Origin of the sequence: Dactylosporangium sp. NPDC049742, assembly GCF_040674675.1 — a bacterium.
Taxonomy (GTDB): domain Bacteria; phylum Actinomycetota; class Actinomycetes; order Mycobacteriales; family Micromonosporaceae; genus Dactylosporangium; species Dactylosporangium maewongense.
In genome coordinates this window covers 1-84,258 of sequence record NZ_JBFANF010000056.1, presented here as the reverse complement: position 1 = coordinate 84,258, position 84,258 = coordinate 1, and the positions used below count along the sequence as shown (strand labels likewise).

Sequence of the window (84,258 nt, the reverse complement as noted above, 5' to 3'; positions counted from 1 at the left end):
TGGTACTGCACCCGAGAGAGTGTGGGAGAGTAGGACGCCGCCGGACAAAATTTTGCAGTAGCCCCAGCCATCAGGCTGGGGCTACTCGCATTTCCAGACCCGAAAGCGAAGAGGCTTGGAGGTCTGGATGTCGGACCCCGGCCCGGTTCGTACTTCACGCTGAACCTCCCCTCGAACGGCCAGCCGTCGCTGTGGTCGCTGGGTGTTGTGCTGTCCGGCTCGTCCGCCGGCCACCTGACACTCCATCCCGGTGCGACGCTGCGGCAGGTGTCGGCCGTCGGCAACCAGGTGCGTCTCAGCCTGACGCTCACGTCCGACCTGCAGCGGCTGTGGGGGCTGCCCGGACCGGACGTCTCCCTCGCGGTCGCCGATCCGCTCAGGACCGCCCGCACCCGCGTCGACCCGACCGAGGCCGACCTGCGCGATGACCTGGCTCGGTTGCTCACGGTCGGCAGAGTGTCCACGGCCGCGCTCGACGAACCCGCCGAGCGGCGGGCGGTCGAGGATGGCGAGCTCCGCTCGATTCTGATGCAACTCGATCTGGCCGGCCTGCCACCGGTGCCCCGCTTGGCGTTGCTGGACACCGGCCTGGACGTGGCGGCGGAGATCGCCGGCATTCGTCACCGCGATGAGGTCAGCTTCATCGGCGGACCCCCGGACGAGCGGCACTGGACCTGGTGGCACGACAGCCGGGATGGCGTCGCCCGGCGGACCCAGGAGTGGCTCACCCTCCCGGTGCTCGACTTCCACGACGATGGCGGGCATGTGTTGGTGGGACGTCGGCACGCTGGACTACCTCATCCGCGAAGACGACCTCGGCGTGCGACGGTTCGAGCGGACCCGGGTCGTCCTCACCGCGAGCTGAGCCTGCAGCGTTCGCGTTGTGCGGCAGGACTTGCACAGCGACTTCTGGTGGAGAAACGCCGATGGCCGGCGCCCCCGCCAGGGTGCCGGCCATCGGAAACGCTCCGGGGAGCGGTGCTGGGATGCTTAGTTGGAGGCCACGCCGTAGGCGCCGCCGCCGGTGTGCAGCTCGGTGCCCGAGGCGAACGTGCTGTCGAGGCGCGCCTGCAGGGCGTCGAGCTGGTCGTACTCCGACGCCGACGAGTGCTCCGAACCCTCCGCGGCGAACACGTGGTCCGCGTTGGCCTCGTTGTGGTCGTACGAGGTGAAGTCCGACTCCTCGTACTGCGCACCCGACGGGTCCGTGAACGACACGTGGTGACCCTGGTCGAACGACGTCGACTCGGCCGACGCGGAGTCCTGCTCGTACACGCCGAAGTTCGAGTCGTAGTTGTTGTCAGCCGCGTGCACCTGGTGCAGCTGGTCCAGCGACTCGTGGTCCGCACCGGCCTCCACGTGACCGTAGTCGGTGCCGCCGTCGTAGCCGTGGTCGCCGTTGTCGCCGCTGTCCCACTCGCTCATTGCATTTCTCCCCGGTGTCCGGTGTGTTTTCCGTTGCTGTCGAAGACAACGTTAGTCAATCTTGCGGACCGTCGAATCCCCGAAACGTGCCACGGGGATCACACCCGCAGGACGCGGCCGGTGACGCCGGAGGCGGGCACGGGACCGTAGTGGCGGGAGTCGCGGGCGACCTCGCGGTTGTCGCCGAGGACGTAGAGCATGCCGTCGGGGACCGTCACCGGCGCGCAGTCGGTGGGCGCGCCGTGGATGTAGGGCTCGTCCAGCGGCGTACCGTCGCGGCGCACCCTGCCGCCGGCGCAGTCGATGGTGTCGCCGGCCAGGCCGATGACCCTGTCGACGGTGGTGAACGAGCCGTCGGCCCCCGACGGGGCGCGCAACACGACGATGTCGCCGCGGTCGATGCCCGTCAGCCGGAACGAGAGCCGGTCGACGACCGCGTGGTCGCCGATGGACAGGGTCGGCGCCATCGCGCCCGACGGGATCGAGCGGAGCTGGAACGCGGCCAGCGCGGCGGCCGCGACCAGGGCCGCGACGACGGCACGGCGGACCCGGCGCCGCTCCCGCACCGCGACCCACAGGCCGCCGGCCGTCCAGCGCAGCACCGGCCAGGTGCCCTTGACCTCGTCGAGCTCGGCGATGACGGCGGCGCCCCACGGGCTGCGGCTGCCGGCCAGCGCCACGGTCAGGACGCCGCGGGCCAGCCGGTGGACGGCGCTCACGACGCGGTCCGCGGGTGCAGGCGCGGCGCCGGAGAAGCTGCCTGCGCCGCGCGCCGGGCCAGGCGCGAGCGGGCCAGCGCCGCGCCGTCCTGGGTCAGCCGGTACAGGTGGCGCGGGGGACGCCCGGGCTGCTCCGCCGGCTCCCAGCGGGTCTCCAGCAGCGCCCCCTCCGCGAGGCGCATCAGGATCGGGTACAGCGAACCGGACGCCAGCCCGGTCTCGCGGCTCAGGTCATACCCGTACCGCCACGCGTCGGGCGCGGCGAGCAGGGCCTCGAAGACGTGCAGCGTCTGTGGCGACGAGTGCGGCAACCTCGGCATACCTGAAACTCTACATATGAAGACTATCGCTGGGAAGGTGTGGCGCGGCCCCGGGCGAGGGCGTCGACCCGGCGCAGCGCGTCCGGCAGGCGGAACGCTCCGGCCATCGCCGCGACCATCGCGGCCGCGTCGGGCAGTGGCATCCCCGCCGCGGTGACGAACAGGGGCCGGTCGGCGCCGCCGCGGCGCACGGCGACGGCGTGGGTGGCGCTGCGGAACGCGGTCTTCGCCACGCCGACCACGGGGATGCCGAGCGCGTCGCGGACGTGCGCCCCGAGGCCCGGGCGGCCGTCCGGGTCCAGGTCGACGTATCCGTCGACGATGAGCAGGTCGAGCGGTGGCAGCGGATCCAGCAGCGCGTGGACCGCCGGCAGCTCGCGCTTGTAGAAGGCGCCCGGCTCGTACGGGGCGACGTCGTCGAGCCAGGCGACGCGCTCGTCGAGCAGCGTGCCGAACGTCGGCTCGCCGGCGACCACCAGCGCACCCCGGGCGCCCCCGGTGTCCGGATAGTCGACGTCGATGGCTCCGTACCGCCGCGGGTTCACACCGGCAAGTGAACCAGCCCGGCGCCGCGGGTCAGCGCAGGGCCTCGTCCAGGCGGATCGCGGCGTTGATGAGGCCGAGGTGGGAGAACGCCTGCGGGAAGTTGCCGAGCTGCTCGCCGGTCGGGCCGATCTCCTCCGCGTACAGGCCGAGATGGTTGCTGTAGGTCAGCATCTTCTCGAACGTGAGCCGGGCGTCGTCGAGCCGCCCGGAGCGGGCCAGGGCGTCGACGTACCAGAACGTCTCCATCACCTGCCGGAAGACCGCGTCGCGCTGCGCCGTCCAGCGCGGCACGTCACCGGGCAGGCCGAGGTCGTGCGACAGGCGGATCGCGCGGTCGAAGGCGACCCAGCTCATCACCCGGCCGTACGTGTTGTGCCTGCGGCCGCTGCGCGACCGAGAACTCGGGCAGGCCGGCGGTCGGCGCGGCCACCAGCGCACCGGTCGGCGCGTAGGTCATCAGCTTGAGCGTGATCGCGGAGCGCTCGACGTGTTCCCGCCAGCGGCCGCGGTACGTGGAGCGCCCCACCCAGGTCCGCCAGAAGTCCCGGGTCTCGTCGTACAGGCGCCAGAGCTCGTCGACGGAGGCGGTCCGCGCGGTGTGCTCCGGCCCCATCGACAGGATCATGCCGGGTGACGAGGATCGCCGTGCCGGGCAGGTACAGCTGCCGCGCCACGAAGTCGTCGCGCTCGGGCCGCAGCCGGCAGAACCCGCCCGCGCTCCCCGCCACGAGCGAGGCGAAGAGGCTCGGCGAGTCGAACCGCGGCGCGCAGAGCCAGTCGATGGTGCCGTCCTGCGCGACGAGCGCCGACGTCTGCAGGTCACCGATCAGACCGTGGCCTTCGATAGGTGGGAATTCCATGCCTCGACGGTCGCCCGGCCCGGGTGACCCGCCAGCACCCGCAAAGGGTGAGCGGCGGGGTGTCAGGGGCGGGCGGCGGAGCGCTCCAGCAGGGAGACGAGGCCGGCGCGGGTCGCCACGACGATCATCGTGTGGCTGCGGTCGAGGGTCCGGCCGCGGTTGCGTTCGGGCCACCAGAAGGTCTGGACGCCCTGGCCGAGGCCGGGGCGGCCGGTCTGGACGGCGACGAGACGGAGCTCGTCGGCGACGCCGACCTCGTGGAACGGGCGGCCCTCCAGCAGGGAGCGGGCGCCGACGCGGACCTCGGCGACGAGCAGGACCCGGCGGCCGACGGGGATCGTGTCGACGACCTCGCTGCCGACCATCGAGGCGGCGAAGGCGGGGGCGGCCAGGTAGGAGACGCTGCGGGAGTGGTTGATGCCGAAGGCGACCTTGATCCGCCGGGCGAAGTCCTCCTCGAACAGTCGCAGCACGACCCGCAGGTCGGCGCGCAGCGAACGGGCGAGCAGGGCCGCCTCCAGGTTGGTGACGTCGTCGGTGGTCACCATGACGAGGCAGCGGGCCGTGGCCACCGACGCGGCCTCGAGGGTCTCGGTGTCCTTGGCGTCGCCGAGGATCACCGGGATGCCGAGCGCCCGGGCGACCGCCACGCCGCGGGCGGTCGGGGCGCGGTCCACGGCCACCACGTCGATGCCCTGGTCGTGCAGGCCCTGCACGACGCGCGCGCCGACGTTGCCGAGGCCGACGACGATCACGTGGTCGCCGACGGGCACGGCCAGGCCGCCGGCGGCGATCTTCAGGCGGGCCTTGACGAGGGTGTTGACGACGGCAGCGGTGACCGCCGGGATGACCGCGACGCCCGCGAAGACCAGCGCGAGGTCGACGGCCTGGCTGATCCGGCCGGCCTCCAGGTCGGCGTTGGCGCCACCGAGGGTCGTGAGCACGGTGACGTACAGTGCCCGCCACGGGCTCAGGTCCCGGACGGTGGCGACCACGACGCTGCCGGTCGCGATCAGGGCGAACACGCCCACGAGGACCCGCCGCAGGCCGCCCTTGAGCACGAGCCGGGTCATCCGCAGCGGATGCCGGCCGTCGCGCCGCGGCGCCGGCTGGACCTGGCCGTAGACGCTGACGAGGACCAGGTCGGCGGCGTCGTCCGGGGGCAGGGTGACGCCGGCGGCGGTGTCCGCCAGGCCGCACCGGATGTCGGCCGGGTTCGCGAGCGCGCGGTCGACGGCGGCGAGCCGCTGGCCGTCGGTGAGCTGGATCGACGTCGGGGTGTTGTCGCCGAGGGCCGCCGCGACGAACGCGGGCGCGGCGATCTCCGACGCGGACAGGACCGCGCAGTTGCGCACCCGCGACGCCACGCCCGCGCCGAGGACGGTGTTGAACATCCGCAGCACGACCCGGACGTCGGGCAGCGCCTCCCGGGCGATCAGCGCCGCGTCGACGTTGGCGACGTCGTCGGCGTCGACGAACGCGATCGCCTCGGCGTCGGCGAGCTCGGGCCGCAGGAACGTGGCTGCCGTCAGCCGCCGCTCCTGCACCACCATCGACCACGGGTCTGGCGCGCACAGCTCGGCGATCTCGGGCGCCAGGTTCTGCGTGAGGGACGGGACCACGGCCGTCACCTGCGCGCCGTAGCTGTTGATCAGCTCGCCGACCAGCCGCCGTGCGAGAGCGTTGTCACCCCAGACGACGAACCGGCGCACATCGACGATTGTATAAACGTCCGGTGAGCCTGGGGCGTCAGCAGGGTGGCGGGAACCCTGCCAGGAGATTGACGTCGTACACCAGCACCGCGTAGCGGCCGCTGTCGAAGCGCTGCTTCGGCGACCCCCACATGCGCATCGCCTGCGCCGGCGTGCCGTAGAACGGGCGGTCCTTCTCGAAGACGATGAACCTGGCGTCGTGCGCCGCGTCGTACATGTCGGTCTTCGACTGCCAGCACATCGGGATCACCCGGTCGTGGTCGCCGATCACCGGCGCGACGGTCACCTTCCGGTGCGTGGTGACGGTGATGTTGTTGGACACCCAGTAGGCGCCGAGGCCGTAGGTGAGCCCGCGGGCCTGCAGCCAGTCGGCGACCTCCTGCCCCTCGGACGCCTCGGCGCGCGGCGGCGAGTACGCCACCAGGTTCAGCGTGAGCAGCGCCAGCACGCCGGCCAGCACGCCCTGCCGCCAGCGGGCCGTGAACCGCCGGCCGGCGGGCCCGTCAGCGGCCATGAGCCGCGGCCCGACGACGCGACCGGCGATGACCGCGGCCATCGGCAGCACGGGCGAGATCTCCCGCGCCGCCATCAGGTCGACCGGCAGCGTCGACACGATCTCCGCGCCGATGTCGCAGCAGATCGCGATCGCCATGATGGACTCGACCCGGTCGGCGGTGCCGCGCAGCGTCCGCAGCAGCACGATCGCGACGGCGACCAGCGCGACGACGAACCCGATCAGGTGCAGGTAGGACACCCCCTGCTGGATCCACTTGCCCTGCCAGCCGGGCCGGTGGGTGCCGAACAGCACGCCGAGCATCCGCGCCGTCATGTGCGCCCGGCCGAACCACTCGTCCCACGGCGACAGCTCGATCGGCGGCTTCGGCGTGTGGTAGCCGCCGATCGCGTGCAGTGCCCAGGTCGCCAGGTGCGACAGGGCCACCGACGCGCCGGCGGCGAGCGCCAGCTGGAAGTCCATGCTGGTCAGGCGGCTCCGGAGCGGTCCGGGCAGCCGCCACGCACGGACCAGGCACACCAGGGCGAGCGGGACGGCGCCGACGAACGTGACGAGGGGGTCCCCCCACGCACCCCAGCCCAGCAGCAGCGCCACGACGACCGGCTTCGCCTTCGTGTCGCGCATCCGGTCGATCGCCCCCCACGCCAGCAGCAGCGGCACGGCGGAGCCGGTGTGGTTCGGCGAGGACAGCAGCGTCTGGTAGCCGGTGCCGGGCACCGGGCACAGCAGGATCGCGACGGTCACCCCGACCCGCAGCCACGCCTGGAGCCCGGTCGCGCGGCCCTTCGCGAGGGCGGCGGCGAGCAGCACGATCATCGTGTACGTGATGGCGGCCGCAATGTGGATCTGGTCGACGGTCGGCCCGGTGAAGACCTGGACGATCGCGTACTGGATCAGCTCCGTCGGGTAGAACGCGACGTCGGACAGCGTCCAGCCCGATAGCAGCGGGTTGCCGTGGAACATGTCCCAGGCCTGTAGCGCGTTGCTCGCGCCGTCGCTGTTGATCGGGAACGCGTACGCCATCCGCAGGTATGCGAAGAACAGCCCCACGGCTGCGACGGCGGTCCCCGAACCAATCAACAGCCTGGTTTTCAACACCACGGCAGGGTAGCTACTCGAATTCGTCGGCCAGTTCGCGGTATGCGGCTAGTACCGTTTCCGTCCGTTCTGTCAGTGTTTCCGCGGGCTCCGCGTCGCGGGGCGGCCGGCCGCTGATCGCGCCGAGCAGCGCGTCGGCGGCGTCGATCCGCACCCGGGCCCGCGACTGCGCCGCCCGCTGGTCCAGGAACCCCTGGCACAGCGCGGCGAGGTGCCGCAGCTGCCCGACCCGCCGGCTCACCTCGGCGTCGACCTCGGTCAGCCGCTGCGTGAGCTCCGCCTGCCGGTCGGTGACGGCCGCGAACAGCAGCCCCGCGCCGATCGGCTCGCCCACCGACGCGCGCAGCGCCCGGGCGGCGGTCCGCAGCTCGCCGCGCTCGGCGAGGGCGTGCGCGAGGTCCCACAGCGTGCGCTCCAGGGTGTCGCGGGGATCGGTCGGGTCGCCGAGCCGCTCCAGCGCGGGCCAGGTCAGCACGATCCGGTCGGCGTACGCGGCGGCCTCCTCGAACATGGACCGGTCGCGGGGGTCGGTGAGGTACTGCCGCAGCGACCGCTCCCGGCTCGCCGGCGTCCTCACCAGGTGCAGCCCGGCGAGCAGGAACCCCGCGGCGCCGACCGCGGCCAGGACCGTGCGGCCCAGCGGCGGCGCGCCGAGCCAGTGGATGCCCAGCGCGGCGATCGCGGCGCAGGCGAGGGCCGCCGCGTACGCGACGAACACCCAGTTGTCGGCCGGCCAGAACGGGCCGACGCGCGGCTGCCCGGAGGCGCCGGCGAGGGCCCGCTGCGCCGCGCCCGCCTGCCGGCGAACGATCGCGGTACGCCGCCCGCGGAGGTACTCAAGCACGCCGGATCAGCGCCGAGGTGGCGCTCGCCAGCAGCAGTCCGGCAAGGACCCCGGGCAGTCCGGCGACGAGCCCGGCGAAGAGGGCCGTCGCCCCGAGCGTCGGCAGCGACAGCGGCCCCATCCACCTCGGCAGGTGCTGCGCCGGCACGCCCACCAGCGCGATCAGCGACGCGGCGGCCAGGGCGAACAGCGGTGCGAAGGGCTGGCCGGTCATCAGGACCAGCCCGGCGGCGAACGCGACGCCCAGCGCCGGCCCCGGCAGCGGCAGCACCGTGAGCAGGCCGACCCCGACGGCGGCGGCCTGCGGGTGGGTGACGCCGCCGACGTTGAGCGCCGGCCAGGCGACGGTGGCCGCGAGCGCCGCCCAGACACAGCGGTGCGTGGCGGCCGTCGCCGGTCCGGTTCCCTCGTCGACGGCCCGGACGAGCATCACAGCAGCCGCAGTTCCCGCGCCCGTTCGACGGCCTCGCGCCGACGGCCGGCGTGCAGCTTGCGGTAGATGTTCTTGACGTGCGTCTTGACGGTGTTGACCGACACGTACAGCGTCGAGGCGATCTCCAGGTTGGACATCGTGCCCTGCAGGTACCGCAGCACCGTCAGCTCCCGCTCGGTGAGCGGCTCGACGAGGCTGCCGTCGGCGCCCCGCCCGCCGCCCGCCAGCGGCGACGAACCGGCGGCCAGCTCGGCCGCGAGGGGGTGGTACACGGGCAGCAGCGGCGCGAAGTTGGCCAGGAGGTCCCGGACGGGGTGCCCGCCGACGAGGAACGGCCGGCGGAAGCTCTCCTCCTCCGCGATGTCCAGGGCGACCTCCAGGCCGCGCAGCACGCGGTTGCGGTCGCCGAGCGCCCGGCCGGCGAGGGACGTCAGGATCGCGGCGTGCACGGTCCAGGTCAGCGCCGTGTCCACCGACGGGGTCGCGTACTGCTGGGCGGTCGACGCGGCGGCGGCAGCCTTGCCCTCGACCAGCGCCGCCGACGCGTCGACACAGGCGGCCCATCCCGGGTACACGTCCGGGTCGCCGCCGGTCGCGACGAGTCGCCGGGCCGCGCCCAGGTCCCCGCCGCTGATTCGCAGCTCTGCCTCCGTCAGGGCCAGGGCCCGCTCCACGCTGGGCGTGAGCGGCGCGCCGCCGAGCTCGCGGCGGGCGGCGTGCAGCACCTCCAGGGCGGCGGCGAGCCGGCCCGAGCCGTGGCGGAGCTTCGCCCGCACCGTCGCGATCGCGACGAGCAGGTCGGGGTCGCCGGCGGCCAGGTCGAGGCCCTCGTCGAGGAGCCGGTCGGCCTCCGCGATGCGGTCCCATTCGCCGTACACGCTGGCCAGGGCCATCCGGACCCAGCCGAGGTCGGTCGCGTCGGTGATGCCGAAGCGGTCCGCGGTCACCAGTGCCTGCCGGCCGAGCCGAGCCGCCGCCCGCAGCCTGCCGCGGGCCGCCTCCAGCACCGACAGCTGCGCCGCGGCGCACACCTGGGTCTGCGCCATGCCCGTGCGCTGGGCGAGCACCAGGGCCCCGTGCAGGGGCGTTCCGGCGGCGGCGAGCTCACCCAGCCGGAGCCGGGCCGCGCCTTCGTCCAACATGGACAGTGCCCGGACCTCGTCGGTCTGGTCCTCGGGCCGGTTGAGCTCACCGAGGGCGGCGAGCGTCCTGCGCGGGTCGCCGGACAGCCACGCCTCGGCGGCCATGAACCCGGCCATCATCCGCGCGCTGACCCGGCCCGGCGCCTTCGCCGCGGCCTGATCCTTCGGTGTGCCGCCGGCTGTCGCGACCGGGCTCGCGGCGGGTGTACCGGCGGACGTCCCGCTCGGCGCGGGCGCGGTCATCACGGCCGTCGCACCACCGCCGTTCGAGGTCGGGACGTGCAGCGCGGCCGGCACACCGGACCCGGCCGGCCCGGAGCGGCCGACGGTCGCGCCGACGTTGCCGGTCGGTCCGTTCGCGCCCATCCCGTACGCCGCGCGGTTCATGCCGACCGGACCGCCCGCGCCGGTCCCTCCCGCGGAGCCGCCGGTGGCGGGCGCGTTCGTGGGTCCGGTGCCGGTGCTCTTGCCACCTTCTCCGGCGGACGCGTTCGTGCCGATCCCGTTCGTGCCGTTCGTGTTCGTGACGAAGGTGGTCGCGGTGCCGGTGCTCGTGGCGGTCGCGCTCGCCGGCCCGGTCTCGCCGTTGCCGTTGCCGCCGTTCGTGCCGTTGGTGCTGGTGGCTCCGGCGGGGCTGTTGCCGCCGTCTCGGCCGGGCGCGTTCGTGACGTCCGCGTCCGTGGCTCCGGCGGTGGCGGTGGTGGTCGGCCCGGTCGCGGGCGTCCCCGTTGCGGGCGTCCCAGTCGAGGTCGGGCCGGTCGGGCTCGTGGCGGTCGCGGGCGTCCCAGTCGCGGGCGTCCCGGTCGCGGGCGTCCCGGTCGCGGTCGGGCCGGTCGCGGTCGGGCCGGTCGGGTTCGTGGTGGTCGCAGTCGGGCCCGTCGTGGGCGTCCCGGTCGGGTTCGTGGGGCCGGTGCTGGCGGCGGGCGGGGTGTCGGCGGCGCGGTTGCTGCGGCGCAGGTAGTCGCGGGTGCCCTCCAGGTCGCCGACCCGCAGGCGCTCCGCGGCGAAGGCCAGGGCCAGCCGCGGGTCCGCGTGCTCGTCGCCGGCCGGCGGGTGCGGCGCGGCCTCGTGGGGGCGGTCGTAGCGGACCCCGCCGACGATGTCCGGCCAGTGCCGGTCCAGCGTCTCGACGGCGCCGGTCCAGTCCTCGGCGAGCAGCGCGTGCCGCATCGCCTCGGCCGGGATCCCGTAGGTCGAGTGCCATGCGGCCGCCCGGCGGTGCAGTTCGGCGACGCGTTCGGGGTTGCGGCGCTGCAGCTCGGAGTGCAGGGTGCGGGCGAAGAGCGGGTGGAACCGGTACCAGCCGCCGGGGCCGGCGTTGCGGGTCAGGAAGGCGTTGGAGCCCTTGAGCTCCGCGAGGACCCGCGCGCCGTCGTCGCGGCCGGTGATCGCCTCGACCAGGCCGGCGTTGAGGCGCGTCGCGACCGCCGTGTCGAGCAGCAGCCGGCGGGTGTCGGCGGGCAGGGGCTCGATGACCTCGCCGGTGAGGAAGTCGCCGACGGCGGTGCTGTAGGCGCCGCCGTCGTCGAGGACCCGCTCCGGCTCCGGGTGCCCGCGCATCGCCATCGCGGCCAGCCGTACCCCGGCCGGCCAGCCCTCGGTCATCGAGTGCAGCGCGTACAGGGTGCTGCCGGGCAGCACGACGTCGTGCGCGGCCAGCAGCTGCGCGGTCTCGGCGATGGTGAGCGACAGGTCGGTCGTGCGCACCTCCGTCAGCGAGCCGTTGACCCGCCAGCGGTACAACGGCAACGCCGGATCCCGCCGGCAGGACAGCACCAGGTGCAGGCGGCCCATGCCGTGCCGGACCAGCGCCTCCAGCTCCGCGAGCGCGGCCTGGTCGCTGATCTCGCGCACGTCGTCGACGACCACGACGTGGGGGTGGTCGAGCGCGTCGACGGCGCGCGGCAGGTCGTCGGCGTAGATGTCGGGCTTCAGGTCCCCGGCGGGCACCGCGTGATCACCCGCGGAGAGGGCGCCGCGGAGCCGGCCGGGCACGTCGGCGCCGTCCGGCGAGTGCGCGGTCACCCAGCGCACGACGGGCACCTCGTCACCGATCCGCACGGTGCGGGCCCACGCGACCAGGGCGGCGGTCTTGCCCCAGCCGGCGGGCGCGGTCACCAGCGTCAGCGGCGCGCGCACAGCGACGTCAAGCTGCGCGACGACTCGGTCGCGCAGCACGTATCCGGGTGGGAGGTCCGGCACCGCCAACGTCGACGGGGCCGTTCCACGGCGATCCTGCTGTACCAACGCTTGCGACACTCGGTGCCCCCCGATTTCATACCTCGCCAAACGTGACGAGCAAAGCACCGCTCCAAGCTGCGGGGCCTCACCCTGCCTGGGTGGTCTTCCCTCGGCCGATGTGGCTGTTTGCCTTGCGTAGCAACGGTTCCATCGACATCGCTGCACCGGCGCGCCGCGTGCAGGAGGCTCACCCGGAACGGATGACGCGCGGTCACCACACTGGTCGGCAGCGTTCCCGCTATCGCCCGTCGCGTCGACGGGCTGGGAGGGATGAGCCCAGGATGAGCGCGCTTGTCGGTGAGATCGAGCTCCGCGGCGAGAACGGGTTCGAGCTTGCCCTGAGGGGTTACCACCGCGGCCAGGTGGATCGCTACATTGCCACCCTGCAGATGCGGCTGACCACGGTGGAGACGGAGCTTGCCTCGGCGCGCTACCGGGAGCAGCAGCTCGCGGGCAAGGTCGAACGGCTCAACACGCAGGTCCGCCAGTGCACGTGCGGCGACGAGACCTCGAAGGCCGTCGGTGGCCGGATCCAGCAGATGATCGAGCTGGCCGAGCAGGAGGCCGACGACCTGCGCAAGCGGGCCGCCGAGGAGCTCGACGGCGCCCGTACCGCGGGGGAGGCGCTGCTCGCCGACGCCCGCAAGCACGCCGAGGACGCGATCCGCGACTTCCAGACCGCGCTCGCGCAACGTCGCTCGGAGGAAGCCCGCGCCGAGCAGTCCCGCCGCGTGCAGTGGGACACCCGCCGCCAGCGGCAACGCGAGGCGGCCGAGAACCTCCTGGCGTCGACCCGATCCATCGGCGCCGAGAGCCTGCAGACCACCAAGAAGCTGCTGGACGCCCTGTCCGAGCAGCACGCCAAGTTGACCGCGGAGGTCGAGTCCGCGGAGAAGGAGATGGCCGACCTGCCGAATGCCTGAAGACGTTCTGCCCCGAGACGCCCGGTGGTCCACTGTGGACCACCGGGCGTCACCGTCTCCGGGGGAGAGGGGAAGCGGGGGGATTCAGGCGAAGACCTCGTGCAGGTGCTCTTCCTGCTCCTTGGACAGGTTGGTGTGCAGCAGCTTCGGCCGGTCGCCGGCGAACGCGTCGCGGACCTTGTCGACCACGACGTCGGTGGTCAGCACGAACAGCGCGGACGTGCCCGGCTGGATCTCGTCGCGGGTGCGCTTGATGAAGTCGTCGTCGATGCCGACGTCCCGCAGCGAGCCCGCGATGGCGCCGGCGGCCGCGCCGACGGCCATGCCGAACAGCGGGATGAGGAAGATCAGGCCGAAGAGCATGCCCCAGAACATGCCGCCGAGCGCGCCCCGGCCGGTCAGGTTGTGCATCTGCCGGGTCTTGGGCTTGCTGGCGCCCTCCTCCCAGGACACCGTGGCGGCGTCCTCGATGGTCACCAGGCCCTCCTTCGCGAGGTCCTGGAGCTTCGAGGCGGCGCGGGACGCCCCCTCGGGGGTGTCGAACTTCCAGACGGTCAACGTGGCCATGGTGGTGCTCCGTTCCGTGAGTCGGGCATTCCTTGACGAGCGTCGCTGCGCCGGACGTGCCCGGCCCCACCTGTGCGGAGTGACGATGTGCCCGCTGGCCGATCACCCCACCGGGGTGAGGACGCATCACTCTGACAGCCAGCAGGATTCCTGCCATGAACGAACTGCGGGCGGCCCTGATGGTGACTGCTGCACCGTCGATGACGGTCCGCCCGTTCCCGCCAGCCGCGGGCGTCACGTCGTCGGTGGTCCCCGGCGTGACGACCCAGCTGGGGCGTCAGGTGAACACCGTTGAGCAGGGGGTACTCAACGGGGCAGGAGGAGCGGTGAACACGGCCCGCATCCTGCGCACCGGGCGCTCTTCAGCGAGGGCGGCGGGAGCCGATGGGTGGGCGGCTGATCCGGAGGAGGCCGCCCACCCATCGCAAGTCACATAGCAGCCCCGATAAGACGTCTGAACACTGAAGGACGGCGCAAGAGGCGTCGACGCGCTCCCAGGCCCGCGTCGGCGCCTCAAGCGTTTCCAGACACAGAAACCGGGTGGCTGCCATGGGGGCAGCCACCCGGTTCTTTCTGTGTGCCTCTTGTCAGATCACGGGTTTCAGATCACGCCGTGGTCCGAGGTCGGCGCGGCGTGCCGGGGCGGGTCGGACGACCACCGGGCCGTCTCGTCGTGCCGGGAGTGCGCGCCCGCCCCGCCGATGTCGCCGTACCGTGGCGGCTGCGGTGCCTCGCCGGGCGTGGGCATGTCGCCGTGCCGGCCCGTCTGGCTCGCCTCCGCCGCGCTGTGCGCGCCCTCGTTCGGCCGGGCCGCCGGACCCGGCCGGCCCGCCTGATACGGCCCGCTCGGCGGGTAGGGCCCCACATTCGGCCCGTACGCGGCCGATCCGGACGTCTGCGCGGCTGGGTGGTGCGGTGAGGTCGGCGCGTTCATCGGGATGCCGCTGCCGTACCCCTGGTAGTCCACCGCCTGGTAGTCCCGGTCAGCCGCCCGGTGGCTGGCCGGGGCCGGCGTGACGGAGGGAGGCATGGACTCCGACCAGTGGACGGTGAGCGCGAAGAGGACCACCACGCTGAGTGTGATCATCAACAGCGACCACACCGGGTATGCGCCGAGCCAGCCGACCTGGATCACCATGTGCACCGCCACGATGGCGATCGCCGCCACCCGGGCGACGCTGTTACGGGACAGCAGCCCGATCCCGGCGGCCAGCATCAGCCCGCCGAAGACCAGCATGAGGATGCCCCAGCCGGTCAGGTTCACCACGACGAGACTGTTGTTGTCGATGAACGCCACCTGGTTCTGCAGCAGCGTGACGAGTCCTTCGAGCACGTTGAGGAGCCCGATCACGACGAGCATGACGGCCGCGAAGGTGACCCAGCCGAACCACACGGCTCTGCTCTTGGTCATGGCCACTGTGTTCCTTCCTCTGCACGAGCGGGGCACCGGCAGGAGGCAGGTCTGGCAGGTCTGACCAAATTGAGCAGGTTCGTCGTCCGGCCGCGGCGGACAAGAGAGGAGGCGCCGCGGCCGGATCCGGCGAAGCTCGTGTGGCGACCTCCCTCCCTTGCGGAAATTGCGAACCGGTGCTTTTGAGCCGATCGTTCGGGGCGACCGGATGACCGGACATCACCCGGCCCGTGTGAGTTGGATCGCCCGTCCATCGATGGACCGCCCGTCACCCGCACCGGGTGAGGACTTCTCACCCGGCGGCGCCAGCACAATGCGGTCGTGGAGATGGCCTGGATACCTGGTGGCACGTTCGCCATGGGTGCGGACGGCTTTTATCCGGAAGAGGCGCCGGTGCGCAAGGTCACCGTCGACGGCTTCTGGATCGACTCGCATCCCGTGACGAACGCCGAGTTTGCCCTGTTCACGACCGAGACCGGCTACGAGACGGTGGCGGAGCGGCAGCCGGAAGACGAAGGTCAGCCCGGCTCGATGGTGTTCGTGCAGCCGCCCGGACCGGTGCCGCTCCGCGACTGGCGGGTGTGGTGGGAGTTCCGCCCCGGCGCGTCCTGGCGACATCCGTGGGGGCCGGACTCCGACATCCGGGGCCAGTCGGCGCACCCGGTGGTCCACGTCGCCTACGAGGACGCCGCGGCGTACGCCAGGTGGGCCGGCAAGGACCTGCCGACCGAGGCGGAGTGGGAGTTCGCCGCCCGCGGCGGGCTCGACCAGGCGATCTACCCGTGGGGTGACGATCCCGAGCCGGGCCGGGCCAACATCTGGCACGGCATCTTCCCGTGGCTGGACCGCAGCGACGGCGGCCACGGCACCAGCCCCGTCGGGGCGTTCGCCGCCAACGCGTACGGCCTCTTCGACGTGGTCGGTAACGTGTGGGAGTGGACGTCGGACTACTACCGGTCCGGAAATGCCAGATTCGACGTGGGTGATGATCCTCTCCAGCCCCAGGGTGAGGTCGCCGACAACCCGCGGGTGGACACCCCGGCAGGGGCGGCCGTCTATGCGAGCCGGGTCGTCAAAGGCGGCTCCTACCTGTGCTCCACCGGCTATGACCACCGGTTCCGCCCCGCGGCGCGACAGCCGGAGGCGGTCGACAACGGCAGCTGTCACGTCGGTTTTCGTTGCGTTCGCCGACTCGGGTGAACACGCACTGTTATTTGTTCACCCCCTACGGGTGAGGCGACCTCACCTTTAATCGCCTCACAATCCCGTGGTCATCCGCCGTGCTGCGGTGGGTGGGAGGGGGCGAAAAACGTTGGGGCAGAAAACGCTCGTTGACACCATCACCCGTCCCGCACTGCACTTCGCAGTGCCTGAGCCGCCCCGCTATCACGTGCCACGACCGCGTCTTCTGGACGCATTGGATCGTGCGGTGGCGGGGCATTTGACATTGATCTCCGCTCCGGCGGGGTGGGGCAAGACCACCCTGCTGGCAGAATGGGTGGCGGCCGGGCGATCTCCCTGGCCGCTGGCGTGGTTGACGGTCGAGGCGCACCACGGCCCGCGCTTTTGGGAACACGTGCTGGGTGCGGTCGCGGCGGCCACCGCGGAGCACCAGGTCACCGCGGCGGCGACCGACGGTGGCGAGGCACTCGACGAGCTGGTCGTGCTGCTGCGGCGGCCCGGCCCGCCGGTCGTCGTCATCCTCGACGACCTGCAGGAGCTGTCCGTCCAGCGGGTGTGGGGCGAGTTGGAGACGCTGCTTTCCCAGGCGGGAGACCGCCTGCGTCTCGTCATCGCCTGCCGGACCGATCCGGCGCTCACCCTGTACCGCTTCCGCATCCGCGGCGCGCTCGCCGAGCTGCGGAACGGGACGCTCGGCTTCACCCTCGACGAGACCGCGCAGATGCTCAACGCGCACGGCGTCCGGCTCGCCGAGTCGGCCCTCGTGGAGCTGCACGCGGTGATGCGAGGTTGGGCGGCGGGGCTGCGACTCGCCGCGCTCGCCGTGCAGGGGCACCCGGAGCCTGACAGCCTGGTGCCCCGTTTCGCGCTGCAGGACCGGGCGCTCGGCGAGTACCTCGTCGGCGAGGTCTTCGACACCCTGCCGGAGGACATCCGCGAGGTCGTCCTCTGCACCTCGGTGCTCGACCAGGTCAGCGCCGAGCTCGTGGAGGCGCTGACGGGCCGCGTCGACGGAGCCCGCATCCTGGCGCAGCTCGAACACTCCAACCTGTTCGTCGTGCAGGGCAGCGGCAACGCCGGCATGTACCGGTGCCACCCGCTCTTCGGTCTCATGCTGTACGACGAGCTGCGGCACCGCCGGCCCGAGCAGGTCCGGCAGCTGCACCGCCGGGCCGCGGACTGGTTCGCCGCGCACGACTCGCCGGCCGACGCGCTGCGGCACGCGCTCGCCGCCCGCAACTGGGGCCAGGCCTCCGACCTGCTCGCCGCGAGCTGGCAGGAGCTGGTGCCGGGGGCGCGGCTGCGGACCATCAAGGAGCTGGTCCCGCCGCCGCCGCAGGAGGTCCGCAACGACCCGCGGCTGGCCCTGGCCTTCGCCGCGGAGCGCCTGGACGCCAGCGACCCGCAGGGCACGGAGACGTTCCTGCACCTGGTCGACCGCTCGCAGCACACGCTGGTCGAGTCGGCCCGCACGGCGTTGCAGCCCATCGTCGACAGCTTCCGGATGGCCGAGGCGCACCAGTCGGGCAAGCCCGACCTGATCCTCGCCACGGCGCCGCAGCTGCTGCGCGACGACATGGGCCTGGACGACCAGGACACCGCGCGGATGCGGGCGCTCGCGCTCGTCGCCGTCGGCGGCGCCCGGCTGCTGCAGGGCGACCTGGGGGCGGCGGAGCTGGCGCTCACGGAGGCGCTCAACCTGGCCCGCCGCTGCGGCGGGATCCAGTCGCAGCTGGCCGCGCTGCGGCAGCTCGCGCAGCTCAACGCGACCCGCGGGCGGCTGACGGCGGCGATGCGCTACGGCAAGGAGGCCCTGGCCCTCGCCGACCGTGAGGGGCAGACGCAGGGCAGCGACGTGGTCTGGGCGCAGCTCACCGTCGCCGAGGTCTGCTACCTGCAGGCCCGGGTGCGGGCGGCCGAGCACTACCTGGACCGGGCCCTGGACGGCGGCGGTCTGGCCGACCCGGGCCTGGTCGCGGTCGCCACGATGTCGCGGGCGCACATCCGGGCCGCCGCCGGCGACGCCCGGGCCGCGTGCACCGAGCTGGCCGCGATCCGGCGGCAGCTCGCGGACTGGCGGTACACGCCCCGGCTCCAGCACTGCGTCACGCTCGCCGAGGCGGAGCTGCGGCTCGCCGCCGGCGACGTGGAGGCGGCGAAGCGGCTGCTCAACCTGGAGCCGGTGGATCTGCTGACGCCGTGGCTGGGTGTCGTCCGAGCGAAGGCTGCGCTCGCCGAGCGCCGCCCCGCGGCGGCCCTCGGTGCGGTGCAGCCGTTCCTGGAGTACACCACCGGCTCGCTGGTGTGGACGGTCGACGCCAACCTCACCTGCGCCCGCGCGCTCCGCGCGCTCGGCGACCGGAGCAAGGCCGGCCGCGCCCTCGAGCAGGCGCTGCGCTGCGCCGAGGACGAGGGCATCCGCTGGCCGTTCGTGGCCGGCGGCCAGCCGGTCCGGGAGCTGCTGGTGACCTACCTGCCGGCGGGCAGCGGCTACCGCGGCGTCGCCGAGGACATCGCCACCGAGCTCAACGGCTTCGGCCGCCCGGCCGCCGCGGCGGGCGAGCTGGCGGAGCCGCTCACCGAACGCGAACTGGCCGTCCTGCGCTACCTGCAGGGCACCCTGTCCGCGGGCGAGATCGCCTCGATGCTCTACGTGTCCGTCAACACGGTGAAGACGCACATGAAGAACATCTACCGCAAGCTGGGGGTCGGCAGGCGGCGAGAGGTGATCGAACGGGCCCGCGAGCTGAACCTGCTCTGACAGCTCGCCGGCCACGGCAAGCGGCCCCCGGGGATTTCCCCGGGGGCCGCTGCTTTGTGCGCCGTCCGGTCTCCTGGGCTGCCGCCGCCGTGGCGCCGTCCGGTTTCCGGGAGGGCCGTCGCTCCGCGTCGCGTCGTCCCGGTCTCCCCAGGACGCGCTGCCTTCGTGTCGCGTCTCCCCGGTCTCCCCCGAACGGCGCCGCTTCGCGCCGTTCGGCCTCCCGGGCGGGACCATCGGCGGACACCGTCCGGGGACACCCGAACGGACACAAAAACGGCGGCGGCGCCCACTCCGTTGGGGGCGCCGCCGCCGTCGGCGGTGGGGTGTTCGAGTTACTGGGTGACGTACGGGCGGGCGCCGATGGCGGCCAGCTCCTCCGAGATCTCCTCGTCGTCCTCGACCATCACACCCTCGATGATCGCCGTGTCCGCCTGCGCGGCCATGAGCACCGGCAGCGGGTCCATGAGCGGGTCGAGGGAGGCGCACTGCACGGCGACGAAGTCGTCCATGTCGTGCACCGGCTCGGCGACGATCATCGGGACGGTGGCGTGCCCGACCGCCCGGACCCACACCTGCGGCGAGTCGAGGTCGATGACGTCGATGTCGGTGCCCACCGGGGCCCTGCCGACCGCGGGCTCGAGCTCCTCGACGATGTCCACCAGGATCACGTCCTCGTGGCGCACGATCGGCCGACCGGCCTTGTGGCGGCCCCGGTACCGGTCGCTGCGGCTGTTGCGCCGCAGCGCCAGCTTCGTGACCGACGCGATCGGCGCCTCCTCCGGCTCGACGCCGGCGGCGGCCGCCCTGCCCTTCGGCACGGTCAGGACGAACAGGATGATCACGTCGAGCGTGATCATCAGCAGCGACCACGCCGGATACGCCCGGAGCATGGCCAGCTGCGAGATCGCGTGCAGCGCCACGATGCTGACCGCGACGGCCCGGGCGCTGGTCTTGCGGGCGCGCAGCGCGAACCCGGTGACGCCGAGGAGCACGCCGAGGGTCACCGTCGCGGTGGCCCAGGTGGTGGCGCTGGTGAACGCCACGTCATTCCTGTTGAACCCGATACCGCCGCTGGCGAACCCCACCAGCAGCCCTTGCGAGACGTTCAACGTGCCAACGAGCGCGAGCATCGTCGTGCCGAACGTGGTCCATTCCTTCACCACACCGCCGCCGCTGTCCATCCGCCGTACTCTCCCTACTGCCTCTGCCGTCTGCAGGATCGGTTTCAAGTGGGAAACAGTCCGGGAATACGTGTGGGCCGTGCCGGCCCCGGTCGAAACCAGGACCGGCACGGCCTATCTCCCCCGTTGTTTCTCTGTTCCCCCCGGAACAGGCCCGGATGGTCGTTCCGGACGCGCCGCCCGCGCGCCCGGAACGTCCACGTCGTGCCTGGGGAAGATGATTCGAGGGAGGCGGGTGATCAGGGATCACCCTCGATGGGTGAGGCGCCGGAGGAACCGGGGAGCCGCCCCGGGTGGGGGCGCCGCGGACGGGGGAGCCGCCGCGGGTGGGGCTACCCGGCCACGGGCTCGGCGGCCAGCAGGCAGGCGTCGTCGTCGAGGTTGCCGCGCCAGGCCATGTCCAGCACCCCGTCCAGCGCGCGGTCCAGGTGCTCGGCGGGCGCGGACGCGCGCATCGCGGCCCGGACGTCGTCGGCGAGGCCCTGAACACCCTCGTCGATGGCCTGGTCGCGGCGCTCGACGACGCCGTCGGTGTACATGAAGAGCAGCTCGCCGGGCTCGATCCGCACGGTCGCCTGCGGGTACACGGCGCAGGGCTCGACGCCGAGCGCCATCCCGGGCGGCTGGCGCAGCGGCCCGACCCCGTCCGTGTTGGCCCGCAGGATCGGCAGGTGGCCCGCGCGGGCCCAGACGAGCATCCGGTCGGCGGGGCGGAACCGGCCGCAGACCGCGGTGGCGAGGACCGTCGCGCGGCGCCGGCACAGCATCCGGTTGAGCGCGGCGAGGATCACGCCGGGCTCGTCGCCGGCCAGGGCCAGCGCCGTCATCGACGCCCGGAGCTGCCGCATGGTGCCGGCCGCGTCGGGGCCGTGGCCCATCACGTCGCCGACGGCCAGCAGCACGTCGCCGCCAGGCAGGGCGGTGCCGAGGAACCAGTCACCGCCGACACCGGCGATCCTGTCCGCCACCGCGTACCGCACGCCGACCCGCACACCGTTGACCGCAACATCCGTCGTCACCACGTCACACCCCTGAGGCCTACGTCGGTCGGCGGCGGAAGCACCGGCGACCGCCCATATCGTGGCCCTCACGGCCGGGTGGGTGGCTCGCCCACAGAGGGTGGTTGGCGGGGGTGCCGGTCCCACACCGGCGGGTGAGGCGTCAGATCAGGCTGAGCTCCCGTGCCCGGCGCACCGCGTCGCGCCGCCGGCTGACGCCGAGCTTCCTGTACACGTGCCGCACGTGCGTCTTGACGGTGTTGGTCGACACGCTGAGCACCGCGGCGATCTCCGCGACCGACAGCATGCTGCGCAGGTAGAGCAGGACCTGCGCCTCCTTCTCGGTGAGCGGGTCGGGCATCGGCTCGCCCGCGGGCGCGGACCAGGCCGCGAGACCGTCGTGCGCGCCGGGCGACGCGGCAGGGGACCCGGTATGGGACCCAGGGGACCCAGCGGGGGACACGGGGGCCGCCGCGAGAGGCTCGGGGTCGGCGGGCTCGGGGTCGCGCTGCCGGGGTGGGGTGAGCACCGGCGGCGACGCGAGGACCTCCGCGATCCAGCCGGCGTGCCCGTCGAACGGCCGGCGGATCCCCTCCGGGCCGGCGATCCGCAGCGCCTGGTCGATCTGCTCCGACGCGCCGGCCAGGTCGCCGAGCTGCCGCAGCGCCTGGGCCAGCTGCACCGTCGCGGAGACGACGGTGACCAGCGACCCGGGCCCTTCGTCGAGGATCCGCTCGGCCACCTGCGCGGTGGCCGCCGGCCGCCCCTCCGCCAGGTGCAGGCGGCCGAGCGCCAGCAGCGGCTCGTCGGAGCCGGGCCAGTGCCGCAGCGCCTCGGCGATGACCGTGTGCGCCTGGTCCATCCGGCCGTCGAGCAGGCACAGGTCCGCGTGCAGCGCCCGCACCGCCACGTCGGCGTAGCGCGGCATCACGCCCGCCCTGGTGTCCATCAGCGGCTCGAGCGCCTCCAGCGCGCCGGCGTGGTCGCCGCGGTCGAAGAGCAGCAGCGCCAGGGCGATCGACCCGCTGACCCAGCCGTTGGGGTCGGGGACCGCGTTGGCGTTGACGCTCTCCTCGATGTGGAAGCGGGCCTCGTCGAGCTGGCCGCGCTCCCGGCACACGGTGGCGAGCACCAGCCGGGCGTAGCTGATGTTGCGCGACTCGGCGATCCCCGCGTCGCGGCAGCCGTCGAGGACCCGCCGCGCGCAGGCCGCCGCCGCCGACAACCGGCCGCGGCTGAGGTGCGCGACCGCCCGCAGGCGGTTCGCCTGCACGGTGAGCAGGTTGAAGCCGGACTTGCGGGCCAGGTCGGCGCCGCGTTCCAGCTCGGCGTCGGCCTCGTCGAGCCGGCCGCCCGCCACGGCCGCGCCGGCGAAGGTCAGGTGCGCCACGGCCCGCGCCGCGTCCGCGGAGTCCGCGAAGACGTGCTCGGCCGCGGCGTCCTCGGTGCGCTCCAGCAGGCGCATCGCGGTCTCGTGGGCACGGTCGGGGTGCTCGGTGGCGGCGGCCTCCGCGAGCCGCATCGCCGCGAGGAGCTCGGCCTGCAGCGCCCCCGGCGCCTCGCCGAGGCCGCGCTCGCCGAGCCGGATGAACGCCGACATGCCGACCATGTCGCCGGTGTCGCGGCACGACAGGGCGAGCGCGAAGGCGAGCATCGGCCGATCGGCGATGTCGTGCGGCGGCTGCGGCCCGTCCCGGGTGGTCAGCGCCCGCGGTCCCGAGCCGGCCAGCTCCGGCCAGTACTGGAGGAACAACCGCTCGGTCGAGACCCAGTCGCCGCCCGCGATGGCGTGCGTCAGGGCGTCGCTGGGCAGCCCGTTCGCCGCGTACCAGCCGGCCGCCGCCCGGTGCAGGGCCCGCTCCTCGGCGAAGGACAGGGTGGTGCGCAGCTCGGCGCGCAGCATCGCCCGCAGCAGCCTGCGGTAGCGGTACCAGGAGTGCGAGCCGCCGTAGAAGCTGGCGAGCGAGTTCGCGCGGCTCATCTGGGCGAGCAGCCGGGCGCCGCCGCGGCCGCCCGTGAGCGCCTCGACCAGGCCCGGGCAGACGGTCTCCAGGATCGAGGTCCGCAGCATGACCTCGCGGATCTCCGGGTCGAGGTGCTGCAGGATCTCCCGCCGGACGTACTCGCTGAGCCCGACCTCCTCGTTGAGCCCGGCCTGGCCCAGGACGATGTCGGTGACCAGCCGCTCCGGCTCGTGCCGGCCGACCATCGCCGACAGGATCACCGCGACCGCCGCCGGCCAGCCCTCGGTCACGTGCCAGAGCGCGTAGCGGAAGTGCTGGGCGAGGCGCACCCCGTAGCCGTCGGCGAGGCCGGCGACCTCGTCCTGGGTGAGGGCGAGGTGATCGGTGCGCAGCTCGTTGAGCTGGCCGCGGACCCGCCACCGGTACAGCGACAGGGGCGGCTCGGTCCTGGCGAGGATGAGGAAGCTGATCCGTTCGCCGAGGCGGGTGATGAGCCGCTCGAGCCGCCTCAGCACGGTGTGGTTGGCGACGTGGTGCAGGTCGTCGAGGACGACGACGGCGCGCTCGTAGTGGTGGGCGTTGCTCCACGCGTAGGTGGCCGGGTCGACGGCGATGCCGGCGGCGGTGAGGGCGTTCGTCAGCTGCCGCCACGCGCCGGCCCCGCAGTTGGCCTCGAACCGCACGTACGCGGCGCGCCCGGGTGCCCGGCCGGCGGCGATCCACGACGCCACCAGGACGGTCTTGCCCCAGCCGGTCGGCGCGCACAGCAGGGTCACGGGGTGTGACACCGCGGCGTCGAGCTGCTCCATGAGCCGGTCTCGCGCGAGGTGTACCGCCGGCAGCTCGGGCGCGTCGTCGCGCCGCTCGGCGGCGGGTGTCTCGATCGGCCGGCTCGGCCCTGTCCAGCTACGGAACCGCTCGGCGGCGTCGTTGTGCGCCAACTTGTCCAGAGTGCTCTCGCGTGGAACGCCGTGCTGGCTGCTCTGCACCGTCACTCCCGTGGACGCGATTCAGACGTGCTGGGCGACCCTTCACCGAGGGATGGAATTCGTCGGACAACCGACGCCGACCACCATAGATCTCCACGCGTCCGGAGGGGAGACCCCATATTTAGCTGCTTCGATTGTAGGAGTACAAACATTGACGAACATCTCATGATTGAGCGTTCTATTCATAGATACCCCCCAATTAATAGCGGCGCCCTGGAGTACAGCGGGTGTGCGGGTGCTGGGGTAATACGTGTTATTTGTCCAGTTTTGCTGTCCGTGTCAGTTCTGACGGACAGCACTCGGGGCTACACAGCGTGAACCCTGCTTCGGAGGGGTCGCGCGGCGCTGGGCGGGGGTGTGTGGAATGGTCCGGTTCGACCGGAACCGGGCCCTTCACGCATGCCTGCTTCGATCGTCCCTGGTGCCGCAGCGGCATGTCGACACGGTTTTTACTCATGTGGGTGCGTCTGGCTACTCATCAGGATGCCGAACATCGATGTTATTTACGTAGAATTACAACGATGTCATCAACGACACTCCTCATCGATGCCGGGCTTTTCGCTCAAACCCGTGCCATTCTGCAAGTTGCACATCGCAGGAAGCCGCATTGAGGGCATACCGGGCGCGCTGCGTGGCCGTTCGGCGGTTGGGATCATTGCGCCCGGGGCAGGTTGTTGGTTTGGATGGTTCGTCCGTGAATGTGCCAAGACCGGAGGCCCGGTGTACGACCTCAACAGCCTCTCCCTGAGCGAGATCGTGCGCTGCGGGACCGAGGTGCGTGCGGTCGCGGCGAAGGGCGACGACCTTTCCGGCGCCCTGTATGACGTCGCGGAGCTGCTTCACGAACGCATTCGCGACGGTGCCGCCGGCCCGCCCGCCTTCTCCTGGCTCCGCCTCGCCGCGGGGGAGACGATCGTCACGACCGTGCCCGCCGGCGTCCTTCCGGCCGGAGGGTGGGGTGCGACGGGCGACTGGCGGGCGCCCGGTGCGATGCCCGCGGGGGTGCAGCTGCGCGAGGTCGACGACGATCCGGTGCGGACCGTGCTGGCCGTCGGCTGCGCCGGCCACCACCTGCTCGCCGGCGTCACCGTCCGGCTCGACCAGCAGACCGCCGACCTGTTCGAGCTGATCGTCCTCAACCTCCGCATCGGCCTGCACCGCCACGCCGACCCGGGGGACGCCGCCGCCCGCGAGGAGGCGTTCGGCGACCTGCTCGGCGCCGTGGAGCGGGCCGCCGAGCGGCAGGCGGCCCAGCTGGAGCGGACCGTCGCCGAGCTCGCCGACGCCGCCGGACGGCTGCGCCGCAGCCAGCAGGAGCTGCGCGAGCGGGAAGGCCGGCTGCGGGAGGAGACCAGCCTCGTCGAGGCGCTGCACTCCGTCGGCACCGAACTGTCGTCGGAGCTGGACGTCGACCGGGTCGTGCGGCGCGCCACCGACGTCGCGACCAGCCTCACCGGCGCGGCCTTCGGCTCCTTCTTCTACAAGGTCACCGACGAGCTCGGCGAGTCGCACCAGCTGTACTCGCTGTCCGGGGTGTCCAGGGAGGCGTTCGCGAAGTTCCCGATGCCGCGCAACACCAGCGTCTTCGACCCGACGTTCCGGGGCGTCGGGTACATGCGCAGCGACGACATCAGGAAGGACCCGCGCTACGGGCACAACCCGCCGTACACCGGCATCCCGGCGGGGCACCTGCAGGTCGTGAGCTACCTGGCCGTGCCCGTCGTCTCCTCCACCGGCGAGGTCCTCGGCGGCTTCTTCTTCGGCCACCCGCAGGTCGCCCGGTTCACCGAGCGGCACGAGCGCCTCGCCGTCGGCGTCGCCGCGCACGCCGCGGTCGCACTCGACAACGCCCGCATGTACCTGCGCCAGCGCGACGCCGCTGTCGAGCTGCAGCGCAGCCTCCTGCCCAGAATCCCGCGGGTGGACGGGCTGGAGGTCGTGTCGCGGTACCTGCCGGCGGCGAAGGGCGTCGAGGTCGGCGGCGACTGGGTCGACCTGGTGCAGCTGTCCGCCGGCCGGGTCGCCCTCGTCGTCGGCGACGTGATGGGCAAGGGCATCCGCGCCGCGGCGGTGATGGGCCAGCTGCGCACGGCGATCCGCTCGTACGCGTCGCTGGACCTCGCCCCCGGCCAGCTCATGCGCCAGCTCAACACGCTGCTCGCGGCCGACGACGACACGCAGATGGCGTCGTGCGTCTACGCGGTCTACGACCTGGTGCACGGCACGCTCAGCTACGCCAACGCCGGCCACCCGCCCGCCGTCGGCGTCCTGGCCGGTCAGCCGACCCGGCTGCTGACCGGGCCCGTCGGGCCGCCGCTCGGGACGGCCGACTTCCCGTACACCGAACAGGTCGTCGCGGTCCCTCCGGGAGAGGCGCTCCTGCTGTACACCGACGGCCTCATCGAACGGCGTGACCGCAACATCGAGGACCGGCTCGCCGACCTCCAGGCGCGGATCGCCCTGCACCCGCAGCCGACCCTGGCCGCGATCGACGACCTCATCGCCGGGATGGTCGACCCGGCCCATCACGAGGACGACATCGCGGTCCTCTACGTCCGGCAGCCGCCGGCCGAGGTGCCGCTGACCGCGGTCGCGGCCTACCCGGCGGTGGCGTCCGAGAGTCGCGCCGCCCGCCGCTTCGTCCAGGAGACCCTGCACGGGTGGGGCGTGCCCGGCGAACGCACCGACACCGCGGTCGCGGTCGTCGCGGAGCTTTTCGCCAACGCGGCGACCCACGCCCGCACCCGCCACGTCGAGCTGCGCCTGCACCTGCTGCCGGCCCACGTCGCGGTCGAGGTGTTCGACCAGGACAACCGGCTGCCGTTCCTGATCGAGCCGACCTTCGACGACGAGCACCACCGCGGCCTGCAGATCGTCCGCGGCAGCTCCGACCGCTGGGGGACCCGCGCCGTCGCCGACGGCAAGATCGTCTGGGCGGAGATCCCCTAACGCGGTCAGCTCTGCAGCCGGGCCAGCTCCTCCTCGACGATCGACTCGTCCAGCTTCTTGAACACCGGCGTCGGCGCCGACAGCGGCGTGCCCGCGACGATCGCCTCCGGCGTCCACGTCGCGCCGTCCTTGTAGTCGCCCGTGAGGACGGGGTACGTGAGGCCGTTGTCCAGGTCCTCCACGTCGACGATCCGCGGCATGGGCGCGTGCACGCCGGTGCCGCCGAGCAGCTCGTGGATCTGCTGGGCGGCGTGCGGCAGGAACGGCGTGAGCAGCGTGTTGCAGTCGCGCACCGCCTGCAGGGCGACGTGCAGGACGGTGCCCATCCGGGCCTTGTCCTCCTTGAGCTTCCACGGCGACTGGTCGGAGAAGTACTTGTTGACCTCGCCGACGATCCGCATCGCCTCGGTGATCCCGGCCTTCTGCCGGTGCTTGGCCAGCAGGTCGCCGACGCTGCCGAACCCGGCGCGGACCGCCTCCAGCAGCGCGGTGTCCTCGGCCGTCAGCTCACCGGCGGCCGGGATCTCCCCGAAGTTCTTCGCGGCCATCGAGATCGAGCGGTTGACCAGGTTGCCCCAGCCGGCGACCAGCTCGTCGTTGTTGCGCCGGCGGAACTCCGACCAGGTGAAGTCCGTGTCCGTCGCCTCCGGGCCGGCGACCGCGATGAAGTAGCGCAGGGCGTCGGCGTCGTACCGCTGCAGGAAGTCGCGGACGTAGATGACGACCCGGCGGGAGGAGGAGAACTTCTTGCCCTCCATCGTCAGGTACTCCGACGACACGACCTCGGTCGGCAGGTTGAGCGCGCCGAGCGAGCCCGGCTTCGGCGCCGAGTAGCCCAGCAGGATCGACGGCCAGATCACCGAGTGGAAGACGATGTTGTCCTTGCCCATGAAGTAGAACGCCTCGGCGTCCGGGTCCTGCCACCACTTCCGCCACGCCTCGGGGTCGCCGCTGCGGCGGGCCCACTCGATCGAGGCCGACAGGTAGCCGATGACCGCGTCGAACCAGACGTAGATGCGCTTGTCGTCGCGGTCGCGCCAGCCGTCGAGCGGGATCGGCACGCCCCACTCCAGGTCCCGGGTGATCGCGCGCGGCTGGAGGTCGGCGATGAGGTTGCGGGAGAACTTCAGCACGTTGGGCCGCCAGCCCTCGCGCGTGTCGAGCCAGGCGTTGAGCTGGTCCGCGAACGCGGGCAGGTCCAGGAAGAAGTGCTCGGTCTCCACGAACTCCGGCGTCTCGCCGTTGATCTTCGACCGCGGGTTGATGAGCTGGTCGGGGTCGAGCTGGTTGCCGCAGTTGTCGCACTGGTCGCCGCGGGCGCTGTCGTAGCCGCAGATCGGGCACGTGCCTTCGATGTACCGGTCGGGCAGCGTCCGGCCCGTCGACGGCGACCGCGCGCCGAGCGTCGTCTTGGCGATGATGTACCCGTTGTCGTGCAGACCCTGGAAGAGCTCCTGCACCACCTGGTAGTGGTTGCCGGTGGTGGTGCGGGTGAACAGGTCGTAGGTCAGGCCGAGCCCGTGCAGGTCCTCGACGATGACGCGGTTGTACCGGTCGACGAGCTCGCGCGGGGTCACCCCCTCCGCGTCGGCCTGGACCTGGATCGGGGTGCCGTGCTCGTCGGTCCCGGAGACCATCAGCACGTCGTGGCCGGCCATCCGCATGTAGCGGCTGAACACGTCGGAAGGCACTCCGAAGCCGGACACGTGACCGATGTGGCGCGGCCCGTTGGCATAAGGCCAGGCGACCGCGGCGAGAACACGACTCATGAGCTGAAAGCGTAGTGACCCGTCCTGACCTTCGGCGAACGGATGGTTTCTCCCGACACGCTAGGGGACGTCCGAAATCTCCGGTATGACCCGTTGTCCAATGAAAACGTGAGCGAAGAAGCGTGGTGGCGGGGCCAGGCCGCCGGAATCCCACCGAAACCAGCCGACGGCTTCCCGCTGTGGCCGACCACGTCGACCACCACGGTGCGGGCGCCGGCCCACGACGAGCCGGGCACGGACCTGGTGCCGGCGGCCGAGCCCGCGGGCCTCGCTCCCGATCTCGTCGACCCCGCGGCGCACGACGCGGGGGCGACCGCCGTCATCGAGCACCTCCAGCAGGCCACCGTCCAGCTGGAGGAGACGGCGGCGCAGCTGTCCTCACTGTCCGGCGGGCAGCCGTCAGGCGGGCAGCTGTCCGGCACGGGCGAGGCGTGGCCGCCGGCCGCGATGCGGGTCATGCGCCAGCCGCGCGACGCCGCCCGCACGTCCCCGCCGCCGGTCCGCCTGCCGCGCAAGCCCAAGCGCCTGCGCAGCCCCGCGGCCGGCCTGTCCGCGATGCTGCTGATCGCGCTGCTGGCCGGCTTCTTCGCCTGGACCAGCGCCGAGCCGTTCTTCCTCGACATGGGCCAGGGCGAGGCCGGCCACGCCCAGGTCACCCGCTGCCGTGGCGACGGCGTCCTGCGCCGCTGCTACGTGACGTTCCAGCCCGACAAGGGTGCCGCGGTCGCCGGTGTACCCCTGGTCGGCGCCGACGACGCTCCCGGCGCGGTCCTCGACGCCCGGATGCGCGAGGGCGGGCGGATCGCGTACGCCGGCAACCCCACCGGGCTGCGCGTCCGCTGGACCGTCGGCCTGGCGCTGATCCTGCTGTGCGGCGCCGCCCTGTGCTGGGCCACCGGCGCCGGCCGGCTGGGCCGCCTCCGCACCCGCCTCGCCGCCTACGCCCTCACCGCCGCCGCCCCGCTGGTCCTGGCCCTCGGCGTCCTCGTGAGCTCCTACTGACCGCGCCGCTGCTGCCTCGTGATCCGGAAGACTTCGTGTCGCTCTGGCAGCACGAACTCTTCCGGATCACGGCGGTGGGCGCATTCGTACACGGGGCGTCGCATGATCCGGAAGACCTTGTGCGGTCGTGGTTCCGGATCGCGGCGGAAGTTTCACGCGTGAGCGGCGGCGTAGACCTCGCGGCGGGGGAGGCCGAAGCGGGTCGCCACCTCGGTGATCGCGTCCTTCTTGGACGCGCCGGCGGCGACGAGCGCGGCGACCGAGGCGGACAGCGCGGCGTCGGAGGGGCGTTCCTGCGGCACCGCCGGCGCCCCGCCGACCACCAGGGTGATCTCGCCGCGGGCCGATTCCGCGTCCTCGGCCAGCTCGCCGAGGGTGCCGCGGCGGATCTCCTCGTACGTCTTGGTGAGCTCGCGGCACAGCGCCGCCGGGCGGTCGGCGCCGAAGGCCGCGGCCAGGTCGCGCACGGTGTCGCCGACGCGGTGCGGGGACTCGAAGAAGACCAGGGTGCGCGGCTCGGCGGCCAGGGACGCGAAGTAGGTGCGCCGCTCGCCCTGCTTGCGCGGCGGGAACCCCTCGAAGCAGAACCTGTCGCAGGGGAGTCCCGACACCGCCAGGGCGGTCGTGACGGCGCTCGGGCCCGGGGCGGCGCTCACCGGTACACCCAACGCCACCGCGGCCCGGACGAGCCTGAACCCGGGGTCGGAGACGCTGGGCATGCCGCCGTCGGTCACCACGGCGACGGTCGCCCCGGTGGCGAGCAGGTCCGCGAGCTCGGGCGTGCGGCGCTCCTCGTTGCCCTCGAAGTAGGAGACGAGCCGGCCGCCGATGGTCACGCCGAGGTGCTGGGCGAGGCGGCCCAGCCTGCGGGTGTCCTCGGCGGCGACGACGTCGGCGGAGGCCAGGACCGAGCGCAGCCGGGGCGAGGCGTCCTCAGGATTACCCAAAGGAGCCCCGAGCAGAATCAATGGCACATGTGCGATGGTGGCATCCCACCGCCTACGATCGCGCAATGACCTCGGTGCTGACCGACGCAAGCGAGACGCCGCCGCAGGCGGTGGAGCCGACCCCGGCCCACCCGGTCGCCGACGCGGTGCGTCGCCGGCTCGCCCGTTCCGGACCCGCAACCCCGGCCTTCTGGCTGGCGGCGATCCTGGTCACCGCGATCGGGCTGCTCCTTCGGATGGTGAACCTCGCACATCCAAGCGAGACGATCTTCGACGAGGTCTACTACGCCAACGAGGCGTGGGACCTGCTCCAGCACGGCGTCGAATGGAACCCCGAGGACAACACCCCGCAGTACGTGGTCCACCCGCCGCTCGGCAAGTGGATGATCGGGCTCGGCGAGCAGATCTTCGGGTACAACTCCTTCGGCTGGCGCATCGCCGCCGTCACGGTCGGCGTGATCTCGATCCTGCTGATCGTCCTCGCCGCCCGGAAGCTCTTCCGCTCCACGATCCTCGCCGCCACCGCCGGCCTGCTGATGTCCCTCGACGGCATGCACTTCGTCCTCTCGCGGGCCGCGCTGCTGGACATCTTCCTCATGTTCTGGATCGTGGTCGCCTTCTACTTCCTGGTCCTGGACCGCGAGCAGCGGCGCGCGAGGTGGCTGGAGGCGCTGGAGCGCGGCGTCGACCCGAGCCGCCCCGGCCCGGCCAACCGGCCTCGCCTCGGCGTCCCCTGGTACCGGCTGGCCAGCGCCGTCTCGCTCGGCCTCGCGTGCGGCGTCAAGTGGAGCGCGCTGTGGTACGTGCTGCTCTTCGTCGCGCTGACCCTGATCTTCGACATCAGCGCCCGCCGCGCGGCCGGGTCGCGGCACAGCGTCCGGGACGGCATCCTCGACGACGGCCGCTGGATGGTCGTCATGGTGGGTCTCGCGCTGGTGACGTACCTGGCGACCTGGACCGGCTGGTTCCTGTCCGACGACGGCTACTTCCGGCACTGGTACGCGCAGGCCAACGGCCGTCCGAGCGACCGGCCGATCATCGATCCGCTGCTCAACCTGTGGCACTACCACCACGAGGCGTACAAGTTCCACACCGGGCTGAGCTCGAAGCACCAGTACCAGTCGTGGCCGTGGATGTGGCTGCTGCTCGGCCGCCCGGTGGCGTTCTACTGGAACACCGACGGCCCGTGCGACGCGAGCAGCTGCGCGTCGGAGATCCTGCTGCTCGGCACGCCCGTGCTGTGGTGGTCGTTCCTGCCGGCGCTGCTGGCGCTCGGCTGGCTGGCGATCGCCCGCCGCGACGGCCGGGCCTGGCTGATCATGGTCTGCGCCCTGGCCGGCATCGTGCCGTGGTTCCAGTCGATGCCCGAGCACCGCACGATGTTCTACTTCTACGCGCTGCCGGCCGAGCCCTTCCTGGTCCTCGCCGTGGTGTACGTCCTGGGCGCCATCATCGGACCCCCGCGGCACGTCAAGCCCGCCAGCGACCACCGGTTGATCGGTTCGATCGTGGCAGGTGCGTACGTACTGCTCGTAGCGGCATGTTTCGCCTATTTCTACCCGATCTATAGTGGAATGGACATTACGTACACCGAATGGTTCTCCCGGATGTGGCTCGGCTCTCGCTGGGTGTAACTCCGGCGGGAGCCTGGGTATCACCTGACTCGACAGACTGCCTTATATTATTTGCCGCACGGCAAGCAAAGGCTTCGGTCGCGGATGGTGAAGGGTCACATGTCCGGCGTTGGCTCCATCGAGAAGGCTTTGCGCACCGCACCACCGGATCGGTTGGTGGAGGTGCTCGACGCCCACCTGAGCGCGTCACACGGGACGAAGAGCAGCACCGTGTGGCTCGCCGACTACCGCTCGACCTCGCTGTCCCCCAGCGGCGTCGAGCCTGACGGAACGGACGACCTGCTGGCGTCGGCCACCAGGGCGTTCGCCAGCCAGACGGTCGTCGTGGACGCCCGTGAGGGGCAGTCGCTGGCTCGGCTGCACCTGCCGATCACGGCGTGGGGCGAGCGCGTCGGCGTGCTCAGCGTGGTGCTGGACGCCGACCGGGCGCAGCAGGCGGGGGAGGGGCTGCGCGAGCTGGCCGGGACCTTCGCCGTGGCGTTGCAGGCGGTGTACCGGCGGACCGACCGCTACCACATGGACCGGCGCCGCAACGGCAGGCTGACGATGGCCGCCGAGATGCAGTGGGACCTCCTGCCCGCCCGGGGCTACGACCAGCCCGGGGTGAAGCTCGCCGGGCAGCTGGAGCCCGCGTACGCCGTCGGCGGCGACCACTTCGACTGGTCCGTCAACGGCGACTGGCTCACCGTCACCGCCCTCAACGGGATGGGCACCGGCCTGGACGCCGCGCTGCTCACCACCCTCGCCGTCAACGCGATGCGCAACGCCCGGCGGTCGATCCCCACCGGCCTCAGCGCCCCCGGCGACCTCGCCGACCAGGCCGTCCTCGCCGCCGACGCGATCTACTCGCAGTACGGCGGCACCCGCCACGTGGCGACCCTCCTGCTGTCGCTCAACCTCGCCACCGGCGACCTGCGCATCATCGACGCCGGCTCGCCCCGCATGCTCCTGGTCCGCAGCGGCCAGGTCCGCGACATGGTCCTCGACCCGCAGCTGCCGCTCGGCATGTTCGGCGACACCAGATACGTCGAGGAGCAGGAGCGTCTCCAGGCTGGTGATCGCATCTTCATCGTGAGTGACGGGGTGCATGCGGCCACCCGGCAGAACGAGGCCGCGTACGGTGAGCGGGAGTTGAGCCGTGCCATACGATCGACGCGGTTGCAACCACCGGCCGAGGCGATCAGCAGCGTCATGCGGAGCCTGCGTGACTATCATGCAGGCGCAGAGCTCGCCGACGATGCGCTGATCGTCTGCCTCGACTGGTCGCCCAGAGCCGACCCGTGATCCCCGCGAACCCCGGAGGACGACGTGCGGACCCGACCCTCACCGCACCCGGCTGGCAGTGACGACGCGGCCTCGATGGCCGCTGCCCTGGTCGACGCCGCGGGCCAGGCGCTGGTGCTCGCCACCAGCGCCGCCAACGACAACTCCGGCGTGTCCGCCGCCCAGCTCCGCGTCCTGGGCGTCGTCGATCAGGCCGGCTCGATCAACCTGACCCAGCTGGCGATCGCGCTGCACACCGCCCCGTCGTCCGCCAGCCGCCTCTGCGACCGCCTCGAGGCCGCCGACCTGCTGCGCCGCACCAACGACGACCGCGACCGGCGCGAGGTCTGGCTGGTGCTCACCCCCACCGCCCGCCGCCTGCTCGACGGCCTGGGCCGCCAGCGCCAGGAGACGATCGCCGCCGTCCTGCGCCGCATGTCCCCCGACGACCGCGCCGCCCTGGTCCAGGGCCTCCAGTCCTTCTCCCACGCCGCCGGCACCCCCGTCGCCGACTCCTCCAAGGCCCAGGCCAGCTAGCTGCTGTAATTCCCCCCACCGCTTCGCGGCGGGGCCCGGCGGGGATTCTCACCCGCACCCCGATGCGCCGCTCCGCGCCGCACTGCCCGCGCCGAGACGCGAGCCAGGCCAAGCGGCGCATGCGCGCCGCATCCGGTGGCCGGCCGCCGCGAGTGCCCGGCTTGATCCAAGGACGGTTCTGGTTGCCCGCACGGCCAGGGTTGTCCTTGGATCTTCGGTCGAGTCCCGGCGACGGCGCTGTCGCCCGGGTCCGGGCACTGGTGACGCGTCCGCCGCCGTGATCCAGGGACGGATGTGGCTGTGTCCGCGGCCGGGGTTGTCCTTGGATCATGTGGTTGAGCCGGCGACGGGGGTGTTGCCTGGTCCGTGTGTGGTGCTGCGTCAGGTGTTGTGGCCCAGGGGCGGATCTGGCGGTGCGGGCAGCTACTGTTCGCCCACGTCGCCACAGACGTTGATCAATGCCCGGCTATGCGGCTTTTGTACATAGACGTTGCGCGATCCGCCTGCAATTCAGAGATCGAAATGTGGGTGGATCGCGCAACGTCTATCGCGGGCAAGGGTATGTGAGGTATTGATCAACGTCTGTCGGGTTGGGTTGGGTTGGGGGCGGAACGGGGCTGACGGGTTCCGTGATCTGGAAGGGATTTGTGCAGCCCAGCGGGATCGAGGGCTTCCGGGGGCATGGGAGCCCAGGGAGCTCGAGGTTTCCGAAGCAATGGGGCCCCGGGCGCTGCGGCGGCCCGCCGCCGGATGTGGCGCGCATGCGCCGCTTGGCCTGCCTCGCGTCTCGGCGCGGGCAGTGCGTCGCGGAGCGGCGCATCGGGGCCGCGGGTGAGAATCCCCGCCGGGCCCCGCCGCGGCAGCGGTGGGGGGAATTACCGCGTCACAGGTCGAACCAGTGGTCTTCCTCGCGGGCGTCGGTGACCTCGGCGCCGGGGGCCCAGGCCTCGTAGAGGCCGCGCTCCACGCAGTGGGCGCCCAGGCGGGCCACCGCGTCGCCGTCGGGGCGGCTCAGGCGCAGGCGCAGCCAGTCGCCCTCCTCGCGGATGACGGTGCAGGGCGCGTCGCGCCAGGTGGCGGAGGGGACGCGGCGGGCCAGGGCGTCCAGCGGGTAGCGGGCGGCGCGGGTCTTCGCCGCGACCCGGAACTCGCCCGGCGGGTCGACGATCGCCTCGTAGACGTTGTCGCGGTAGCGGCCGACGTACCGGCTCAGGGGAGTGGTGGTCGGGAAGTACTCCTGGTCGGCGGCGATCGTGTCGGGCAGGAGGTGCCGCCACTGCGGGCCGTGCATGCGGCTCCACGCGCGCTGCTCCGGTAAGTACGTGTAGAGCGTCACCTCGGTGCCGTCGCTGGTGTAGGCGACCAGGGACGTGTTCGCCGGGACGGGGAGCTCGGCCAGGTCGCGGGTCACGAACTCGGGCACGATGTGCCGGCCGCTCGGGCTGAAGCCGGTGCCGATGACGGGGGAGCCGAGGCGGTCGTGCGGGGGCATCGAGACCAGGCCGCCGTACGAGTCGGCGAAGGGCACGTCGTAGTCCCACGGGTCCACGGCCCGCCAGCGGATCGCGAAGACGACGTCTTCGGGGGAGGAGGACGAGCTGAGGATCGCCAGGTCCTGCGGGGTGCGCAGGTGGGCGACGTCGAAGGCGCGGTAGCAGAAACCGCTGATCGGCCAGCCGCGCAGATGGCCACCGAGCTGCCGGCCCGTCAGGAACTTGATCATGCGGGTGCCGCGGCGGACCGTGGCCGTGCGGCGGATCGGGGCGATCCACTCGGCGGCGGACGGGGTCTGCGTGAGCTTGTGCAGGCCGGTCCAGTCCAGCGTGCGGGTGACGGGCATCAGCAGCGGCTCGTCCTCGTACACGGACAGGCCGCCGGCGACGACCTCCGTGACGTGCACGAAGCGGCGGAACGGCCAGCGGGCGCCCGGCCGCGGGTTGGGCAGGAAGCCGGGAGCGGGCTGCGTCGCGTACACCTCGAACGCCGCGCCCTGCGCGATCTCCTCGGCGGGGTAGGTGGTCCCGTCGAGCGTCACGCTGTGGGTCGCGGACCCTGCCGTATGCCCGATGACTGTCACCTTCGCGACGCTAAGACCGCCTGGTGAACGAATCGTGAACGCGGAACCCGAGGTGGCATGCTTATGGCCGATGAGTGCGAGAAGACACAGTCGGCAGGGTGAGTTTCCCCCTGCGCCGGAAGCATTGCCGGTCGCAGTGCTGGACAGTCACACCCACATCGACATCACCCTTGAGGGTGACGGACAAAACGGCCCGTCGACGGTCGCGGACGCGCTGGACCGAGCGAAAGCCGCCGGGGTCGACCGCCTCGTGCAGGTCGGCGTCGACGTGGAGTCGTCGCGGTGGGGTGTACAGGTGGCCGAGGAGCACCCGGACGTGGTGGCGACCGTCGCGCTGCACCCCAACGACGCGCCGCGGCAGGCCGACCTGGACGGCGCGCTGCGGGAGATCGAGCGGCTCGCCGCCCACCCGCGGGTCCGCGGGATCGGCGAGACCGGGCTGGACTACTTCCGCACCGGCGACGACGGCCGCAAGGCCCAGCACGAGAGCTTCCGGGCGCACATCAGCATCGCCAAGCGGTACGGCAAGACCCTCGTCATCCACGACCGCGACGCGCACGACGACATCCTGCGGGTCCTCGACGAGGAAGGTCCGCCGGACCAGGTCGTCCTGCACTGCTACTCCGGCGACGAGGCGTTCGCGCGGGAGTGCCTCGACCGGGGGTACCTGCTGAGCTTCGCCGGCACGCTCACCTTCGGCAACGCGAAGGACCTGCGCGCCGCGGCCGCCATCACGCCGCTGGACGGGCTGCTGGTGGAGACCGACGCGCCGTTCCTGACCCCGGTGCCGTTCCGTGGCCGGCCCAACGCCAGCTACCTGATCCCGCTGACCGTCCGGGCCCTGGCCGAGGTGGCCGGGCACGACCTGGACACGCTGTGCGCCGCGATCTCGGCCAACGGCACCCGCGCGTTCGGCGAATGGCGATGACGCTGCTCGGCCCGGCGGAGATCCGGGAGCTGGCCGCGGAGCTCGGCGTGCGGCCGACCAAGCAGCTCGGGCAGAACTTCGTCCACGACCCCAACACCGTCCGGCGGATCGTGCGCGCCGCCGAGCTGAGCGCCGACGACGTCGCGCTGGAGGTCGGTCCGGGCCTGGGCTCGCTGACCCTGGGCCTGCTGGAGGTCGCGGACAAGGTCTGCGCGGTGGAGATCGACCCCGTGCTGGCGAAGGCGCTTCCGGCCACCGCGCAGCGGTTCGCTCCCGAGCAGGCCGGGCGGCTGCACGTGATCGAGGGCGACGCGCTGCGGGTCGACGTCGACCAGAAGCCGACCGCGCTGGTGGCGAACCTGCCGTACAACGTCGCCGTGCCCGTCGTGCTGCACCTGCTGGCCACGCTGCCGTCGCTGCGCAAGGGCCTGGTCATGGTGCAGAAGGAGGTCGCGGACCGGCTCGTGGCGGGCCCGGGCAGCCGGGTCTACGGCGTTCCGAGCGTGAAGCTCGCCTGGTACGCGACGGCGAAGCAGGCCGGCAAGGTGCCGCCGAGCGTCTTCTGGCCGGTGCCCAACGTCGACTCGGGTCTCGTCGCGTTCACCCGGCGGGAGACCCCGCTCGAGGAGGCCGTCGGCGCGGACGCCGGCGACGCGGGGGCCGTCGGCGCGGACGCCGGCAGGAAGGCGACCTTCGCGGTCGTGGACGCCGCCTTCGCGCAGCGCCGCAAGACGCTGCGGGCCGCCCTGGCGGGCTGGGCCGGCGGGCCGGACGCCGCCGAGCGGATCCTGCGGGCCGCCGGCGTCGACCCCGGCGCGCGGGGAGAGCAGCTCACGGTGCATGACTTCACGCGCATCGCGAGCCAGCGGCAGGCGCAGCCGTCGCACGGGTAGGGTGCACCACGTGACCGAGCCGCTCTTCTCCGAAGACGACGACGAGGAGTTCGACCGGCCGCGCCTGGCCGCGCACGGACCGGTCCGGGTCCGCGTGCCCGCGAAGATCAACCTCCACCTGCACGTGGGTGCCGCGCGCCCGGACGGGTTCCACGAGCTGACCACCGTGTATCACGCGATCGGGCTGTACGACGAGATCACCGCCCGCCGCGGCGACACGCTGACGCTCACCATGGAGGGCGAGGGCACCGGGCAGCTGTCGCTCGGCGAGGACAACCTCGTCATCCGGGCGGCGCGGGCGCTGGCCGCGGAGACGGGCCACGACGCGCACGCCAGGCTGCACCTGAAGAAGCAGATCCCGATCGCCGCGGGCCTGGCCGGCGGCAGCGCCGACGCGGCCGCCGCGCTGGTCGCCTGCGACCAGCTGTGGGGGACCGGGCTGTCCCGCGACGACCTGGCCGGCATCGCCGCGACGCTGGGCTCCGACATCCCGTTCCTGGTCCTGGGCGGCACCGCGCTGGGCACCGGCCGCGGCGAGCTGGTCAGCCCGATCCTGACCGGCGGGCACGCGTGGCACTGGGTGCTCGCCGTCGCCGAGGAGGGCCTGTCGACCCCCACGGTCTACAAGACGTTCGACGAGCTGGGCGCGCAGAGCGAGGCGGGGACGCCCGACGGGTTGCTCGCCGCGCTGCGGCAGAAGGACCCCGACGTGCTCGCCGAGCACCTCGCCAACGACCTGCAGGCCGCCGCGCTGCACCTGCGGCCCGAGTTGCGGGGCGTCCTGGACGCCGGGCTCGACGCCGGCGCCCTGGCCGGGCTCGTGTCCGGCTCCGGCCCGACCGTGGTCTTCCTGGCCGAGGACGCCCGGCACGCCGCGCTGCTCGCGGCCGACCTGGAGGCCGCCAACTGCTGCCGCGCGGTGCGTACCGCCGTCGGTCCCGTGCCCGGAGCGAGAGTGCTGTAGATGGCAAACATCATCAACCTGGACAAGGTCGGCAAGACGTACCCGGCGGGGCGGATCTTCGACGAGGTGTCCCTCGGCGTCGACGACGCCGACCGCATCGGCGTCGTCGGGCTCAACGGGGCCGGCAAGACGACCCTGCTGCGGATGCTGACCAAGGCGGAGGAGCCCGACGAGGGCCGCGTCACGCACCGGCGCGACCTGCGGGTGTCGGCGCTGCCGCAGAACCTCGACCTGCCGCCGACCGCCACGGTCCGCGACGTCATCATCGGCACCGCCTGGCTGCCCGCCGCGTTCGCCGCGGAGCACGAGTGGGCCGGCGACGCCGGCGTCCGCACCGTCCTCAACGGGCTCGGCATGCCGCACCTCGGCCTGGACGCGCCCGTCGGGCCGATGTCCGGCGGCGAGCGGCGCCGCATCGCGATCGCCGCGCTGCTGGTGCGCCCCGCCGACCTGCTGATCCTCGACGAGCCCACCAACCACCTCGACGTCGCCGGCATCGCCTGGCTGGCGCGGCACCTGCTGCAGCGCCGCGGCGCGCTCATGGTCGTCACCCACGACCGGTGGTTCCTCGACGCGGTCTGCACGACCACGTGGGAGGTCGCCGACGCGACGGTCCGCGCCTACGAGGGCGGCTACGCGGCCTGGACCCTGGCCCGGGCGGAGCGGCTGCGGGTCGCCGCCGAGGCGGAGTCCCGCCGGCAGAACCTGCTCCGCAAGGAGATCGCCTGGCTGCGGCGCGGCCCGCCGGCCCGCACCAGCAAGCCGAAGTTCCGCATCGACGCGGCCAACGCGCTCATCGCCGACGTGCCGCCCGCCCGCGACACGGTGTCGTTGCAGCGGCTCGCCGTCACGCGGCTGGGCAAGCAGGTCTACGAACTGTCCAAGGTAGACCTGCGGGCCGGTGAGCGGACCCTGCTGTCCGAGGTGGACTGGCTGGTGGGGCCGGGCGACCGGATCGCGATCCTCGGCGCCAACGGGGCCGGCAAGACGACCCTGTTGCGGGTGTTGGCGGGTGTACGGGACCCCGACGGCGGGCGGCTCCTGCGGGGCAGCACGGTGCGGGCCGCGTTCCTGTCGCAGGAGCTCAAGGAGCTGCCGTCGGGCCTGCGGCTGCTGGAGGCGGTCGAGGAGGTCGCGAAGCGGGTCAAGCTCGGCGACCGGGAGCTGACCGCGGCGCAGCTCGCGGAGGTCTTCGGCTTCAGCGGCGCCCGGGTCTGGACGCCGGTCGCGGACCTGTCCGGCGGTGAGCGGCGACGCCTGCAGCTGCTGCGCCTGCTCGCCACGGAGCCCAACGTGCTGCTGCTCGACGAGCCCACCAACGACCTCGACATCGACACCCTGGCGGCGCTGGAGGACCTCCTGGACTCGTGGCCGGGCACGATCGTGGTCGCCAGCCACGACCGGTACCTGGTCGAGCGGGTCGCCGACGTCGTCTACGGCATGTTCGGCGACGGGAACCTCGTCCACCTGCCCGGCGGCGTCGACGAGTACCTGGAGCGCACCGCCGGGGCCGCGGAGGGGTTCGGCACCGGCACCGGAGCCGCCCCCGCGGCGGCGGCCGGCCGGGAGAAGGCCGCTGACCTCCGGACGTCGGACAAGGACGCCCGGGCCGCGAAGAAGGAGCTGTCGAAGCTCGAGCGCAGCATGGACCGGCTCACGCAGAAGGAGGAGGCGCTGCACGCCCAGCTGGCGGAGCACGCGACCGACTACGCGAAGATCACCTCACTGGACGCCGAGCTGCGCGCGGTACAGGAGGAGAAGGCGCTCATCGAGGAGCAATGGCTCGCCCTCGCCGAGATCGCGGGATGACCCGGGCCTAGAATGCCGTCATGGCCGCTCATTTTCCGATCAACCACCACCTCCGGCCCCTGTACCGGCTGCTCTGCGTCGTCGCCGGTCTCTACATGCTGGTCTTCGGCGTGGTCGGATTCGTCCAGACGTCGGGCAACCAGTTCACCGGCATGGACGGGGCGGAGTGGGTCCTGGGGCTGCGCACCAACCCCGCCTTCTCGCTGCTGTCGCTGGCCGCGGGGGTCGTCGTCCTCGGCGCGAACCTCGTCGGGCGCAACCTGGCGCACTACGTCAACCAGCTCGCCGGCATCGTGCTGACCGTGGTCGGCATGGCGTCGCTCGCGCTGATGCAGACCGAGGCCAACATCTTCGCGTTCTCGATGGTCAACGTGATCGTCACGTTCATCCTCGGGGGCATCACCGGCACCGCCAGCCTCTACGACCGGGTCGGCAGCGCCTCGGCGGCCGACGCCGAGGAGCACCTGCGGCACAGCCCCCGCACCGCCTGAGCCTCTGGCAGCGAAGCGGCGCCCCGGACCCGTCCGGGGCGCCGCTTCCGCGTCACTTGCCCTGGCCGGTGACGAGCGTGGGCTTGCCCTCCATGTTGGACAGCCCGTTCCAGGCCAGGTTGACCAGGTGCGCCGCGACGACCTCCTTGCGCGGCTTGCGCACCTCCAGCCACCAGCGGCCGGTGAGCGCGACCATCCCGACGAGCGCCTGCGAGTAGAGCTCGGCGAGCTTCGGGTCGAAGCCGCGGCGCTTGAACTCCGAGCCGAGGATGTGCTCGGCCTGGTGCGCCACGTCGTTGAGGACGCTCATGAAGTTGCCGGTCGGCGACATCACCGGCGACTCGCGGACCAGGACCCGGAAGCCGTCGGTCTCGTGCTCGATGTAGTCGAGCAGGGCGAGGGCCGCCTGCTCGAGCAGCTCGTGCGGGTGGCCGCCGGTCAGCGCGTTGGTGAGCCGGTCCAGCAGGTTGCGGACCTCGCGGTCCACGACCACCGCGTAGAGCCCCTCCTTGCCGCCGAAGTGCTCGTAGACGACGGGTTTGGAGACCTTCGCGCGCGACGCCACCTCCTCGATGGAGGTGGCGTCGAACCCCCGCTCCGCGAACAGCGCCCGCCCGATGGCGATCAGCTGCTCGCGGCGCTGGGCGGCGGACATCCGCACCCGTGACTTCGGCAGGGCCGGCGGCGGTGGCGGGCTCTTGCGCTGGACGTGCGGGATTTCCTCCGGAAGGTCGGTCACCCGCTCATCGTGCCAGCCGTTTGGCGTCCAGCCTGTCCCGCTTCGGCCACCGCACGTCCGTGGCCCAGCCGAGCTTCTCGAAGAGCCAGATGAGCCGGGCGTTGATGTCGATCTGGCCCTTGTCGACCCCGTGCCGGGCGCAGGTCGGGTCGGCGTGGTGCAGGTTGTGCCAGCTCTCGCCGAAGGACAGGATCGCCAGCGGCCAGAAGTTGCTGGCCTTGTCGCCGTCGCGGGTCTCGAACGGGCGCTCGCCGTAGACGTGGCAGATCGAGTTGATCGACCAGGTGACGTGGTGCAGCAGGCCGATCCGCACGATGCCGGCCCAGAAGAACGCCGACAGCGCACCCTGCCACGACCAGGTGACGAGGCCGGCGATGATCGCGGGCAGCGTCGCGGACAGCGCGACGATCACCGGGAAGAGCTTGTCGATGCGGCGGATGTCCTTGTCGGCCAGCAGGTCGGGGGCGAAGCGCTCCCGGTTGGACAGCTCGCGGTGGAACAGCCAGCCCACGTGGGCGTAGAAGAGGCCCTTGAGCAGGCCGCCGAACGACTCCCCGAAGCGCCACGGCGAGTGCGGGTCGCCCTCCCGGTCGGAGAACGCGTGGTGGCGGCGGTGGTCGGCGACCCACTGCGTCGGGCTGCCTTCGATCGCGGTGCTGCCGGCGATGGTCAGTGCGATGCGCAGCCCACGGTTTGCCTTGAAGGCGCCGTGGGTGAGGTACCGGTGGAAGCCCGAGCCGATGCCGAGCCCGCCGATCACGTAGAAGACGGTGCCGAGCGCGACGTCGAGCCAGGTGAGTCCCCATCCCCAGGCGACGGGGACGGCCGCCAGCAGGGCGGCGAACGGCAGGACGACGAATCCCCAGAGGGCGATCAGGATACCGGCGCTCTGGCGCCCCTCGGTCAGGGCTTTTGGCCCGCGCTCAGGGGTCTGACCAGGGACGGGATCGAGCAGTACAGCGGACATGCTACCTCTCAGGGATCGACGCTACGCCTACGTCACCGTAACTTACGGAAGCGTAGGTTCGCCAGATTGGCTCTGTGTCAAGCCGATTACCCGCAGTCTTATGTGATCTTCGTCCGCAAACATCGGCTGACCCGCCGAGAGGGTGAGGGGAACCGGCCTCGATACGAGCCGGATCGACGCGACCGGTAGGCTGCACAGGCAGATCTTTGGGGTGTGGGGTAACGGCAGCCCGCAGGCCTTTGGAGCCTCGCAGTCCAGGTTCGAATCCTGGCACCCCAGCCACCTGACTACGATGAGGCGCACCGACACCGTCGAGGAGCGCGCCCGTGCGAAACGTGATCATCCTGGCCGCCGGCGAGGGAAAGCGGATGAAGTCCGCCCTGCCCAAGGTGCTGCACCCGCTGCTCGGCCGGACCCTGGTGGGCCACGTGCTCGCCGCCGCCGAGGAGGCAATCGGAGGCGCCGCCACCGTGGTCGTCGGCCACGGCGGTGAGCTGGTCCGGGCCCACCTGGAGCAGATCGCGCCGGCCGCCGTGCCGGTCACCCAGATCGAGCAGCGCGGCACCGGTCATGCGGTGCGCATCGCGCTGGAGGAGACGCCCGACCTCACCGGCACCGTGGTCGTGCTCAACGGCGACATCCCGCTGCTGCGCGCGGAGACCCTCAGCGCGCTCGTGCACACGCACGAGAGCACCAAGGCCGCCGCGACCGTGCTGACCGCGGAGGTCGACGACCCCACCGGCCTCGGGCGCATCGTGCGCAACCGGGGCGGCGAGTTCGCGGCCATCGTCGAGGAGCGCGACGCCACGCCCGCGCAGCGGGGCATCCGCGAGATCAACTCCGGGGCCTACGTGTTCGATGCGGAGCGGCTGCGCGAGATGCTCGGCAAGCTCTCCACCGACAACGACCAGGGCGAGGAGTACCTCACCGACGTCATCGGCCTGCTCGCCGCGTCCGGAGCGCCGATCGTCGCCCACCGCGCCCCGGACGCCACCGAGACCCTCGGCGCCAACGACCGCGCCGAGCTCGCCGGGCTGCGGGCGATCATGCGGGACCGGATCAACGACGAGTGGATGCGCTCCGGCGTCGCGATCATCGACCCGGCGACCACGTGGATCGACGTCACCGTCACCCTGGACCGGGACGCGGTCGTCGAGCCCAACACGCACCTGCGCGGCGCGACCCGCATCGGCGAGGGCGCGGTCGTCGGCCCCGACACCTCGCTCATCGACGTGATCGTCGGCGAGGGCGCGACCGTCGTGCGGACCCACGCCCTGTCCTCGGAGATCGGGCCGCAGGCGTCGGTCGGCCCGTTCGCCTATCTGCGCCCCGGCACGCGGCTCGGCCGCAAGTCGAAGGTCGGCACGTTCGTGGAGACCAAGGCCGCCGACATCGGCGACGGCGCGAAGGTGCCGCACCTGTCCTACGTCGGCGACGCCGAGATCGGCGAGGGCACCAACATCGGCGCCGCGACCGTCTTCGTCAACTACGACGGCGTGCAGAAGCGCCGGTCGGTGATCGGCGCGCACGCCCGCACCGGCGCCGACAACATGTTCGTCGCCCCGGTGCACGTCGGCGACGGCGCCTACACCGCCGCCGGCAGCGTGATCGTCAAGGACGTGCCACCCGGCGCGCTCGGTGTCTCCCGGGCCAACCAACGCAACATCGAGGGCTGGGTGGAGCGCAAGCGACCTGGCACAGCCGCCGCGCAGGCCGCGCGCGACGCCCTCGCACGTGAAGAAAACCACGTCGCGCCCGCCTCGGTGGCCGATGCGGGGCCATCCGACGAACAATGAGCCCAACCACGAGATCGGGAGCGGGCGAAACCCACATGGCCAGCATCAGTTCGGAGAACCGCAAGAACCTCATGCTCTTCTCCGGCCGGGGTTTTCCCGCGCTCGCTGAGGAGATCGGGGCGGTGCTCGGCGTCGAGCCGACGCCGATGGACGCTTACGACTTCGCCAGCGGTGAGATCTTCATCCGCTACCGGGAGTCGGTGCGCGGCTCCGATGCGTTCGTCGTGCAGTCGATGGTCGCGCCGATCAACGACTGGCTCATGGAGAGCCTGATCATGGTGGACGCGCTCAAGCGCGGCTCGACCAAGCGGATCACGGTCGTCCTGCCGTTCTACCCGTACGCGCGGCAGGACAAGAAGCACCGCGGCCGCGAGCCGATCTCCGCCCGGCTCGTCGCCGACCTGCTCAAGACCGCCGGCGCCAACCGGATCCTCACCGTCGACCTGCACACCGCGCAGATCCAGGGCTTCTTCGACGGCCCCGTCGACCACCTCTTCGCGATGAACACCCTCGCCGACCACATCGACGCCAAGTACGCCGGGCGCCCGATCACCGTCGTCGCCCCCGACTCCGGCCGGGTGCGGGTCGCCGAGCGCTGGACCGACCGCCTCGGCGGCTGCCCGCTCGCGTTCATCCACAAGACCCGCGACCCGCTCAAGCCCAACCAGGTGGTCGCCAACCGGGTCGTCGGCGAGGTCGAGGGCCGGGTCTGCCTGATCGTCGACGACATGATCGACACCGGCGGCACCATCGTCAGCGCCGCCGACATCCTCTTCCAGGAGGGAGCCGCCGACGTCATCGTCGCGGCCACCCACGCCGTGCTGTCCGACCCGGCCTGCGAGCGCCTCGACGCCAGCCGGATCAGCGAGGTCGTGGTGACCAACACCCTCCCCCTCCCGAACGACAAGAAGGTCGACAAGATCACCCAGCTGTCGATCGCCCCGCTGCTGGCCCGCGCCATCCGCGAGGTGTTCGACGACGGGTCGGTCACGACACTTTTCGGTGGTCTGTCCTGATCCTCCCCGGGCTTCCCGGTCTTTTTCAGGGGCTCTGCGGCCCGTCCGGTTGACACAGGCGCGTGATCTGCACAACCGGACGGGTGCCGTGTGAGGGTGCCCGGAGGTCTCGGGTAAGCTAGTGCGGTTGCCACGGCGAGGGTGCTCCAAGGGCCGGGCGTGCGTTCCAGCGACCATCGCGGAAGCGGTCTTCGCGGGATCAGCATGACGGCCATCGGGCTCCGTGATCGACGCGGTGCTCCGGGCCTGTGCCCCGTGCGCCTCCTCGCCCGTGCGCCGCAAGACAACTGTTACCGGTCGCGCCGGCCGGTGCCCGCCGCACAACCGCATCAGGAGTTTTTGCCGTGTCCGAGGTAAAGATCAGCGCTGAGCCCCGCACCGAGTTCGGCAAGGGTGGTGCCCGCCGCACGCGCCGGGCCGGCAAGGTGCCCGCCGTGCTGTACGGCCACGGCGAAGCGCCCCGCCACATCGCCCTCCCCGCCCGCGAGTTCGCCGCCGCCATCCGGCACGGCGGCAAGAACCAGATCTTCAACATCGAGATCAACGGCGGCGGCACCGCGCTCGCCCTGCCGAAGGCCATCCAGCGCGACCCGATCAAGGACATCTACGAGCACGTCGACCTGCTCATCGTCCGCCGTGGCGAGAAGGTCACCGTCGAGGTCCCGGTCCACCTGACCGGCGAGGCCGCCCGCGACACCCTCGTCATGGTGGAGAGCACCACCCTGTCGATCCTGGCCGACGCGACCAAGCTGCCCGAGTTCATCGAGGCCTCGATCGACGGCCTGGAGGCCGGCAACCACGTCACCGCCGGTGCGATCAAGCTCCCCGCCGGTGCCGAGCTGGCCGCCGACCCGGAGAGCATCGTCGCCGTCATCAGCGCCGCCCCGACCGCCGAGGCGCTCGAGGGTGAGACCGCCGAGGCCGCCGCCGAGCCGGCCGCCGAGGCCGCCGAGGCGACCCCGGAGCCGGCCGACGTCTGAGCCCCACCGCTCCAAAGGCCGCGGGCGCCCTAAGGGCACCCGCGGCCGCTGTCTGAGCGGACCCCGCCCAGCGCGCGGACCAGGCCAGCACACCCGGCCCTGACGTCGCGTGGACCGACACACGTGCCCCGGCCGCCGCCGTCTCACCAAGACGGGCCCGCGGCCGCGAGTCTGGCTGTGAGCGCACTCGACGCCCGCGACCTGCGTCTCGCGGAGACCGGGCAATGGCTGGCCTGTCACGGACACTTCCGGCGCCCGCGACCGGCAGCCCGCAGTGACCGGGGCTGTGGCTGTGAGACTCGGCCGTGGGTGGCTGGCTGTGAACGCTTCCGGCGCTCACGACCGGGAGTCCGCGGTGACTGGGGCAGTGGCTGTGGGTGCATTCGGCCCCGCGGCCTGCGGTCTTGCGGAGACCTGGCCATGGCTGCGAGGCCGGGCTATGGAACGTGGCCGAGGGTGGCTGGCCGTGGACGTTTCGGCGTCTGCGACCAGCAGTCCGCCGAGACCAGGCCGTGGCTGCGAGGCCGGGCTATGGAACGTGGCCGAGGGTGGCTGGCCGTGGACGTTTCGGTGTCCGCGGCCAGCAGTCCGCCGAGACCAGGCCGTGGCTGCGAGGCCGGGCTATGGAACGTGGCCGAGGGTGGCTGGCCGTGGACGTTTCGGTGTCCGCGACCAGCAGTCCGCCGAAACCAGGCCGTGCGAAACCAGGCCGTGCGAAACCAGGCCGTGCGAAACCAGGCCGTGCGAAACCAGGCCGTGCAGACCGGGCCGTGGCTGCGAGTCCGGCTTTGGCAGCGGCTTTGGCCGTTGACGCATCCGGCGGCCGCGACCTGCGTCTCGCGGACAGCTGGCCGTGGACGCACCCTGCGCCCGCGGCTGGCAGTCCGTCGAGACCTGGCCGTGGTTGCGAGTCGGGCCGTGGACCCGGCTTGAGACATGGTCGCGGTCGGCGGCCGCGACCGGGACCGGTGGCTCGCGGGGGCCGGGGCGTTGCTGCGAGACTTGGCCGCGGACGCCTCCTGCGCCTGCATCTCGCCGCGCTCGACGGGATGAAGGTAGCAGCGAGGTACGACAGTTCTGGCCGGCCGCTCGACCGGCGCTTCGTGGAGACCGGAAACTCGGGGCTCGGACGCCTGGTGGCGGTCGTGGCCCTGCCGCTGTGAGGGGACCTGATGACGGACACCGCGCCCTGGCTGGTCGTGGGGCTGGGGAACCCCGGCCCGGAGTACGCGCGACACCGGCACAACGTCGGCTTCATGATTGCCGACCTGATCGCGCAGCGGGCGGGGCTGCGGTTCTCCAAGCATCGCCGGGTCGCGGCCGACGTGGCTGAGGGGCGGCTGCGTGTCGGGGGGCCGCGGATCGTGCTGGTGAAGCCGCTGACGTTCATGAACCTGTCGGGCGGGCCGGTGACCGGGCTCGCGCAGTTCTACAAGGTGCCGGTGGCCCAGGTGATCGCCGTGCACGACGAGCTCGACGTGCCGTACGAGCAGCTGCGGCTCAAGCAGGGCGGCGGGGAGGGCGGCCACAACGGGCTGCGGTCCATGTCGTCGTCGCTCGGCAGCAAGGACTACGTGCGGGTCAGGTTCGGCATCGGCCGGCCGCCCGGGCGGCAGAACCCGGCCGACTTCGTCCTGTCGGACTTCTCCGCGGTCGAGCGCAAGGAGCTGGACTTCTTCGTCGACCGGGCCGCGGACGCGGTGGAGATGGTAATCGAGCGCGGGCTGGAACCGGCGCAGAACCAGTATCACGCGTCGTAACGGCCTGCTTGTCCATCGTCCGTCCGGTCCGAACCTTCCATGCCGGTCCGTGTGTCGCCGTGACGCATGTCCGAGTTGCACGTTGTACTCCAAGTCGCACCTTTTGCAAAGAAGGCGGACTCGAGGAGGCGTGCGTGGCGGTCGACAGCGGGCGAGCGCGGGATGGCTTCCACCGCCCGGCACATCTCCGCCCCGAGGACCGCCCCGGCGGCCTGCGCCGCGAGGAGCGCACGAACGCGCTGCGCCGTGAGGAGCGCACCGGCGCCGCCCAGCGGCGTGAGCACCGCGCCGGCCTGCGGTGGGAGGAGCGGCCGGGAGGCGCGCGCCAGGAGCGCTCCGGCGGTCTGCGCCGCCCCGAACGCCAGAGCAACGCCCTGCAGTCCACGCCGCCGGCCGCGGCGCCGCCACCCGCGGTGGCCAAAGAACCCGTCCAGCGCACAGAACCCTTCCAGCGCAAGGAATCCGTCCAGCGCACGGAACCCGTACAGCGCACGGAGATCGTCGAGCGTCAGGTGGTACGGCGCCGGCCCAGCCCCATGAGCGCCGCCACCGGACGCCGCGCCGGGCACCCCGAGCGCCTCCCGTCGGCCGCCGCCCGCACCGCCGCCGCCCCCGTGTCGCCGGCCCCCGGCCCCCCGGTCCCGCCCGCCCTGGTGTCGGCCCAGCTCGAGGCCGCCGTCGAGGATGCCGTCGGAGGGGCGGCAACGTTCGTACCGGCGACGAAACCGCAGGAAGAGCACCTCGAGCCGGCCAGGACGCCGCGGCACCGGGCCCGCTGGGCGTGGGAGGGGCGTTACCTGCGGACCCTGCTGCTGATCGACTCGGTGATCGGGGTGCTCGCGGGCCTGGTCGCGTTCGAGGTGCGGTTCGGCTCGGTGCTGACGAACTACAACACCCGCTACGCGCTGCTGTCCGCGCTCCTGCCGGTCGCCTTCACCGCCACCCTCGCCGCCAACCGCGCCTACGAGAAGCGGTACCTCTTCGTCGGCACCGACGAGTACCAGCGGGTGCTGCGCGCCGGCCTGGGACTGACCGCCGCGACCATCGTCGGCGCCTACGCCGCGGAGATCCAGATCGCCCGCGGCTGGTTCGCGGTCGCGCTGCCGCTGGTCACGTCCGGCTGCCTGGTGTCGCGGTTCGTGCTGCGGCAGCTGCTGCACCGGGCCCGCAAGACGCGCGGCGCCTGCATGCGGCGGGTCGTGGTGGTCGGGCACGGGCTGGCGGTCGAGGCGATGACCACGCAGCTGTGCCGGGAGCGGTATCACGGGCTGAAGGTCGTCGGCGCCTGCCTCGCCGAGGAGGGCAGCGTGCCGGGCGTGCCGGTGCTGGGCACGTTCGACGAGATCGCCGGCGCGGTGCGCCGGGCCCGGGCCGACACGGTGCTGGTGCTGTCGTGCCCCGAGCTGGACGGGCACGCCCTGCGCCGGCTCGCGTGGCGCCTGGAGCGCGACGACATCGACCTGATCGTGGCCAGCACGCTGATCGACGTGGCCGGCAGCCGGACCACCATCCGGCCCGTCGACGGCCTGCCGATGCTGCACGTCGAGCACCCGACGCTGACCGGCGCGCGGCGCGTGCTGAAGGCGGTCGTCGACCGGGTCGGCGCCGTAGTCCTGCTGGTCGTGCTGAGTCCCCTTCTGGCTGGTCTGGCGCTTGCGGTTCGCGCGGAATCCAAAGGGCCGGTACTGTTTCGTCAAGTACGGGTTGGAAAAGACGGTCGTGAGTTCGTGATCGTCAAGTTCCGCACCATGCACACGGACGCCGAAGCCCGCCTCGCCGAGCTCCGGCACCTCAACGAAGTCGACGGCGCGCTGTTCAAACTGCGCAACGACCCACGGGTCACCCGCGTCGGACGGTTTCTGCGCAAGTTTTCGCTCGACGAGCTGCCCCAGCTGCTCAATGTGCTCGGAGGCAGCATGTCACTGGTCGGGCCGCGCCCGCCGCTGCCGGAGGAGGTCGCCGTGTATCCGGACGACGCCCGGCGCAGGCTGGCCGTGCGGCCCGGGATGACCGGCCTCTGGCAGGTGTCCGGCCGGTCGGACCTATCGTGGGACGAAGCGGTCCGCCTCGACCTGCAGTATGTGGAGAACTGGTCGCTGTCGCTCGACCTGGTGATCATGCTGCGGACGTTGAGCGCGGTGACCCGAGGGGCTGGAGCGTACTGATGACCGATCTGCCACCCGCCACCGACGGCGGGTTCGCGCGCTGGCTCGCCCAGCGCGCCGGCGACCTGCTGCTGAAGCTCCGCGAGGAGATGGGGTATGCCGACCCGGCCGCCCTGCGCAAGGCCGGCGACCGGCAGTCGCACGAGCTGCTGGTGGCGCAGCTGGAGCGCTGGCGCCCCGCCGACGCGGTCCTGTCCGAGGAGGGCGCCGACAGCGCCACCCGGCTGAACGCCGACCGGGTCTGGATCGTCGACCCGCTCGACGGCACCCGCGAGTTCGGCGAGGAGGGCCGCGCCGACTGGGCGGTCCACGTCGCCCTGTGGGGCCGCACGTCCGCGCGGATCACCGAGTACGCCGGCGACGGCACCCCGCAGCCGCAGCGCGCCGCCGGCTGGGGCCGGCTCCTGGCCGGTGCGGTCGCCCTCCCGGCGCAGCACTGCGTGCTCGGCACCGACGCCCCGCCGCCCTTCCCGCCGATGCCGGGCGTGCAGGGCGAGCCGATCCGCCTTGCGGCCAGCCGGACCCGCCCGCCGGCGCTGCTGACCGCGCTCGCGGAGCGGCTGCCGATCGAGCTGGTGCCGATGGGATCCGCCGGCGCGAAGATCGCCGCGGTGATCGACGGCGCCGTCGACGCCTACGTCCACGCCGGCGGCCAGTTCGAGTGGGACTCCGCCGCACCGGTCGCTGTGGCGGTCGCCACGGGTCTGCACGCTTCCCGGATCGACGGGACTACGTTGGAATACAACCAGCCCGACCCACGGCTGCCTGACCTGGTGGTGTGTCGGAAGGCACTGGCGCCTCAGCTGCTGGCCGCGATCAGCGCGTCCGTCGCTTCCTAGGGAAAGGTTTCCGCCAACCATGAGCCGCGCGCCCTACCGCGTCTCGCACCTGGACGCTCTCGAGGCCGAGAGCCTGTTCATCATGCGTGAGGTGGTCGCCGAGTTCGAGCGACCGGTCCTGCTGTTCTCCGGCGGCAAGGACTCGATCGTCATGCTCCGCCTCGCGGAGAAGGCGTTCGCGCCGGGCCGGATCCCGTTCCCGGTCATGCACGTCGACACGGGGCACAACTTCCCCGAGGTCCTCGAGTACCGGGACCGCCGCGTCGGCGAGCTCAACGTGCAGCTCATCGTGGCGAGCGTCCAGGAGGCGATCGACAGCGGCCTGGTGCGCGAGTCCGGCGACGGCATGCGCAACCGGATCCAGACGCCGGTCCTGCTGGACGCCGTCGAGAAGTACCGCTTCGACGCGCTGTTCGGCGGTGCCCGCCGCGACGAGGAGAAGGCCCGCGCCAAGGAGCGCGTCTTCAGCTTCCGCGACGACTTCGGCCAGTGGGACCCGCGCAACCAGCGGCCCGAGCTGTGGGCGCTCTACAACGCCCGCATCGCGCCCGGCGAGTCGATCCGTGTCTTCCCGCTGTCCAACTGGACCGAGCTGGACGTCTGGCACTACATCGCCCGCGAGGGCATCCCGCTGCCCGACATCTACTACGCGCACGACCGCGAGGTCGTCGACCGTAACGGGATGTTCTACGCGATCAACGAGTTCCTGCCGCTGAGGTCCGGCGAGAAGCCGTTCGTGGAGCGGGTCCGCTACCGCACCGTCGGCGACGCCTCCTGCACCGCGGCGGTCCGCAGCGACGCGGACACGATCGACAAGGTGATCGACGAGGTCGCCGCGACCCGCATCACCGAGCGCGGCGCGACCCGCGGCGACGACAAGGTCAGCGAGGCGGCCATGGAAGACCGCAAGCGTGAGGGGTACTTCTAAGATGACCGCGGTTGTTGAGACGCCCGCCCAGCGGCAGATGGACCTGCTGCGGTTCGCGACGGCGGGCTCCGTCGACGACGGCAAGTCGACCCTGATCGGCCGGCTGCTCTACGACTCGAAGGCGATCTTCGAGGACCAGCTGGAGGCGGTCGAGGCGACGTCGCGCTCGCGTGGCGACGAGTACACCAACCTCGCGCTGCTCACCGACGGCCTGCGCGCCGAGCGCGAGCAGGGCATCACGATCGACGTGGCCTACCGGTACTTCGCGACGCCGCGGCGGAAGTTCATCATCGCCGACACGCCGGGGCACATCCAGTACACGCGCAACATGGTCACCGGCGCCTCCACCGCCGACCTGGCGCTGATCCTGGTCGACGCGCGCAAGGGCCTGGTCGAGCAGTCCCGGCGGCACGCCTTCCTGTGCTCGCTGCTGCGCGTGCCGCACCTGGTGCTCTGCGTGAACAAGATGGACCTCGTCGACTACTCGCAGGAGGTCTTCGAGCGGATCGCCGACGAGTTCACGTCGTTCGCGGCGAAGCTCGAGGCGCCCGACCTGACGGTCATCCCGATCTCGGCGCTGCACGGGGACAACCTCGTCAGCCGGTCGGAGAACATGCCGTGGTACGAGGGCCCGTCGCTGCTGCACCACCTGGAGCACGTGCACATCGCCTCGGACCGCAACCTGGTCGACGTGCGGTTCCCGGTGCAGTACGTGATCCGCCCGCAGTCGACCACGGTCGCCGACTACCGCGGCTACGCCGGCCAGGTCGCCTCGGGCGTGCTGAAGCCCGGCGACGAGGTGATGGTCCTGCCGTCCGGCTTCACCACGAAGATCACGCACATCGAGACCGCCGACGGGCCGCTGCAGGAGGCGTACCCGCCGATGTCGGTGACGATCCGGCTCGCGGACGAGATCGACATCGCCCGCGGCGACCTGATCTGCCGGCCGAACAACGCGCCGGCCGTCGCCCAGGACATCGAGGCGATGATCTGCTGGATGGACGAGAGCCGCCCGCTGACCGTCGGCGCCAAGTACGCGATCAAGCACACGACCCGCTCGGCCCGCACCGTGATCCGCGGCCTGCAGTACCGGCTGGACGTGAACACGCTGCACCGCGACGAGTCGGCGACGTCGCTCGGGCTCAACGAGATCGGCCGGGTGAAGCTGCGCACCACGGTGCCGCTGCTCGCCGACCAGTACCGACGCAACCGCACCACCGGCGGCTTCATCATCATCGACGAGTCCACGAACCGGACCGTCGGCGCCGGCATGATCATCGAGGCCGGCTGAACATCCTCTTACGGTTGGCGCGGGCGGATCACCGACACCCGCGCCACCCGGCGGCCCTCCACCGTGCTGACGTGCAGGTGCCAGCCGTCGTGCCGCACCTCGTCGCCGGTACGGGGCAGCCTCCCGAGACGGGCCATCACGAAGCCCGCCACGGTCTCGTACGGGCCGCTGGGCAGGGTCAGCCCCGTCCGCTCCGCGAGGTCGGCGAGGTTGATGCGCCCGTCGACCTCGGCGGTCTTCTCCTCGAGCGGCGGCAGGTCGTACTCGTCGTGGATCTCGCCGACGAGCTCCTCGATCAGGTCCTCCAGGGTCACGATGCCCGCGGTCCCGCCGTACTCGTCGATGACGACCGCCAGGTGGTGGCCCTCCCGCCGCATCTCCGACAGCGCCGCCAGGACCCGCTTGCTGGCCGGCAGCCGCTTCACCTCGCGGGTCAGCTCCCGCAGCCGCAGGCAGGGGTCGACCGCGGGCAGCAGGGTCAGGTCGCGCACGTGGACGAAGCCGAGCACGTCGTCCTGGTCGCCGTCGATCACCGGGAACCGGGAGTGCCGGGTGGCCCGCACGACGGTCACCGCCTCGGCGACCGTCAGGCCCGCGTCGAGGAACAGCACCTCGGTCCGCGGCACCATCACCTCACGGACGTGGCCGGTGCCGGTGCCGCCGGCGATCAGCGTGCGCAGCTCCGCCTCGCTGACGTCCGTGGATTCGTCGGTGGTGTGCAGCCGGTGCGCCAAGCGGCTCAGCAGACCAGCCACAGCCTGTCGCAAGGTCCCGGCGCCATGCTGCGACATGCCCGAAATTGTAGGTGGCGGGCACTATGCCGTTCACCTCTGACGTGTAAATTTGTTGGTTCCTGATGACTTTTGGAGGAACGCCGTGAAACTGCTCGTCACCGGGGGCGCCGGCTACATCGGCAGCGTCGTCACCGCACTGCTGCTCGACGCCGGTCACGACGTGACAGTGCTCGACGACCTCTCCACCGGCCACGAGTCGTCGGTGCCGCAGGGCGCCGTCTTCGTCCGCGGCCGGGTCCACGACGCGATCGGCGACGTGCTGACCCGCGACGCCGGGTTCGACGGCGTGCTGCACTTCGCCGCGTTCATCGCCGCCGGCGAGAGCGTGCAGAAGCCGGAGAAGTACTGGGAGAACAACACCGTCGGCACGCTGCTGCTGCTGGACGCCATGCGCGCCGCCGGCACCCGCCGCCTCGTCTTCTCCTCCACGGCGAACGTCTACGGCGACCCCGACGTCGTCCCGATCCCGGAGACCGCCGCGGTGCGGCCGCCCAACCCGTACGCCACCTCGAAGCTCGCCGCCGACCACGCGCTCACCGGGGAGGCCGTCGGCCACGGCATCTCCGCGGTCAGCCTGCGCTACTTCAACGTCGCCGGCGCGCTGCGCCGCCCGGACGGCTCGATGATCGGCGAGCGGCACGACCCGGAGACACACCTGATCCCGATCGCGCTGCAGGTCGCGCTCGGCCGCCGGGAGAAGCTCCAGCTCTTCGGCGACGACTACGACACCCCCGACGGCACCAACATCCGCGACTACATCCACGTCGCCGACCTGGGGGAGGCCCACCTCCTGGCGCTCGCGACCATGGACGGCCCCGGCCACCGCGTGTACAACCTGGGCAGCGGCACCGGCTTCTCCAACCGGCAGGTCGTCGACGTGGTCCGCGAGGTCACCGGCCACCCGGTCCCGGTCGAGATGGCGCCCCGCCGCCCCGGCGACCCGGAGCGGCTCGTCGCCTCCTCCGACAAGGCGAAGCGGGAGCTGTCCTGGACGCCGCGGCACACCGAGCTGTCGACGATGGTCCAGGACGCCTGGGACCTCATCCGGGGCTGACGGGGCTTGTTCAGGGCTTGACCAGGGCTTGACCAGGGCTTTACCGGGGCGGGCGCTACTGGGCGTCGAGCTTCTGCCAGGTGGTGCCGTCGACCGAGTACGCGGTGTAGATCGTGGACATCTCGTAGGCGACCCAGCCGGTCTGCGTCCGGGACAGCCGCTTCGTCGGGTGCAGGCCCTGGACCCGCTGCCAGGTGGCGCCGCGGTCGGTGGAGACGAGCCAGTGGCTGTCCCCATCGACGATGACGAGGCGGCCGTCCAGCAGCGGGACCAGGTCGCCGCCGATGGTGGTCGCCACAAGCGGGCGGGGCTGGCCGAAGCTGGCGCCGCCGTCGGAGGACGCGGCGACGCCCAGCAGGGTGGGCGGGGTGGTGGTGGGGTCCGTCAGTGCCGCGTAGACGTCCCGGCCGAGGAACGACACCTGGGCCGTGCCGCCGCCGGGGAAGGTCGTCGGCTTCCACGTGACGCCTCCGTCGCGGGACACCGCCACCGCCGGGTGGCCGCCGTCCGCCCCGCCGACCCACCAGGAGCCGTCGCCCGCGCGTACGGGAGCGACCCACGCCAACCCGAGCGGCGGCTGGGCGGTTGGCTGCACCAGCGTGGTGCCGTCGTGCAGCAGCGCCATGAGCCGCCCGTCGCGCAGGACCAGGCGGGCGTCGCCGGGCAGCGCGTCGACGGTGGTGGCCGGTTGCGAGGCGGTGTCCCAGCCGGCCCCGTCGGTGCTGCTGGCCCGGGTGCCGTCCGCGCCGAGCAGGGTGATCCGCGACCCGGTGACCACCAGCGACGGCAGCGCGCCGCGTGGGGGCGAGCGGAACGCGCCGGGTGCCTGGGCGGTGCTCCACGTCCGGCCGCCGTCGAGGGTGGCGTTGACCCAGGCGGTACAGGCGGCGGCGCAGTCGACCGTGAGCAGGAACCCACGGTCGGCGTCGATGAACTCGGCGTCCTGGATCTTCCCGGGGAGGTCCCGGGGGAGGGCGGGCAGCCCGTTGATCGTGATCCCGCCGCCCGTGTAGACGGCGCCGGGCGCGGCGGACGGCGAGGCGGCCACCTGCGGCGGCGGCGCCTCGCGCGGGATCAGGCGCGGGATCAGGAACGACGCGGCGACGAGCAGCCCCAGGGCGACCGCCCCCACCTGGGCGGCGCGCCGGCGGCGGCGCAGGACGCGGGCCCGGGCGGTGATCGCGGCCAGCGGCGGCTGGGTGAAGTCGAGCCGCTGGGCGCGGAGCATGGTCTCCAGCTCGTCAGGCATGACGCACCTCCGTGGGCGCATAGCCGGGAAGCCGTTCGGCGAGGGCGGCCCGCCCCCGCGACAGCCGCGACTTGACGGTCCCGCCGGGCACGCCGAGCGTGGCCGAGATCTCCTCGACGCTGAGGTCGGCGTAGTAGTGCAGCACGATGACCTCCCGGTACGTGCGGGGAATGGCGTCCAGGGCGTCGGTCAGGTCGGTGCGCTCGGGCGAGGGGCCGGCGTCCACGTGCCGCTGGACGGCGCGCTCGCGGAGCATGATCAGGTCGAGCAGCGTCCGCCGGCGCCAGCGGCGGCGGACGACGTTGACCGCCACGGTGCGCAGCCACGCCTCGGGGTTGTCGATGCCGGTGAAGCCGCCGGGCCGGGCGGCGGCGCGGGCGAACGCCTCCTGGACCACGTCCTGCGCCTCGGTGAGGTCGGTCGTGAACGCGTAGAGCTGCGTCACCAGCCGCCGGTAGCAGGCGTGGTAGACCCCCTCGAGCTCGCTCACACCGGCCACGATCCCCGGCCGCCTCCTTCGGTTCCCGGGAAATTCCGCTTTTCCGGGAACCCGCGGTCAGTCCGGCAGGACGGTCGCCGACAGCGTGGCGGACTGCCAGGTCCGGCCGTCCAGGGAGAGCCTGGGCGGGTCGCCGAGCGAGGCGTAGCCGTTGTCGAGCGGGTCGAGCGGGCCGCCGGGGCCGGCGACGATCTCGAAGTGCTCCCCGTCGAGGCTCTGCAGGTAGGCGATCTCGGAGTCGCCCTGGACCCACAGCACCAGCGAGCGGTCGGGGCGGGCCAGCACGCCGAAGGCGCGGCCGTTGAGCGCGCCGTCGTTGTTCAGCGGCGCCGGCAGCTCGATCTTGGTGGTCACCTCCTGCCAGGTGTGGCCGCCGTCGCGGGTACGGAAGTGCCGGATCCCCTTGCTGTAGCGGATGAACGCGTGGGCGGTGACGCCGTCGAGCGTGGCGAGCGTCGGCGCGTCGATGCCCGTGGGCGCGGGGAGCGTGACGGCCTGCCAGTGCCGGCCCTGGTCGGTGCTGACCGCGACCGCGGGCGCGCCGGAGTGGATGTCCGCGCCGGTGACCCACCAGCCGGCCGCGACCGGCAGGTCGGCCACCAGGGACCGGCGGGCCATCGGTGGCTGGTCGACGAGCAGGCTCAGCCCCCCGGTGTCCTGCCGGACGCCGAAGAGGTCGCCGTACTGGGCGAGCTGGAGCGCCCGGTCGGCGGGTCCGAGGGCCTCGCGGGTCTCGGGCCCGATGACCGGCGTGGCCGGCTTGTCGTCGAGGCGGAACTTCACGCTGGTGCGGGAGCCGCCGCTGACCTCGCCGCTGAGCATGAACGTCTGCGGGGAGATCCGGGCCAGCTCGATGTGGTCGAGCTTGTCCAGCGGGCTCTGCCGCAGCGTGTCCATCAGGAACGGGCCGCGCCGCTGCGCGGACCCGTCCCGCAGCACGACCACCTGGAGGTTGCACCGGCGGGCCTGGGGCACCTCGACGCAGACGTCCACGGCGGCGACCACGCCGTCGGGCAGGTCGCCGGCGGCCGCCCGGATCGTCCGGGTCGACTCGAACGTGCCGCTCGGCGGCGCCGACGCCGACGGCTGCGGGCTCCAGGGGTCGCCGATGTCCGGGTTGGGGCCGAGGGCGGCCGGCGTGGGGCGGCCGAACACGCCGGCCAGGGCGACGGGCGCGAACACGGCGAGCGTGCCGACCAGGGCGCCGGCGACGGCCATCCGGTCGCGCATGCGGACCCGGCCGGCCCGGCGGGACAGCAGGCTGAAGTCGGGCATCCACGTCGCCGACTCGATCTGCGCGCGGAGGGTGCGGAAGTCCAGGTCAGGGCGCATCGCGCACCTCCTGGACGTCCCGTTGTGGCAGGACCGCGGGGCGGCGGCGCGGGCCGGCGGCGTCGGAGTCGGCGTCGCTGAGCAGGGCGGCGAGCATGGCGCGGCCCCGCGACAGGCGGGCCTTCACCGTGCCGACGGGCACGCCCAGGGCGTCGGCGACCTCGTGCACGGACATGTCGGCCAGGTGGTGCAGCACGATCGTCTCCCGCGTGGCCTGCGACAGCTGCTGCAGGGCGGCGACGAGCGCCACCCGGTTGGGGTCGACGCCGGGCACGCTTTCCACCGGACGGGCGACACGGCCGCTGCGGACCAGCGTGTCGAACAGCCGCCGGCGCCGCCAGCGGGTCCGGGCCAGATTCATCGCGACGGTGCGTAACCACGCCTCCGGGTCGGCGACGTCGAGGAACTGCCGTGGGCGGGCCAGGGCACGCGCGTAGGCCTCCTGGACCAGGTCCTGGGCCTCGGCGTGGTCGCCGGTGAGCGCGTAGAGGGCGGCGACCAGCCGCCGGTAATGCGCCTCGTATGCGTCACGGACGGCCTCGCGTGCCTCGAGCTCTTCACCCACCCCGTCACCCCCTCACCGTTGAAGACCGCTATGACTCGCTCCCGGTTGCGCCACCGCTGTGGTGGTGCTGACAGAATGACGCGCATGTCGCCGTCCGTCAGCACCGACCGTCCTCGGGTGCTCTCCGGGATCCAGCCCACCGCCGACTCGTTCCATCTGGGCAACTATCTCGGCGCGTTGCGTAACTGGGTGGCGATGCAGGACACGCACGACACCTTCTACTGCGTCGTCGACCTGCACGCGATCACCGCCGGCCACGACCCGGCGCTGCTGCGCAAGCGGACCCGGGTGAGCGCGGCGCAGCTGCTGGCCGTCGGGCTCGACCCCGACCGGTGCACCCTCTTCGTGCAGAGCCAGGTGCCGGAGCACGCGCAGCTCGGCTGGGTGATGGGCTGCATCACCGGCTTCGGCGAGGCCAGCCGGATGACGCAGTTCAAGGACAAGTCCCAGAAGCAGGGCGCCGACCGCTCCAGCGTCGGGCTGTTCACCTACCCGATCCTGCAGGCCGCCGACATCCTGCTCTACCAGGCCGACGCGGTGCCGGTCGGCGAGGACCAGCGCCAGCACCTGGAGCTGACCCGCGACCTCGCACAGCGGTTCAACACGACCTTCGGCAAGACGTTCACCGTGCCGGCGCCGTACATCATCAAGGACACGGCGAAGATCACCGACCTGCAGGAGCCGACCGCGAAGATGTCGAAGTCGGCGTCGACCGCGGCCGGCCTGGTCGAGCTGCTCGAGGACCCGGCGAAGGCGGCGAAGAAGATCAAGTCGGCGGTCACCGACACCGGCCGCGAGATCATCTTCGACCAGGCCGCGAAGCCCGGCATCGCCAACCTGCTCACGATCTACTCGGCGCTGACCGGCCGGAGCATCGACGACCTGGTCGCCGCCTACGACGGCAAGGGCTACGGCGACCTCAAGAAGGACCTCGCCGAGGTCGTGGTGGAGTTCCTGCGCCCGATCCAGCAGCGCACCAACGCCTACCTGGAGGACCCGGCGCAGCTGGACAAGCTGCTTGCGATCGGCGCCGAGAAGGCCCGCTCGGTCGCCGCTGCCACCCTCGGCACGGTCTACGACCGGATCGGGTTCCTCGCACCGGGTGCTGCGCACTGACGTGGCCCGCGAGGAGACCACCATCGGCGTCGCGATCGACCTTCCCGACCCGTGGGGCAGCGAGCTGACCGCCGCCCGGCTCGCCGCGGGCGACCCCGCCGCGGCGCACGTGCCCGCGCACGTGACCCTGCTCGGCCCCACCGTCGTGGCCGCCGCCGACCTGCCCGCGATCGACCGGCACCTCGCGGCGGTCGCGGGGCGGCACGCGGCGTTCACCGTGCGGCTGCGCGGGACCGGCACGTTCCGCCCGCTGACGCAGGTCGTCTTCGTGGCGGTCGCCGCCGGCATCAGCGAGTGCGAGCGGCTGCACGAGGCGGTGCAGGAGGCGGCCGAGATCGAGGCGGCGTCGTCGTACCCGTACCACCCGCACGTGACGGTCGCGCACAACGTGGCGCCGGAGCGGCTCGACGCGGCCTTCGCCGACCTCGCCGGCTACGAGGCGGTCTTCGACGTGGACGGGTTCGCGCTCTTCGAGCACGACGAGAGCGGTCGATGGCAGCCGTACGCGCAGTACCGCCTGTCGCCGCGCCGGTCCGCGGTCGATCAGCGACGATAGAGAGGTGGGCCTGCTGGACCGGCTGGAGGCCGGCTTCGACAAGGTGGTGGCCAAGGGCCGCAGGGGCTCCCGCGCGTTCGACCACGTGTGGCGGGCCCAGGAGCGCTACTTCGACGTCGACGCTGCCCGCCTCGCCGCCGCGACCGCCTACTACGGCTTCTTCGCCGTCTTCGCGATGGTCGTGGTGGCCTTCTTCATCCTCGGCCGGGTGCTCGGCGGCAACGAGGCAGTCGTCGCCAGGGTCCAGGCCTACCTGGCGGTCAACCTGCCGCAGCTGCACTCCGACCAGGTCTTCGCCGGCAGCCAGCAGATCGGGTTGATCGCGATGATCGGCCTGATCATCGCGGGGGTCGGCTGGGTGGAGAACCTGCGCTCGTCGCAGCGCGCCCTGTGGCACCTGCAGGAGCATCCCGGCAACTACTTCGTGCGCTGGCTCGTCGACCTCGCCGTCCTGGTGGCGCTCGGCCTGCTGCTGATCGTGTCGATCGGCATCTTCGCCGGGGTGCAGGAGCTGCTGTACTGGCTGGCCGGCGACTTCGAGCAGGACCCCGTCCGGGTGGCGTTGCGGGGCACGTCCACGCTGCTGTCCGGCATCGTGGACCTGGTGCTGGGCATGGCGCTGCTGGCCGGCGTGCCGCGGCTGCGGATGTCGCTGCGCCGCCTGCTGCCCTCGGCCGCGCTCTTCGCGGTCGGGCTCGGCCTGCTCAAGACGCTCGGGAAGCTCTACATCACCCGGATCGAGGACAACCCGGCCTACCAGCTGGTGGCAGGCACGATCGGGCTGCTGCTCTACATGTACCTGCTGCACCAGCTGCTGCTCTTCGCCGCGGCGCTCGCCGCCACCGACACGCACGGGCGGGCCAAGGACCTGGCCGGCGGCGCGCCGCGCAGCGACGTGCAGGCGGCGCTGCGGGCGGCCGAGCTGGTGGAGCAGGCCGCGGAGACCACCCAGCGGGTCGCCGCCGAGGTGCGCGCCGACCACCCGCCGCTGGCCGGCGCCGCGGATCCCGAGCCCTCCGCCGCCGGCACCGCCGCCGCCGACCCCCAGTCGGTCGCGGTCGCCGCCGACATGGCGCGCCGGATCGCCCCGTCCGGCGGTTCGGCGCCACCGGAGCCGCGCGACGCGTCATGATGGGCGCCGTGGGTGCACTTGTGACTTTGGACCTGCCGGCCGACGCGCCGGCGCTGACCCTGCCGTGGATCATCACCTTCGGCCCGTTGAACGAAGACGAGGAGTGGGAGCCCGTCGTGTGCGGGCCCTACGAGCGGGCGCACGCGCTCGCCCTCGCCGAGGCCGTCGTGGCCGACGAGGACCTGATGGCGGTGGTCGAGCCGCTCCAGCCGCACGTCACCGCCGACCAGATCCTCGGCGACATCGCCGCCGCCCGCCTCGCCGCCGAGAACGAGGACCTGGAGACGGCGGCGCTCGACGAGGAGCTCGCCGACTACGAGGACGACCACGGCCACCACCACGACCACGACCACGACGACCCGGACCACACGCACGAAGCCCCGTCGATCGAGGAGATCCGCGCCGGCTTCGCCCGGATCGCGGCGAAGCTCACCGCCTAGACGCCCCACCAGGCGGTCGTGTCGCCTGGCAGCTCGCCGGCCATCTCGCTGCTGCTCAGCAGCAGGGTGGCCGGCTCTTCGATCCGCACCGGCCCCGCCGTCAGGTTGGCGGCGACCCGCATGGTCTCGGTCTCGAAGCGCAGCACCCCGTCGGGCGCGTCCAGCCAGCGCAGCGTCGTCGACGGGCGGCGCAGCCGCAGCGCGTCCCGGTAGAGCGACAGCGTCGAGTGCGGATCTTTGCGCTGCGCCTCCACCGTGACGGCCGCCCAGTCCGCCGGCTGCGGCAGCCAGGAGCCGCCCGGGCCGAAGCCGAACGGCGGCGCGTCACCCGACCACGGCAGCGGCACGCGGCAGCCGTCGCGGCCGAGCTCGGCGCCGCCGGAGCGGACCCACTGCGGGTCGGTGCGCACCTCGTCCGGCAGGTCGAGCACCTCCGGCAGGCCGAGCTCCTCGCCCTGGTACAGGTAGGCGCTGCCGGGCAGGCCCAGCATGAGCAGCGCGGCGGCGCGGGCCCGCCGGACGCCGCCGAAGCGGGTCACGTGCCGGCGCCGGTCGTGGTTGGACAGCACCCAGGTGGGCGGCGCGCCGACCTGCGATGCGGCCGCGAGCGACGCGTCGATGATCCGGCGCAGGACGGCCGGGTCCCAGGGCGCCTCCAGGAAGTCGAAGTTGAACGCCTGGTGCAGCTCGCCCACCGACACGTAGCGCGCCACCCGGGCCGGCGCGGTGTCGAACACCTCGGCGACGGCCATCCGGTCGCCCGGGTAGCTGTCGAGGATCTTGCGCCAGCCGCGGTGGATCTCGTGGACGTCCTCGTGGTCGAAGAGCGTCACGCCGGCCAGGTCCTTGATCATCCCGTGGGCGACGTCGACCCGGAAGCCGTCGACGCCCCGGTCCAGCCAGAAGCGCAGGATGTCGTCGAACTCGGCCCGCACGTCCGGGTTGTGCCAGTTGAGGTCGGGCTGCTCGGGCGCGAACAGGTGCAGGTACCACTGCCCGTCCGCGACCTGCGTCCAGGCCGGCCCGCCGAAGAGCGACTGCCACCCGTTCGGCGTGTCGCGGAAGATGTACCGGTCGCGCCGGCCCTCCACGAACCAGGGGTGCCGCGACGACGTGTGGTTGGGCACGATGTCGACGATCACCCGCAGCCCGAGCCGGTGCGCCTCCGCGAGGAGGGCGTCGAAGTCCGCGAGCGTGCCGAAGACCGGGTCGACGTCGCGGTAGTCGCTGACGTCGTAGCCGCCGTCGACCATGGGGGAGCGGTAGAACGGCGACAGCCACAGCGCGTCCACCCCGAGGTCGGCGAGGTGGCCGAGCCGGCCGGTGATGCCGGGCAGGTCGCCCACGCCGTCGCCGTCGCTGTCGGCGAAGCTGCGCGGGTAGACCTGGTAGATCACCGCGTGCCGCCACCACTCCACAGAGTCACGCTAACGGGCCGCGGCCCGCCCGGAGGGCGTTCAGGAACCACTCCCACCTGTGCATCGTCGCCGGGATCGGCGGCCATCCATTGATTACGGCCATGAGCTGCCAGTACCGCTCGGCGCGCGGGTCGACGGCGAGGGTGAGCTGGTCGATCAGGAGGTCCCGGTCCTCCTCGGCGACGCCCCACCGCCGCAGGACGGCGGCCACCGCGGGGACCGCCTGCGGGCCGCCGGGCGCGACGCCCGCGTCCATGTGCTCGGCGATGTGGCCGGTGAACCACGATATTTCTGACATGTCGGTCGGAGTCAGCCGGCGCTCGTCCGTGGCGAAGCTCCGCTTGCCCATCTCCCGCAGCCGGGCCCGGAAGTCCTGCTCGCGGAGCATCCCGGCGAGCTCGATCCAGGCGTCGATCTGCGCGTCGGTGGGGTCGTCGGGCAGGTCGGGGGAGACGCTGCGCATCCGGGCGCTGAACTGCGCGGCCTCCGGCGACTCCTCCGCCCTGGGCAGCTCCGCGAAGATGCTGTCGAAGAACTCGTCCACGATCCGGCGCCGCTCGTCGGTGCTGGCCTGCGCGATCCGGGTCATCCGGTCCAGCTCGGCGGGGGTCGGGCCGCCCCGCTCCGGGTGCAGGGCCACCGCGCGCAGCGCCGCCCGGCGCAGCCGCAGCACCCGGATCTGCACGCCGATCGCCTCCGCGTGCGCGGCGGCCACCGCGCCCAGGTCCTCGCCCCGGTCCAGGACCCGCTTGATGGTCGCGATGTCCAGCCCGAGCTCCCGCAGGGTGCGCACGAACTCCAGCCGGACCAGCGAGTCGTGGTCGTAGCGCCGGTAGCCGGCGTGTGAGCGCTCCGCCTCCGGGACCAGGCCGACGTCGGAGTAGTAGCGGATCGTCTTGACCGGCAGCCCGGACAGCCGGGACAGCTCGCCGATGTTCATGCGGCCCATCGTGGACCCTCCAGCTGCTGGAGAGTCAAGGAGGCGCTACCTTGCGCCAGTGGAACCTTTGCGGCTCATCCTCCTCTATGCCCACCTGATCGGCTTCGCGCTGCTGCTGGGCGGGTCGGTCACCCAGTACCTCACCGGCAAGCTGCGGATCAACAACGCGATGCTGTGGGGTGCGATCGTCCAGGTGGTGACCGGCATCGCGCTGTCCGCGCCGCTGCGCGACGGCCATGAACCGCCCACCGCCAAGCTGATCGTCAAGGGGCTCATCGGCCTGGCGATCTTCGCCATGACCTTCTTCTCCCGCAAGCGCGAGGAGGTCAACCGCGGGCATTTCCTGGCTTTGGTGGGGCTAACGCTCGTTAACGCCGCCGTTGCCGTCTTTTGGTAGCAAGCAGGGCGGTGCAAGATCGATGCCGGTACGCTGGAGGGACCTCTGGCACGTCACGGCCCTATAACGCACTCCTCCCAACCCGGCAGCAAACTGCGGAACTGTCGGTCTGAGGGCGTACGCTCCCGCCGTTGGGATTCACCGCGTTGGGGCGGTGCATTGGTGAAGGGAGACCGTCTTGCGCCGAGTGCGTGGGATGAAGGTTCTCGCGGCCGCCGCGGTGGCGATTGTCGCGTTGGGTGCCATGACCGCTTGCGGTGATGACAAGGGCAGCGACCCGGGCAGCTCGAGCAGCGGTGGCACCACGGCGAAGAAGAACGTCAAGGTCGGCCTCGCGTTCGACATCGGCGGGCGCGGCGACAAGTCGTTCAACGACTCCGCCGCAGCGGGCCTCGACCGGGTCAAGAGCGAGCTCAACCTTGAGGTCAAGGACCTGGCCGCGGTTGCCGGCGAGAGCGAGAACGACAAGTACGCGCGACTGAAGCTGCTCTGCACGACGGGTTACAACCCGGTCATCGCGGTCGGCTTCGTCTACGACGGTGCGGACGCCAAGAACGGCCCGCTCGCGCGCGCCGCGAAGGACTGCCCGAACACCAAGTTCGCCATCGTCGACGGCGGCACCACCGCCGACAACGTGGCCGACCTCGTCTTCGCCGAGGAGCAGGGCTCCTTCCTGGTCGGCGCGGCCGCCGCGCTGAAGACGAAGACCGGCACGGTCGGCTTCATCGGTGGCTGCCAGGTCGACCTGATCAAGAAGTTCGAGGCGGGCTTCGCCGCCGGCGCCAAGGCCGCCAAGGCCGACGTCAAGGTGCTGACGAACTACCTGTCGACCCCGGCCGAGGCCTGCAAGGGCTTCAACGACCCCGCGGGTGGCAAGACCGCCGCGACCGGTATGTACGACCAGAAGGCCGACATCATCTACGCGGCCGCGGGCGGCTCCGGCACCGGCGTCTTCGAGGCCGCCAAGGCCAAGAACGCCCTGGCCATCGGCGTCGACTCCGACCAGTACAACACCGTGACCGACGCCTCGCTCAAGACGGTCATCATGACCTCGATGCTCAAGCGGGTCGACAACGCGGTGTTCAACTTCGTCAAGGACTTCGGCGAGGACAAGTTCAAGGCCGGCCCGACGGTCTTCGACCTCAAGGTCGACGGCGTCGGCTACGCCACCTCCGGCGGTCAGGTCGACGACATCAAGACCAAGCTCGACGAGTTCAAGGCGGACATCGTCTCCGGCAAGATCACGGTGCCGACCAAGTAATCCAGAGCTGGACGTGAGGCGGGGGACTGTGATCCGGTCCCCCGCCATCACTTGTTGAAGGAGCATCTCGTGACCGCGGACCCACCCGCCGTCGAGCTGAAGGGGATCACCAAGCGGTTCCCCGGCGTCGTGGCGAACTCTGACGTCAACCTCACCGTCCGCAAGGGCACGATCCACGCGATCGTCGGTGAGAACGGTGCCGGCAAGTCGACCCTGATGAAGATCCTCTACGGGATGCAGCCGCCGGACGAGGGCGAGATCCTCATCGAGGGCAGCCCGGTGAAGTTCCCGTCGCCGCAGCGCGCGATCGAGGCCGGCATCGGCATGGTGCACCAGCACTTCATGCTGGCCGACAACTTCACGGTCACGGAGAACGTGGTCCTCGGCGCCGAGAAGCTGCACGGCATCGGCGCCCGGGCGAAGCAGAAGATCAGTGAGATCTCCCAGCGGTACGGGCTGGACGTCGACCCCGACGCGCTGGTCGAGGACCTCGGCGTCGGCGACCGCCAGCGGGTCGAGATCCTCAAGGTGCTCTACCGGGGCGCCCGCATCCTCATCCTCGACGAGCCGACCGCGGTGCTGGTCCCGCAGGAGGTCGACGAGCTCTTCGGCAACCTGCGCGAGCTCATCCGCGAGGGCCTGACCGTGCTGTTCATCTCGCACAAGCTGGACGAGGTCCGCGGCGTCGCCGACGACATCACCGTCATCCGGCGCGGCACGACCGTCGCGTCCGTCAAGCCCGACCAGGTCACCGCCCGCCAGCTGGCGACCCTCATGGTCGGCAGCGAGCTGCCCAGCCCCGAGGCCCGCGAGTCGACCGTCACCGAGGTGCCCGTCCTGGTCGTCGAGGGGCTCACGGTCCGCGCCGCCGACGGGCGGCCGATCGTCGACAACGCCTCGTTCACGATCCACAAGGGCGAGGTCGTCGGCATCGCCGGCGTCGAGGGCAACGGCCAGGCCGAGCTCGCCGAGGCGATCATGGGCATGCGCGCCACGACCGGCACCGTCACCCTCGACGGCGACGACGTCTCCGCCTGGCCCACCCGCCGGCGCCGCGAGGCGGGCATCGGCTACATCCCGGAGGACCGGCACCGGCAGGGCCTGCTGCTCGACGCGCCGCTGTGGGAGAACCGCATCCTCGGCCACCAGACCGAGCGGCCCAACGCGACCGGCTTCCTCATCAACGTCGGCGGCGCCCGCCGCGACACCACCCGCATCGTCGCCGAGTACGACGTGCGCACGCCCGGCATCGACGTCGCCGCGGTCGCACTCTCCGGCGGCAACCAGCAGAAGCTCATCGTCGGCCGGGAGATGAGCCACCAGCCGAAGGTGCTCATCGCCGCCCACCCGACCCGCGGCGTCGACGTCGGCGCCCAGGCCGCGATCTGGGACCACATCCGCAACGCCCGGATCGCCGGCATGGGCGTGCTGCTCATCTCCGCCGATCTCGACGAGCTGATCGGCCTGTCCGACGCGCTGAAGGTGATCTACGGTGGTCGGCTGGTGGCCGACGCCGACCCGTCGACCGTCACCCCCGAGCAGCTCGGCGTCGCCATGACCGGCGCCACAGGTGAGGAGATCCCTTCATGAACGGCTTGGAGCGCAGCGGAGGAGCCGTTCATCATCGGCTCGGTGCTCCGCGTGCCTCGCGGCGGCGCCGCGGCGAAGCGGAGGCGTCGGCATGAGCGCTGTCGCCGCGATCCGGCGCATCGACGTCGGCAAGCTGCTGCCGCAGCTGATCGCACCGGTCGCCGCGCTGATCATCGCCGCCGCGATCTCGTCGGTGGCCCTGCTGATCAGCGACAAGGACCCCCTGCTGGCGTTCCAGCACATGTACGAGTTCGGCATGCTGCCGGACACGAAGGTGGAGATCCTCAACAAGGCCAGCGAGCTGTACATCGCCGCGGTCGCCGTGGCGTTCGGCTTCAAGATGGGCCTGTTCAACATCGGCGTCGAGGGCCAGTCGAAGGTCGGCGCGTTCTTCGCCGGCGCCCTGGCCAGCGCGTCGTTCATGGACTGGATGCCCGGCGCGCTGCGCATCGTGCTCATCATCGTCGTCGCGATGATCGTCGGCGCGGCGTGGGCGTCGATCGCCGCGCTGCTCAAGACCCAGCGCGGGGTCAGCGAGGTCATCTCCACGCTGATGCTCAACGCGATCGGCGGCCTGGTCATCACCTGGCTGCTCAACGACCACTGGGGCGTCACCGAGCCCGGCGCGCAGATCAAGACCACCGGCATCCTGAGCGAGGACTCGTGGATGCCCGGCCTGCCGATCGTCTCCGGGACCGACCAGAAGGTGCTCGGCTTCTTCGCCGTCGCGGTGGTCCTCGGCGCCGCGTACTGGTTCGTGATCAACCGCACCCGCTTCGGCTTCGACCTGCGGGCCACCGGCTACAACCCGTTCGCGGCGGTCGCCAGCGGCGTCAACGCCAAGCGCATGGTGATCACCGCGATGCTGATCTCCGGCGCGATCGCCGGCCTGGTCAACCTGCCCCGCATGCTGGGCGAGAGCCACACCTACACCGAGGGCTTCGGCGGCATCGGCTTCGCCGGCCTCGCGGTGGCGCTGCTCGGCCGCAACCACCCGATCGGCATGGCGCTCGCCGCGATCCTGTGGGGCTTCCTGGCCAGCTCGCAGATCATCCTCGACATCGACAGCATCCCCAAAGAGATCGTCCTGATCATGCAGGGCGTCACGGTTCTCTCGGTCGTCATCGCCTACGAGCTCGCCGCCCGCATCGGCCGCCGGGCCCAGCAGCGCCGGGTCGGCGTGGCCACCGCCACCGCCGCGCCCGCCCCGGTAGTGGAGGAGGCGAAGTGAGCACCGACACGATGCTCTCCGAGGCGGCGGCGCAGCCTCCGGTCAAGACCAAGGGCCGGCGGATGTCGAGCTGGATGATCATGCTGATCATCTCCGGCGCGCTGATCGGCCTGTCGCTGGTCCACCAGCTCGCCAACGCCCCGGACGTCACCTCGTCGGGCGCCATCCAGGCCGCCCTGCAGGCGGCGGTGCCGCTCGGGCTCGCCGGCCTCGGCGGCCTGTGGGCGGAGCGCGCCGGCGTGGTCAACATCGGCCTCGAGGGCCAGATGATCCTCGGCACCTGGTTCGGCGCGTGGGGCAGCCTGGAGTTCGGCCCGTGGGTCGGGCTGCTCATCGGCATCCTCGGCGGCGCCATCGGCGGGCTCCTGCACGCCGTCGCCACCGTGACCTTCGGCGTCGACCACATCATCTCTGGCGTCGCGATGACGATCCTCGCCCCCGGCGTCGTGCGGTACCTGTCCTACATCACCTGGGGCAGCGCCGGCGCCACGCAGTCCCCGCAGGTGCCGCACATCCCCAGGATCTCGGTGCCCGGCATCAACGGTCTCAAGGGCCTCGAGGAGCACGAGTGGTTCCTGGTGAGCGACGTCGCGGGGGTACTGCGCGGCCTGCTCTACGAGGTGTCGCTGGTGACCATCCTCGCCGTGCTGCTGATCCCGCTGACCTGGTGGCTGCTCTGGCGCACCGCCTTCGGCCTGCGGGTGCGCTCCGTCGGTGAGGACCCGCACGCGGCGGAGAGCCTCGGCCTCAACGTCTACCGCTACAAGTACTACGGTGTGGTCATCTCCGGCGCGATGGCCGGGCTCGGCGGCGTGTATCTGTCGACCGTCACCTCGGCGATCTACCGCGAGGGGCAGACCGGCGGCCGCGGCTACATCGGCCTCGCCGCGATGATCTTCGGCAACTGGCGGCCGGGCGGCCTCGCCGTCGGCGCCTCCCTGTTCGGCTACACCGACGCGCTGCAGCTGCGGCGCGGCAGCGAGTCCGTGCACGCCCTGCTCATCCTGGTCGGCGCTCTGCTGCTCGCCCTCGCGGTGTGGGAGTTCATCCGGCGCAACCGGCTCGTGGCGGTCGCTTCCGCCGTCCTCGGCGTCCTTTCCTACGTATTGTTCTTCTCCGTGGACAAGATCCCGACCGCGCTGGTGCAGGCGGCGCCCTACATCACCGTGCTGGTCGTGCTGGCGCTGGCGGCGCAACGACTCAGGCCACCGGCCGCGGACGGCAAACCGTTCCGGCGGGGAGGCTGAGCGTGACGGACGTCGACTGGGTGGCGCTGCGACAGGCGGCGGTCACCGTGATGGCGCGCGCCTACGCGCCGTACTCGAAGTTTCCGGTGGGCGCGGCGGCGCTCGTCGACGACGGCAGGATCGTCGTCGGCTGCAACGTCGAGAACGCCTCCTACGGCCTCGGCCTGTGCGCCGAGTGCGGCCTGGTCTCCAACCTGCAGGTCACCGGCGGTGGCCGGCTGGTCGCCCTGGCGTGCGTGGACGGCGACGGGCGGCCGCTCATGCCGTGCGGCCGCTGCCGGCAGCTGCTGTGGGAGCACGGCGGCGGGGACTGCCTCATCGACCACGCCGACGGCCCGCTGCCGATGACCGCGCTGCTGCCGCACGCCTTCGACGATACGGACCTGGGGCGGATCGCCCCGGCCGGTCCTTCCGTCCCGGCCGCGCTCGCCCTGAAGGTCGGCGCCGGCACGGTGTTCGTACACCCTGACATCGCCGACGGCAGGCAGGTCTGGACCGCCTACTGGGAGCGCTCGTCCGGCGCCGCGGAAGGCGAGCCGGCGGGCATCCTGGAGGAGGGCCCGACCTGGGCCACCGCCGACGAGGGGGTCGCCTGGGGGCGGGTCCGCACGCCGAGGGTGGTCGTCGTCGACGCCCAGGGAACCGCCAGATGGGCCGGGGAGGCCCCCCGGCCGGCCGGCATCGAGCAGGACTGGAGTGCGGCATGAGCTTCGCGGCCGTGGACGTCATCCGCGCCAAGCGGGACAAGGGCGTCCTCAGCGACGAGCAGATCGACTGGGTCGTCGACGCCTACACCAAGGGCGTCGTCGCCGACGAGCAGATGTCGGCCCTGGCGATGGCGATCCTGCTCAACGGCATGACCGCCGGCGAGATCGCCCGCTGGACCGCCGCCATGATCGCGTCGGGGGAGCGGCTGGACCTGTCCGGGGTCGGTCGCCCGACCGTCGACAAGCACTCCACCGGCGGCGTCGGCGACAAGATCACGCTGCCGCTGACCCCGCTCGTCGCGGCGTGCGGCGCGGCGGTGCCGCAGCTGTCCGGCCGCGGGCTGGGCCACACCGGCGGGACCCTCGACAAGCTCGAGGCGGTCGCCGGGTTCGGCACGAAGCTGTCCAACGAGGCGTTCGTCGAGCAGCTGCGCAGCGTCGGCGCCGCGATCTGCGCCGCGGGGGAGGGCCTCGCGCCCGCCGACCGGAAGCTGTACGCGCTGCGCGACGTCACCGGCACCGTCGAGGCGATCCCGCTGATCGCCAGCTCGATCATGAGCAAGAAGATCGCGGAGGGCACCGGCGCGCTGGTCCTGGACGTGAAGTTCGGCTCCGGCGCCTTCATGCGCGAGGTCGCCGACGCGCGCGAGCTGGCCCGCACCATGGTCGAGCTCGGCAAGGCCCACGGCGTGACCACCGTCGCCCTGCTCACCGACATGGAGGTGCCGCTCGGCCGGACCGTCGGGCACTCCGTGGAGGTCGAGGAGTCCCTGGAGGTGCTCGCCGGCGGCGGGCCGCAGGACGTGGTCGCGCTGACCCTGGCCCTCGCCCGGGAGATGCTGGACGCGGCGGGCCTCGGCGACGCCGACCCGCAGGCCGCGATCGCCGACGGGCGGGCGATGGACTCCTGGCGGGCCCTCGTGCGGGCCCAGGGCGGCGACCCGGACGCGCCGCTGCCGGTGGCGCACGAGGTCGAGACGGTCACCGCCGACGCCGACGGCTTCGTCGCCACCATGGACGCCTACGCCGTCGGCGTGGCCGCCTGGCGCCTCGGCGCGGGCCGCGCCCGCAAGGAGGACCCGGTCAGTGCGTCGGCCGGCATCATCCTGCACCGCAAGCCCGGCGAGGTGGTCCGGGCCGGTGACGTGATCATGGAGCTGCGGGCCGAGGACGCCGGTAAGCTCCCGGCGGCGCTGGCCGTGGCCCGCGACGCGGTCACGCTGTCGGACACGCCGCCACCCTCCCGACCGCTGATTCTCGACAGGATCTCCTGATGCCAGAACTGATCAAGGCCCCCACCCAGATCCCCGTCCCCGGCGGCAAGATCATCGACGAGTACGTCGGCCGGGTCAACTCCGGTGAGTCCGCGGCGTCGATCGCCAAGATGATCGCCCCCGGCGGCTGGACCGAGCCGTTCCAGACGCCGGAGTTCGACGAGTTCACGATCGTGCTCCGCGGCACCGTCAGGGTCGAGCACGACGGCGGCCACTTCGACGTCACCGCAGGTCAGGCGATCGTCACCCGGGCGGGGGAACGCGTCAGGTACACCACCCCCACCGCGGACGGCGCCGAGTACGTCGCGGTCTGCCTGCCCGCCTTCGCCCCCGACCTCGCCCGCCGCGATCCCGAGGGCGACTCCTAGAGACACTGCTGGATCCGGCGGCTACAGTGCCCGGGTGACCGTGACGTCGCCGGATCCGCAGCGGGTGCGGGAGGCGAGCCTCGAAGAGCTGCACCGCCTGCGGCTCCCGCTACCACCGCCCAACTTCCCGCTCGCCTGGGAGCCCGGCGACCTGGTGGAGCTGCGCCCCGGTGCGGAGATCGAGGCGCGCGCGGCGATCCTCAACGTCGTGCTCGCCCGGGTCGCCGGCATGCCGCCGGAGCTCGCGACGCACTGGCTGGACCGGTCGGGTCTGCAGGACCGGCTGACCGGGCCGGAGTGGCAGTTCGTGGCCGACGGCGACGGCGACGAGCGGTCCTTCGGGCTGCACCTGGAGGCGCTCTTCGCGCTGTCCTGGCTGCTGGGCATCGCCATGGACCTCGATCCGCTGCTGCCCTCCGCCGACGGGCTCATGGAGCGGCTGCCCAACCTGCCGCAGGGCGAGACCTTCTCGGCGTGGCGGCAGCGCACCCTGGCCGCACCGCGCGGTGCGGGTGACGCCGCGGCGCAGCTCGACCTCTATTACTGCCTGGACTGGTCCTATCTGGAGGCGGAGCGGCGGCGGCTGCCGCTGCCCGGCCAGCTCGACTCCAACGCCGTCGGCCAGCGCCGCTGGGCCCTCGAGTGGGCGGTGGTCTTCACCGGGCCGTACCACGGCGACCCGCCCGGATGGGAAGAGGTCGACCTATCCACCTGAGCGCCGGCCTATCCACCTGAGCGCTGGCTTATCCGCCTGAGCGCCAGGTGCTCAGGCGCACCTCCAGCGTCGCGGTGATCGGCTCGGGCATCCCGGCCAGGGTGGCGGTCACCGCGGCCGGGTCGGTGTGCCATGCGCTCGGACCCATCCCGACCAGGGCCGCCGCGGCCGCGCGGTCCAGCGCCAGGGTGGCCCGCAGCGGCACCTCGTCCACCTGCGTGAGCCAGGGGCGCAGGCTCGCCGCGAGCCGCTCCGGCTTCGCCGGGTCGACGCCGACCATGCCCAGCGCCGCCACCAGCTCGGCGAGGTGCCCGGGCGCCGGGGTGACCACCACGGCGACGCCGCCGGGGCGCAGCACTCGGGCGAACTCCGGGCCCGACCTCGGCGCGAAGATGTCGAGGATCACATCGGCGGCCGCGTCGCGGACCGGCAGGCCCTGCCACACGTCGGCGCGCACCGCGCCGATGCGGGGGTCGGCCCGGGCCGCGCGGCGCAGCGCCGCCTTCGACACGTCCACGGCGAGCCCGACCCGGTCCGGGCCGAGGGCCCGCGCCAGGTAACGGCCGGTCCCGGCCCCCACCTCGACGATCAGGCCGGCTCCCGGTACACCTGCCGCCGCTGCCGCGACGGCGTCGGACACGACGTCGAAGTGTCCCGCCTCCAGGAGGGCCTCCCGGGCGGTCACCATCTCGGCGCTGTCGCCGGTGTGCACCGACCGGCCCGCGGTCAGGTCGACGTAACCCTGCCGCGCGATGTCGAACGAGTGGCCCGCGGCGCAGCGCAGCGCCCGACCGGCGGCCGTGAGCGGACCGGCGCAGACCGGACACCGCAGATGTGTGATGACGGAGGCGTGCACGCTACTAGTGTCGTTCCATGGTTGCACCCACCTACGACGAGATCCGTCGCGCGCCGAAAGCCCTTCTCCACGACCACCTCGACGGCGGCCTGCGCCCCGCCACGATCCTCGACCTCGCCGCCGGCATCGGCCACGAGCTGCCCGCCGCGACCCCGGAGGGCCTCGGGGAGTGGTTCGTCGCGGCGGCCGACTCCGGTTCGCTGGAGCGTTACCTGGAGACCTTCGCCCACACGGTCGCCGTGATGCAGACCCGGGAGTCCCTGGTCCGGGTCGCCCGGGAGTGTGCCCTGGACCTCGCGGCCGACGGCGTGGTCTACGCGGAGGTGCGCTTCGCGCCGGAGCAGCACCTGTCCCAGGGCCTCGCGCTGGCCGAGGTGGTGGAGGCGGTCCTCGACGGCTTCCGCGAGGGCTCCGCCGAGGCGGCGGCCGCCGGCAACCCGATCCGGGTCGGCACGCTGCTGACCGCGATGCGGCACGCGGCCCGCTCGATGGAGATCGCCGAGCTGTCGGTGCAGTACCGCGACGCGGGCGTGGTCGGCTTCGACATCGCCGGGGCGGAGGCCGGCTACCCGCCCACCCGGCACCTCGACGCCTTCGAGTACCTCCAGCGCGAGAACTCGCATTTCACCATCCACGCCGGCGAGGCGTTCGGGCTGCCGTCGATCTGGCAGGCCATCCAGTGGTGCGGCGCCGACCGGCTCGGACACGGTGTGCGCATCGTCGACGACGTCGCGGCCGACAATTCCCTCGGCCGGCTCGCCGCCTACGTGCGGGACAAGCGCATTCCGCTTGAGCTCTGCCCGTCGTCCAACGTCCAGACCGGCGCCGCCGCCTCGATCCGGGAGCACCCGATCGGGTTGCTGCGTGACCTGCGCTTCAGGGTCACGGTCAACACCGACAACCGGCTGATGAGCGGCACCTCGATGAGCCGCGAGATGGCGCTGCTGGTCGAGGCGTTCGGCTACGGCTGGTCCGAATTGCAGTGGTTCACAGTGAACGCAATGAAGAGCGCCTTTATTCCGTTTGATGAGCGGCTGGCGTTGATCAACGAGGTGATCAAGCCCGCGTACGCGAAGTTGATGTCGTAATTTTGTACCGATTTGTCAGCCGTCATCATCTGCGTGCATCGGGTAAATCGCCCAGCGTAGGGGGATGATCGGCTGAACTTACCGTCAAACGGACTTTTTTCTTCATGCGGAACATAACGGCTAGCGGGAGGCCTGGGCTTTCTTCTTGCGACGGGACATGGTGGAATCTCGGAGGTCTGGCCCAGTAGGGTCGGCCGGTCGCGGGTGCCTGCTGTTTCACAAGGCCCCGGTTCGGAGGGCGGTGAAGTGAGCAAACGGCCAACGACGCGGGAGCCGGTCTCGTCGCGTCTGCGTCTCCCGGTGGGCCGGCTCCGAGACCTGCCGATCTGGTCGAAGCTCGGCCTGATCATGATCGTCCCGATCATCGCGACGATCGTGGTCGGCACCAACGGTCTCGTCGACAACATCGGTGACGCCAACGACGCCGACCGGGCCCGCACCCTGTCGGGGCTGTCGGCCAAGGCCTCCTCGCTCGTGCACGAGCTGCAGAGCGAGCGCGCCAACGCCGCGCTCCTGCTCGGCGTGCTCGACCAGCAGGGCAGCGTCGAGGCTCGCGCCACCTTCGAGCGGCAGATCCAGAAGACCGAGGACACGAGCAAGGAATACCGGCTCACCCGGTCCGGCCTGGCCGACCCGCCCGAGGACTTCCGCAAGCAGCTCGCCGCGATCGACACCCAGCTGCTCGACCTGCCGGGGATGCGCAAGCAGATCTCCGAAGGCGGCAAGGACATCCTGGCCAGCACCGTCGTCAGCCGGTACCGGACGCTGATCGACGACCTGCTGAGCATCCGCGACGCCGCGGCCGAGCTGTCCAACAACCCGACCCTCGGCGCCGACATGCGCGCCGCCGCCGCGATCTCCGAGATGAAGGAGCAGGTCTCCCTCGAGCGGGTCGTCGTGCTGCGGGTCCTGACGACCAGGAAGTTCACGCCGCAGCTGCGCAAGGAGTTCGACTCCGCGCTCAACGGCCAGGATCAGGCCGAGGAGCAGTTCCGGGTCGTCTCCGAGCCGTGGCACCGCGACCTCTTCGACAAGAAGATCGCCGGCTCCGACCTGCGCGAGGCCGCGAAGTTCGAGGGCCAGCTCACCCCGCTCACCGGCGAGGACCTGCCCCAGACCGGCCTGCCTTCCGCGGCCGCGTGGGACAACTCGATGGTCAACAAGGCCAACCTGCTGCGCGGCATCGAGGTCGAGTTCGACGAGCACAACATCGAGAGCGCCACCGCGCACCGCAACGACCTGCAGCGCCAGGTGCTCGTCACCGCCGGCGCCCTGCTCGGCATGCTGCTGCTGGCCATCCTCTTCGCCTGGATCGTGGCCCGGTCCATGGCCCGCTCGCTGCGGGAGCTGCGCCACGGCGCGCTGACCGTCGCGCAGTACGGGCTGCCCCAGGCCGTGCAGCGACTGCGCGACCCGGCCCTGGCCGGTCAGATGTCACCGCACCAACTGGCACTGCAGATCGCCGAGCCACTACCGGTCCGCAGCCGCGACGAGTTCGGCCAGGTGGCCGAGGCGTTCAACGCCGTCCACCTGGAAGCCGTCCGCACCGCCGCCGAGCAGGCCGCACTGCGGGCCAGCGTCGCGACGATGTTCGTCAACCTCGCCCGCCGCTCCCAGATCCTGGTCGACCGGCTCATCGGTCACCTCGACCGGCTGGAGCGCGGCGAGGAGGACCCGGACCGGCTGGCCGAGCTCTTCCAGCTCGACCACCTCGCCACCCGGATGCGCCGTAACGACGAGAACCTCCTGGTCCTCGCCGGTGCCGACTCGACCCGTATCCAGCGCGAGCCCGCGCCGCTCATGGACGTGCTCCGCGCCGCGCAGTCCGAGGTCGAGCACTACACGCGCATCGAGTTCGGCATGATCGACCGGGACATCGAGATCGCGGCCCACTCGGTCAACGACATGGTCCACCTGGTCGCCGAGCTGCTCGACAACGCGACCGCCTTCTCCCCGCCGGACTCGGCGGTCATCGTGGAGGCCCGCCGCGTCGGCGACCGCGCCGTCCTGCTGGTCGAGGACCACGGCATCGGCGTCTCGCCCGAGCAGCTCAACGAGCTCAACGAGCGCCTCGCCAACCCGCCGATGGTCGACGTCGCCGTCTCCCGGATGATGGGCCTCGTCGTGGTCGCCCGGCTGGCCGCCCGGCACGGCGTCAAGGTCGAGCTGCGGGCCGCGCGCGAGCGCGGCACCATCGCCGACATGACGCTGCCCGCCGGCGTCCTCGTGCCGCGGGCCCTGTCCGGCCGCGCCAACGCCGGCATGCCGACCGCGGGCATGCCCGCCGTCGGCCCCAACGACATGGTCCAGGCCCGGCCGATCCCGGCGACGCCCGCGCCGCGCTCCCCGCTCGCCTCGCCGCTCGCCCTGGAGAGCGGGCCGACGCCCGTGGGCGGCCCGGCCGGCGGCGGCAACGGCGGCGGTCCGCGCTTCGGCACGCTCACCAGCAGCGGCCTCTTCGGCTCCGGCCCGCACACCGGCGAGCGGCCGACGGTCAACGGCTTCGCCAACGGCACCCCGCCGCGCCGCGAGACGCCGCCCGCCGCGTTCCACGACAGCTTCGGTGGTGCGAACCCCGCCGGCCCGCCCCCGCGTGACAGCTTCGCCGGCGGTCCCAGCGGCGCCTTCCCCCGCATCGACCCGCGCGACGCCGGTCCCGGTCCGCGCGACGGTGGTGGCTTCGGCCCCCGCCCGCCGGCCCAGCAGGGTCCCGGTGCCGGTCGCAGCCTGCCCGCCTGGTCGGACCTGACCGGTGTGGGTGGCGAGCAGTCCGAGGAGCGCCGGACGCCCGGTGACCTCAACCCGCTGCCGCAGCGCCGCGCCAACGAGAACTGGACCGTCGAGGGCGAGGTCGCCGAGGACGAGGTCAGCGGCCAGATCCCGCGGCAGCGTCCCGAGTCGTCCGACCCGCGCGGCTATGACGTCCCCGCGGCGTACGCCGCCGGTGGCGCGCCGCCGCCCCCGGCCGCGGCGGCACCGCCCGCCTGGCCGCCGGTCTCGGCTGGGCCGCAGCAGCAGCCCGACCGGTTCGCGGCGCAGCCGCCCGCTCCGGCCCCCGCGGCCGCCTCCGCCGACCCGTACGTGCCGGTGGACATGACGGCGGAGATCCCGCGGGTCCGGCTCGACTGGGACCCGGCGTCCTCCGAGAGCGAGGCCGGCGACTCCCGCCAGCGCTTCGTCGACGAGACGATGGAGCTGCCGATCTTCCGCGAGCTGGAGTCGGCCTGGTTCCAGAGCACCAGCAAGCGCCCGACCTTCGACGACGAGCCTGTCGCCGCCGCCCCGGCCGCGCCCGCCGCGCCGGCGCCGGCGTCCAACGGCGCCTCGACGCGGCCGGTCGAGGTGACCTACAGCGACACGGCATACGTGCCTCCGCAGCGATTTGAAACCCGGGTTCCGGGTGAAGCTTCGCGAGGTTCGGCCGACCGGGCGACCGGCGGTTCGGCGGTAAACTGGCAGACTGCGGCAGACGAAGGATGGCAGGCGGCCGCCGCACTCGCCCAGGAGCAGGAATTTGCGAAGACCGACACGGGTTTGCCAAAACGCGTGCCGCAAGCGCAACTGGTCCCGGGCGGGGTGGAGAAGAACCCCGCCACGGTCCACCGGCGCACGCCGGAGTCCGTGCGTGGTCTGTTGTCCGCTTATCACCGAGGCGTTCAGCGCGGCCGCACCCGGTCCGACGACTCGAAAACCCCGGAGCCCACTTCGGCCGGGCCTCAAAACTCGCAGGTTGGCAAGGAGCAAGAGGCATGACATCTACACAGGATCTCGGTTGGCTACTGGCCAATTTCGCAGACCGGGTGCCGGGCGTCGCCCACGCGGTAGCCGTCTCGGCTGACGGTCTGCTGCTGGCCGCCTCTCGTGACCTGCCGCGCGACCGTGGCGACCAGCTCGCCGCGATCGCTTCCGGTTTGGTGAGCCTCACGCAGGGCGCCTCCCGCTGCTTCGAGGGTGGGGCGGTGCTGCAGACCGTCGTCGAGATGGACAACGGCTTCCTCTTCCTCATGTCGATCTCCGACGGCTCCTCGTTCGCGGTCCTCGCGGCCCGGGCGTGCGACGTCGGTCAGGTCGGCTACGAGATGGCGCTGTTGGTCGACCGGGTCGGTGACGCTTTGACGCCGCCACCCCGGCCGACTGCATCGATGCTCGGCTGAAACTGAACTAGGTGCTTTCCGCTTTAGCGCATGACGCAATAACTGTTGACGCTGTTGACGAGGCCCGACGAGTGAGGAGGTGAACGGCGACCATGGCCGAGCGCGATGAACCAACCGGCGCGTTGGTCAGGCCGTACGCCGTCACCCGAGGTCGCACCCGGCCCAAGCTGGACATCGCGATCGAGGCGCTGGTCGAGACCACCGTGCGGGGTCGCGCGGCCAACTCTCGGCCGGGCGGCGCTCACGGACAAGAACAGCAATACATTTCAACGCTTTGCGACGGTCGCCTGCAGTCTCTCGCTGAGATCGCGGCGCGCATGCAGCTTCCGCTGGGTGTCGCGCGGGTCATTGTGGCGGACATGGCTGCAGACGGTCTCGTCGCGGTGTACGAGCCGACCTCGCTCGACGAAAACGAGTCGGTGGGCACAGAACTGCTTGAGAGGGTGCTGAGTGGACTTCGGAGGCTCTGACGTGGCAGTCCGCCCAGGGCGGGTCACGTCAGCGAAGATCGTCATCGCCGGAGGGTTCGGCGTGGGCAAGACCACACTGGTCGGCTCGGTCTCGGAGATCACGCCGCTGACCACCGAGGCCATCATGACGTCCGCCGGCGTCGGTGTGGATGACACCCGCAATGTCCCCGGCAAGACGACGACCACGGTCGCGATGGACTTCGGTCGTATCTCGATCGACCGTGACCTGATCCTGTACCTGTTCGGTACCCCGGGCCAGACCCGCTTCTGGTTCATGTGGGACGAACTGGTCCGGGGCGCCATCGGCGCTGTCGTCATGGTGGACACCCGGCGCCTCGCCGACTGTTTCGCCGCGATCGACTTCTTCGAGCACCGGCGCCTGCCGTACCTCGTCGCGATCAACTGCTTCGACGGCGTGCAGTACCACAACGCCGACGACGTCCGCGAGGCGCTCGCCATCTCCAGCGACGTCCCGGTCGTCTCGTGCGACGCCCGCTCCCGCGAGTCGACGAAGAACGTCCTCATCTCGCTCGTCGAGTACGTCCTCTCGATGCGCCGCACCCGGGCCACCGCCCCCGCGTAACGCACCACCCCCTCTCCAGCACCTCACCGCGCGCACCGTCGCCGCCTCCTCAGCAGGGCGGCCACGGTGCGCGCGCCATTTCCACCAACCTCCCAGCTCGACACCCCAGCGGACGAATCCGCCGGCCACCCCGGCGGGCAGGCCGCGCGGTGCCCAGGGCCAGTGCGGACGGCCCGCGCGACGGTCTGGCGGGCAGGGCATGCGATGGCAGGGCGCTCTGGCGGGCGGGTCGTGCGGTGGCTTGGGCGTGACGGGCGGTGTCGCGCGCCGGCCCGGTGGCCCGGCGGTTGGAATCGCTCGGCGGTCCGGTGAGTGGGTTGCGCGGTGGCCTTGGGCGTGGCGGGCAGGTCGCGCGGCGGGCGGGCAGCTCGGCGGTCCGGTGAGTGGGTTGCGCGGTGGCCTTGGGCGTGGCGGGTAGGTCGCGCGGCGGGCGGGCAGCTCGGCGGTCTGCTGGGCTGGTTGTGTGGCGGTCTGTCGGTGGGTGTGCGGTGGCCTGGGTTCTGGCGGGCGGGTCGCACGGCGGCGCGATGGCCCGGCGGGGGATCAGCTCGGCGGTCTGGCGGGCGGTTTGGCGAGCGGCTCGTGCGGTGACCGGGGCGTGGCGGGCGGGTAGTTCGGCGGTCTGGTGAGCGGGTTGTGTGGTGGGCCTGGGTCGTGCGGGCGGGTCGCGTGGTGGTCTGGCGCGAGGCCGTGAGTGGCTTGGGTGCAGTGGGCGGGGTCGCGTGGCGCTCTGTCGGTGGGCGTGCGGTGGCTTGGGCGTGGTGGGCGGGTCGCGCGGCGGCTCAGCGGGCGGGCAGTTCGGCGGTCTGGTGGGCGAGTTGTGTGGTGGCTCGGCGGGCGGGCAGCTCGGCGGTCTGGGTGGGCAGGTTGTGTGGTTTCTCGTGGCGGCCGGTGCACGAGCGGCGCCGCGACACCGGTCGGCATCGCAGTCTGGACGGTGCGTGCTGGATCGGTCGATGGCGCGGTCTTCCCGTCGCGGCCATCGACCGCTGCGGCACATGCGTGCTGGGTGTCCGTCCTTCGGGCATCAAGGCGGGACCGGTGGTGGCCGGCTGGGCGGTGTGTTGGTGGTGGTGGAGAGGTTGCGGCGGGTCGGGTGGGGTTCGTTGCCGGTGACGGCGGTCCGGACCGTCGTCGGTGGTGTCGTTGTGCCGTGGGCGGGGCCGGCCGGTACGCCTGCGGCCCGGGACGTATCACGTGGAGTGGGCGGTTGAGGCTCCGCTCACCTGGCTAGGCGAACTCAGGCCGGCGGAGGTGCCGGCGACGGTCGTGATCGAAGATGCGTCATCCTGCGGGTGCTTCTCCTTCCGACTGGTGACTGCGAGTCAGTGCTGGACCCGGCGGGCACGCTCGTCCAGCTCGATGTCACGACAAAGCGCCTGTGTGCGGGTTGCCCTTTACCCCTACGAGCTGTGACCGCCCGTGAGACGGTCCTGACGTGTCGTGAGACGCCTGCGCGCCTGCAAGTCACACCTGAACCTCCCCGGCGGGGATCGAAGGCTCACAGTCCATCTGAGACCCCCCAATTCTCCCGGCGGGACGCGGCCCGGCGCCAGCGGCGCCCTGCGAAGTCGACGCTCGATCATCAGTGCATCACGTACAGCGACGAAGCCAGGCAAAGCAAAGGGCCGCCCGAAGAGATCGGGCGGCCCTGATTGCTGGTGGAGGGTCAGCGGCGGGCTGAGCGGTACTCGAACTCGCGCTCCTGGTAGTCGCGGCTGGCCTCGCGTTCGCGGCTGAAGTCCCAGCCGCCGGCGGCCTCGCGGCCCGGGCGGCCGCCGACGGAGAAGCCGCCGACCTCCTGGCCCCGGCGCCACCCGCGGAAGTAGCCGGTGGTGTGCGCCGCGATCTGCGCCGCGTCGCGGACGATGCGGAGCGGGCGCTCGGGGGAGTTGACGGGGGCGCCGGGCACCAGGTTCTGCTGCGGCACGCGCCGCGGCAGGCCGGTGGACGTCTCGTCGCCGAGCTTCGGCTGGCTGGCCTGCTCGGCGGCGCGCCAGGCGGAGTCGTTCTGGTTCTCCCAGCTGACCGCGGGGCGCTCGGCGGCGGCCTCCGACTCGCTGTCGGCGTCCCAGTCGGTGAACCACGCGGAGCGAGCCGCGGCGAATATCAACAGGTCACCGTCCGCCTCGTCGGACTTCGAGGTCGAGGCCGAAGCCGGACCCGAAGCCAGCGCGGATGCCTCGGCGGCCGCGGCGCGGCGGCTGCGGCCGGCGCCGGTGCCGCTGCTGCGGGCCGTGGCCCGCTCGGCGGCGGCGGGGGCGGCCCGGTCCTCGACGAGGCGCAGCGCGGGCGGCTCGAAGCGGAACTCGCCGCTGTACTCCCCGCTGAGCTCGTCGGAGTAGCCGGTGAGCGCCGGGTCCGGCACGGGGGCCGGCTCGACCAGGCGCAGCCCGGCCGGCTCGGCCGGCAGGTCGCCGGTCTGCCACGGGGGCGGGACGCGACCCTCGCGCTGGCGGGGCAGCTCGACGGGGCGCTCGGCCCGGGAACGCTCACTGCGGGGGATCTCGGTGCGGGCCCGCTCGGACCGCGGGATCTCCGTCCGCGCCCGCTCCGACCGGGGGATCTCCGTGCGGGAGGCGCGAGGCGTGGCGGCGGCGGCCTCCTCGGCCCGCGCCGACCTGCGGCCTTCCGTCCTTCCGGCGGTCGTTGCGTCGTCGGTACGACTGGCGCGCCGCCCACGCGTCGACTCCGCCGCGGCCTCGGCCTCGACATCCGTGGAGGCCGACAGGTCGGAGCGGTTGAGCGGGTCCCGGTCGGAGCGGTTGCGGTCGGCCCTGTTGCGCTCGGACCGGCTCAGCTCCGAGCGGTTCAGCAGCTCGGTGTGCTCGGACCGCTCGGCGCGCGAGCCGCGCGAGGAGCGACGGCCGAAGTCGTCCTCGGCCTCCAGCTCGGCCGGCGGCTTCGGGATGTCGCTCAGCCGCGGCAGGCTGCTCAGGTCGGAGGAGAAGGACGACGCCGGCGGCGCGGACGGCGTGCTCTCCGTCGCGAACGCCGAGGTCGTCATGTTCAGCGGGTCACCGTCGAACGCGTCGCTGGTGTCCGGGCCGCCCAGCGGCCAGCCGCTCCGCGTGCTGGGCGCGGGCGTGCCGGGGTCCATCGTCGGCGGCTCGCCGAGCGCGCTGAGGTCGCTGAGCCGGATCGAGCCGCTGTCGCTCTCCTGAGCGGCCGCCGCCGGCGGCGCGGAGGAGGGGCGGGTGAAGTCGAAGCCGGTGTCGGCCAGCAGCGGGGCGATGCCCGGCGGCGGCGTCGGCATGAGCGACGCGAACGTGGGCTGCTCGCTCGCGGCCGGCGGCGGGATCACCGGGGCTGGGGCGACCGGCGGCGGCGCGACCGGGGCGGGCGCGACGGGCAGGGGAGCGACCGGCACGGGCTGCGGCGGCGCCGGCTGCAGCGGGACCGGGATCGACTGCATCGACGCCGGGACCGGCTGCTGCTGGTACGTCGGGGGGATCGGCGGCGCGGGCGCGTAGGTCGGCGTCGGCGGCTGGTAGGCGGCCGGCTGGTACGGCGGCGTCGGCGCCTCGGTGCCCGGGCTCTCGAACGCGCTCGGTCGCCGCCCTCGACCTCGCCGCGTCGATGCAGGTTCCCCTGGAGTGGTTCGCGCTGTCCGCGGGCGCGAAGATCTCGATGAGCTCCGGCACCGAG

At 72.3% G+C, this 84,258-nt stretch carries 71 protein-coding genes, 1 tRNA gene and 1 pseudogene; 41 read left to right on the top strand and 32 right to left on the bottom strand.

From position 1 onward, the window contains the following. Positions 1–81 precede the first annotated feature (81 nt). From AB0J72_RS44650 to AB0J72_RS44590, 13 genes and pseudogenes are all read right to left on the bottom strand, one after another. Positions 82–765 (bottom strand): hypothetical protein, encoded by a 684-nt coding sequence (locus tag AB0J72_RS44650; RefSeq protein WP_363411364.1) that lies wholly within the window; start codon positions 763–765, stop codon positions 82–84. 225 nt (positions 766–990) lie between these two features. Beyond that, positions 991–1,425 carry a hypothetical protein gene (locus tag AB0J72_RS44645; RefSeq protein ID WP_363411362.1) on the bottom strand — a complete coding sequence of 145 codons (435 nt, stop codon included), beginning with the start codon at positions 1,423–1,425 and terminating at the stop codon, positions 991–993. Positions 1,426–1,523: 98 nt separating this feature from the next. Next, positions 1,524–2,144 (bottom strand): signal peptidase I, encoded by a 621-nt coding sequence (lepB, locus tag AB0J72_RS44640; protein WP_363411360.1) that lies wholly within the window; start codon positions 2,142–2,144, stop codon positions 1,524–1,526. After that, complete coding sequence (locus tag AB0J72_RS44635) at positions 2,141–2,464, bottom strand: PadR family transcriptional regulator (RefSeq protein WP_363411358.1); 324 nt, start codon at positions 2,462–2,464, stop codon at positions 2,141–2,143. Before AB0J72_RS44635 ends, lepB begins: the two co-directional genes overlap by 4 nt. 23 nt (positions 2,465–2,487) lie before the next feature. After that, entirely contained in the window at positions 2,488–3,009 is a 522-nt protein-coding gene (locus AB0J72_RS44630; protein ID WP_363411356.1) for an endonuclease V, read from the bottom strand. A gap of 31 nt (positions 3,010–3,040) precedes the next feature. Beyond that, positions 3,041–3,364, bottom strand: coding sequence for a glycoside hydrolase family 15 protein (locus tag AB0J72_RS44625; protein ID WP_363411354.1), 324 nt, complete (start codon positions 3,362–3,364; stop codon positions 3,041–3,043). Next, on the bottom strand, positions 3,303–3,623 hold the full coding sequence (locus tag AB0J72_RS44620; RefSeq protein ID WP_363411376.1) for a hypothetical protein: 321 nt from the start codon (positions 3,621–3,623) through the stop codon (positions 3,303–3,305). Before AB0J72_RS44620 ends, AB0J72_RS44625 begins: the two co-directional genes overlap by 62 nt. A gap of 67 nt (positions 3,624–3,690) precedes the next feature. Beyond that, positions 3,691–3,870 (bottom strand): annotated as a pseudogene (locus AB0J72_RS44615) (trehalase-like domain-containing protein); the annotation flags it as partial. Positions 3,871–3,932: 62 nt separating this feature from the next. Then, positions 3,933–5,582 carry an NAD(P)-binding protein gene (locus tag AB0J72_RS44610; RefSeq protein WP_363411352.1) on the bottom strand — a complete coding sequence of 550 codons (1,650 nt, stop codon included), beginning with the start codon at positions 5,580–5,582 and terminating at the stop codon, positions 3,933–3,935. A gap of 37 nt (positions 5,583–5,619) precedes the next feature. Continuing rightward, positions 5,620–7,194, bottom strand: a complete 1,575-nt coding sequence (locus AB0J72_RS44605) for a hypothetical protein (protein WP_363411350.1) — start codon at positions 7,192–7,194, stop codon at positions 5,620–5,622. Between the two features lie 13 nt (positions 7,195–7,207). Continuing rightward, the gene (locus tag AB0J72_RS44600) at positions 7,208–8,038 is read right to left on the bottom strand and encodes a hypothetical protein (RefSeq protein ID WP_363411348.1); all 831 of its coding nucleotides are present in this window, start codon (positions 8,036–8,038) and stop codon (positions 7,208–7,210) included. Beyond that, positions 8,031–8,468, bottom strand: a complete 438-nt coding sequence (locus tag AB0J72_RS44595) for a hypothetical protein (RefSeq protein WP_363411346.1) — start codon at positions 8,466–8,468, stop codon at positions 8,031–8,033. The genes AB0J72_RS44600 and AB0J72_RS44595 overlap by 8 nt, the downstream gene beginning before the upstream one ends. Beyond that, on the bottom strand, positions 8,468–11,815 hold the full coding sequence (locus AB0J72_RS44590; RefSeq protein WP_363411344.1) for a LuxR C-terminal-related transcriptional regulator: 3,348 nt from the start codon (positions 11,813–11,815) through the stop codon (positions 8,468–8,470). Before AB0J72_RS44590 ends, AB0J72_RS44595 begins: the two co-directional genes overlap by 1 nt. Positions 11,816–12,135: 320 nt before the next feature. Between AB0J72_RS44590 and AB0J72_RS44585 the strand changes: the two genes are divergently transcribed. Continuing rightward, the gene (locus AB0J72_RS44585) at positions 12,136–12,777 is read left to right on the top strand and encodes a hypothetical protein (protein ID WP_363411342.1); all 642 of its coding nucleotides are present in this window, start codon (positions 12,136–12,138) and stop codon (positions 12,775–12,777) included. An 84-nt stretch (positions 12,778–12,861) separates the two neighbouring features. Here AB0J72_RS44585 and AB0J72_RS44580 read toward each other — a convergent pair whose 3' ends face one another. Continuing rightward, positions 12,862–13,344, bottom strand: a complete 483-nt coding sequence (locus AB0J72_RS44580; protein ID WP_363411340.1) for a DUF1269 domain-containing protein — start codon at positions 13,342–13,344, stop codon at positions 12,862–12,864. 601 nt (positions 13,345–13,945) lie between these two features. After that, positions 13,946–14,755, bottom strand: a complete 810-nt coding sequence (locus AB0J72_RS44575) for a hypothetical protein (protein WP_363411338.1) — start codon at positions 14,753–14,755, stop codon at positions 13,946–13,948. 327 nt (positions 14,756–15,082) lie between these two features. On the opposite strand from AB0J72_RS44575, the gene AB0J72_RS44570 reads away from it, so the two are divergent. Further along, positions 15,083–15,955: a formylglycine-generating enzyme family protein gene (locus AB0J72_RS44570; RefSeq protein ID WP_363411374.1), complete on the top strand. Its 873-nt coding sequence runs from the start codon at positions 15,083–15,085 to the stop codon at positions 15,953–15,955. Positions 15,956–16,022: 67 nt separating this feature from the next. Next, on the top strand, positions 16,023–18,698 hold the full coding sequence (locus AB0J72_RS44565) for a LuxR C-terminal-related transcriptional regulator (protein WP_363411336.1): 2,676 nt from the start codon (positions 16,023–16,025) through the stop codon (positions 18,696–18,698). 332 nt (positions 18,699–19,030) lie between these two features. Here the strand turns inward: AB0J72_RS44565 and AB0J72_RS44560 are convergent, their stop codons facing one another. The 3 genes from AB0J72_RS44560 to AB0J72_RS44550 form a co-directional block, all read right to left on the bottom strand. Next, entirely contained in the window at positions 19,031–19,879 is an 849-nt protein-coding gene (locus AB0J72_RS44560) for a hypothetical protein (protein ID WP_363411334.1), read from the bottom strand. A gap of 332 nt (positions 19,880–20,211) precedes the next feature. Next, positions 20,212–20,898: a PP2C family protein-serine/threonine phosphatase gene (locus tag AB0J72_RS44555; protein WP_363411332.1), complete on the bottom strand. Its 687-nt coding sequence runs from the start codon at positions 20,896–20,898 to the stop codon at positions 20,212–20,214. Between the two features lie 142 nt (positions 20,899–21,040). Then, on the bottom strand, positions 21,041–23,782 hold the full coding sequence (locus tag AB0J72_RS44550) for a LuxR C-terminal-related transcriptional regulator (protein WP_363411330.1): 2,742 nt from the start codon (positions 23,780–23,782) through the stop codon (positions 21,041–21,043). Between the two features lie 768 nt (positions 23,783–24,550). Between AB0J72_RS44550 and AB0J72_RS44545 the strand changes: the two genes are divergently transcribed. Continuing rightward, positions 24,551–26,779: a SpoIIE family protein phosphatase gene (locus tag AB0J72_RS44545; protein WP_363411328.1), complete on the top strand. Its 2,229-nt coding sequence runs from the start codon at positions 24,551–24,553 to the stop codon at positions 26,777–26,779. A gap of 5 nt (positions 26,780–26,784) precedes the next feature. Here AB0J72_RS44545 and metG read toward each other — a convergent pair whose 3' ends face one another. After that, a complete protein-coding gene (gene metG, locus AB0J72_RS44540; RefSeq protein ID WP_363411326.1) occupies positions 26,785–28,548 on the bottom strand; it encodes a methionine--tRNA ligase in 1,764 nt (587 codons plus the stop codon). 108 nt (positions 28,549–28,656) lie between these two features. On the opposite strand from metG, the gene AB0J72_RS44535 reads away from it, so the two are divergent. Continuing rightward, the gene (locus AB0J72_RS44535) at positions 28,657–29,550 is read left to right on the top strand and encodes a hypothetical protein (protein ID WP_363411324.1); all 894 of its coding nucleotides are present in this window, start codon (positions 28,657–28,659) and stop codon (positions 29,548–29,550) included. 152 nt (positions 29,551–29,702) lie between these two features. Here AB0J72_RS44535 and rsmI read toward each other — a convergent pair whose 3' ends face one another. Next, positions 29,703–30,533 carry a 16S rRNA (cytidine(1402)-2'-O)-methyltransferase gene (rsmI, locus tag AB0J72_RS44530; RefSeq protein ID WP_363411372.1) on the bottom strand — a complete coding sequence of 277 codons (831 nt, stop codon included), beginning with the start codon at positions 30,531–30,533 and terminating at the stop codon, positions 29,703–29,705. A gap of 29 nt (positions 30,534–30,562) precedes the next feature. Between rsmI and AB0J72_RS44525 the strand changes: the two genes are divergently transcribed. From AB0J72_RS44525 to AB0J72_RS44515, 3 genes are all read left to right on the top strand, one after another. Continuing rightward, positions 30,563–32,131: a phospholipid carrier-dependent glycosyltransferase gene (locus AB0J72_RS44525; protein ID WP_363411322.1), complete on the top strand. Its 1,569-nt coding sequence runs from the start codon at positions 30,563–30,565 to the stop codon at positions 32,129–32,131. A 99-nt stretch (positions 32,132–32,230) separates the two neighbouring features. Next, positions 32,231–33,415 carry a PP2C family protein-serine/threonine phosphatase gene (locus AB0J72_RS44520; RefSeq protein ID WP_363411320.1) on the top strand — a complete coding sequence of 395 codons (1,185 nt, stop codon included), beginning with the start codon at positions 32,231–32,233 and terminating at the stop codon, positions 33,413–33,415. A gap of 75 nt (positions 33,416–33,490) precedes the next feature. Next, positions 33,491–33,931: a MarR family transcriptional regulator gene (locus tag AB0J72_RS44515; RefSeq protein WP_344503876.1), complete on the top strand. Its 441-nt coding sequence runs from the start codon at positions 33,491–33,493 to the stop codon at positions 33,929–33,931. 883 nt (positions 33,932–34,814) lie between these two features. On the opposite strand, the gene AB0J72_RS44510 is transcribed toward AB0J72_RS44515, so the two are convergent. Next, positions 34,815–36,008, bottom strand: coding sequence for a hypothetical protein (locus tag AB0J72_RS44510; protein WP_363411318.1), 1,194 nt, complete (start codon positions 36,006–36,008; stop codon positions 34,815–34,817). A gap of 70 nt (positions 36,009–36,078) precedes the next feature. On the opposite strand from AB0J72_RS44510, the gene AB0J72_RS44505 reads away from it, so the two are divergent. The 5 genes from AB0J72_RS44505 (at position 36,079) to AB0J72_RS44485 (ending at position 41,093) form a co-directional block, all read left to right on the top strand. Further along, positions 36,079–36,936 carry a TatD family hydrolase gene (locus AB0J72_RS44505; RefSeq protein WP_363411316.1) on the top strand — a complete coding sequence of 286 codons (858 nt, stop codon included), beginning with the start codon at positions 36,079–36,081 and terminating at the stop codon, positions 36,934–36,936. Beyond that, positions 36,933–37,829, top strand: a complete 897-nt coding sequence (rsmA, locus tag AB0J72_RS44500; RefSeq protein WP_363411370.1) for a 16S rRNA (adenine(1518)-N(6)/adenine(1519)-N(6))-dimethyltransferase RsmA — start codon at positions 36,933–36,935, stop codon at positions 37,827–37,829. The genes AB0J72_RS44505 and rsmA overlap by 4 nt, the downstream gene beginning before the upstream one ends. 64 nt (positions 37,830–37,893) lie before the next feature. After that, a complete protein-coding gene (locus AB0J72_RS44495) occupies positions 37,894–38,793 on the top strand; it encodes a 4-(cytidine 5'-diphospho)-2-C-methyl-D-erythritol kinase (protein WP_360568495.1) in 900 nt (299 codons plus the stop codon). After that, complete coding sequence (locus AB0J72_RS44490; RefSeq protein WP_363411314.1) at positions 38,794–40,602, top strand: ABC-F family ATP-binding cassette domain-containing protein; 1,809 nt, start codon at positions 38,794–38,796, stop codon at positions 40,600–40,602. A gap of 20 nt (positions 40,603–40,622) precedes the next feature. Then, positions 40,623–41,093 carry a DUF4383 domain-containing protein gene (locus AB0J72_RS44485; RefSeq protein ID WP_344503870.1) on the top strand — a complete coding sequence of 157 codons (471 nt, stop codon included), beginning with the start codon at positions 40,623–40,625 and terminating at the stop codon, positions 41,091–41,093. 52 nt (positions 41,094–41,145) lie between these two features. Here the strand turns inward: AB0J72_RS44485 and AB0J72_RS44480 are convergent, their stop codons facing one another. Together AB0J72_RS44480 and AB0J72_RS44475 are read right to left on the bottom strand one after the other, a co-directional pair. Then, the gene (locus AB0J72_RS44480) at positions 41,146–41,748 is read right to left on the bottom strand and encodes a TetR/AcrR family transcriptional regulator (RefSeq protein ID WP_363411368.1); all 603 of its coding nucleotides are present in this window, start codon (positions 41,746–41,748) and stop codon (positions 41,146–41,148) included. 88 nt (positions 41,749–41,836) lie between these two features. Further along, positions 41,837–42,799, bottom strand: coding sequence for an acyl-CoA desaturase (locus tag AB0J72_RS44475; RefSeq protein WP_363411312.1), 963 nt, complete (start codon positions 42,797–42,799; stop codon positions 41,837–41,839). 207 nt (positions 42,800–43,006) lie between these two features. Here AB0J72_RS44475 and AB0J72_RS44470 point away from each other — a divergent pair. From AB0J72_RS44470 to cysN, 9 genes are all read left to right on the top strand, one after another. Further along, positions 43,007–43,081 (top strand) — tRNA-Gln (locus AB0J72_RS44470). A gap of 44 nt (positions 43,082–43,125) precedes the next feature. Next, positions 43,126–44,595: a bifunctional UDP-N-acetylglucosamine diphosphorylase/glucosamine-1-phosphate N-acetyltransferase GlmU gene (gene glmU, locus AB0J72_RS44465; RefSeq protein ID WP_363411310.1), complete on the top strand. Its 1,470-nt coding sequence runs from the start codon at positions 43,126–43,128 to the stop codon at positions 44,593–44,595. A gap of 35 nt (positions 44,596–44,630) precedes the next feature. Then, positions 44,631–45,611, top strand: coding sequence for a ribose-phosphate diphosphokinase (locus AB0J72_RS44460; protein ID WP_344503867.1), 981 nt, complete (start codon positions 44,631–44,633; stop codon positions 45,609–45,611). Between the two features lie 344 nt (positions 45,612–45,955). Next, positions 45,956–46,591 (top strand): 50S ribosomal protein L25/general stress protein Ctc, encoded by a 636-nt coding sequence (locus AB0J72_RS44455; RefSeq protein ID WP_363411307.1) that lies wholly within the window; start codon positions 45,956–45,958, stop codon positions 46,589–46,591. Between the two features lie 1,169 nt (positions 46,592–47,760). Further along, positions 47,761–48,351, top strand: coding sequence for an aminoacyl-tRNA hydrolase (gene pth / locus AB0J72_RS44450; RefSeq protein WP_363411366.1), 591 nt, complete (start codon positions 47,761–47,763; stop codon positions 48,349–48,351). 134 nt (positions 48,352–48,485) lie between these two features. Continuing rightward, complete coding sequence (locus AB0J72_RS44445) at positions 48,486–50,516, top strand: sugar transferase (protein ID WP_363411305.1); 2,031 nt, start codon at positions 48,486–48,488, stop codon at positions 50,514–50,516. Further along, entirely contained in the window at positions 50,516–51,355 is an 840-nt protein-coding gene (locus AB0J72_RS44440) for an inositol monophosphatase family protein (RefSeq protein WP_363411303.1), read from the top strand. The genes AB0J72_RS44445 and AB0J72_RS44440 overlap by 1 nt, the downstream gene beginning before the upstream one ends. Before the next feature lie 19 nt (positions 51,356–51,374). Next, positions 51,375–52,283, top strand: coding sequence for a sulfate adenylyltransferase subunit CysD (gene cysD, locus AB0J72_RS44435; RefSeq protein WP_363411301.1), 909 nt, complete (start codon positions 51,375–51,377; stop codon positions 52,281–52,283). Position 52,284: 1 nt separating this feature from the next. Next, complete coding sequence (cysN, locus tag AB0J72_RS44430) at positions 52,285–53,574, top strand: sulfate adenylyltransferase subunit CysN (RefSeq protein ID WP_363411299.1); 1,290 nt, start codon at positions 52,285–52,287, stop codon at positions 53,572–53,574. An 8-nt stretch (positions 53,575–53,582) separates the two neighbouring features. Here the strand turns inward: cysN and AB0J72_RS44425 are convergent, their stop codons facing one another. Then, positions 53,583–54,365: a hemolysin family protein gene (locus AB0J72_RS44425; protein WP_363411297.1), complete on the bottom strand. Its 783-nt coding sequence runs from the start codon at positions 54,363–54,365 to the stop codon at positions 53,583–53,585. A gap of 85 nt (positions 54,366–54,450) precedes the next feature. Here AB0J72_RS44425 and galE point away from each other — a divergent pair, with 85 nt between their 5' ends. Beyond that, positions 54,451–55,422 carry a UDP-glucose 4-epimerase GalE gene (galE, locus tag AB0J72_RS44420; protein ID WP_363411295.1) on the top strand — a complete coding sequence of 324 codons (972 nt, stop codon included), beginning with the start codon at positions 54,451–54,453 and terminating at the stop codon, positions 55,420–55,422. Between the two features lie 55 nt (positions 55,423–55,477). Here galE and AB0J72_RS44415 read toward each other — a convergent pair whose 3' ends face one another. From AB0J72_RS44415 to AB0J72_RS44400, 4 genes are all read right to left on the bottom strand, one after another. Continuing rightward, positions 55,478–56,671, bottom strand: a complete 1,194-nt coding sequence (locus AB0J72_RS44415; protein ID WP_363411293.1) for a sialidase family protein — start codon at positions 56,669–56,671, stop codon at positions 55,478–55,480. Beyond that, a complete protein-coding gene (locus tag AB0J72_RS44410; protein ID WP_363411291.1) occupies positions 56,664–57,161 on the bottom strand; it encodes a sigma-70 family RNA polymerase sigma factor in 498 nt (165 codons plus the stop codon). Before AB0J72_RS44410 ends, AB0J72_RS44415 begins: the two co-directional genes overlap by 8 nt. 66 nt (positions 57,162–57,227) lie before the next feature. Beyond that, positions 57,228–58,502, bottom strand: a complete 1,275-nt coding sequence (locus AB0J72_RS44405) for a sialidase family protein (RefSeq protein WP_363411289.1) — start codon at positions 58,500–58,502, stop codon at positions 57,228–57,230. Then, the gene (locus AB0J72_RS44400) at positions 58,492–59,067 is read right to left on the bottom strand and encodes a sigma-70 family RNA polymerase sigma factor (RefSeq protein WP_363411287.1); all 576 of its coding nucleotides are present in this window, start codon (positions 59,065–59,067) and stop codon (positions 58,492–58,494) included. Before AB0J72_RS44400 ends, AB0J72_RS44405 begins: the two co-directional genes overlap by 11 nt. An 84-nt stretch (positions 59,068–59,151) precedes the next feature. Between AB0J72_RS44400 and trpS the strand changes: the two genes are divergently transcribed. The 4 genes from trpS to AB0J72_RS44380 are packed head-to-tail and all read left to right on the top strand — an operon-like array spanning position 59,152 to position 62,311. Continuing rightward, positions 59,152–60,183, top strand: a complete 1,032-nt coding sequence (gene trpS / locus AB0J72_RS44395; protein WP_344503854.1) for a tryptophan--tRNA ligase — start codon at positions 59,152–59,154, stop codon at positions 60,181–60,183. After that, on the top strand, positions 60,170–60,739 hold the full coding sequence (locus AB0J72_RS44390) for a 2'-5' RNA ligase family protein (RefSeq protein WP_363411285.1): 570 nt from the start codon (positions 60,170–60,172) through the stop codon (positions 60,737–60,739). Before trpS ends, AB0J72_RS44390 begins: the two co-directional genes overlap by 14 nt. 4 nt (positions 60,740–60,743) lie before the next feature. Then, a complete protein-coding gene (locus AB0J72_RS44385) occupies positions 60,744–61,871 on the top strand; it encodes a YhjD/YihY/BrkB family envelope integrity protein (RefSeq protein ID WP_363411283.1) in 1,128 nt (375 codons plus the stop codon). 8 nt (positions 61,872–61,879) lie between these two features. Further along, positions 61,880–62,311 (top strand): hypothetical protein, encoded by a 432-nt coding sequence (locus AB0J72_RS44380; RefSeq protein WP_363411281.1) that lies wholly within the window; start codon positions 61,880–61,882, stop codon positions 62,309–62,311. Here AB0J72_RS44380 and AB0J72_RS44375 read toward each other — a convergent pair. Both AB0J72_RS44375 and AB0J72_RS44370 read right to left on the bottom strand, forming a co-directional pair. Next, positions 62,308–63,729, bottom strand: coding sequence for a glycoside hydrolase family 13 protein (locus tag AB0J72_RS44375; RefSeq protein WP_363411279.1), 1,422 nt, complete (start codon positions 63,727–63,729; stop codon positions 62,308–62,310). The two genes, AB0J72_RS44380 and AB0J72_RS44375, sit on opposite strands and share 4 nt — an antisense overlap. Positions 63,730–63,733: 4 nt before the next feature. Next, the gene (locus AB0J72_RS44370; protein WP_363411276.1) at positions 63,734–64,669 is read right to left on the bottom strand and encodes a MerR family transcriptional regulator; all 936 of its coding nucleotides are present in this window, start codon (positions 64,667–64,669) and stop codon (positions 63,734–63,736) included. A gap of 58 nt (positions 64,670–64,727) precedes the next feature. Between AB0J72_RS44370 and AB0J72_RS44365 the strand changes: the two genes are divergently transcribed. From AB0J72_RS44365 to AB0J72_RS44325, 9 genes are all read left to right on the top strand, one after another. Continuing rightward, positions 64,728–65,066, top strand: coding sequence for a hypothetical protein (locus AB0J72_RS44365; RefSeq protein WP_363411273.1), 339 nt, complete (start codon positions 64,728–64,730; stop codon positions 65,064–65,066). Positions 65,067–65,262: 196 nt separating this feature from the next. Then, positions 65,263–66,327: a BMP family ABC transporter substrate-binding protein gene (locus tag AB0J72_RS44360; RefSeq protein WP_363411270.1), complete on the top strand. Its 1,065-nt coding sequence runs from the start codon at positions 65,263–65,265 to the stop codon at positions 66,325–66,327. Between the two features lie 69 nt (positions 66,328–66,396). After that, complete coding sequence (locus AB0J72_RS44355; RefSeq protein ID WP_363411267.1) at positions 66,397–67,917, top strand: ABC transporter ATP-binding protein; 1,521 nt, start codon at positions 66,397–66,399, stop codon at positions 67,915–67,917. Between the two features lie 91 nt (positions 67,918–68,008). Further along, positions 68,009–69,148 (top strand): ABC transporter permease, encoded by a 1,140-nt coding sequence (locus AB0J72_RS44350; protein ID WP_363411264.1) that lies wholly within the window; start codon positions 68,009–68,011, stop codon positions 69,146–69,148. Next, positions 69,145–70,395 carry an ABC transporter permease gene (locus AB0J72_RS44345; RefSeq protein ID WP_363411261.1) on the top strand — a complete coding sequence of 417 codons (1,251 nt, stop codon included), beginning with the start codon at positions 69,145–69,147 and terminating at the stop codon, positions 70,393–70,395. Before AB0J72_RS44350 ends, AB0J72_RS44345 begins: the two co-directional genes overlap by 4 nt. Before the next feature lie 2 nt (positions 70,396–70,397). After that, positions 70,398–71,102 (top strand): cytidine deaminase, encoded by a 705-nt coding sequence (locus AB0J72_RS44340; RefSeq protein WP_363411258.1) that lies wholly within the window; start codon positions 70,398–70,400, stop codon positions 71,100–71,102. Next, positions 71,099–72,376 (top strand): thymidine phosphorylase, encoded by a 1,278-nt coding sequence (locus AB0J72_RS44335; RefSeq protein WP_363411255.1) that lies wholly within the window; start codon positions 71,099–71,101, stop codon positions 72,374–72,376. The genes AB0J72_RS44340 and AB0J72_RS44335 overlap by 4 nt, the downstream gene beginning before the upstream one ends. Continuing rightward, positions 72,376–72,744 carry a cupin domain-containing protein gene (locus AB0J72_RS44330; RefSeq protein WP_363411252.1) on the top strand — a complete coding sequence of 123 codons (369 nt, stop codon included), beginning with the start codon at positions 72,376–72,378 and terminating at the stop codon, positions 72,742–72,744. The genes AB0J72_RS44335 and AB0J72_RS44330 overlap by 1 nt, the downstream gene beginning before the upstream one ends. A 34-nt stretch (positions 72,745–72,778) precedes the next feature. Beyond that, positions 72,779–73,459 (top strand): DUF4272 domain-containing protein, encoded by a 681-nt coding sequence (locus AB0J72_RS44325; RefSeq protein WP_363411249.1) that lies wholly within the window; start codon positions 72,779–72,781, stop codon positions 73,457–73,459. 28 nt (positions 73,460–73,487) lie between these two features. Here the strand turns inward: AB0J72_RS44325 and AB0J72_RS44320 are convergent, their stop codons facing one another. Beyond that, the gene (locus AB0J72_RS44320) at positions 73,488–74,315 is read right to left on the bottom strand and encodes a putative RNA methyltransferase (RefSeq protein ID WP_363411246.1); all 828 of its coding nucleotides are present in this window, start codon (positions 74,313–74,315) and stop codon (positions 73,488–73,490) included. A gap of 17 nt (positions 74,316–74,332) precedes the next feature. On the opposite strand from AB0J72_RS44320, the gene AB0J72_RS44315 reads away from it, so the two are divergent. From AB0J72_RS44315 to AB0J72_RS44295, 5 genes are all read left to right on the top strand, one after another. Next, positions 74,333–75,403, top strand: coding sequence for an adenosine deaminase (locus AB0J72_RS44315; RefSeq protein WP_363411245.1), 1,071 nt, complete (start codon positions 74,333–74,335; stop codon positions 75,401–75,403). Between the two features lie 300 nt (positions 75,404–75,703). Beyond that, a complete protein-coding gene (locus AB0J72_RS44310) occupies positions 75,704–79,156 on the top strand; it encodes a sensor histidine kinase (protein WP_363411243.1) in 3,453 nt (1,150 codons plus the stop codon). After that, the gene (locus AB0J72_RS44305; RefSeq protein WP_033358336.1) at positions 79,153–79,557 is read left to right on the top strand and encodes a roadblock/LC7 domain-containing protein; all 405 of its coding nucleotides are present in this window, start codon (positions 79,153–79,155) and stop codon (positions 79,555–79,557) included. Before AB0J72_RS44310 ends, AB0J72_RS44305 begins: the two co-directional genes overlap by 4 nt. Positions 79,558–79,649: 92 nt before the next feature. Continuing rightward, positions 79,650–80,027 carry a DUF742 domain-containing protein gene (locus AB0J72_RS44300; RefSeq protein ID WP_033358337.1) on the top strand — a complete coding sequence of 126 codons (378 nt, stop codon included), beginning with the start codon at positions 79,650–79,652 and terminating at the stop codon, positions 80,025–80,027. Further along, a complete protein-coding gene (locus tag AB0J72_RS44295; RefSeq protein ID WP_203848113.1) occupies positions 80,008–80,610 on the top strand; it encodes an ATP/GTP-binding protein in 603 nt (200 codons plus the stop codon). Before AB0J72_RS44300 ends, AB0J72_RS44295 begins: the two co-directional genes overlap by 20 nt. A gap of 1,669 nt (positions 80,611–82,279) precedes the next feature. Here AB0J72_RS44295 and AB0J72_RS44290 read toward each other — a convergent pair. After that, positions 82,280–84,025, bottom strand: a complete 1,746-nt coding sequence (locus AB0J72_RS44290) for a hypothetical protein (protein ID WP_363411239.1) — start codon at positions 84,023–84,025, stop codon at positions 82,280–82,282. Positions 84,026–84,258 lie beyond the last annotated feature (233 nt).

What these genes read in the sequence shown, in the direction of transcription:
- AB0J72_RS44650 (WP_363411364.1), bottom strand. Translation starts at nt 765, where the DNA reads ATGCCCGCCATCGTCGTGGAAGTCGAGCACCGGGAGGGTGAGCCACTC.
- AB0J72_RS44645 (WP_363411362.1), bottom strand. Translation starts at nt 1,425, where the DNA reads ATGAGCGAGTGGGACAGCGGCGACAACGGCGACCACGGCTACGACGGC.
- AB0J72_RS44635 (WP_363411358.1), bottom strand. Translation starts at nt 2,464, where the DNA reads ATGCCGAGGTTGCCGCACTCGTCGCCACAGACGCTGCACGTCTTCGAG.
- AB0J72_RS44625 (WP_363411354.1), bottom strand. Translation starts at nt 3,364, where the DNA reads ATGAGCTGGGTCGCCTTCGACCGCGCGATCCGCCTGTCGCACGACCTC.
- AB0J72_RS44620 (WP_363411376.1), bottom strand. Translation starts at nt 3,623, where the DNA reads ATGGGGCCGGAGCACACCGCGCGGACCGCCTCCGTCGACGAGCTCTGG.
- AB0J72_RS44595 (WP_363411346.1), bottom strand. Translation starts at nt 8,468, where the DNA reads ATGCTCGTCCGGGCCGTCGACGAGGGAACCGGACCGGCGACGGCCGCC.
- AB0J72_RS44585 (WP_363411342.1), top strand. Translation starts at nt 12,136, where the DNA reads ATGAGCGCGCTTGTCGGTGAGATCGAGCTCCGCGGCGAGAACGGGTTC.
- AB0J72_RS44580 (WP_363411340.1), bottom strand. Translation starts at nt 13,344, where the DNA reads ATGGCCACGTTGACCGTCTGGAAGTTCGACACCCCCGAGGGGGCGTCC.
- AB0J72_RS44575 (WP_363411338.1), bottom strand. Translation starts at nt 14,755, where the DNA reads ATGACCAAGAGCAGAGCCGTGTGGTTCGGCTGGGTCACCTTCGCGGCC.
- AB0J72_RS44570 (WP_363411374.1), top strand. Translation starts at nt 15,083, where the DNA reads ATGGCCTGGATACCTGGTGGCACGTTCGCCATGGGTGCGGACGGCTTT.
- AB0J72_RS44560 (WP_363411334.1), bottom strand. Translation starts at nt 19,879, where the DNA reads ATGGACAGCGGCGGCGGTGTGGTGAAGGAATGGACCACGTTCGGCACG.
- metG (WP_363411326.1), bottom strand. Translation starts at nt 28,548, where the DNA reads ATGAGTCGTGTTCTCGCCGCGGTCGCCTGGCCTTATGCCAACGGGCCG.
- AB0J72_RS44525 (WP_363411322.1), top strand. Translation starts at nt 30,563, where the DNA reads ATGACCTCGGTGCTGACCGACGCAAGCGAGACGCCGCCGCAGGCGGTG.
- AB0J72_RS44520 (WP_363411320.1), top strand. Translation starts at nt 32,231, where the DNA reads ATGTCCGGCGTTGGCTCCATCGAGAAGGCTTTGCGCACCGCACCACCG.
- AB0J72_RS44515 (WP_344503876.1), top strand. Translation starts at nt 33,491, where the DNA reads ATGGCCGCTGCCCTGGTCGACGCCGCGGGCCAGGCGCTGGTGCTCGCC.
- AB0J72_RS44505 (WP_363411316.1), top strand. Translation starts at nt 36,079, where the DNA reads ATGAGTGCGAGAAGACACAGTCGGCAGGGTGAGTTTCCCCCTGCGCCG.
- rsmA (WP_363411370.1), top strand. Translation starts at nt 36,933, where the DNA reads ATGACGCTGCTCGGCCCGGCGGAGATCCGGGAGCTGGCCGCGGAGCTC.
- AB0J72_RS44490 (WP_363411314.1), top strand. Translation starts at nt 38,794, where the DNA reads ATGGCAAACATCATCAACCTGGACAAGGTCGGCAAGACGTACCCGGCG.
- AB0J72_RS44485 (WP_344503870.1), top strand. Translation starts at nt 40,623, where the DNA reads ATGGCCGCTCATTTTCCGATCAACCACCACCTCCGGCCCCTGTACCGG.
- AB0J72_RS44480 (WP_363411368.1), bottom strand. Translation starts at nt 41,748, where the DNA reads ATGTCCGCCGCCCAGCGCCGCGAGCAGCTGATCGCCATCGGGCGGGCG.
- AB0J72_RS44475 (WP_363411312.1), bottom strand. Translation starts at nt 42,799, where the DNA reads ATGTCCGCTGTACTGCTCGATCCCGTCCCTGGTCAGACCCCTGAGCGC.
- AB0J72_RS44460 (WP_344503867.1), top strand. Translation starts at nt 44,631, where the DNA reads ATGGCCAGCATCAGTTCGGAGAACCGCAAGAACCTCATGCTCTTCTCC.
- AB0J72_RS44440 (WP_363411303.1), top strand. Translation starts at nt 50,516, where the DNA reads ATGACCGATCTGCCACCCGCCACCGACGGCGGGTTCGCGCGCTGGCTC.
- cysD (WP_363411301.1), top strand. Translation starts at nt 51,375, where the DNA reads ATGAGCCGCGCGCCCTACCGCGTCTCGCACCTGGACGCTCTCGAGGCC.
- cysN (WP_363411299.1), top strand. Translation starts at nt 52,285, where the DNA reads ATGACCGCGGTTGTTGAGACGCCCGCCCAGCGGCAGATGGACCTGCTG.
- AB0J72_RS44425 (WP_363411297.1), bottom strand. Translation starts at nt 54,365, where the DNA reads ATGTCGCAGCATGGCGCCGGGACCTTGCGACAGGCTGTGGCTGGTCTG.
- AB0J72_RS44415 (WP_363411293.1), bottom strand. Translation starts at nt 56,671, where the DNA reads ATGCCTGACGAGCTGGAGACCATGCTCCGCGCCCAGCGGCTCGACTTC.
- AB0J72_RS44405 (WP_363411289.1), bottom strand. Translation starts at nt 58,502, where the DNA reads ATGCGCCCTGACCTGGACTTCCGCACCCTCCGCGCGCAGATCGAGTCG.
- trpS (WP_344503854.1), top strand. Translation starts at nt 59,152, where the DNA reads ATGTCGCCGTCCGTCAGCACCGACCGTCCTCGGGTGCTCTCCGGGATC.
- AB0J72_RS44370 (WP_363411276.1), bottom strand. Translation starts at nt 64,669, where the DNA reads ATGAACATCGGCGAGCTGTCCCGGCTGTCCGGGCTGCCGGTCAAGACG.
- AB0J72_RS44360 (WP_363411270.1), top strand. Translation starts at nt 65,263, where the DNA reads ATGAAGGTTCTCGCGGCCGCCGCGGTGGCGATTGTCGCGTTGGGTGCC.
- AB0J72_RS44350 (WP_363411264.1), top strand. Translation starts at nt 68,009, where the DNA reads ATGAGCGCTGTCGCCGCGATCCGGCGCATCGACGTCGGCAAGCTGCTG.
- AB0J72_RS44335 (WP_363411255.1), top strand. Translation starts at nt 71,099, where the DNA reads ATGAGCTTCGCGGCCGTGGACGTCATCCGCGCCAAGCGGGACAAGGGC.
- AB0J72_RS44330 (WP_363411252.1), top strand. Translation starts at nt 72,376, where the DNA reads ATGCCAGAACTGATCAAGGCCCCCACCCAGATCCCCGTCCCCGGCGGC.
- AB0J72_RS44315 (WP_363411245.1), top strand. Translation starts at nt 74,333, where the DNA reads ATGGTTGCACCCACCTACGACGAGATCCGTCGCGCGCCGAAAGCCCTT.
- AB0J72_RS44305 (WP_033358336.1), top strand. Translation starts at nt 79,153, where the DNA reads ATGACATCTACACAGGATCTCGGTTGGCTACTGGCCAATTTCGCAGAC.
- AB0J72_RS44300 (WP_033358337.1), top strand. Translation starts at nt 79,650, where the DNA reads ATGGCCGAGCGCGATGAACCAACCGGCGCGTTGGTCAGGCCGTACGCC.
- AB0J72_RS44290 (WP_363411239.1), bottom strand. Translation starts at nt 84,025, where the DNA reads ATGCAGTCGATCCCGGTCCCGCTGCAGCCGGCGCCGCCGCAGCCCGTG.